Annotated in this window: 100 protein-coding genes and 16 pseudogenes; 63 read left to right on the top strand and 53 right to left on the bottom strand. The window is 59.4% G+C overall.

The window, feature by feature from the left end:
- The first annotated feature begins 456 nt into the window (after window positions 1-456).
- Window positions 457-591 (top strand): hypothetical protein, encoded by a 135-nt coding sequence (locus HJC04_RS01045; RefSeq protein ID WP_259666420.1) that lies wholly within the window; start codon window positions 457-459, stop codon window positions 589-591.
- Between the two features lie 352 nt (window positions 592-943).
- Here HJC04_RS01045 and HJC04_RS01040 read toward each other — a convergent pair whose 3' ends face one another.
- Window positions 944-1,093 (bottom strand): hypothetical protein, encoded by a 150-nt coding sequence (locus HJC04_RS01040; protein WP_221096992.1) that lies wholly within the window; start codon window positions 1,091-1,093, stop codon window positions 944-946.
- Window positions 1,094-1,279: 186 nt separating this feature from the next.
- On the opposite strand from HJC04_RS01040, the gene HJC04_RS01035 reads away from it, so the two are divergent.
- From HJC04_RS01035 to HJC04_RS00990, 11 genes and pseudogenes are all read left to right on the top strand, one after another.
- Window positions 1,280-2,341, top strand: coding sequence for a DUF3991 and toprim domain-containing protein (locus HJC04_RS01035; protein ID WP_221123933.1), 1,062 nt, complete (start codon window positions 1,280-1,282; stop codon window positions 2,339-2,341).
- Between the two features lie 64 nt (window positions 2,342-2,405).
- The gene (locus HJC04_RS01030) at window positions 2,406-3,011 is read left to right on the top strand and encodes a DUF1419 domain-containing protein (RefSeq protein ID WP_221123348.1); all 606 of its coding nucleotides are present in this window, start codon (window positions 2,406-2,408) and stop codon (window positions 3,009-3,011) included.
- 10 nt (window positions 3,012-3,021) lie between these two features.
- A pseudogene (locus HJC04_RS01025) lies at window positions 3,022-3,407 on the top strand (DUF3085 domain-containing protein).
- Window positions 3,408-3,523: 116 nt separating this feature from the next.
- Window positions 3,524-8,622: pseudogene (locus HJC04_RS01020) on the top strand (lactate dehydrogenase).
- 506 nt (window positions 8,623-9,128) lie between these two features.
- The gene (locus tag HJC04_RS01015) at window positions 9,129-10,952 is read left to right on the top strand and encodes a ParB N-terminal domain-containing protein (RefSeq protein ID WP_131714244.1); all 1,824 of its coding nucleotides are present in this window, start codon (window positions 9,129-9,131) and stop codon (window positions 10,950-10,952) included.
- Between the two features lie 132 nt (window positions 10,953-11,084).
- Window positions 11,085-11,282: pseudogene (locus tag HJC04_RS31480) on the top strand (hypothetical protein); the annotation flags it as partial.
- A 402-nt stretch (window positions 11,283-11,684) separates the two neighbouring features.
- Window positions 11,685-12,269, top strand: coding sequence for a hypothetical protein (locus HJC04_RS01010; RefSeq protein WP_131714243.1), 585 nt, complete (start codon window positions 11,685-11,687; stop codon window positions 12,267-12,269).
- Window positions 12,270-12,560: 291 nt separating this feature from the next.
- Window positions 12,561-13,484: pseudogene (locus HJC04_RS01005) on the top strand (ArdC family protein); the annotation flags it as partial.
- Window positions 13,485-14,122: 638 nt separating this feature from the next.
- The gene (locus HJC04_RS01000) at window positions 14,123-14,434 is read left to right on the top strand and encodes a DUF736 domain-containing protein (protein WP_018482050.1); all 312 of its coding nucleotides are present in this window, start codon (window positions 14,123-14,125) and stop codon (window positions 14,432-14,434) included.
- 299 nt (window positions 14,435-14,733) lie between these two features.
- Window positions 14,734-14,895 carry a hypothetical protein gene (locus HJC04_RS00995; protein WP_018516739.1) on the top strand — a complete coding sequence of 54 codons (162 nt, stop codon included), beginning with the start codon at window positions 14,734-14,736 and terminating at the stop codon, window positions 14,893-14,895.
- 292 nt (window positions 14,896-15,187) lie between these two features.
- Window positions 15,188-15,361: a hypothetical protein gene (locus HJC04_RS00990; protein ID WP_018482048.1), complete on the top strand. Its 174-nt coding sequence runs from the start codon at window positions 15,188-15,190 to the stop codon at window positions 15,359-15,361.
- A 62-nt stretch (window positions 15,362-15,423) separates the two neighbouring features.
- Here HJC04_RS00990 and HJC04_RS00985 read toward each other — a convergent pair whose 3' ends face one another.
- Both HJC04_RS00985 and ltrA read right to left on the bottom strand, forming a co-directional pair.
- Entirely contained in the window at window positions 15,424-15,732 is a 309-nt protein-coding gene (locus tag HJC04_RS00985; protein ID WP_221144612.1) for a WGR domain-containing protein, read from the bottom strand.
- A 350-nt stretch (window positions 15,733-16,082) separates the two neighbouring features.
- On the bottom strand, window positions 16,083-17,576 hold the full coding sequence (gene ltrA / locus HJC04_RS00980) for a group II intron reverse transcriptase/maturase (RefSeq protein ID WP_138396904.1): 1,494 nt from the start codon (window positions 17,574-17,576) through the stop codon (window positions 16,083-16,085).
- Between the two features lie 781 nt (window positions 17,577-18,357).
- Here ltrA and HJC04_RS00975 point away from each other — a divergent pair.
- Window positions 18,358-18,672 carry a hypothetical protein gene (locus HJC04_RS00975; RefSeq protein WP_131714241.1) on the top strand — a complete coding sequence of 105 codons (315 nt, stop codon included), beginning with the start codon at window positions 18,358-18,360 and terminating at the stop codon, window positions 18,670-18,672.
- Window positions 18,673-18,915: 243 nt separating this feature from the next.
- On the opposite strand, the gene HJC04_RS00970 is transcribed toward HJC04_RS00975, so the two are convergent.
- The 4 genes from HJC04_RS00970 to traC form a co-directional block, all read right to left on the bottom strand.
- Window positions 18,916-19,365, bottom strand: coding sequence for a thermonuclease family protein (locus HJC04_RS00970; protein ID WP_131714240.1), 450 nt, complete (start codon window positions 19,363-19,365; stop codon window positions 18,916-18,918).
- Window positions 19,366-19,802: 437 nt separating this feature from the next.
- A complete protein-coding gene (gene traG / locus HJC04_RS00965; RefSeq protein WP_138396905.1) occupies window positions 19,803-21,734 on the bottom strand; it encodes a Ti-type conjugative transfer system protein TraG in 1,932 nt (643 codons plus the stop codon).
- Window positions 21,721-21,936 carry a type IV conjugative transfer system coupling protein TraD gene (traD, locus tag HJC04_RS00960; protein WP_011654561.1) on the bottom strand — a complete coding sequence of 72 codons (216 nt, stop codon included), beginning with the start codon at window positions 21,934-21,936 and terminating at the stop codon, window positions 21,721-21,723. The genes traG and traD overlap by 14 nt, the downstream gene beginning before the upstream one ends.
- 4 nt (window positions 21,937-21,940) lie before the next feature.
- Entirely contained in the window at window positions 21,941-22,234 is a 294-nt protein-coding gene (traC, locus tag HJC04_RS00955) for a conjugal transfer protein TraC (protein ID WP_011654562.1), read from the bottom strand.
- Between the two features lie 253 nt (window positions 22,235-22,487).
- Between traC and traA the strand changes: the two genes are divergently transcribed.
- The 4 genes from traA (at window position 22,488) to HJC04_RS00935 (ending at window position 28,164) form a co-directional block, all read left to right on the top strand.
- On the top strand, window positions 22,488-25,814 hold the full coding sequence (gene traA / locus HJC04_RS00950; protein WP_221123349.1) for a Ti-type conjugative transfer relaxase TraA: 3,327 nt from the start codon (window positions 22,488-22,490) through the stop codon (window positions 25,812-25,814).
- Window positions 25,815-25,879: 65 nt separating this feature from the next.
- Entirely contained in the window at window positions 25,880-26,377 is a 498-nt protein-coding gene (gene traF / locus HJC04_RS00945) for a conjugative transfer signal peptidase TraF (RefSeq protein ID WP_245503430.1), read from the top strand.
- The gene (locus tag HJC04_RS00940) at window positions 26,367-27,530 is read left to right on the top strand and encodes a conjugal transfer protein TraB (protein ID WP_221101753.1); all 1,164 of its coding nucleotides are present in this window, start codon (window positions 26,367-26,369) and stop codon (window positions 27,528-27,530) included. Before traF ends, HJC04_RS00940 begins: the two co-directional genes overlap by 11 nt.
- A 16-nt stretch (window positions 27,531-27,546) precedes the next feature.
- Window positions 27,547-28,164: a TraH family protein gene (locus HJC04_RS00935; RefSeq protein ID WP_138397161.1), complete on the top strand. Its 618-nt coding sequence runs from the start codon at window positions 27,547-27,549 to the stop codon at window positions 28,162-28,164.
- Between the two features lie 235 nt (window positions 28,165-28,399).
- Here HJC04_RS00935 and HJC04_RS00930 read toward each other — a convergent pair.
- The 3 genes and pseudogenes from HJC04_RS00930 to HJC04_RS00920 form a co-directional block, all read right to left on the bottom strand.
- A pseudogene (locus tag HJC04_RS00930) lies at window positions 28,400-29,268 on the bottom strand (nucleotidyl transferase AbiEii/AbiGii toxin family protein).
- Window positions 29,261-29,878, bottom strand: a complete 618-nt coding sequence (locus HJC04_RS00925) for a type IV toxin-antitoxin system AbiEi family antitoxin domain-containing protein (protein WP_138397164.1) — start codon at window positions 29,876-29,878, stop codon at window positions 29,261-29,263. Before HJC04_RS00925 ends, HJC04_RS00930 begins: the two are co-directional and overlap by 8 nt.
- A 243-nt stretch (window positions 29,879-30,121) precedes the next feature.
- Window positions 30,122-30,370 carry a helix-turn-helix domain-containing protein gene (locus tag HJC04_RS00920; protein ID WP_138397159.1) on the bottom strand — a complete coding sequence of 83 codons (249 nt, stop codon included), beginning with the start codon at window positions 30,368-30,370 and terminating at the stop codon, window positions 30,122-30,124.
- Window positions 30,371-30,628: 258 nt separating this feature from the next.
- Between HJC04_RS00920 and HJC04_RS00915 the strand changes: the two genes are divergently transcribed.
- Entirely contained in the window at window positions 30,629-30,919 is a 291-nt protein-coding gene (locus tag HJC04_RS00915; protein WP_027668120.1) for a transcriptional repressor TraM, read from the top strand.
- Window positions 30,920-30,922: 3 nt separating this feature from the next.
- Here HJC04_RS00915 and HJC04_RS00910 read toward each other — a convergent pair.
- The 13 genes and pseudogenes from HJC04_RS00910 to HJC04_RS00850 form a co-directional block, all read right to left on the bottom strand.
- Window positions 30,923-31,626, bottom strand: a pseudogene (locus HJC04_RS00910) (autoinducer binding domain-containing protein).
- 311 nt (window positions 31,627-31,937) lie between these two features.
- A complete protein-coding gene (gene trbI / locus HJC04_RS00905; protein WP_221111546.1) occupies window positions 31,938-33,236 on the bottom strand; it encodes an IncP-type conjugal transfer protein TrbI in 1,299 nt (432 codons plus the stop codon).
- An 11-nt stretch (window positions 33,237-33,247) separates the two neighbouring features.
- Entirely contained in the window at window positions 33,248-33,688 is a 441-nt protein-coding gene (trbH, locus tag HJC04_RS00900) for a conjugal transfer protein TrbH (protein WP_138397156.1), read from the bottom strand.
- Between the two features lie 3 nt (window positions 33,689-33,691).
- Entirely contained in the window at window positions 33,692-34,507 is an 816-nt protein-coding gene (gene trbG / locus HJC04_RS00895; protein ID WP_138397155.1) for a P-type conjugative transfer protein TrbG, read from the bottom strand.
- A 16-nt stretch (window positions 34,508-34,523) separates the two neighbouring features.
- On the bottom strand, window positions 34,524-35,186 hold the full coding sequence (locus HJC04_RS00890; RefSeq protein ID WP_138397154.1) for a conjugal transfer protein TrbF: 663 nt from the start codon (window positions 35,184-35,186) through the stop codon (window positions 34,524-34,526).
- A 20-nt stretch (window positions 35,187-35,206) separates the two neighbouring features.
- Complete coding sequence (gene trbL, locus HJC04_RS00885) at window positions 35,207-36,388, bottom strand: P-type conjugative transfer protein TrbL (RefSeq protein WP_221111545.1); 1,182 nt, start codon at window positions 36,386-36,388, stop codon at window positions 35,207-35,209.
- A complete protein-coding gene (gene trbK / locus HJC04_RS00880; protein ID WP_064250648.1) occupies window positions 36,382-36,582 on the bottom strand; it encodes an entry exclusion protein TrbK in 201 nt (66 codons plus the stop codon). Before trbK ends, trbL begins: the two co-directional genes overlap by 7 nt.
- Window positions 36,579-37,382, bottom strand: coding sequence for a P-type conjugative transfer protein TrbJ (gene trbJ, locus HJC04_RS00875; protein ID WP_221095592.1), 804 nt, complete (start codon window positions 37,380-37,382; stop codon window positions 36,579-36,581). The genes trbK and trbJ overlap by 4 nt, the downstream gene beginning before the upstream one ends.
- Window positions 37,354-39,810 (bottom strand): conjugal transfer protein TrbE, encoded by a 2,457-nt coding sequence (locus tag HJC04_RS00870; RefSeq protein ID WP_221123932.1) that lies wholly within the window; start codon window positions 39,808-39,810, stop codon window positions 37,354-37,356. The genes trbJ and HJC04_RS00870 overlap by 29 nt, the downstream gene beginning before the upstream one ends.
- Before the next feature lie 10 nt (window positions 39,811-39,820).
- Window positions 39,821-40,120: a conjugal transfer protein TrbD gene (locus HJC04_RS00865; RefSeq protein ID WP_138397133.1), complete on the bottom strand. Its 300-nt coding sequence runs from the start codon at window positions 40,118-40,120 to the stop codon at window positions 39,821-39,823.
- Window positions 40,113-40,496, bottom strand: coding sequence for a TrbC/VirB2 family protein (locus HJC04_RS00860; RefSeq protein WP_138397132.1), 384 nt, complete (start codon window positions 40,494-40,496; stop codon window positions 40,113-40,115). The genes HJC04_RS00865 and HJC04_RS00860 overlap by 8 nt, the downstream gene beginning before the upstream one ends.
- The gene (gene trbB / locus HJC04_RS00855; protein ID WP_138397131.1) at window positions 40,486-41,463 is read right to left on the bottom strand and encodes a P-type conjugative transfer ATPase TrbB; all 978 of its coding nucleotides are present in this window, start codon (window positions 41,461-41,463) and stop codon (window positions 40,486-40,488) included. The genes HJC04_RS00860 and trbB overlap by 11 nt, the downstream gene beginning before the upstream one ends.
- Window positions 41,460-42,098 (bottom strand): acyl-homoserine-lactone synthase, encoded by a 639-nt coding sequence (locus HJC04_RS00850; RefSeq protein WP_138397130.1) that lies wholly within the window; start codon window positions 42,096-42,098, stop codon window positions 41,460-41,462. The genes trbB and HJC04_RS00850 overlap by 4 nt, the downstream gene beginning before the upstream one ends.
- A 376-nt stretch (window positions 42,099-42,474) precedes the next feature.
- Here HJC04_RS00850 and repA point away from each other — a divergent pair, with 376 nt between their 5' ends.
- The 5 genes and pseudogenes from repA (at window position 42,475) to HJC04_RS32035 (ending at window position 47,463) form a co-directional block, all read left to right on the top strand.
- Window positions 42,475-43,698, top strand: a complete 1,224-nt coding sequence (gene repA, locus HJC04_RS00845) for a plasmid partitioning protein RepA (RefSeq protein ID WP_065276670.1) — start codon at window positions 42,475-42,477, stop codon at window positions 43,696-43,698.
- Entirely contained in the window at window positions 43,695-44,732 is a 1,038-nt protein-coding gene (gene repB, locus HJC04_RS00840) for a plasmid partitioning protein RepB (RefSeq protein WP_138397129.1), read from the top strand. The genes repA and repB overlap by 4 nt, the downstream gene beginning before the upstream one ends.
- 189 nt (window positions 44,733-44,921) lie before the next feature.
- A complete protein-coding gene (gene repC / locus HJC04_RS00835; RefSeq protein ID WP_138397128.1) occupies window positions 44,922-46,136 on the top strand; it encodes a plasmid replication protein RepC in 1,215 nt (404 codons plus the stop codon).
- A gap of 231 nt (window positions 46,137-46,367) precedes the next feature.
- Window positions 46,368-47,102 carry an NYN domain-containing protein gene (locus HJC04_RS00830; protein WP_138397127.1) on the top strand — a complete coding sequence of 245 codons (735 nt, stop codon included), beginning with the start codon at window positions 46,368-46,370 and terminating at the stop codon, window positions 47,100-47,102.
- 153 nt (window positions 47,103-47,255) lie between these two features.
- Window positions 47,256-47,463: pseudogene (locus HJC04_RS32035) on the top strand (cold-shock protein).
- Between the two features lie 694 nt (window positions 47,464-48,157).
- Here the strand turns inward: HJC04_RS32035 and HJC04_RS00820 are convergent.
- Window positions 48,158-49,306, bottom strand: coding sequence for a site-specific integrase (locus HJC04_RS00820; protein WP_221123352.1), 1,149 nt, complete (start codon window positions 49,304-49,306; stop codon window positions 48,158-48,160).
- A gap of 188 nt (window positions 49,307-49,494) precedes the next feature.
- Here HJC04_RS00820 and HJC04_RS31470 point away from each other — a divergent pair.
- A pseudogene (locus HJC04_RS31470) lies at window positions 49,495-49,827 on the top strand (hypothetical protein); the annotation flags it as partial.
- 308 nt (window positions 49,828-50,135) lie between these two features.
- On the opposite strand, the gene HJC04_RS32160 reads toward HJC04_RS31470, so the two are convergent.
- A complete protein-coding gene (locus HJC04_RS32160) occupies window positions 50,136-50,306 on the bottom strand; it encodes a hypothetical protein (RefSeq protein ID WP_259668789.1) in 171 nt (56 codons plus the stop codon).
- Between HJC04_RS32160 and HJC04_RS00810 the strand changes: the two are divergent.
- From HJC04_RS00810 to HJC04_RS00790, 5 genes and pseudogenes are all read left to right on the top strand, one after another.
- Window positions 50,268-50,879 (top strand): annotated as a pseudogene (locus HJC04_RS00810) (recombinase family protein); the annotation flags it as partial. The gene HJC04_RS32160 and the pseudogene HJC04_RS00810 overlap by 39 nt on opposite strands.
- Before the next feature lie 198 nt (window positions 50,880-51,077).
- Entirely contained in the window at window positions 51,078-51,359 is a 282-nt protein-coding gene (locus tag HJC04_RS32155; RefSeq protein ID WP_221123353.1) for a pentapeptide repeat-containing protein, read from the top strand.
- Between the two features lie 370 nt (window positions 51,360-51,729).
- The gene (locus HJC04_RS00800; protein ID WP_221123354.1) at window positions 51,730-52,893 is read left to right on the top strand and encodes a hypothetical protein; all 1,164 of its coding nucleotides are present in this window, start codon (window positions 51,730-51,732) and stop codon (window positions 52,891-52,893) included.
- The gene (locus tag HJC04_RS00795) at window positions 52,890-55,136 is read left to right on the top strand and encodes a ThiF family adenylyltransferase (RefSeq protein WP_221144610.1); all 2,247 of its coding nucleotides are present in this window, start codon (window positions 52,890-52,892) and stop codon (window positions 55,134-55,136) included. Before HJC04_RS00800 ends, HJC04_RS00795 begins: the two co-directional genes overlap by 4 nt.
- Window positions 55,111-56,322, top strand: a complete 1,212-nt coding sequence (locus tag HJC04_RS00790) for a patatin-like phospholipase family protein (protein WP_221123356.1) — start codon at window positions 55,111-55,113, stop codon at window positions 56,320-56,322. The genes HJC04_RS00795 and HJC04_RS00790 overlap by 26 nt, the downstream gene beginning before the upstream one ends.
- 121 nt (window positions 56,323-56,443) lie before the next feature.
- Here HJC04_RS00790 and HJC04_RS00785 read toward each other — a convergent pair whose 3' ends face one another.
- Complete coding sequence (locus tag HJC04_RS00785) at window positions 56,444-57,868, bottom strand: TIR domain-containing protein (RefSeq protein WP_221123357.1); 1,425 nt, start codon at window positions 57,866-57,868, stop codon at window positions 56,444-56,446.
- Window positions 57,869-58,097: 229 nt separating this feature from the next.
- On the bottom strand, window positions 58,098-59,645 hold the full coding sequence (locus HJC04_RS00780; RefSeq protein ID WP_221123358.1) for a hypothetical protein: 1,548 nt from the start codon (window positions 59,643-59,645) through the stop codon (window positions 58,098-58,100).
- A gap of 492 nt (window positions 59,646-60,137) precedes the next feature.
- Here HJC04_RS00780 and HJC04_RS00775 point away from each other — a divergent pair, with 492 nt between their 5' ends.
- Window positions 60,138-61,664 (top strand): AAA family ATPase, encoded by a 1,527-nt coding sequence (locus tag HJC04_RS00775; protein WP_221123359.1) that lies wholly within the window; start codon window positions 60,138-60,140, stop codon window positions 61,662-61,664.
- Entirely contained in the window at window positions 61,661-62,554 is an 894-nt protein-coding gene (locus HJC04_RS00770; RefSeq protein WP_221123360.1) for an HNH endonuclease, read from the top strand. Before HJC04_RS00775 ends, HJC04_RS00770 begins: the two co-directional genes overlap by 4 nt.
- A 461-nt stretch (window positions 62,555-63,015) precedes the next feature.
- Here HJC04_RS00770 and HJC04_RS00765 read toward each other — a convergent pair.
- From HJC04_RS00765 to HJC04_RS00730, 7 genes and pseudogenes are all read right to left on the bottom strand, one after another.
- Window positions 63,016-63,713 (bottom strand): annotated as a pseudogene (locus HJC04_RS00765) (IS3 family transposase); the annotation flags it as partial.
- Window positions 63,714-63,721: 8 nt separating this feature from the next.
- Window positions 63,722-64,501, bottom strand: coding sequence for a hypothetical protein (locus HJC04_RS00760; protein WP_221144608.1), 780 nt, complete (start codon window positions 64,499-64,501; stop codon window positions 63,722-63,724).
- Between the two features lie 248 nt (window positions 64,502-64,749).
- Window positions 64,750-65,096: pseudogene (locus tag HJC04_RS00755) on the bottom strand (DUF2726 domain-containing protein); the annotation flags it as partial.
- A 388-nt stretch (window positions 65,097-65,484) separates the two neighbouring features.
- Window positions 65,485-66,087 (bottom strand): His-Xaa-Ser repeat protein HxsA, encoded by a 603-nt coding sequence (hxsA, locus tag HJC04_RS00745; protein WP_221123723.1) that lies wholly within the window; start codon window positions 66,085-66,087, stop codon window positions 65,485-65,487.
- Window positions 66,084-67,169, bottom strand: a complete 1,086-nt coding sequence (gene hxsC / locus HJC04_RS00740) for a His-Xaa-Ser system radical SAM maturase HxsC (RefSeq protein WP_221123724.1) — start codon at window positions 67,167-67,169, stop codon at window positions 66,084-66,086. The genes hxsA and hxsC overlap by 4 nt, the downstream gene beginning before the upstream one ends.
- Entirely contained in the window at window positions 67,166-68,572 is a 1,407-nt protein-coding gene (hxsB, locus tag HJC04_RS00735) for a His-Xaa-Ser system radical SAM maturase HxsB (protein ID WP_221123725.1), read from the bottom strand. Before hxsB ends, hxsC begins: the two co-directional genes overlap by 4 nt.
- Window positions 68,569-68,796 (bottom strand): hypothetical protein, encoded by a 228-nt coding sequence (locus tag HJC04_RS00730; RefSeq protein WP_221123726.1) that lies wholly within the window; start codon window positions 68,794-68,796, stop codon window positions 68,569-68,571. Before HJC04_RS00730 ends, hxsB begins: the two co-directional genes overlap by 4 nt.
- A gap of 203 nt (window positions 68,797-68,999) precedes the next feature.
- On the opposite strand from HJC04_RS00730, the gene HJC04_RS00725 reads away from it, so the two are divergent.
- The gene (locus HJC04_RS00725) at window positions 69,000-69,587 is read left to right on the top strand and encodes a peptidoglycan-binding protein (RefSeq protein WP_221123727.1); all 588 of its coding nucleotides are present in this window, start codon (window positions 69,000-69,002) and stop codon (window positions 69,585-69,587) included.
- 258 nt (window positions 69,588-69,845) lie between these two features.
- On the opposite strand, the gene HJC04_RS00720 is transcribed toward HJC04_RS00725, so the two are convergent.
- The 5 genes from HJC04_RS00720 to HJC04_RS00700 form a co-directional block, all read right to left on the bottom strand.
- Window positions 69,846-70,136: a CopG family transcriptional regulator gene (locus HJC04_RS00720; protein WP_221123728.1), complete on the bottom strand. Its 291-nt coding sequence runs from the start codon at window positions 70,134-70,136 to the stop codon at window positions 69,846-69,848.
- A 153-nt stretch (window positions 70,137-70,289) separates the two neighbouring features.
- On the bottom strand, window positions 70,290-70,562 hold the full coding sequence (locus HJC04_RS00715) for a hypothetical protein (RefSeq protein ID WP_221123729.1): 273 nt from the start codon (window positions 70,560-70,562) through the stop codon (window positions 70,290-70,292).
- A gap of 691 nt (window positions 70,563-71,253) precedes the next feature.
- Window positions 71,254-71,751 carry a hypothetical protein gene (locus HJC04_RS00710; protein WP_221123730.1) on the bottom strand — a complete coding sequence of 166 codons (498 nt, stop codon included), beginning with the start codon at window positions 71,749-71,751 and terminating at the stop codon, window positions 71,254-71,256.
- Window position 71,752: 1 nt separating this feature from the next.
- Complete coding sequence (locus HJC04_RS00705) at window positions 71,753-72,625, bottom strand: PGN_0703 family putative restriction endonuclease (RefSeq protein WP_221123731.1); 873 nt, start codon at window positions 72,623-72,625, stop codon at window positions 71,753-71,755.
- 90 nt (window positions 72,626-72,715) lie between these two features.
- Complete coding sequence (locus HJC04_RS00700) at window positions 72,716-73,441, bottom strand: DUF2726 domain-containing protein (protein WP_221123741.1); 726 nt, start codon at window positions 73,439-73,441, stop codon at window positions 72,716-72,718.
- Between the two features lie 397 nt (window positions 73,442-73,838).
- Here HJC04_RS00700 and HJC04_RS00695 point away from each other — a divergent pair, with 397 nt between their 5' ends.
- The 4 genes from HJC04_RS00695 (at window position 73,839) to HJC04_RS32150 (ending at window position 75,770) form a co-directional block, all read left to right on the top strand.
- Complete coding sequence (locus HJC04_RS00695) at window positions 73,839-74,057, top strand: hypothetical protein (RefSeq protein WP_221123732.1); 219 nt, start codon at window positions 73,839-73,841, stop codon at window positions 74,055-74,057.
- Between the two features lie 72 nt (window positions 74,058-74,129).
- A complete protein-coding gene (gene nthA / locus HJC04_RS00690; protein WP_221123733.1) occupies window positions 74,130-74,777 on the top strand; it encodes a nitrile hydratase subunit alpha in 648 nt (215 codons plus the stop codon).
- Complete coding sequence (gene nthB, locus HJC04_RS00685) at window positions 74,777-75,433, top strand: nitrile hydratase subunit beta (RefSeq protein WP_221123734.1); 657 nt, start codon at window positions 74,777-74,779, stop codon at window positions 75,431-75,433. Before nthA ends, nthB begins: the two co-directional genes overlap by 1 nt.
- Window positions 75,434-75,458: 25 nt before the next feature.
- Window positions 75,459-75,770 (top strand): nitrile hydratase accessory protein, encoded by a 312-nt coding sequence (locus HJC04_RS32150; RefSeq protein ID WP_221123735.1) that lies wholly within the window; start codon window positions 75,459-75,461, stop codon window positions 75,768-75,770.
- Between the two features lie 219 nt (window positions 75,771-75,989).
- Here the strand turns inward: HJC04_RS32150 and HJC04_RS00675 are convergent, their stop codons facing one another.
- Window positions 75,990-76,247: a CrpP-related protein gene (locus HJC04_RS00675; RefSeq protein WP_221123736.1), complete on the bottom strand. Its 258-nt coding sequence runs from the start codon at window positions 76,245-76,247 to the stop codon at window positions 75,990-75,992.
- Between the two features lie 383 nt (window positions 76,248-76,630).
- Between HJC04_RS00675 and HJC04_RS00670 the strand changes: the two genes are divergently transcribed.
- Complete coding sequence (locus tag HJC04_RS00670) at window positions 76,631-76,897, top strand: DUF982 domain-containing protein (protein WP_221123737.1); 267 nt, start codon at window positions 76,631-76,633, stop codon at window positions 76,895-76,897.
- Window positions 76,898-77,459: 562 nt separating this feature from the next.
- Here HJC04_RS00670 and HJC04_RS00665 read toward each other — a convergent pair.
- Window positions 77,460-77,756: a hypothetical protein gene (locus HJC04_RS00665; RefSeq protein ID WP_221123738.1), complete on the bottom strand. Its 297-nt coding sequence runs from the start codon at window positions 77,754-77,756 to the stop codon at window positions 77,460-77,462.
- Window positions 77,757-78,152: 396 nt separating this feature from the next.
- Here HJC04_RS00665 and HJC04_RS00660 point away from each other — a divergent pair, with 396 nt between their 5' ends.
- The 4 genes from HJC04_RS00660 (at window position 78,153) to HJC04_RS00645 (ending at window position 80,969) form a co-directional block, all read left to right on the top strand.
- Window positions 78,153-78,632: a DUF982 domain-containing protein gene (locus HJC04_RS00660; RefSeq protein WP_311043770.1), complete on the top strand. Its 480-nt coding sequence runs from the start codon at window positions 78,153-78,155 to the stop codon at window positions 78,630-78,632.
- Window positions 78,633-79,173: 541 nt separating this feature from the next.
- On the top strand, window positions 79,174-79,605 hold the full coding sequence (locus tag HJC04_RS00655; protein ID WP_221123739.1) for a SyrB2 regulator: 432 nt from the start codon (window positions 79,174-79,176) through the stop codon (window positions 79,603-79,605).
- A gap of 161 nt (window positions 79,606-79,766) precedes the next feature.
- Window positions 79,767-80,354 carry a hypothetical protein gene (locus tag HJC04_RS00650; protein WP_221144606.1) on the top strand — a complete coding sequence of 196 codons (588 nt, stop codon included), beginning with the start codon at window positions 79,767-79,769 and terminating at the stop codon, window positions 80,352-80,354.
- 168 nt (window positions 80,355-80,522) lie between these two features.
- Complete coding sequence (locus HJC04_RS00645) at window positions 80,523-80,969, top strand: hypothetical protein (RefSeq protein WP_183704886.1); 447 nt, start codon at window positions 80,523-80,525, stop codon at window positions 80,967-80,969.
- A 223-nt stretch (window positions 80,970-81,192) separates the two neighbouring features.
- On the opposite strand, the gene HJC04_RS00640 is transcribed toward HJC04_RS00645, so the two are convergent.
- The gene (locus HJC04_RS00640) at window positions 81,193-81,783 is read right to left on the bottom strand and encodes an SOS response-associated peptidase (RefSeq protein WP_221144604.1); all 591 of its coding nucleotides are present in this window, start codon (window positions 81,781-81,783) and stop codon (window positions 81,193-81,195) included.
- 57 nt (window positions 81,784-81,840) lie between these two features.
- On the opposite strand from HJC04_RS00640, the gene HJC04_RS00635 reads away from it, so the two are divergent.
- Complete coding sequence (locus HJC04_RS00635; protein ID WP_183704881.1) at window positions 81,841-82,338, top strand: SOS response-associated peptidase family protein; 498 nt, start codon at window positions 81,841-81,843, stop codon at window positions 82,336-82,338.
- Here the strand turns inward: HJC04_RS00635 and dinB are convergent.
- Window positions 82,335-83,426, bottom strand: a complete 1,092-nt coding sequence (dinB, locus tag HJC04_RS00630; RefSeq protein WP_221144602.1) for a DNA polymerase IV — start codon at window positions 83,424-83,426, stop codon at window positions 82,335-82,337. The two genes, HJC04_RS00635 and dinB, sit on opposite strands and share 4 nt — an antisense overlap.
- A gap of 13 nt (window positions 83,427-83,439) precedes the next feature.
- A complete protein-coding gene (locus tag HJC04_RS31460) occupies window positions 83,440-83,700 on the bottom strand; it encodes a hypothetical protein (RefSeq protein WP_246721918.1) in 261 nt (86 codons plus the stop codon).
- A gap of 174 nt (window positions 83,701-83,874) precedes the next feature.
- On the opposite strand from HJC04_RS31460, the gene HJC04_RS00625 reads away from it, so the two are divergent.
- Genes HJC04_RS00625 through HJC04_RS00615 form a run of 3 tightly spaced genes read left to right on the top strand, consistent with a single transcriptional unit; the run spans window position 83,875 to window position 89,334 of the window.
- On the top strand, window positions 83,875-84,636 hold the full coding sequence (locus HJC04_RS00625) for an ImuA family protein (protein ID WP_221123279.1): 762 nt from the start codon (window positions 83,875-83,877) through the stop codon (window positions 84,634-84,636).
- Window positions 84,557-86,071 (top strand): DNA polymerase Y family protein, encoded by a 1,515-nt coding sequence (locus tag HJC04_RS00620; protein ID WP_221123278.1) that lies wholly within the window; start codon window positions 84,557-84,559, stop codon window positions 86,069-86,071. The genes HJC04_RS00625 and HJC04_RS00620 overlap by 80 nt, the downstream gene beginning before the upstream one ends.
- Entirely contained in the window at window positions 86,071-89,334 is a 3,264-nt protein-coding gene (locus HJC04_RS00615) for an error-prone DNA polymerase (protein ID WP_221123277.1), read from the top strand. The genes HJC04_RS00620 and HJC04_RS00615 overlap by 1 nt, the downstream gene beginning before the upstream one ends.
- An 80-nt stretch (window positions 89,335-89,414) precedes the next feature.
- On the opposite strand, the pseudogene HJC04_RS31455 reads toward HJC04_RS00615, so the two are convergent.
- Window positions 89,415-89,680 (bottom strand): annotated as a pseudogene (locus tag HJC04_RS31455) (LysR family transcriptional regulator); the annotation flags it as partial.
- Between HJC04_RS31455 and HJC04_RS00610 the strand changes: the two are divergent.
- From HJC04_RS00610 to HJC04_RS00585, 6 genes and pseudogenes are all read left to right on the top strand, one after another.
- Window positions 89,681-89,761, top strand: a pseudogene (locus HJC04_RS00610) (Atu4866 domain-containing protein); the annotation flags it as partial.
- A gap of 100 nt (window positions 89,762-89,861) precedes the next feature.
- Window positions 89,862-90,866: an AraC family transcriptional regulator gene (locus HJC04_RS00605; RefSeq protein WP_221144600.1), complete on the top strand. Its 1,005-nt coding sequence runs from the start codon at window positions 89,862-89,864 to the stop codon at window positions 90,864-90,866.
- Between the two features lie 144 nt (window positions 90,867-91,010).
- On the top strand, window positions 91,011-91,760 hold the full coding sequence (locus HJC04_RS00600) for an SDR family oxidoreductase (RefSeq protein WP_221123275.1): 750 nt from the start codon (window positions 91,011-91,013) through the stop codon (window positions 91,758-91,760).
- Window positions 91,761-91,817: 57 nt separating this feature from the next.
- A pseudogene (locus HJC04_RS00595) lies at window positions 91,818-92,364 on the top strand (flavin reductase family protein).
- Window positions 92,365-92,416: 52 nt separating this feature from the next.
- Entirely contained in the window at window positions 92,417-92,701 is a 285-nt protein-coding gene (locus HJC04_RS00590; protein ID WP_221114138.1) for a DUF1330 domain-containing protein, read from the top strand.
- 25 nt (window positions 92,702-92,726) lie between these two features.
- Window positions 92,727-92,948, top strand: a complete 222-nt coding sequence (locus tag HJC04_RS00585) for a putative quinol monooxygenase (RefSeq protein ID WP_183704870.1) — start codon at window positions 92,727-92,729, stop codon at window positions 92,946-92,948.
- A gap of 182 nt (window positions 92,949-93,130) precedes the next feature.
- On the opposite strand, the gene HJC04_RS00580 is transcribed toward HJC04_RS00585, so the two are convergent.
- Complete coding sequence (locus HJC04_RS00580) at window positions 93,131-93,748, bottom strand: isochorismatase family protein (RefSeq protein WP_221123274.1); 618 nt, start codon at window positions 93,746-93,748, stop codon at window positions 93,131-93,133.
- A gap of 1,100 nt (window positions 93,749-94,848) precedes the next feature.
- Here HJC04_RS00580 and HJC04_RS00575 point away from each other — a divergent pair.
- The 4 genes from HJC04_RS00575 (at window position 94,849) to HJC04_RS00560 (ending at window position 99,259) form a co-directional block, all read left to right on the top strand.
- Window positions 94,849-95,760, top strand: coding sequence for a LysR substrate-binding domain-containing protein (locus HJC04_RS00575; protein WP_221123273.1), 912 nt, complete (start codon window positions 94,849-94,851; stop codon window positions 95,758-95,760).
- A gap of 105 nt (window positions 95,761-95,865) precedes the next feature.
- Window positions 95,866-96,642, top strand: a complete 777-nt coding sequence (locus tag HJC04_RS00570) for a pirin family protein (protein ID WP_221123272.1) — start codon at window positions 95,866-95,868, stop codon at window positions 96,640-96,642.
- Between the two features lie 126 nt (window positions 96,643-96,768).
- On the top strand, window positions 96,769-97,716 hold the full coding sequence (locus HJC04_RS00565; protein ID WP_221123271.1) for an alpha/beta hydrolase: 948 nt from the start codon (window positions 96,769-96,771) through the stop codon (window positions 97,714-97,716).
- Window positions 97,717-97,750: 34 nt separating this feature from the next.
- Complete coding sequence (locus tag HJC04_RS00560; RefSeq protein ID WP_221123270.1) at window positions 97,751-99,259, top strand: GMC family oxidoreductase; 1,509 nt, start codon at window positions 97,751-97,753, stop codon at window positions 99,257-99,259.
- A 308-nt stretch (window positions 99,260-99,567) separates the two neighbouring features.
- Here HJC04_RS00560 and HJC04_RS00555 read toward each other — a convergent pair whose 3' ends face one another.
- The 3 genes and pseudogenes from HJC04_RS00555 to istB all read right to left on the bottom strand — a co-directional run.
- Window positions 99,568-99,927, bottom strand: coding sequence for a hypothetical protein (locus tag HJC04_RS00555; RefSeq protein ID WP_221114143.1), 360 nt, complete (start codon window positions 99,925-99,927; stop codon window positions 99,568-99,570).
- Window positions 99,902-100,642 (bottom strand): SDR family NAD(P)-dependent oxidoreductase, encoded by a 741-nt coding sequence (locus HJC04_RS00550; protein WP_221123269.1) that lies wholly within the window; start codon window positions 100,640-100,642, stop codon window positions 99,902-99,904. The genes HJC04_RS00555 and HJC04_RS00550 overlap by 26 nt, the downstream gene beginning before the upstream one ends.
- A 572-nt stretch (window positions 100,643-101,214) precedes the next feature.
- A pseudogene (gene istB / locus HJC04_RS00545) lies at window positions 101,215-101,900 on the bottom strand (IS21-like element helper ATPase IstB); the annotation flags it as partial.
- Window positions 101,901-102,150: 250 nt separating this feature from the next.
- On the opposite strand from istB, the gene HJC04_RS00540 reads away from it, so the two are divergent.
- Window positions 102,151-102,459: a type II toxin-antitoxin system RelB/DinJ family antitoxin gene (locus tag HJC04_RS00540; RefSeq protein ID WP_183704861.1), complete on the top strand. Its 309-nt coding sequence runs from the start codon at window positions 102,151-102,153 to the stop codon at window positions 102,457-102,459.
- A pseudogene (locus HJC04_RS00535) lies at window positions 102,456-102,748 on the top strand (type II toxin-antitoxin system RelE/ParE family toxin). Before HJC04_RS00540 ends, HJC04_RS00535 begins: the two are co-directional and overlap by 4 nt.
- Window positions 102,749-103,241: 493 nt before the next feature.
- On the opposite strand, the gene HJC04_RS00530 reads toward HJC04_RS00535, so the two are convergent.
- From HJC04_RS00530 to HJC04_RS00515, 4 genes are all read right to left on the bottom strand, one after another.
- Window positions 103,242-103,391 (bottom strand): hypothetical protein, encoded by a 150-nt coding sequence (locus HJC04_RS00530; protein ID WP_221123268.1) that lies wholly within the window; start codon window positions 103,389-103,391, stop codon window positions 103,242-103,244.
- Window positions 103,392-103,661: 270 nt separating this feature from the next.
- Complete coding sequence (locus HJC04_RS00525; RefSeq protein WP_259668775.1) at window positions 103,662-104,093, bottom strand: NUDIX hydrolase; 432 nt, start codon at window positions 104,091-104,093, stop codon at window positions 103,662-103,664.
- A gap of 53 nt (window positions 104,094-104,146) precedes the next feature.
- Window positions 104,147-106,240, bottom strand: a complete 2,094-nt coding sequence (locus HJC04_RS00520; protein WP_221114152.1) for an ATP-binding protein — start codon at window positions 106,238-106,240, stop codon at window positions 104,147-104,149.
- Window positions 106,237-106,995: a response regulator gene (locus HJC04_RS00515; RefSeq protein ID WP_210282913.1), complete on the bottom strand. Its 759-nt coding sequence runs from the start codon at window positions 106,993-106,995 to the stop codon at window positions 106,237-106,239. Before HJC04_RS00515 ends, HJC04_RS00520 begins: the two co-directional genes overlap by 4 nt.
- Window positions 106,996-107,192: 197 nt before the next feature.
- On the opposite strand from HJC04_RS00515, the gene HJC04_RS00510 reads away from it, so the two are divergent.
- The 6 genes from HJC04_RS00510 to plsY all read left to right on the top strand — a co-directional run bounded on the left by HJC04_RS00510 (window position 107,193) and on the right by plsY (window position 114,491).
- On the top strand, window positions 107,193-108,215 hold the full coding sequence (locus HJC04_RS00510; RefSeq protein WP_183704855.1) for an ABC transporter substrate-binding protein: 1,023 nt from the start codon (window positions 107,193-107,195) through the stop codon (window positions 108,213-108,215).
- Between the two features lie 120 nt (window positions 108,216-108,335).
- Window positions 108,336-109,364 (top strand): ABC transporter substrate-binding protein, encoded by a 1,029-nt coding sequence (locus tag HJC04_RS00505; protein ID WP_221123267.1) that lies wholly within the window; start codon window positions 108,336-108,338, stop codon window positions 109,362-109,364.
- A 68-nt stretch (window positions 109,365-109,432) separates the two neighbouring features.
- The gene (locus tag HJC04_RS00500) at window positions 109,433-111,655 is read left to right on the top strand and encodes an iron ABC transporter permease (RefSeq protein ID WP_221123266.1); all 2,223 of its coding nucleotides are present in this window, start codon (window positions 109,433-109,435) and stop codon (window positions 111,653-111,655) included.
- On the top strand, window positions 111,652-112,713 hold the full coding sequence (locus tag HJC04_RS00495) for an ABC transporter ATP-binding protein (RefSeq protein WP_221123265.1): 1,062 nt from the start codon (window positions 111,652-111,654) through the stop codon (window positions 112,711-112,713). The genes HJC04_RS00500 and HJC04_RS00495 overlap by 4 nt, the downstream gene beginning before the upstream one ends.
- A 168-nt stretch (window positions 112,714-112,881) precedes the next feature.
- The gene (locus HJC04_RS00490; protein WP_221123264.1) at window positions 112,882-113,676 is read left to right on the top strand and encodes an inositol monophosphatase family protein; all 795 of its coding nucleotides are present in this window, start codon (window positions 112,882-112,884) and stop codon (window positions 113,674-113,676) included.
- Window positions 113,677-113,819: 143 nt separating this feature from the next.
- The gene (plsY, locus tag HJC04_RS00485) at window positions 113,820-114,491 is read left to right on the top strand and encodes a glycerol-3-phosphate 1-O-acyltransferase PlsY (protein WP_221123287.1); all 672 of its coding nucleotides are present in this window, start codon (window positions 113,820-113,822) and stop codon (window positions 114,489-114,491) included.
- Window positions 114,492-114,673: the final 182 nt, after the last annotated feature.

Raw genomic sequence — 114,673 nt, 5'->3', positions numbered from 1 at the left:
CTTTGCGCACGAGCTTTTCCCAAATTGCATGACGGTCACTCGCGACGTGGATTAAGATCGAATGGCTTCCTTCAGCTTGGGTCGCTCTTTAGCCGGTTTCCAATTGACAATCCAGTATGTTTGTGTGACATACGTACTGCCGCATTTCGCAGCTGGCGCGGCCCGAAGGCGATTGACGTTGTAGGAAGACCTCCTGAAAGAACGGGCGGATGACTGTCTACCTAATCGGAATCGACGGCGACGGCACCAGCTGCAGTGCGGCAGTAGCCGGTGCGAACGGGAGTATCCTTGCGCGGACTCAAGCCGGACCAGCCAACATTCTCTTCGATCCGGATAGGTCGATGTTTTCCGCAAACCTGCTGGGCTTTAGCTGAGTGGAACCAGCGCCCCATGAAGATAGCAATGCTCTCGCCGTTTGAACGAACCTGTCTCCATTGGATATCGAGAGGCCGGACTGTGGCTGATATCGCGTTGATCGAGGGAAAGGATACCGCTGAAATTCAGGCGTGCGTGGAGCGTGCGGTTAAATCGCTCAACGCCGAATCAGTGGAACAGGCGCTTGAGAAAGTGAAGCTCACGCGATCTGGCTGATCGCAGTGTGGTTGCGGGCGCCGGACGCTTTCACCTTGCCTAGCATGCTGCCTGCAAATGCATCGTTCTGGCAACGTCAGGCCCGCAGCAAGATCGCGCCATCGGTTTGAAAAACACGGAGAGAATGGCTCCTGCGTTCGGCGGAACGCAGCCGAACCGAGGTGACCACGAAAGCAAGCCAATCCGCGCGTTTGTGATGGGTCCTGGCCGAGCTCCGGATTCCACGAACAACACGCTGAAAGGTCCGCTCGCAAGGTGCGGCCGCTGCCGCTCCGCGGCGCGGTGATCGCGCCCGTCCCGAGCCTTTGATGAGCCATCGAGCGGGAATTGGCCCGCTCCCACTGGAGCCCTTCTAAACTCGCTCGATCATTTCCTCGCACAGTCCCGCGCCTTCCAGCTCCCATGACCTGATGGTCCGGTCACCGTCTTTGAAGTCGAGGGTGAATACAGCGTCTTTCCCTCTGACGAGATCGATGCCGACGACGACCTTGAGATCGTCCATGAATTTTTCCCCCGGCCGGCGCATCGAGCCGGCCTTTGGCGTGCCGCTTGCGAGCAGCAGGCCGCAAGGGAGGCTTCGCCGCAGCCGTGCATTGCATGATCCGACAATTGCCAGCCGCGCCCTTGCAGTCTTTGCTCTTCGCGGCGGGCCGAAGGGTGCCCACGAATCGACGGGCAAGGAAAGGCAATGGAGGCCGATCGCAGTGCGATCGGGAGCAAAATGAAAAGAAGAGAGATAGAGGCGCTGCGTGAGCAGGTGAGCTGCGCGGCCGTTCTTGAACAGGCGAGGTTCGCCATCGACATCAAGGAAAGCACCCGGCGGGCAGTCAAGTTTCGCCGTGGTGGTGAAATCATCATCGTCGCGCATGAGGGGCGCGGATGGTTTGATCCGCTCAGCGATGCGAAAGGCGATGTCTTCGGGCTTGTCGAGCATCTCGATCATGTCGGTTTTCTCGAAGGCGCCGATAGGGTCGCGGATCTCGTTGGTTTCGAGATCACGGAACCGGAGTGGCAGCCTGCGAGCCGCGATGGAGGATGCAACCTCTCTCTTGCCGAGCGCTGGCAAGCGCGCCGCAGCCCATGGCCCGGTTCATCGACGTGGCGCTACCTCAACGGCGAGCGCCGGCTGCCACCACCTATACTCTGTGAGGCGATCAAAGCGGGGCTTCTTCGGGAAGGCCCGTGTGGCAGCATATGGGCAGCGCATACGGACAATGCCGGCGTGGTGACCGGATGGGAGGCGCGCGGACCGCAATACCGTGGCTTCGCCTCTGGAGGGGCGAAGGTTCTCTTCCGTCTTGGGTTGGATACTGCGTTGCGCCTGGCCGTCACGGAAGCTGCGATCGACGCCATGAGCCTTGCGGCAATCGAAGGGTTCGATGACGGCACCCTCTATCTCAGCACCGGCGGCGGGTGGTCGCCGGCCACGCAAACCGCACTGCGGGAATTGGCCTCCCGACCGGACGCCCGGCTGGTCGCTGCGACGGACGCCAATGCACAAGGGGATCTGTTTGCCACGCGATTGCGGTCGCTTGCCGAGGATGCCGGTTGCGAGTGGACCCGGTTGCGCCCGGGCGAGGAGGACTGGAACGAAACCCTGAAGGTCAGGGAGAAAGAAAAGAGGGAAAGAAAGGCAGGAAGCGTGCCGCATTCGCACCGCCCGCGTCAAGGGAGGCTTCGCCCGGCTGAGCCGGCCCTTGACCCAGCCGGTCGCGATGCCGGCGCCAGGCAAGGGGTCATGAAGGACTGAAGGGGATGGCGAGGTCGATAGGACGGCGCCGCACTTCGGTCCGAAAACGCGCAAGGAGCCGCAGATGATCCCCTCTCCCGCAACCACCAAGGTTTTCCAGGGCGTCGCAAGCCGCCAACAGATGTTCCGCATGTTTGACCGCCACGCGGAGCGCCCAAAGCGTTGGGATGGTGATGCCGCGCCGTTCTACTCGGGCGAATGGTTCGAGATCGGCGAGACCGAACATGACTACATGTTCGAGGTCCTTCCACCATTGTGGATCCGAGGATCCACGTTTGCGATGCGCGAGTTCATGACTGGCTCGGTGACATCAGTATTCTTCGCGCTCAGGATCGAGGCGTCCATCCGATATTTCCATGGCTACTGCGATCTTTCGGGTAAGGCATCCGTCGAAACGATGCGCGTCGCCATCATCGAGCGCGAAAGCCGAACGGTCCGGGCGATGACGCGGCAAGAGCGGCTCGAGCATAGCTGGAGCATCACTGCCGGCGATTACCGCGGCTATGCCGGAGACGAGTGGCCGCAGTCCGCTCGCGGCAAGCGCACCGTCATACTCTATGGCGGCAACGAAGGCACCTTGCTGAAGCTGCTCGACGAACTCACGGACGGGGAGACTGCTGCGAAGCTGCCGGTGCATCTTCGCCACCTTCCCTCCCAGACCGCCGCGTGAGGGGGAGGCCATGTTCACTTTCAGCGTGGTCGAGGTCAGTGCGGTGATCGTGCACGGACGTACCGACGCGGAAGCCAATGGCGGCTTCCGCAACCCCCACTATGGTCTACTCCCGGGTAAGGACGAACGGCCAGGTCTGTGGATCGTCGGCGACGAAGGCGTCTATCTGCTGTCCAATGGCAAACCGGCAGAAGGTCAAAGGGCGCTGAGTGCGATCCGCAGACCGATCCGGACTGCTGGCATTACAAACGTCGGTATTTCGAGGGAGACGACGGGATAGTCTTCATCGCCGGCGCGAGCCTGGAAGCCATGCTTTCCACAACCCCGGAACCCACGCATCTGCGGGCGCAGGTTACGTCGGAAACCATGCAGTTCTCCGTAGTCACGCGCTCGTAGCTCGCGATCGCTGCAGCCGGACGAACCAGATCCAAATTCCTCACCTCATTCATCCGCCATCGCCCGCGGGACCTGTCCTGCGGGCGATGGCGCATATCCTCGAAAAGGAGTCTTCAATGTCCAACGATCCCTTCACCCTCGATATGTTTGTAAGCAGCGCGTTGTCGTCCGGCCTTGGCTTGGGCGTCACCGCGTTTGGCGGTTTCGCCGCCAACGACGACGATCCCGATCCGCCGCCGCCCTCCCCTGCGCCGGCATTGCCTCCACCAGTTGCGAAGCAGCCGGCGCCGCGGACACACGGCCTGCGGGGTAACTTCTATCTCGACAATGGCGATCGTGGACTTGCGATCGACTGGAAGCAAAGGGCGAAGGCGAATCTTGTGGCCATCCTGACCGCCAACGAAATCGAAAAGCAGGATCGACCCGCCACCAGTGACGAACAGGCAAAACTGATCCGCTTTACCGGTTTTGGCGCATCGGAACTCGCAAACGGCATGTTCCGGCGTCCAGGCGACGTCGATTTCCAGGAAGGCTGGGGTGACCTCGGCAGTTCGCTGGAAAGCGCCGTCACCGACGCCGATTATGCTTCGCTCGCGCGTGGAATCCAATTTGCTCACTTCACTCCCGAGTTCATCGTCCGCTCGATCTGGGCGGGCTTGCGGCGGCTCGGATGGCGCGGGGGCCGCGTGCTGGAGCCGGGAATCGGCACGGGCCTTTTTCCGGCGCTGATGCCAACGGCGCTCCGTGACACAAGCTATGTCACCGGGATCGAACTCGATTCGGTAACAGCGCGCATTGTCCGGCTTCTTCAGCCGAAGGCACGCATCATCAACGCCGACTTCGCGCGCACCGATCTCAACGCGATCTATGATCTCGCGATCGGCAATCCGCCCTTCTCCGATCGAACAGTTCGGTCGGACCGGCAGTACCGTCCGCTCGGTCTGCGGCTGCACGACTACTTCATTGCCCGGTCGATCGATCTCTTGAAGCCCGGTGCGCTCGCCGCGTTCGTGACAAGCAGCGGCACGATGGACAAGGTGGACAGCACAGCGCGAGAGCATATCGCCAGGTCTGCCGATCTGATCGCAGCGGCCCGCCTCCCCGAGGGCAGCTTCCGCTGCGACGCTGGCACGGATGTGGTCGTGGACATCCTGTTTTTTCGCAAGCGCAAGGCCGGCGAGCCGGAGGGTGATCTGTCATGGCTCGAACTCGAAGAGGTTCGTCCTGCGACATCCGACGAGGGGGCGATCCGCGTAAACCGCTGGTTCGCGCGGCACCCGGATTTCGTGCGCGGCGAGCATGCCTCAACGTCTGGCCCGTTCGGCGAGACCTATACATGCCGGCCACGCGCCGGTGAAGACCTGCAAACGGCACTGAAGGCCGTGATCGCTCTTCTCCCTGAGGATCGGTATGACGGCGAGCCGACGTCGGTCGACATTGATCTGGAAGAGGAGTTGGGCGAGATCGTCGACCTCCGCCCCGCCAACGACAAGGTCCGCGAGGGCAGCTTCTTCCTCAATAACCGCCACGGTCTCATGCAAATGATCGACGGAGCCCCGCTCGCGGTTTCGGTGCGAAAAGGCAGGTCAGGCGAAGGCCTGTCCGAAAAACATGTCCGGATCATCAAGAAGCTGATTCCCATCCGCGACGCCGTCCGCGAGGTGCTGAAAGCGCAGGAACGCGACCAGCCGTGGCGCGATCTGCAGGTTCGGCTGCGTATCGCCTGGTCGAGTTTCATCCGCGACTTCGGGCCGATCAACCACACAACGGTCTCGATCTCTGATGACGAGGAAAGCGGCGAGGTCCGCGAAACCCATCGTCGGCCGAATCTCCAGCCGTTCCTGGACGATCCCGATTGCTGGCTGGTGGCCTCGATCGAGGACTACGACCTCGAAACCGATACGGCGAAGCCTGGTCCGATCTTCACCGAGCGGGTGATTTCTCCTCCCGCGCCGCCGGTCATAACTTCGGCTGCCGACGCGCTCGCCGTCGTTCTCAACGAGCGTGGCTGCGTCGATCCCGAGCATATTGCCGAGCTGCTGCACCGTGATGCGGATGCTGTGATCGACGAACTCGGTGACGCCATCTTCCGCGATCCCGCGGATGGCTCCTGGCAGACCTCCGACGCCTATCTCTCCGGCCCGGTCCGCACGAAGCTCACGGTCGCCGAAGCGGCGGCTGCGCTCGATCCGGCGTTTGAGCGCAATGTCCGAGCGCTGCAGGACGTCCAGCCTGCCGACCTCCGACCGTCGGATATCACCGCCCGTCTCGGCGCACCCTGGATTCCGGCTGCCGATGTCGTCGCCTTCGTCAAGCAAACGATGGATGTGGACATCAGGATTCACCATATGCCGGAACTCGGGTCATGGACCGTCGAGGCACGCCAGTTTGCCTATAGCGCCGGCGGCACCTCCGAATGGGGCACAAGCCGCCGTCACGCGGGCGAACTGCTGGCTGACGCGCTGAACAGCCGGATTTCGCAGATCTTCGACGTGTTCAAGGATGTTGGCGGTGAACGCCGCGTTCTGAATGTCGTCGACACGGAAGCAGTGCGCGACAAGCTGCAAAGATCAAGGAGGCTTTTCAGAACTGGGTCTGGACTGACCCAGACCGCACCGACCGGCTTGCGCGGGTCTATAATGACCGCTTCAACAACCTCGCGCCTCGAAAATTCGACGGCTCCCATCTAAAGCTTCCCGGCGCCTCCGGCGCCTTTGTTTTGTATGGGCACCAGAAGCGTGGAATCTGGAGGATCATCTCCTCCGGCTCGACCTATCTCGCCCATGCTGTCGGCGCCGGCAAGACGATGACGATGGCAGCCGCGATCATGGACCAGCGCCGGCTCGGCCTAATCGCCAAGGCGATGCTGGTCATGCCAAGCCATTGCCTCGCACAGGCGGCGCGCGAGTTCCTGGCGCTGTATCCGAACGCTCGTATCCTCGTCGCCGACGAAACCAACTTCACCAAAGACAAGCGGGCACGTTTCCTGTCGCGAGCCGCCACGGCCAACTGGGATGCTGTTATCATCACCCATTCGGCCTTCAGGTTCATCGCCGTGCCGTCGGCGTTCGAAAGCCACATGATCCAAGAAGAGTTGGAGCTCTACGAGGAGCTTTTGACCAAGGTGGACAGCGAGGATCGGGTGTCGCGCAAGCGGCTCGAGCGCCTGAAGGAAGGCTTGCAAGAGCGGTTGGAAGCGCTCTCAACCCGCAAGGACGACTTTCTCACGATCTCGGAAATTGGCGTCGATCAGATCATTGTCGACGAGGCGCAGGAATTCCGCAAACTCTCTTTTGCGACCAATATGTCGACACTGAAAGGCATCGACCCGAACGGATCGCAGCGGGCCTGGGACCTTTATATCAAGTCCCGCTATATCGAGACCAAGAATCCCGGCCGCGCGCTCGTGCTGGCCTCCGGCACGCCAATCACCAACACTCTCGGTGAGATGTTCTCGATCCAGCGCCTGCTCGGCCACGAGGCGCTGCGCGAACGCGGGCTTCACGAATTCGACGCCTGGGCCTCGACCTTCGGCGACACGACGACCGAACTCGAAATCCAGCCGTCGGGCAAATACAAGCCGGTGAGCCGGTTCGCGAGCTTCGTCAACGTGCCGGAGCTGATCGCGATGTTCCGCTCGTTCGCCGACGTCGTGATGCCGGAGGACCTGAAGCAATATGTCAAGGTTCCGGACGTCTCGACCGGACGGCGGCAGATCCTGACGGCGCAACCGACGCCGGCCTTCAAACTCTATCAGCAGATCCTCGACAGCCGCATCAAGGCGATTGAGATGCGAGAGGGGCCAGCGCAGCCCGGCGACGATATCCTGCTGTCCGTCATCACCGACGGCCGACACGCGGCGATCGACCTGCGCCTGGTCATTCCGGCAAACGACGACGAGCCGGACAACAAGCTCAATCTCCTCATCGAGAACGCCTTTCGCATCTGGACGGAAACGAGCGAAAACACCTATCTTCGTCCGGACGGCAAGCCCTATGAACTTCCAGGCGCGGCGCAGATGATCTTCTCCGATCTCGGCACCATCAATGTCGAGAAGACGCGCGGCTTCTCCGCTTACCGCTGGATTCGTGACGAACTGATCCGCCTAGGCGTGCCCGCGTCGGAAATCGCCTTTATGCAGGACTTCAAGAAGACCGAGGCCAAGCAGCGACTGTTCGGTGACGTCCGTTCGGGCAAGGTTCGCTTCCTGATCGGCTCGTCTGAGACCATGGGCACTGGCGTCAACGCCCAGCTCAGGTTGAAGGCGCTGCATCACCTCGACGTGCCGTGGCTCCCATCGCAGATCGAGCAGCGCGAGGGCAGGATCGTACGCCAGGGCAATCAGCACGATGTCGTCGACGTCTTCGCCTACGCCACGCGAGGGTCACTTGATGCTGCGATGTGGCAGAACAACGAGCGCAAGGCTCGCTTCATCGCCGCCGCCCTTTCCGGCGACATCTCGATCCGCAGGTTGGACGACCTTGGGGAGGGCCAGGCCAACCAGTTTGCCATGGCCAAGGCGATTGCCTCGGGCGACGAGCGCCTGATGCAGAAGGCCGGGCTCGAAGCCGATATCGCTCGGCTCGAACGGCTGCGCGCCGCCCATGATGACGACCTGTTCGCGGTGCGCCGCCAGGTCCGGGACGCCGAACGCGACATCGAGGTATCGCTCCGGCGGATCGGCGAGATCGGCAAGGACATCGCGCGGCTGGTTCCGACTGCGGGAGATGCCTTTACGATGACCGTCACAGGCGTTTCATACGACGAGCGAAAGGAAGCCGGCCGCGCGCTGATGAAGGAAATCCTCACCCTCGTCCAGCTTCAACAGGAGAGCGAGATCGTCGTCGCCTCCATTGGTGGCTTCGATCTCGTCTACGATGGCGAGCGCTTCGGCAAGTCTGACGGTTATCGCTACACCACCATGCTTCAGCGCACGGGCGCGGACTACGAGATCGATCTCGCCGTCACGGTGACGCCGATCGGCGCCGTCTTCCGCCTCGAGCATGCGCTGGATGATTTCGACGGGGAGCGGGAACGCTATCGCCAGCGGCTGGAGGAAGCGCGCCGGCGTCTTGCTTCCTACCAGTCCCGTCAGGGTGGCGATTTTACCTTCGCGAGTGAGCTGGCCGAAAAGCGTCGCCAGCTCCGGGAGGTTGAGGCGGAACTCGCGGCCGAGGCGCGCGAGGCAGGGGCCTCTGCCAGGGAGTCAGCCTGATTTTGGAAGCAGTGCAGCATGTGCATAGGTGCATTGCACAATAAATGTTTTCCATCTGATCAAAATATCATCATAGTGCACACAGCTGATGCACATGGCGGTCTCCTCCCAGTGCCGCCGCAACGGCTGTTCCCCTCTGGAGGTTAAATAACCTTCACACTTCATGGGCCTCGGTTCTTCCGACGGCCCATTTTTTTGTTCCCGCTCAACCCGAATTCTGACCTTCGCATGGGATCGCCCGTCTGAAAAAACAGGAAAGAGGGTGAAAGAAAAACCGGTCGCAGATCGGTCCTCCCGTCGCCGCTGGCGCTCAACCGCGGCCTACGCAGCCCGGCCACTCGTACTTCGCAAGGCTGTTAGCCCCGCTTGTCCTTCGCGGCAGGGCAGCTCGCCCGCAGTTGCGCCGGTCAGGCCGCTTTGCGCTCCGGGAGATGTCTTCAGGAAAAAATGAAGACAGGAAGGACCGGCAGGAGGCCGCGTCCGCATCCCCGGAAAGGAACACTCCCATGCAACTCATGAAGGTCGATCCGCGTGCGCTGAAGGACAATCCCGACAATACGCGCCAGTCGCAGTCGACGCCCCAGGCCGACGCGCTGCTGCTTGCGACCATCAAGGCCGTCGGCGTCATCCAGCCGCCCGTCATTTTCGCCGAAGCCGGCGGCAACGGCTATGTCATCGAAGCCGGTCACCGGCGCACCCGCATGGCCATCGCCGCCGGCATCGAGGAAATCGATGTTATCGTCGTCGAGGCGGCCAACGATAATGGCGCGATGCGTTCGATGATCGAAAACATCGCGCGCGAACCGCTCAACCCCGTCGATCAATGGCGCGGCATCGAGCGCCTCGTTGCTCTCGGCTGGACCGAGGAAGCTATTGCGATTGCGCTGGCCCTGCCGGTCAGACAGATCCGCAAGCTTCGTCTGCTCGCCAATGTGCTGCCTGCGATGCTAGATCACATGGCCAAGGGCGACATGCCGAGCGAGCAGCAGCTTCGCCCGATTTCCGCAGCGTCACTCGACGAGCAGAAGGAAGTCTGGAAGGCACACAAGCCGAAGAAGGGTGAGACAGCATCCTGGTGGGCGATCGCCAACGGCCTCACCAAGACCCGCATGTTCGCGCGCGATGCGAGTTTCGGCGATGATCTCCGCCGGGCCTACGGCATCGAGTGGGCAGAAGACCTGTTCGGACCGGCTGACGAGGATAACCGCTACACCACCAACGTCGAAGCATTCCTCGGTGCGCAGCAGGAATGGATGAGTAGCAATCTTCCCAAGGAGGGCTCCATCGTCGAGCTCAACAATTGGGGCCAACCCCAATTGCCGCCGAAGGCGGAGCGTATCTACGGCAAGCCCGGCAAAGGCGATTGCACCGCCATGTATCTCGATCGTGAGGGCAAGGTGCAGTCCGCCCATTTCCGGTTGCCGGAGATCAAGAAGGCGAAGCGAAAGGGCGATCCGACCGCGCCCGGCGGCGAGGACACGAACGAGGCCATCGACGTTGCAGGGAAGACCCGTCCCGACGTGACCCGAAACGGCCTCGACATGATCGGCGATTTCCGCACAGACGCTCTGCACGAGGCACTGGCACGAGCGCCGATCGAAGACGATACCCTCTTGGCGCTGCTCGTCCTCGCATTCGCCGGGCAGAACGTCTCGGTCGATTCCGGCTCCGAAACCTCCAACCATCTCTACGGCTCCAAGCGTTTCGCCCGGCACGCCGTCCGGCTGATCGGTGAAAGCGGCAAGCTGCAGTTCGATACAGATACGCTTCGTGTCGTGGCCAGGTCGACCCTGATCGACGCACTGTCGGCGCGGACCAACCGCACGGACAGCGGCATTGTCGCCCGGATCGCCGGCGATGCCATAGGCGCCGACACCTATCTTCCGAACATGGGCACGGAGCAATTCCTCGCGTGCCTATCGCGTCCGGCACTGGAAGCGTCCTGCGGCGGTAGGAGTGTCGCTCCCCGCCCGCGCGTCAGGGACACCCGGGCTGCCCTTGTCGAGCACTTCAAGGAAGAGGGTTTCGTGCATCCGTCTGGCCTCTTCGCACCCGATGACGTGAAGATGGGCGAATGGTTGGCCAAGAACATGGAGCATGGGGGCGATGACGACGATGCACCCGCCGACGGGCCGATGGGCGGCATCGAGGACGGTGCCGACGGTGAGTCTGATCCCTCGATCGAAGCCGAATTGGTCGACAAACCCCATGATCCGGAAGGCGAGGTCGGAGGCAACGCAGCCGACACCGAGCTCGAAGAGCTGGATGAAGCCGACGCTGACACCGGCACTGAGGATCCCGATACCGCTTACGGAATTGCGGCCGAGTAACCCTGCCCCACAACTCCGTACTGATCGATACCGCCGCCGGCCATCACCGGCGGCGGCTTTGTTTCCTCACCTCAAAACAGGAGAATACGCATGTCCGCGTCTTTGATTTACGACCTCGCCCCAATCGGCTCTATCAGCGCCTGGCGCGTGTCACGGCCGCTTTCCGAGCTTAAGCGCGACGACTTCTACTCGCATCATGGCGCCGTTGCGGATGAGACGGAATTTCAAGGACGGATGTTCGAACAGGCCGAGCACAGCCGCGAGCTCCGGGCACTTCACCGGCAGACTGTTCGGATGAACTGCTCGACGCCATGGGGACCGTCGCAGGGCGTGCGGCGGCGTGAGTCCGACCGTATGGGGGCTTTCGTGGCGGCCGGTCCGAGCTGGAGGAAGGGATGCGGGCTGTCGCTCGCAAGAGGTTCTCTCCTCCGGGGGTTCGGAGCCATAGCCCGCCCCCGCCGGTCTGCCCTTCGTTTTCGCTGCGGTCTGAACCGGCGGCCGGTCGTTTAAAGGCCGCTGGCGCGCCGCGAAGCGGCCGGTGCAGCCTCCCTCGCAAAACGGGTTCGCGTCCTTCGCAGGGCTTTACCCCGCTTGTCCGCAAACCCGTTTCGCTCGCCCGGCCGTCCCGGACCTGTGAAAGCGCCCGTCCTTAGCCGGTTCCTGTCGACCGCATCGAAGGGCAGACCGGCAGGGGCCGAAGCCGCTTCGGTGAAACCACGAAAGGAAGATCCCATGGCCAAGCCCGCAACCACTCGACCTGCCGCCCGCGTCGTGCCGCTCCGCAAGGGTACCACCCTCGAAATGGTCAGGCTCACATGCCCGGACACTGCGCAGGCAATGCTGATCGCTGAGAGTTTCGGAACCGCTGTAGTCGACAGCGATGGCATCCGTGAACTCCACGAGCGCCTGATCATTGAGACCGCCGACAGCCTCTCGGACGGTCTCGGTGAGAAGGCGATGCAGATCCATCTCCAGCGTATCGTCGGTGCGTATGTCGGCTCGGCGCACGGCGCCGGCCAGTTCTACAGTCGAGCAGTCTCCGAAGCCCGAGACGCGACCGCCAAATCGGCAAACGATCCCCGCGACGAGGATCTCGATGGCCCGGTGGGTTACGACAGCGCCGCCCAGCGCAAACGCGAATTCGCTGCCGACATGGGCATACAGTCCCACGCGCTGCGGATGGCCGCCGAGGGCGCAGTCGCAGCCTATCGCCACGTCATCGGCGAAGCCTGGAAGCCTTTCGACCGCCCGGTCGACAATCCAGGCCAGTCGCTCGACCGCAAGGCGGCCGAGGCACAGATGGCGGCTCTCGGTTGAGGCGCTTCCGGCGGAGCTTCGGCTCCGCCATCTCCCTCTCACTGATCCTTGGGCCGGTTCCTTTGGGACCGGCCTTTTCCATGTCAACGGAAGGAAAAACAAGAGCCCTGCCCGTCACGCGGCCTCGTCCTTGTTGGCGGTCCTGCAGGAGCCGCCGGTCTGCCACAACGGCTTTGCCGTCCTTCACTCCGTTCCGGCCGTTCCGGTGCGGCCGACCACCTGATCGCTCCTGCCTTCGGACCTCCGCGACGGGGTCGCGATCGGGGCGGCCTCCAAACGGAGGATCACGACATGAGCAAGAAAGCCGAAGGCGAACGCGCCGACATCTATGCGCGGATCACGGATAGAATCATAGCCGACCTTGAAAAGGGCGTAAAACCCTGGATGAAGCCATGGCATGCGGCCAACACCAATGGCCGGATTACCCGGCCGCTGCGCCACAACGGTCAGCCCTATTCGGGCATGAACATTCTCTTGTTATGGTCGGAGGGGATGGCGCGCGGCTTCACTTCACCCATGTGGATGACCTTCAAGCAGGCGCTTGAACTGGGGGCGGCGGTGCGAAAGGGCGAGACCGGTTCGACGGTCGTCTTCGCCAGCCGGTTCACCAAGTCCGAGGCGGACGGCAGTGGTGGAGAAGTCGATCGAGAAATCCCATTCTTGAAGGCTTACACAGTGTTCAACATCGAGCAGATCGACGGACTGCCCGAACACTATCGTCACCCACCGACCCCGGTGCTCGATGCGATCGAGCACATCGAGCACGCCGATTGCTTTTTCCGCAACACGGGCGCTGTCATCCGCCATGGTGGAGCGCAGGCCTATTATTCCCCTATCACGGACCACATCCAGATGCCGCCGTTCGAAACGTTCCGCGACGCGGCGTCCTACGTGGCCACGCTCAGTCACGAAAGTTGCCATTGGACTGCGCGCCCCGATCGCGTCGATCGCGATCTTAGCCGCTATGCGAAGGACAAGACCGAGCGGGCTCGCGAAGAGCTGATTGCGGAGCTCGGGAGTTGCTTCCTATGCGCCGATCTCGGGATCGCACCGGAGCTGGAGCCACGGCCGGACCATGCGTCTTACCTGGACTCGTGGCTGAAGGTTCTATCTGACGACAAGCGGGCTATCTTCCAAGCTGCGGCGCATGCCCAGCGTGCTGTCAGCTTCCTGCACGGTCTCCAGCCCATTCAGGCCGACGAGAGAGCGGCCGCGTGGGAGACGTCAAGGTCGGTCATTGTCACCCGCAACGGCCGACAGCTCTTTCGGCGCTCTCTCCGCGAGCGCGTGCTCATCGGACGTGAGGTCCAGCCTCCCCCAGATCGATGGTTTCCGATCGTTGGCTTTCAGCTTTCGGGACTGCTTGATTTCGACGGTAAACGGCTTTGTCTGCTGACGCATAGATCCTCCAGGCGACGAATCGCGGCCCGACAATATTGCGTTGATGAGAGGAGACAACTGCCCGGACGGCCGAGTTTGTCGCATCCGAAGCCGACGCTATGCTTTAGAGACCTGGGGAACGGCTTCGCGGCCGGGCTGTTCTGCCGGGGCAACGCACGGCGAGGGCCATGACCAAGTTCCTTCCACCGCTGTCATAGGCCACGCCCTCCGCGGGCTCGATGAGGCATGTCTGATCGGAGACCGGCTTCGCCTCGATCGTTCTCCCGCAACGGCCGTCCGCAATTTTCTTCCCCAGCGAACTGCGTTCGCATTCCTCGCGCGACAACAAAGTTTCTCCCGACCGCCCTCCATTTCATTACGGCCTTCCAGGTGCGGTCCGATCGTCCCCGATCCTTGCGACAGCCATCGAGGCCGCGAAGGGCGCGGCCCGAAACAACCGAAAGGAACAGACAATGGCTACCATCGGCACTTTCACCGCAAACGAAAACGGCTTCACCGGCTCGATCCGCACCCTCGCACTCAACGTCAAGGCCCGCATCGCCCGCGTCGACAGCCCCTCCGACAAGGGCCCGCACTTCCGCATCTACGCCGGCAATGTCGAGCTGGGTGCGGCTTGGCAGAAGCGCTCCGGCGAGAGCGACCGCGACTATCTCTCGGTCAAGCTGGACGACCCGAGCTTCCCCGCCCCGATCTACGCAACGCTCTCCGAGGTCGAAGGCGAGGACGGCTACCAGCTGATCTGGTCCCGCCCCAATCGGGATTGAGATCCCAACAAGGCCCCGCCACCGAGGCGGGGCCAACTGGCCGCTTTAAGAAAGCCGGCAACGGGCGTCGAGCCCGCGGCCGACTTTTAGGGTGCCATACGGAGAAGTGGGGGTCTGCTCATATCGGGCCTATCGTGCCGTGGAGCCGGGACAGCCTCAAGGACGAGCGGTTCCCCCAAAATGCCGGCGCATTTCGGCTCCCCCACTCACCGCCGCTGGCGGTCGCATGCGCGATCCTTGACCCTGACCCACCGCCACGCCGGCGGGCGTCATCTTTCTCAAACATCAAGGAGATGACGATGATCGAACAACAAATCGAAGAACTGCGCGCCGAGCTGAACGCTTGCATCGAGCCCGCCGAGCGTCGCGAGATCGAAGCCGAGCTCGAAATCGCCCAGGCCGAGCTGATCATGATGCTTGGCGAACAGGATGGTTCCATCGACGCCGAGCCGCCCTTCTGAGGGCGGCATACCACCAGCATTGGGGGACCGCGGCATCCAGGATCCCGAGAGGGGCGATCCGCTGCGACTCTCCTTTCGATCTACCGTCATCGACATCGGGGATGCTGCATCCCGTCCGTCGCCCGCAACCTGCCGGCGCCAGAATTTTCCCCGCCGTATTGCGGCTCCTCGCGTGCCAAATTCTTGGCGCCGGCAGGTCCTTCACTCTCGTTTCGTCCTTTCAGGTGCGTCCCTCCTTGTCCGCCATGCGGCCTATCCCCGCGATATCCGCATTTTGAAAGGAGAAAATACCGTGCAACAGCTCGCTCAGTTCCTCACCGCCACCGGCCGTCGGCTCCGCACCCTCGGCAAGGTGATCTGTCACTACTTCCGCAAGGGGAAACTCGGCCTGAAACTGGCCATCAAGATTCCGTTCTTCGTCGAGATCGAGGCGTCGTTCGAGACCGACTGGAACCGGCGCGAATAACACGCCGTGGGCCGCTTCAGCGGCCCCTCCTCTACCAGCTGGAACGCGGAACACAATCATCGTCAGCTCGGCGAATATCGGCAGGTTGTTTTTGGCCGATAGCCGCGACCACGTATTTGCTTCAACAGCTCAAGGAACAAGCGAACCGCTTCCTCCTCCCGTTCGAACACATGCTGCTTTTCCTGTCCACGCTTGCCGATCCGTCCCCATCGCCGGGTCAGGCAGGCCTCTCCGAACATCGTCTGCTCGATCTCCATGGCATAATACCGCGCCATGTTCTTGGCTGGATCCGTTCGTTCGACATAGAGCTGGTATGGTTGCGAAATCATGCCGGCATGATCGTCACACGGCGCCGCTACGTCCAACGACATATGTGAATCCTACAGATGCGACCGATTCATTTTCGTGAAGAATGGGGCTTGGGCGAGGCGCCGATGGCGCACGGCTGTGGTCGCACCGCGACCGGAGCCCGCACGCGGTCTCCGCCCCGCCGGGTTACGATCCTCTCGCAGCAAGAAGCATGCCTCTGCGAAATCTCATTGTCCGGAGACAGCCGGAGCCTCCCGTCGCCATCGGAGATGGCAAGCGGTCGCGTCCCTTCAGGACGCGGTTCTATCTCTCTCTGACGTCCCATTTTGCACCCGCCGTGTCGGGTAGCAGCGGGGCATTGCTGCCCCGCCGCCCCCTAAGAACCGGGCGTGCGGATCACTCCGCACCCGGCTCAAGCCATTCTCCAGCGCCACGTTGTGACACCGGGCTCCCCGGCGGTATGTTTCGCGTCCTGACGGCGGGCGAGGTAGTCATCCCATGTGGGATCGAACGGGTTAGCCAGCGCCGGAATTTTGGCATGTCTCTTGATTGGGACAGCCGCTGCACGGACAAGCCCATACTTGGCGTCCTCCGTGCTGAAATCCCATGACTGGCTACCGTTGACCCTGAAATACCTTCTCCTGATCCACCGTGCTCCTTTGTTAGGGTGTCGTCGGCACGCCCATCTCCAGAGCATGCGCCAGATGTAGAAGTCTATCGAAGAGAAGGTCGCCTTCGCCACGACATGGCGGTGATACATCGCCCATCCCCGAATGATCGGGTTCAGCATTTGTATCAATCCTTCCTGCGCGATGGCGGCGTTGCCTTTGATGATTCTCCGGACCTTATCCAGCAGCGCCTTGACGCTGTGTTTGGACGGCGTGATGAGAAGTTTGCCGTTGTACTTTCGCACATTCTGGCCCAGAAAATCGAAACCATCCGCAATGTTCGTGATTCTGCTTTTCTCGTCCGAGAGTTCCAGTCCACGAACAGCCAGGTATTTCCTGATCGCCGGCAAGACCTTGTGTTCCAGCACCTCTTTCGATGCACTGGTTACGATAAAGTCGTCGGCATAACGGATGACGTGGGGCTTGGCTTTTCGGTACGTGGATTTCGACGATCCCACGCTTGCATCGACTGCGGCCTCAAGCCCATCCAACACTCTGTTAGCGATTGTGGGCGAAATCACGCCCCCTTGCGGGGTTCCCGCCCGCGTCTCGAACAGAGTTCCCTCTTCAACATATCCGGCTTGAAGCCACTTCCGCAGGATCGCCTTGTCCATAGGCATATGCTCGAGGATGTAATCATGGCTGATTTCATCGAAACAGCTTTTGATATCGCCCTCTAGAACCCACGTGGCGGACTTCCGTCTTGCCAACGTGATGAAGCACTGCTCAATGGCGTCGGCTGTCGAGCGTTTGGGCCGAAATCCATAGGAATTCGGGTCCGCCAAGGTCTCCGTCACTGGTTCCAGCGCAAGCTTCCATAAGGCTTGCATTGCGCGGCACAGCATACGGGGTATCCCGAGCGGGCGCTTCTTGCCGTTACTCTTGGGAATATAAACGCGTCGCAACGGCATGGTACGGTAGCCGTGATGCCGCAGCGACATTACTCCCTTCCATCTGGCCACCGGGGTTGTCCAGATTTCTCCGTCCACTCCCGGCGTTTTCTTCCCGCGATTCTCCGTCACCCGCTTCACAGCCAGCATCTTGCCGCTGTGCGAGCGGGTCAGCAGACGTTGCAAGGCTTTTACCTTGCCCCATCGGCATTCGCGAGTGGCCTTGGCGATACGCACTTGAAGTCGCTTCACGGTTGCTTCAATCTGCGACCAGTCTGTCTGATCCCAAATCTGCCCTCCGTGCGAGGACGCACCAGCATTCGCTGCTTTCGCACCGATTGCCGTCATCTGCTTTTCCTCGTCCAGCAATTAGTCATGTTCTCTCGCCATGAATGACCGAGCGGAAGTCTGCCCACTTTCGTGTCGGGCGATGTTGCAGCCCGTATCCCGACCATTACAGCCGGGCCTTCGCTTTCTCCGCCTTCCTTTACCCACAACACCAACAGCGTTCCTTACGGTTCGCCTGCCGTTACCGGCAGCGCTATGGGCTTACCCTGTTCCGCATGAATCTCAGAGCCAGTCGGACCCTTCCTTTTCGCCGGCAGCTTTCCGTCCATGGAGGTCCAACCGGAAAGGACCACACCTTGCTGCACACCTTTTGGTTCAAGCCTATCAGCACATTTGGCTTGTTCCTTGTTACGGCGTTTATCGGAAGTTCACTTGTGTTGGTCGTCATTGCTCATCCCTTGCACCTCACCGCCTTTGTGCTGGCAGTTTCCACTTCGCCTCACGGTTCGGTGGACCGGTCACCCGGTGGTTACGTTGTCCCCGAAGCTCCACACGGAGTCGTTGCCAACTTCGCATGTTCGGGTAGGGAACGACCGATGGAACGGTCGGTTTCGTAAAGTTCACATCACGTGTTCTCCTCTCGAAACAGAGATTCATGCGACTTTCAGGTCGCACTCCGGCGTCAAGGACATCGCGGCCCCCCCAATTTTCCCAACGCCGCAAGCGGCACAGAGAAAATCGGTTCCTCCGCTCGCCGCAGGGCGGCCGCGTTCCGCGGTCCCTGACCCCTCACGGACTACGGTGCCGACACCTTTCGTCAGAAAACGAAAAGGAGACTCTGATGACAAAGCATCAATTCGCTCGTGTGGTGGAAGAAGATCAGAAGCGGCCGGATCAACAGCCGGATTGGCTTGAACGGCTGCGCCGAAATTTCGATGCGGAAGTGCATCTTCCCGCCGATATCTCGCGGGAGTTTCTGTCTGCAGCGCTGCTTTGGGCAGTCGACAACAAGGTCGATTTCGGTTTGTTCCACGAGGCCAGCGAGATCATCATTGCGCACTTCGGCGGTGATGAGATCTACCTCCCGTCGCGGTGGTCCGACAAACGATGGCACACCGGCCTTGAGGACAAAGAGCCTTTCGATCCGAGCGACTGAGGTCGAGACCAGAGGCGGCTTGTCGCCTCTGGTCTTTGCCTATTCACATGAGCCCCTCCAGCCGGATCGACCGAGCGGAGCGGCTATGAAAGGGGGGCTCTGCCGCCCCTCTCGATCTCACCCCATGAAGGAAGGGCAATGCCCCTCCTTCAAACTTCCTCCCAGGGAGAAAGGGAGACGGTTCCCTCCTCCCTTTCCCCAAACCCCTATCCCTCTCCCGTGCAGGGAAGGTGATGATGGCTGTCACCCGCCCTGGCACCAGCCGTGTCGGGCACCATCCCATGATCGGGCAAGCCCTTCCTTGATCAAGGCATTGCCCAGCGAATTGCCTGCACGAAATACGGTTCGCAGTTTGCGTCCATATTTGTCTTCGTCACGGAACCCGGCCGCTAGCGAGAATTTTCCAGCGTTGAGCAGCGTCAGCAGGCGGGATTTTGCCGCCTCACCCTTTATCCGTTCCGCCTCGCACCGGGGCGGGCTGAGTTCAGGCGTATCGATGTCGGCGATGCGGATTTTCTCGCCGTTGAACCAGAATGTGTCGCCGTCGACGACGCAGTTCGCTCGATGGCTTCCGTCGCACATCGAAAATGCGGTCGACAATGAATCCGTCATCGGTTTCTTGGCCAAAGTGGCGAGATCGGGGAGAACGTCGGCGCCGCCATAGGCAAGCCAACCCCCAACAGCAATGATCACGGTGCATAGAACTGCCGTCGAGCGTTTACGCCATCTGTTCCGCCCAGATCTCAGCAGTCCTCCACCCGCGCGCTGCCGGTCGCGACCGCCTCCGGCCTTCGGCGGCTTTCTAAACGGAACCACATTTGATTTCGCCACTTTCCGATCCCCTCGTTTCGTCTCAACCTATGTCGGACCCGGTTTCATCTGCGTTTACGGAGGAGCTTGGCTCCGGGCTGCGGTGTGGCCGGCAAAATGGTGCGCGACGGGCGGGGGCAGTCGATCCCGCCTCCCCTTCGGGCCACTATGTTGAGGCTCCTGCGGCTGCCCTGTTTTCCTCCCGTCACGCAACGAGAATTCCCGAAATCTCGCCCGTCGGGCGTCGCTATGCTGATTTCTCCGATACTCTTCTTTTTCCTGGATCAGCCTTGCTCGGTTGCACCGCGCGCCGGCTTGGATCATGCAGGCTTTGGCGTATCCCCGATCATGTGAAACCTGTTTGTGCCGACGCATGCCTTCATGTCGTCGCGCCGGAACCAGATGGCTCGTCCGCATCGGAGTGGCGCGTTTCCTGCGGTGAAGACGATCTGTTCGTCGGCGCGCATGCGCAAAACTTCATGCGGCTGGATGAGTGGTCTGGCGCCGAGCTGCTTCGAGCGTGTCCGCGATGATCCCTTTGCCTGGAAACTCCGGCTCACCTGGTCGATCTCGACCGTTGTCATGCCGCAGCGTCGCGAGATGTAGTCGGCCGTTTCCGGATCGTTGATGGCAGCAAACGAGATCCAGCTCGCACTCTCAAACCATTTGCTCGCCGCGTCGCGGCCGCCATAGGTTTCTCGCATCTGGCCGATCGACTGGTAGATCATTGTCAGCGTGATGCCGTATTTTCGGCCGGCGTCACGAGCCGTTTCGAGAATCCGCATGTAGCCCAGGCGTGCCACCTCGTCCAAAAGGAACAGCGCCCTGCCCTTCAACGCTCCATCACGATTGTAGATCGCGTTCAGGAAGGACCCGATGATGACGCGGGCAAGACCGGAATGGGTCTCCAAGGTCTTGAGGTCTATGTTGATGAAGACGTCCGTATTGCCGGCCGCGATGTCGTTGGTCGCGAACTTCTTTCCCGATACTAGCGCCGCGTAGTTCGGATAGGAAAGCCAGTGTGTTTCCTTGACCGCGTTGGCGTAGACGCCGGAGAAAGTTTCCGGCGTCATGTTGACGAAGGCTGCGACGTTTTCCTTCACAAAATCCGAGCCCGAATTGTCGTAGATGTCTTGCAGCCGTTTGCGCAATGTCGGCTCCGGCTCCGAGAGGTTCATGCGCACCTGCCGAAGCGTCTGGTCGTGCTCGTCCGTGCGGCCGGACAGGCAGACATCGGCGATCAGCGCCGTCAGCAGTTGCAGCGCCGATGCGCGAAAGAAGTCGTCACGGACACCACGCACGCCTCCGCCGTCGCTCATGATCCAGGAGGCGACCGAGGCAATATCCTCTTCCTTCGTCCCGCCGAAACGACCGACCCAGTCCAGCACGTTAAAACCGATGTCAGGCTTCCTTGGATCGAGGACGAATACATCCCTTCCGGCTCCGCCGCGATGCACGGAGACCATCGGTGCGACCTCGTTCGAAGGATCGAGCACGATCAGCGTGCCGCCCCATTTCAGTGCCGTCGGGATCGTCACCGACGTCGTCTTGAAGCCACCGGAACCGGCAAAGACGATCCCGTGCGACGAGCCGAACGAGCCATCGAAGCACAGCAACGGCGACTTGCCGCCGGCGCCCCACGTCTCAGCGCTGTCGGCGCGAAACGCTTGGCTCCCGACACTGTCCTTGTCGACCCGATAGCGCTCGCCGATGACGATACCACCGGCATCGGGAAACAGCTTTGCTGCCTCCGTCAGTTTCATCCAATCCGCTTCGCCATGGAGCGCCCGCTTGCCCTGAATGCGTTTTGGCTCGGCCCTTGCGAATGCCGCATTGCCGATGAGCGCCACGCGAAGCGCGAAGCCGGCACATAAGAGCGCCGCACTCGCGCCGATCGACGTCGCCGGATCGAGAAAGGCCCAGACCGTCTTGTCGGCGGGTACTGTCATGAAAGCGGAAAGGCGCATTGTTTCGCGAATGGCTGCGATCAAGATCGTCCCACTGCATCCCGCGACGACGCCCCAACCTGCCTGCTTGATATTGATCGAACCGGCGCTCGAAAACAGCAACAGAATTCCGATCGCCGCACTGGCCACATAGGGCAATGCGATGCCCGCCCGCCCCCATGCCAGTCGCGCGGCCTCGGTCTTGCCAAAACCGGAAAGCCACTGCTCTACCCCTGTCATCCCGATGACGACCAGGATCATCAACGTCCCTGGCATGACGACGAGCGCAATCCTATTGATCGTCATTGCCGAAGGCCTCCACGCCGATTGCCGTGAGCCTGGACCGCTCGGTATCGTCACTCTTGATGCGGCGCGCTGCATCGACCAGCGCGCCCAGCAACAGTGCTCGCTTCTCGTAGCGCAGACCGGCCTTGACGATCAGTCCGCCGAGCTCGATCTTTTCTCGCGTGTCCTTCTTGCGGGCGTCGGATGTCATCGTCCTCGCCATGCGTTCAAGCCTCGCCAGCGCTGCCCGCGCCCGCGCCAGACGTGACCGGCGCGGTTTGCTGCGAGACGACGGCTGCCCCTCCCCTTTCTTTTCCGGCCGTAGCGCCCTGCCCTCCGCGAAATCGCTTGGTCAGTTGCTCAAACGCTGCCTGAAGCTCCGCCTCGTCGATCTCGATCTCGCCAAGGCCCGCCTTGAGCGCGATCCGTCCGATGCGTTCCGCTTCCCGGGTCTCGGCGATCTTGAGCTGTTCCTGCAGCTTGGCGATTTCGTCGCGAAGTTTCGCGGATGGCTTCTTCATGTCCGTCTGTCTCCCTGGGTGCGAAAGCTTGTCTTTCGAACCCAGTTTTTCGGACCGGAGTGCGGAACGCACTACTGTGAATCCTACAATCGCCAAGGGCGATGCTTTCGGGAATGATCCCGGCCGTTCCGAAGGAGCGGCTTCCAAGGGCGCAATTATACGTCGCTGGCGCGACGTGTTGCTGAGAGAGCCTGGTGGCCGCCGCTCCCCACGAACCCTTTGATTTCGTTCGCAACCGGGAGAGAACTCCGCCGTGGCCGTCCCTCACTTCTCCGTCAGCGTCGTCGCCCGTGGCTCCGGCCGCAGCGCCGTCCTGTCGGCCGCTTACCGGCACTGCACCAAGATGGAGTTTGAGCGAGAAGCCCGGACGATCGACTACACGCGAAAGCAAGGCCTTCTGCACGAGGAGTTCATCATCCCCGCCGATGCGCCGGCGTGGCTGCGAGCAATGATCGCCGATCGGTCGGTCGCCGGCGCATCCGAGGCCTTCTGGAACAAAGTGGAGGGCTTCGAGAAGCGATCCGACGCGCAGCTCGCCAAGGACGTCACCATAGCCCTGCCGCTCGAGCTGACGGCCGAGCAGAACATCGCGCTCATGCGCGACTTTGTGGCGGGCCACATCACCGCGCAGGGCATGGTCGCGGACTGGGTCTATCACGACGCCCCCGGCAATCCTCACGTCCACCTCATGACCACATTGCGGCCGCTCACCGAAGACGGTTTCGGTTCGAAGAAGGTCGCGGTGCTCGGCCCGGACGGCAAGCCAATCCGAAATGACGCCGGTAAAATCGTCTATCAGCTGTGGGCCGGTAGCACTGAGGATTTCAACGCGTTTCGCGACGGTTGGTTTGCCTGCCAGAACAAACATCTGGCGCTTGCCGGCCTCGATATCCGCATTGATGGCCGTTCCTTCGAAAAGCAGGGTATCGACCTCGAGCCAACCATTCACCTCGGTGTCGGCGCCAAAGCCATCGAGCGCAAGGCCAAGCAATCCGACCACAAGTCGGAGACCTCGACTCCCAAACTTGAGCGCCTTGAGCTTCAGGAGGCGCGCCGCAGCGAGAACGCGCGGCGCATCCAGCGTCGTCTGGAGATCGTGCTCGACCTGATCACGCGGGAGAAGAGCGTCTTCGACGAACGCGATGTTGCGAAGGTCTTGTATCGCTATATCGACGATGTCGTTCTGTTCCAAAGTCTGATGGTCCGCATTCTGCAAAGTCCAGAAGCGCTCAGGCTCGAACGCGAGCGAATCAACTTTGCGACAGGTAGTCGGACATCCGCGAAGTACACCACGCGCGAGATGATCCGCCTTGAAGCCGAGATGGCCAATCGCGCGATCTGGCTCTCCGGTCGCGCCTCTCATGGTGTGCGCGAGGCGGTTCTGGAGGCGACCTTTGCGCGCCATTCCCGTCTGTCGGACGAGCAGCGAACGGCGATCGAGCATGTCGCCGGGGCCACGCGGATTGCCGCTGTCATCGGCCGCGCCGGCGCCGGCAAGACGACGATGATGAAGGCTGCGCGCGAGGCGTGGGAAACGGCCGGCTATCGTGTGGTCGGCGGAGCGTTGGCTGGCAAAGCCGCTGAAGGTTTGGAGAAGGAAGCTGGCATCGTTTCCCGCACGCTGTCGTCGTGGGAGCTTCGCTGGAACCAGGGTCGCAACCAGCTCGACGACAAGACTGTTTTCGTACTCGACGAGGCCGGCATGGTGTCGTCACGGCAGATGGCTCTGTTCGTCGAAGCCGTCACCAAGGCCGGTGCGAAACTGGTTCTGGTCGGCGACCCCGAACAGCTTCAGCCGATCGAGGCGGGAGCCGCCTTCCGCGCCATTGCCGATCGCATCGGCTATGCCGAACTCGAGACGATCTATCGTCAGCGCCAGCAATGGATGCGCGACGCCTCGCTCGATCTGGCGCGCGGCAATGTCGGCAAAGCGGTCGATGCCTATCGCGGACATGGGCACGTCAGGGGGTTGGACCTCAAGGCGCAGGCGGTCGAAAGTCTCATTGCCGATTGGAACCACGGCTACGATCCATCGAAGACCAGCCTGATCCTCGCGCACCTTCGCCGCGACGTCCGGATGTTGAACGATATGGCCCGCGCCAAGCTGGTCGAGCGTGGCGTCGTCGCGAACGGGTTTGCCTTCAAGACCGAGCAAGGGACCCGCATGTTCGCCACCAGCGACCAGATCGTGTTCCTCAAGAACGAGGGCAGCCTTGGCGTCAAGAACGGCATGCTTGGCAAGGTCGTCGAGGCATCCAGGAATCGTATCGTTGCCGAGGTTGGTGAAGGTGAGCACCGCCGGCAGGTCACGGTCGAGCAACGTTTCTACAACAATCTCGACCACGGCTATGCGACGACGATACACAAGAGCCAGGGCGCGACCGTTGACCGGGTGAAGGTGCTTGCTTCCCTCTCGTTAGATCGCCATCTCACCTATGTCGCCATGACACGCCATCGCGAGGATCTCGCCGTCTATTACGGCCGACGCTCCTTCGCGAAATCCGGTGGCCTTATCCCGATCCTGTCGCGCCGGAACGCCAAGGAGACGACGCTCGATTACGAGAAGAGCTCTTCGTACGGCCAAGCCTTGCGCTTTGCCGAGGCGCGAGGCCTGCACGTCATGAATGTCGCCCGCACGATCGCTCGCGATCGGCTCGAATGGACCGTCCGGCAGAAACGAAAGCTCGCCGATCTCGGTGCCCGTCTAGCCGCCATCGGCGCTGCGCGTGGACTGGTTCGCGGTAGCAACAACCAATCGATCCCGAACGCCATCAAGGAGGACAAGCCCATGGTATCAGGCATCACCACCTTCCCGAAATCGCTTGAGCGGGCTGTCGAGGACAAGCTCGCCGCCGATCCCGGGCTCAAGAAGCAATGGGAGGACGTCTCGACCCGCTTCCAGCTCGTCTACGCGAAGCCGGAAGCTGCCTTCAAGGCGATCAATGTCGATACGATGTTGAAGGACCAGTCGGTCGCGCAGTCCACCCTGGCAAGGATTGCCGGCGAGCCAGAGAGCTTTGGCGCGCTCAAGGGCAACACCGGTCTTCTCGCCAGCCGTGGCGACAAGCAGGACCGGGAAAAAGCGCTCGCCAATGTACCGGCGCTCGCCCGAAATCTTGAACGCTACCTTCGTGAGCGGGCCGAGGCCGAATTCAAACATGAGACGGAGGAGCGCGCGGTCCGCCTCAAGGTATCCGTCGACATCCCGGCACTCTCTCCAGCGGCCAAGCAAACGCTCGAACGCGTGCGCGACGGGATCGATCGCAACGATCTTCCGGCTGGCCTCGAATATGCTCTGGCCGACAGAATGGTGAAGGCCGAACTCGAAGGTTTCGCGAAGGCGGTTTCCGAACGTTTCGGGGAACGGACCTTCCTGCCTCTGGCTGCGAAAGACACGAGCGGCAAGACCTTCGAGACCGTCACATCGGGCATGACGGCTGGCCAGAAGGCCGAGGTCCAGTCCGCGTGGAATTCCATGCGCACGGTCCAGCAACTTAGCTCTCATGAGCGTACGACCGAAGCGCTGAAGCAGGCCGAGACACTGCGTCAGACGAAGAGCCAAGGCTTCTCGCTGAAATGACCGCGGGAGCTGGAACGCGGCGGGCGATGACCGCACAACAACGACGAGCGGCTGGAATCATTTTTATGGCCGCATTGGTCGTCATACTGGCGATCGGCACCGGCCTCGCCGGCGGGTACCGCATCAATCTGACGCCGAGCGAGCCACTCGGCGTATGGCGTATCGTTCCGCTCCATCGCCCCGTTGCTGTCAATGATCTGGTGTTCATCTGCCCACCGGCAACCGCGGAAATGCGGGAGGCACGAGCGCGTGGCTATTTCCGTTCTGGTTTCTGCCCGGGCGGCGTCGCACCGTTGATCAAGACGGTGATCGCCGTAGCAGGACAAAATGCCGAAATCGGCGCCAGCGTGAGCGTGGATGGGCGGGTGGTTGTCTCTTCCAGTCTCACACTACGAGATGGAAAAGGCCGGCCGTTGACGCCCTTTCCGAGCGGCATCGTCCCGCAAGGATATGTCTTCCTGCATTCCTCATTCCCCGGCTCCTACGACTCTCGATATTTTGGCCCAGTGCCGATCTCCGGCATTTTCGGGCTGGCGCAGGAGGTGTTCACCTATGTCCCGTGATTACCTTCGGCCGGCGCTGCTGATATTCGCTTCGATCGCGATCGGCGTCGTGGGCTGGAGCGGCCATGTGTTGCTTCTACCCGTCGCGCTGGGATTTCCAATTCTCTGGTCGCTCGCGCAAACGAGATTAGTGGCGGCACTTGCCTCCGCCGGATATTTCCTGGCCGCGTCACGTGGTTTGCCGCAAGGCGTGGCCGCCTTCTATTCGTCGGATATCTGGCCGGGCTTGTTGCTCTGGCTGTGCGCCTCTTTGAGCTTTGTGGTGGTGCATGCTGTCCTCTGGACAAAGAACACGCGCGTTCGTCCTTCTCGCTATCTCCTTGCGGCCGTCATCATGGCCATCCCACCATTCGGCATCACAGGCTGGGCGCATCCTGTCACGGCGGCGGGTGTTCTGTTCCCGGGATGGGGATGGTGGGGCCTTGGCTTCATGACAGCCGGCCTCGCGGGCCTCGCAGCCCGCATTTGGCCAGCTGTCGCCATCGCCTTCGCAGGCCTTTGGCTGTGGTCCGCCGCATCGTGGACCGAGCCGCATCTACCCAATGGCTGGCGCGGTGTCGACCTCGAATTGGGCGCTTCGCTCGGTCGGGACGTCGATCTTCACCGCCAGCGTGACCTGATCGCAACGGTGCGGAATGCGGTCAGCGATGGTGCCCGATATGTGGTGCTGCCGGAAAGTGCACTTGGCTACTGGACATCGACCGTGGAGCGGTTTTGGACAGGCGCCTTCAGCGATGGTGATGTCACAGTCATCACCGGCGCCGCGATGATCGACCCCAGGGGCTACGACAATGTCGTCGTCGCGATCGACAGGAAGGGCGCCCGTATCCTCTATCGCGAACGCATGCCGGTTCCCGGCTCGATGTGGCAGCCGTGGCGTTTCTTGGTCGGGGAGAGTGGCGGTGCCAGGGCGGATTTTTTTGCGAACCCGGTCGTCCCGATCGGTGCCGGCCGCGCGGCGCCATTGATCTGCTACGAGCAACTGATCGTTTGGCCGGTGCTTCAGTCAATGCTGCACGATCCGGGCTTCATCATTGCCGTCGGGAACGGTTGGTGGACCGATGGGACGTCGATCGTCGCCATCCAGCGGACTACTGCCACGGCTTGGGCAAAGCTCTTCGCCAAGCCGCTTGTTATTGCCTTCAACACTTGAGTGCCCAGGAGACACCATGATCGACGCAGCCCTGATAAACGAATGTGCAGACCCTTCTCTCAAGCCCGCGATCATCGAGCAATTCGTGACGGCCGCGGGCTCGGATGATCCCCTCGCCGTCACTGTCAAATCGGGCGGCCGGTTAATACTCGTTCCGAAAGCCACATCGACTGAGGAGGCGATGGCGATCATGCGCCAATACGCTGGTCAGGCGGTCGTCCGAGTCGGTCTGACTCAGTTACCTGCTGGGGTTGGAGTCAAGGAGCCCGCTGATTTGAAGCCTGATTTCGTCGATCCTTGCCAGAACCTCCGCAAAGGCACGGCGATGTTCGCCAAGGTTCTGAGGATCGTTGCGAAATGGTATGGCAACCCCACGAGCAAAGATGTCTTCCCGCAGATTTTTGATGATGCAGTCTACGCATGGAAAACCGGCGAGTTCGAGGGCGTGAGCGTGTTTCAGGCGGAGGATCCTGGCATACCCATCGAAGCGCCGCAGCAAAGCGATCAGACGCGTCCCGCCGAGTTAGTGCATGGCGAGGAAGCGACGCCGAAAGACGTACAGCCAGAGACGATGCAGGATGTTAGGCATGCGGGGATACGGATCGATCTTTCCCGCATCGGTGGTCAGCAATAGCGTTGAGTTCACCTCGCATTGGCGAGGCATGTTCCGGCCAAGCCAGAATTTAGCGCGGCTCCAAAGCATGAAATTACTGTGCTTCCAGATGCCTGGTCCGTGGTTGTAATGGCGGCGAGCCAGTAAGAAACCGCATACTGACGGGTTCCAGCTATGGAGTTGCCCGATAAAAAACCCGACAGGATCTGATTTCTGTTCGCTGAGCCATGAACTCGCGTGGTTGCGACCAAACCGCTCATTCGTCCAGCCTCGCAGCCGCAACCGCGTGCGGCATCAGGAATGTGGCAATCTCCGCGATGACGTCTGTCAGATCGCCAGGATTGTGTGCAACGCCTTCAACGAAAGCTCGCCATTGCCGCTGCTTTTGCTGGTCCTTGGCAAAGGCGTCCGTTAGGGCGTCGGGGAGGTCAATGGGGATCGATGTCTCGCGGCGATCAAAGGTAGCGGCTATTGCGCACGCCAGCCGATCATCGCCGAAGTCGAAAGACTGCTGAGGATCCAGATGTCGTAGAAATCCTTCATGCGGCTGTTTACTCGCCCCAGCATCACCATTGCCTGGAACTTCTCGGCAATGACCGTTTCTCGCGCATAGGCCCGAAGCCGCGGCATCGGAAAATCGAGCATGGAAGGATAATCCAAAACCTCCACCCCAGGCTCAAGCGCATCGCCAAAACCGATGTCGATCGTCAGGTTAATCCGGGCTCCGCTGATCGAAGCGATCACCCGCAGCCTGAGCCCACCATAATCCAATGCCTCGCGAATACGATCCACATGCAGCGTATCAGCGTCGAACGTAACGCCATCGTCGGCCTCTTGCGCCAGAATTTCCCGAAATGTCTCAAGCATCGGGTCCGGACTCGGATCACCGAAACCCAAAAGATCGAGGTCGCGCGTGCCTCGGTGCGGATTGTCGAACCAACTCATCATCAACATCGCCCCTTTTAGAACGAAGCGACCGGCGTGGGGCGACTGGCTAAGCCGGAACAATAACCGTTCAAGAGCAAAACGCGTCAGGACCAGATCGAAGCTTTGCCCGCTTGCCTTGGCGAGTTGCAACAGGCGGGCGCGCACCGAGGCGCCGACGTTTCTGATTTCTTTAGCCATTGGCGGTCAGCGCCTCGAGATACGGCCGGATCACCGATCCGACGCCACCGCGTTCGGCCTGGTTGGCGATTTCGCCAGGAGTAGCCCTTCGTTGCCGCAGCGCCTCCTGCAGCCCTTCTATCGCTACCGAAAGGCCGATCTTGTTGCGATAGCGAAAGCAATCGGCAATTGTCTTGGCAATTCCAAAGACCCTCACGGGAACGCCTTCAATGACATGGGGTTCGACGCTTTCGTTGAGAAGGCCGTCTGTGAAACGCACGATGCGCATAGCGGGGCCGTCCAGTTTCGGAGCCCAGTCCTTACGGCCTATGGCAAGCCAGATTTGTCCTGGGAGCTGATCTGTCAGGCCGTGGAACGCCAGTGCCGAAACGAGGCAGATAACGCCTTTGGGTGCGCGTTTGGCAACCTCCGCCAGGCTGTGGTTGACGTCGAGCTGCGCATCAGGAAGTTGATAAAGACCGCGGGCAAGCCGGAGCACTTCACCATCTCGTTCCATTCGGCTCATGGTGGCAGCCGTCACACCTGCGTTCCGCAGTTCCACCAAACGTGCTATTCCGCGCTCAGTTAGCACGGTGCGGGCAATTTGGCGTTGCGTGACGGGACTGGGCATTGATATAAAAGCTCGGAGAATTGGATCTATTATCCTAGGATTTGTATCACAATCCCTAAAGCCGAGAAAGCCATCATCGCCTTGTGAATTCTTCACCACGAATAGTTGCCTCGATTGGCTCGAGAGCTGACAAATCCAGTGGTCGTCAAGAGTAAAGATGTAGCCTTGCCGACGGACCTAGCCAATTGACGTGGAAGCATTGCCGGCCGGGCATGAACCCGTCAGTCGGCAGGACAACTTCTCTTAGTCGTCAAGCTCGGCGGTTGGCATCTGTGACTCCTCCGGGGGCCGTTTCAGTAACTCACAGGCTTCGATGCCCAAGACTGTCGCCAAACGGTCAACGACATCGATGCTTGCATTGTAGACGCTACGCTCGAGCGAACTGACGTAGGTGCGATCGATGTCCGCGCGATGGGCGAGTTCCTCCTGGGACAAGCCTTTAGCCTGCCGTGCAGCTCGCAAATTACGCGCAAATACCTCTCGAATCTCCATGATCCGGAGAACAGCGGCTTGATGAGTTTCCTACCACGGAGTATTCTCTACAGCACAAGCGGGGGTCGAATCCTTTTGAGCAAATAAGCAAGACAGTGTCGTTCAAGTCCCTGCACTCTTCGACGTCGGTATGGAGAGGCGCGAGATGAATTGCACAGGACCCAGATGATGCTCAGCGGATATTGTGATGGCGCTCAACCGATATAATAAGGCCGCAGCCTTAGGTTCGGGCAGCAGAATGAAGTTAGGGAGAAGCGGATGAACGATGTGGGCTCATCTCGCCACAGTTTGATGCAAGAGTCAGAACTAGAGGTGCTGGCAGTTGCTGCGATCCGTGAGCACCGCCATCTTATTGCCGCCGATGAGGCTGTCTATGAGGAATGGACTCGCGCGAGCGCCGATCCGTCGGTCTCCGCCGCCGTACTCAAAAGCCTGCAGGATGAGTATGTCGCACGTCAGAAAAAATCCGAAGCCCAGCAGGAGTTGTTGTCGGAAATCATCGATGCGCTTGGCTACGTCCCTAAAGTTGCCCCAGATGGCGAAGCCTGACGCTCATACCAGACCGTGATCTTTGGCGATCGCGACAAGTTGCGGAACGGTTGCTGCTTCGAGCTTTTCGCGCGCTTTATCGAGGTAGTGCTGCACTGTCCTCGGATTGATCCCTGTCAACATTGCGGTTTCCGGAGCGCTCTTGCCCTTTGCCGCCCACATTAGGCACGTTGCTTCTCTTGGTGAAAGTAACCGTTTCGGAGCGACAATCGTCGTCGCAGCTATGATTTTCAGGCGGTAGTGGATCGCCAGTACTGCCTGGATCGCTTTTTGCGCATCCTGCAGCTTTTTAACGTCAGCCGTCTGCGCTGAGGATGCAAACGTCAGCATCATCGTCGACCCGAAACTTCCTTCGACGGGTATAGTCACCCCACTCCGAATGCCGTAATCGATCGCCTGGTCCCGAAAACGCCTGAGTTCGGAGGTTCCACGAGCGGGCCAATCGTCGGCCGTCCAGGAAAACATTTCCATGCGACGCTTGGCTTCCGTAACGACCGGGTCGATGCGGGAGTACTGGTTTCGAGATAAACGCCCTGCCATTCCTCCGGATAGGAGTTGAATGTGCGGATTTCCAACCCCTCAGTTTGCAGATAAGCAAAACGGTCGTAGCCACATGCGTGCGCAAAGGTCTTCAGAGCACTTTTGATCATACGTTCATCATGCGCGGCTTCTGTCATATCGATGAGAGAGCGAAGGTCACCGTCCACTAACTTTTCTCCTTTTGCGACGGTGCAAGCCTCCCACTCGTCGCGCCGTTCTGACGCCGCGAGGTACCGGTTGCCACCGTTCGGCTAGCCGGAGCCACATGGGACATTGGACGATACGGCAGTTGCTTCTACGCGAAGCAGATCCACGTTCGTTGCCTCGCTTAGGTCTATTCACCTCTGCCGAGTATTCAACTCTTTCTGATCTAAAGACGATGATTTTTGTAGAGAATTTTAGTCACACCTGCGTCGCCACGCGGAATGACCTTGCGACGTTCAGTGATGTCGCGAAAATCTGAGGATCCTTTACCTGGTTAGCGGCCGCTATAGACAGACGGAAAAACAATATCCTGATCGACCAGGACGTTGAACTTGTAGCCCGGCCGGATGCGAATTGTCGGCTGAACGTTTAGATTCTTCGAGATCGTCTCTTCCGCTACCCGGCCGAATGACTCGGCAAAATTCCGTCGTGCTGCATCCGAGGCGGTAACCTGCGTCGCGAGCGTCGAACTCTCGGGCATCGACATATCGATCCCCGTCCCGATGACTGCGACCAAGGCTGCGGAACCGAAGGTCCTCCAAAGATGGCGGTCGACCTTATCTTGGAAGCCGCCATATCCTTCGGCGTCGGTGCCCGCCATGCCACCGATCTGCAGGGTAGACCCGTTCGGGAAAATGAGGTCAGTCCAGACGACGAGAACACGTTCCTGGCCGAATGAGACCTTGGAATCGTAGCGACCGAACAGCTTTGCGCCCTGCGGGATGAGAAGGCGATAGCCGGTTGCGCTATCGTAGACATTCTGGCTGACCTGAGCGGCAATGCGCCCCGGCAGGTCGGAATTGAGGCCGGTGATCAATGTCGCCGGGATGACCGAACCGCGCTTCAATTCATTGGGTGACATCTGTGGCACCACCTGGTTCGGCAGGTAGCCGAGATCTTTGATGTCCTGATTGAAAAAGTCCTCTTTCGATGTCTGCCCGTTCTGATCGACGTCCTGTCCTATCAGGCCGGATTTCATGGCGGCAGCATAAAGGTCTGAGGCACTGTTTGCTGCGATATTTGTCGGCTGGCGGCCGGTGTCGTTGGTGGAGCTTGCAGCCTTCTCAACGTCGGAGACGTCTACCTTCAGCGGCGAATCGAGCGCCATGGCACGAGCCTGTAGACGCGCCATGCGTTGGCGCTGGGCCTCGCGGATATATTGTTCATCCTGCTCTCGCTTCAGGCGAGCCTTCCACTCTTCTTCAGATTCGAGCCGTTGTCGGCGGTCTTGTCGTTCCATTGATTGGCGTTCGACGACCGGTTCCTGCTTTTCCTTATTCTCCACCACGACAGGTGTCGGTTGAAACACCTCCTGTTTTTCTGGCTCACCGATAATGCCATCCGTGACACCCCTTTTTAGCTGGTCACCGAAACTGGCCGCAGGGCTGTTGGAAGCACCCTCGATATCGCCACGATTGAAAGAAAGCCCGCGCAGCGACAGACCAATCACGACCACGCCGACGAACAGCACGATGACGATGATGGCGACGATGATCGGCAGGCGGTTGAGCCGCCGCATGCCCTGCTGATCGTCGGCTTGGCTCGACGTGCCAAGCTGGAGCGATTGGACCATGTTAATCTCCGTCAGTTGCGCTGCATGATCGAAAGGGGGCTGGCCGGCGTCGCGCCGGCTGCTGTCGGCGTGTAAGCGCGGCCAAGAGCGATGGAAGGCGTCGATACCTGTGCTAGCACCTGTTCGTCGAAACCGTCGATTGCATAAGCAAGCTCTACCGGCCTGATGTCTTTGGCGACTTTGCCGTCCGTAACGACCTTGTAGCCCCACCCCTTCAGCGCCGCCTTGAGGGCGGATGCGAACTCCGATGTGTCCGTCTCCATTTTAATCGTGGCGGCACCGCCAGCCGGGCCGATCTGTTCAGCCAAGCGGCTTGCCATGTCGCCGGCGATTGCGCTCGCGGCGGGTCCGGTGACGGCCACCGGCGTGGAGCTGGTGGTCAGCGCGTCGTCTGGCGTCTGGCAACCGGAAAGCAAGGCGGCCGCGGCGAGAAATGCGACTAGCTGGTGCATGGTTCAGCCTCCCCGCCGGATGGTGATCTTCTGCTGCCGCCAACCGACACCCGAAACGAGGATCGCCTTGTCGATCGCATAGTCGACGGTCATCATGTCGTTCTTCATCCGGTAATTGACGATGCGATTTTGACCGCCAGAGACGACGAAGAGCACTGGTGCATCCTGACCGGAGATCGACTTCGGAAACTGGATGTAGGTCTTCACCCCGTCAGAATAGACCCGCTTCGGCCTCCAGGGCGCGCTCCCGCTCACCGTGTAGGAGAAGTTCAGCTTGTCCGGCGCAGTGCCTGGAATGCCGCCCGTTTCGAGACGGGAATTGATGTCGGCGAGTTTGGTGGAAACATCTTCCGGATACTCGAACCCGACGCGCGCCATGTACTGGCTTGGATGAGACTTGAGTTGGATATGATAGGTGCGCCGTGACGTGGTCACGACCATCGAGGTGAGAAGGCCTGGCTCCGATGGCTTGACGATGAGGTGGATCGCCTGTCCGCCTGTCGCACCCGACGTTGCCGGCTCTACCTTCCACCGCACCGTATCGCCGACAAGCACGTCTCGCACGATCTCGCCACCCTGAAGTTCGATGTCGCAGACCTGTAGTGGAGAGCAGATGATGGACGGCTGGGTCTCGCCGAACAGAAAGATGACCTTTCCGTCCGGACCTGTCGTGACCAGCCCCGGTGTGCCGCGCCATTTCCTGGAAAGATTCGTTCCTTTTACTTCGTTGCTCGTCATGCTCTGCGCATGTGCGCCCGCCGCAAGGACGAGCCCGGCCATGCAGCCGGCGGCTGCTAACAGTAGTCGTGTTCTGTGCATTGAGAATCCCCTGCCCTTAAAGCTGTGCCGTCCAATCGAAATCCCGAACATAAAGGCCGATCGGATTGAGGCGGATCGTCGCCTCATCCTGTGGCGTGGTGAGCGTCACAGTCGCGATTCCGCGAAACCGCCTCGTGCCGGTTTCCTTGCCCTTGCGGTCCCGCTCATATTCCGTCCAGTCGATTTGATAGGTCTGGTTCGAAAGCGCGACGATGTTGTTGACCTCGATGGCAACTGTCGAAGCCTTCGCCTTCTCGAACGGAGAATTGCCTCGGAACCAGGCGTTGACCTTCTCCGTCGATGGATCGGACGTGCGAAGAAGGGCGTAGGTGCGGTCGATATATTGCTTCTGCACCACCGCATCCGGCGTGATCGAGCGAAAGCTTGTGACGAAGTTGCCGAGTGTGGCGCGCACCACGCGGACATCGGCATACTCGATCTGCTCGGGGAAACCTGCCGTGACTGCGGTTCCGAGCTTGTCGACCTCAACGATGTAAGGTACGAGCCTCACTTGTGTGCTCAGATACATCGCGTAGCTGAAGCCGATAACGGCCATGACCAGACCGAGGACACCAACAATGCGCCATGCGGCTGCGGCCTTCACATAAGAGCCATAGCGTTCGCTCCATTCCTGGCGGGCGGCAAGATACGGGTTTTCCGGGGCGCGGTTCGCTGCCATTTATTCTTCCCTTGTCTCGATTACGGTTTGTCGTTGCGTTCGGGAGGAGGCTTCGGTGTGCTATGACCGCCGCGATGCTCATCGAGCTTGGCATTGGCAAGTCCGAGAATGGACCCGGCATAAGCGCCCGGAGAGCCGATTGCCTTTTCCTTCGCGGCTGAACCGGCTGCTTGCGCGCCGGAAGAGAAGCTCGCGCCCACTCCGCGAAGAGCAGCACCTGCAACGGATGAACCGCCAGCTCGTGCGGCTTGAGCCGCCGCAAACCCCGCGCCGGCAGCGCCGGCGGCGAGGAAGCCAGCACCGGCGGCAAAAGACGCCGCTTGCCCGCCGTGGCGGATCGCTTCCATTCCTCCGGAAACCGATGCGCCCTGGACGACGCCCTGGATGATGTTCGGGACGTACATGGCGATGATGAAGACCACGACGGAAATACCGGCGATCGCCAGGGTCGTGACGAACTGATCCGACGAGGCAGTAGGCGCCTGGGCAAGACCAAGCAGGACGTTCGATCCGATCTTGGCGATCATCACCAATGCCATGAGCTTCATGCCGACGCCAAAGGCATACACCAGGTATCGAATGGCAAAGTCCTTCGTGAAGGAGGAACCACCCAGCCCGAGCATGATCATGCCGGCGAGCAGGCCGACATACATTTCGACCATGACCGACACGAAAATAGCTGCAACCAGCGAGAAGGAGATGACAACGATGCCCATGGCGAGAACGGCGGCAATCGCGAGTGCATTGTCTTCGAACACCCCGAACTGTGCTTGTTGTGACATTTGGGAGGCGACGCGGATGCCAGCATCGAACACCTCAGCAGGCGAAGCTGAACCACCGCCGGCGCCAATCCGGAAAAGGCTGTCGACCACTGCTCGCGCAAAGGTCGGACCTTGGGTCAGAACGAATGCGAAGAACCCGATGAACATGATCCGCCGCACCAGTTCGGCGAACCAACTGTCCAGTGAGGCTGACTGGATCGCCAACCAGACGGCCGCAATGCCGATCTCGATCGTTGCAAGAATCCAGAATAGGGATTTCGCCGCCTCCATGATGGTGGTCTCCCACCCCTTCGCAGCAGACGAGACCTGGTTTTCCAGTTCCGTGAGGACCTGTCCCTCCTGCGCGAATGCAGGAACAGCATAGGCGAGGAAAAAGAGACCTGTAATCAGGAACGAGCGTGCGACAGTTACCTTCACCATCTTGGGCGCATCTCCTGACCTTCCGTGATCGGCGGCAGCTCCTTCTCGGAGCCGAAGAATTTTTCCCTGACGGCGCGCTGCTCCTCGGTGAGCGCAGGTATTCCCGTGTTTCGGTAATTGACGATCAGCACTGTCGCTGCTGACGATGCAGCGGCGACAGCCAACAGCAAGGCAATCAAGACTTGGCGGCTCACCATCTTGGTTCCATTTTCTGGCCTTCCGGGACGCTCCTGATCTCGGCGTTGAAGAACTTTTCCCGCCGCGCCTGCGCCAGGTCCTTGTCGGTCTGTTCGGTCTGCAGCCAGGTTCCCATCATTGTCATCTGTTGGGAGACGAGCCCGCGAAGCTTCTGCATTTGCGCGACTTGCTGAGCGGCGATCTCGTGCCCGACCTGCAAAGCCTTCATTTGCCCGTCAGCCGTTTCGGACATCGACCGCAGCGAGGACATCGTATCTTCCTCGCTATCGAACTGGTCGGCCGTGAGGCTCGCCGCTTTCAGCGAGCTGGCGATCGTGTCGCGGTTGGTGTTCGACCAGGACTGGTAGGTCGAGGAGAACGTCGCGTTGTCCGGCAAGTTGGTCTTGAGATCGGCATAGCTTTGAAAGCGCTGCTGAAGAACGTCGTCCGCATTCCCCATCGAAAAGGCGATGCCCTGTCCCTGGTCGACGATGCTGCGCAGCTGGCTGAGATCGCTTTCGACCTGACCCCAGACATGGTCAGAAAGCTGCGCCGTGTTTTGCAGCATGTTCTCGTAGATCTTCAGCTGGTTCTGGATCTGCTCTGCAAGCTGGCTGATCTGGGTCAGCTGATTGTCGACCTGGATGCCGGAGCTTTTCATGAGATCCACGAGCTGCGCATTGTTGGCGAGCTGCGTCCATTCGGTCGCAGCGCCGGTGGCTGTACCGGCTTGCACAGAGCCTGCAGCTCCGATCGTGAGAGCGGCGGCCGCCAAGCAGGCGAGCCATCTATTCGAACGTGAGTAGCGATGCGGCATCGTGAACTCCTCTCGTTTCAAGCCAGTGGATCGGCCAGTCGTGGCCATGTTCGGATTTCAGTGCGCGGATGCGTTTGAGGTCCTCTTTGCCCGACGCGCCGACAAAGCTCAGCGCGACTGGCCCAAGCGACATGTTGAAGAGCCGCCGGCCTTCTGGCGTGGCGACGTAGTATTCACGCTTCGGCATGGCGGTAGCGACGATCTCGATCTGTCGCTCGTTGAAGCCGATGCGCTCGTAGAATTCTCGCGTCCCCGACTCGCGAGCGGCGCCATTTGGGAGGCATATCTTTGTCGGGCAGGATTCCTTTAGTACATCTATGATCCCGGACCGCTCGGCATCGGAGATCGATTGGGTCGCAAGAACGACAGCGCAATTCGCCTTGCGCAGTACCTTCAACCACTCGCGAATCTTGTCGCGGAATACAGGGTGGCCAAACATCAGCCACGCCTCGTCGAGCACGATCAGACTTGGCGACCCGTCCAAACGCTTCTCGATCCTGCGGAACAGGTACGTCAGCACCGGCACGAGATTGCGTTCGCCCATATTCATCAGCTGCTCGATCTCGAAAGTCTGAAAGGCGCCGAGCGTCAGGCCGTCCTCTTCCGCATCAAGGAGCTGGCCCATCGGGCCATCGACGGTGTAATGATGCAGTGCGTCCTTGATCTCGCGCAACTGCACGCCGCTGACGAAATCCGAGAGCGAGCGACCAGAGGCGCTCGCCATCAGTCCGACCTGCCGAGAGATGGCGTTACGATGATCGGGTGTGATGGTGACGCCCTGCAGGCCGATCAGCATCTCGATCCATTCCGTCGCCCAAGCCCGGTCGGCGTCACTCTTGAGTTCGGAGAGTGGGCAGAAGGCCAAGGCCCTCCCCTCTTCCGCATTGTCGCCGCCGATCTCATAATGATCGCCGCCAGCAGCGAGCGTCAGGGGTTGAAGTGAACTGCCTTTGTCAAAGGCGAAGATCTGCGCATTTTCGTACCGGCGAAACTGCGCGGCGATCAGGGCCAGAAGCGTCGACTTGCCTGAGCCGGTTGGGCCGAAGATCAGCGTGTGGCCGACATCATCGACATGCAGGTTCAGACGGAACGCTGTCGATCCGCTCGCAACCTGCATCAAGGGCGACGAATTCTGCGGATAAAAAGGGCATGGCGCAACAGGATTTCCGGACCAGACCGAGTTCAGCGGAATCAAGTCAGCAAGATTGCTGGTGTTGATCAGCGGCTCACGGATGTTGCAATACCAGTTGCCCGGTAAGCTACCGAGATAGGCGTCGGTGGCGTTCAGCGTTTCGATGCGCGCCCCAAATCCTTCCGCCTGGATCACCCGCCGGATCGCTTCGGCCTTCTCCTGCAGTGCCTCGCGATCGCTGTCGAACAACACGACGACCGGTGTGTAATAGCCATAGGCAACCAGCTGCGACGAGGCCTGCGCGATGGCATCCTCGGTCTCGGCCACCATAGTCATCGCGTCCTGGTCGACGGATCGACTTTGTGTCTGGAATATCTGGTCGAAGAACGGTCGGACCTTCTGCTGCCATTTCTTCCGCGTGCGTTCGAGCTTCTGTCGAGCTTCCTCGGCATCGAGAAAGATGAAACGTGACGACCACCGATAGGTCAGCGGCATAAGATCAAGGCTGTTCAGAATACCCGGCCAGCTTTCGGCCGGCAGACCGTCGATCGCAACGACGCCGAGGAAACGGCTTTCGACCTTTGGCGTCAGTCCGTGCTCAAGCTCCGCGGTGGCGATCCAGTCGAGATACATGGGAACGTCGGGAAGCCGGATTGGATGGCTTTCGCCGGTGGTGCAGAACCGGGCGAACTGGAGCAACTCGTCATACCGGGCAATTCGCTCCCCTCCCCTCTCAAGTGTTTCGCGGGTTTCCATTCGCCGGATCGAAAGTGTGTTGGCAAAATACTGCTCAAGCTCACGCACCGCGTTCTTGAACACGAAGAGCACCGTGTCCGCGTAGGACTTCTTCCGGCTTTCCTCATCCGAGTAGATGTATTTGCTGAGTGCAGTCTTCTTGGACTCAAGTGGCCGGTAGGTCAGGATCAGCGCATGCTTGCTCTCGAAATGCCCCTGCTCGCGCGCGAAATGCGCCCGACGCTCGGCATCGATCGCGCGGGTCACCGGGTCCGGGAAATGGCAACGGTCTTCTGTGGGATAGTCGACCGTCGGAATGCGGATGGCCTCGACCTGGATCATCCACCCGCTTCCGAGCCGCGACAGAACGGCATTGATCTGCCTCGACAACTCGTTGCGCTCGAGGTCCGTCGCGCTTTCGGAGTCCGGTCCCGCGAAGTACCAGCCGGCCATCAGACTTCCGTCCTTTAAGAGGAGGACACCATTGTCCACAAGGCCGGCATAGGGAACGAGATCGGCAAAGGATGGGCCGGTCACCCGGAAGCGTTTGAGAGCTACCATGGCCGCCTCCTCAATACCGTCGCCACGGCGAAGTGGTCGCCTTGTAATAGGGCTTGTAGGAAATGTGCCTGATATAGACCTGCCGCATGTGCGGATCGGCCTTCGCCATCATCCTGAGCGCCCCGACGATGACGATCCAGACGGCGACGCCGAAGAGCGCCGAATAGACCGTGAGAACCACGAAGATGAGAATGACGGCCGCAAGGCCGGTGATCAGCATCAATTCGCGGTCCGCGCCCATTAGAAGGTTTGGGCGCGAGAGGGCACGATGGATGCGATTGCGTCGCAAGCCGGACACGGACTCAGCCATCATCTCCCTCCCCTCCCCCGTTCGAACCAATTGACGTGACCTGCTCGTCGGGTAGCCCGATCGAAGCGCCGGTCGCACCGAACAGGCCGACGATGTTGGTGGCGCCGAGCAGGATGCCGGCGACGAGAACGACGTAAACAAGGCGCCGTGCGAAATCGTTGAGCTCGCCGCCGAAGATGAGCATGCCGCCGGCAATGGCCACGGCTGCAAGCGCGATCGCACCCGCGACCGGGCCGGTTATCGATTCCTGAATCTGCTGCAGTGGCCCTTCCCATGGGAGGCTGCCGCCGGAACTGGCGAGCGCCGGCGCGACAGAGGCAAGAACGATTGGCGCCGCCACGAGCGCGGCGGCGATGAGGGTATGCTTACGCGACATGGCGCGCCTCCTGTTCGTCGGTGAGTTGATCGGATTCGATCTCGTACTGTCCGTTGATGAATCGCTCGACTTGGATGATGTCGCGAACAAGCCGGCCGCGCGGCGTCCGCTCGATCGAGATGACCAGGTCGACGGCCTCTCCGATGACCTCGTGCATCGGCTGCTGACTTGCCTCGGCCGTGAGCTGCTCAAGACGGCGTAGCGCCGACATGGCGGTGTTCGAGTGAATGGTCGCCACGCCGCCAGGGTGACCGGTGTTCCAGGCCTTGAGCAATGTAAGGGCCGCGCCGTCGCGGACTTCGCCCACGACGATCCTGTCGGGGCGTAAGCGCATGGTGCTCTTCAAGAGCCGGGCCATGTCGATCGTATCGCTGGTATGGAGGAGAACCGCGTTTTCGGCCGCGCATTGGATTTCCGCGGTATCCTCAAGGATGACGATGCGATCCTCTGGCGCAGAGTTGACGATCTCGTAGATCACTGCGTTCGCAAGCGTCGTTTTGCCCGAGCCCGTTCCGCCGGAAATGATGATGTTCAGCTTCGCGGAAATGGCACTGCGGATCGTGGCGGCCTGGTATTCTGTCATCACGCCGGTCCGAACATAGTCTTCGAGCGGAATGAGGCGTGATGCCCGGCGTCGAATCGTGAAGGCAGGCTTGGCGACGACGGGGGGCAATAGACCCTCGAAGCGGTGGCCACCGATTGGCAGCTCGCCGGAGATGATTGGCTGCTCCGTGTCGACCTCTGACTGAAGCGCGTGCGCCACTGTACCGATCACCATCTCCGCTGCAGCCGACGACATCTGGCCGGCGGGCGTAACGCCGTGACCGAGCCGTTCGATGAACAACTTTCCGTCCGGATTAAGCATGATCTCGACGACGTTCGCGTCGTCCAGGGCAACACAAAGCTGGTCGCCGAGCGCCTCCTGAAGTTTGCGGACGAGCCGAGGGTGAGAGCGAAGCTGGTTCACGGATTTCTCCTTACGCTGCCTGGCTGACAGGGGGCGAGTTCAGAACGGTAGTTGGAGGGGCGAAGCCTGAGGAACATGTCTGCGTCGGCGGCCAGCGTGCCCGCTACGGCCGTCGTCACGCCGATCTTCTTGGGTTCGCCTAAACGATGCAGCTGCCACCCCACGCGGGCGAGGATGCGCTCAAACCGAAGATCGGTCACAGTAACAATCTCAGTGTACCCATTTGCCACGCACCATTCGATGATGCCAGCGAACATGGTCAGCGTCGCTTCATGGACCGAGCCGGCGCCCCTCCCCTCCGCGAGAGCCGTGTCGACACAGAAGCGAGAACTCTCGATCATCGCGGCATGCCCCTTGAGTTGGCCGTCGGGGAGCAGCGACGGGAAAACGTCGGCCACCATTGTCGGTCCGAGCGCAGGAAGAAGCCTTGCGCACCCCGCCAATTCGCCGGTCTCTGCGATGGCGAGAATATAGGTCGGCCGAAGCGCGTCGAAGCGATCGGACTCGCACCCCGCCGTTACATCGACTTCCCAACCCAGGCGATCGGAAAAGACCCGAGCACGAAGCTGATAGTGGATGTGTAGGAGATGCGCCTCTTGGATCGTCCGGGGTGTTGAGAGCGCGAGAGCCCGCATGATCTTTCTCCGTCGTTGTTGGTCGGCGGGAAATCAGCACAGTTTGGAATCGGAGGGCAGTTGTAAGATCCAACATGCACGTAGCGAGGTGAGTCGCGGCTCATAAGGGGTGCGGCGCTACAGAGCCGCCTAATCCACTTGCTGCTACACTGTTTGGATTTGTAGGATTCACAGGAGAACATTCCGGGATCAGGGAGCCGGGCATTTGAGGCTAACTCCCGGAGCGGAAAAGCAAAAATCCGAACAGCCTTATGCAGATTGTCCCCGGTCGTTAACCTTTTGTTAACCCTAAACCTCTGGACCAGTTCGGAGAATCGTGTTCTATTTTTAGCGGGCAATGGCCGGTAAACCGGCGAAAAGCCGCCAAGAGGGACAGATGGCGATAGCAAACCGAGTAGAAGCAAGTGTTGGCTCGAAGGAAGATGCCGGCAGCAAAATCATGCGCCATGCCGGGCTTCTGTCCGGGCAATTGCAGCAGCTCAGAACTCGTATGTATCCGCCAAAATCGGAAAAGACCCTGCGTCCCTTTCTGACCAACGAAGTGTCGAAGCTGACGTCTATACCCGATTCCACCCTGAAGCTCATGTCCACCGAAGGACGTGGGCCGATTCCCAGTAGGCTGGAAAATAACCATCGCGTCTACACACTGGACCAGATCAATGAACTGCGTGAATTGTTCGCGATGCAGAAACCTGCAGACGCCTTGCGATTCCTTCCTCGTCGTCGTGCCGGGGAGCACCTCCAGGTTCTTGCGATAGCCAACTTCAAGGGCGGCAGCGCGAAGACGACAACCTGTGTCCACCTTGCCCACTATCTCGCCCTTCATGGGTATCGCGTCCTCGCACTCGACCTGGACCCGCAAGCATCCTTGTCCGCTTTGTTCGGTGCTCAGCCAGAAGTTGATGTCGGGTCGAATGAAACGATCTATGCCGCTTTGCGTTACGATGACGCCGAGCGTCGTCCCATCCGCCATATAATTCGCAGGACATATTTCGATGGCATCGACCTCATTCCTGGCAATCTTGAAGTCATGGAGTATGAGCACGAAACGCCACGGATCTTGGCGAACAAGTCCAGCTCCGGCGCAATCTTCTTTGAGCGGCTGAAACTCGCCCTTTTGGAAGTCGAGGCGGACTACGACATTGTGATTCTCGACACTCCGCCGTCCCTCGGCTTTCTGACCTTGAGCGCGATATACGCCGCGACTAGCATGATCATTACGGTCCACCCAGCCATGCTGGACGTCGCGTCAATGAGCCAGTTCCTTCTCATGATGGGTGATCTGATTAGTGTTCTGAACGAGAGCGGCGCTCAGTTGGACCAGGACTTCATCCGGTATCTGGTTACACGACACGACCCCAATGACGCGCCGCAGTCGCAAGTCGTTGCGATGCTTCGGCACCTGTTCGGCTCCGATGTATTATTGCCGACCGCCATTGAAAGCACCGCCGTTGAAGCAGCCGGCTTGGCGAAACGCTCGGTATACGAGCTCGAATTAGGACAGATCGGACGCGATACTCACAAGCGTGCCCGCGAGGCGGTAGATGCTGTGAACGAGGCGATTGTTCGCCTCGTCAATGAGAGCTGGGGGCGGACATGAGCAAATCCCCTCGCAAGTCGATTGTCGCCAGCTTCGGGTTGCTTTCCGCAGAGCTGGAAAGCGATCAGGCTGCGGATCAACAGCAGCCGTCGCAGGCCGCTGCCCCGGTTCCCGGAAATCGTGTCGGAGCAGGTGTGATCGGTGCTGCACACCGAGCAATCGACGACATTCGAACAGAGCGAGATCGCTTGAAGGCTATCGTGGAGTCAGGCGGTGGTTCGGTTCGCGAGTTGGATCCGTCGCTCATCGACCCATCCCCCTATCCGGACAGACTGCCGGACGATGACGCAACGAGCTTCGAGGCGTTCAAACGGTCGATCGAGACTGAGGGGCAAAAGGTTCCCGTCCAGGTTCGCAAACACCCTTCGTCCCCAGGTCGCTATCAGATCGTTTACGGTCATCGACGCTGGCTCGCTGCCATGCAGCTTGACAGGCCTGTTCGCGCTCTCGAAGTCGAGATTTCCGACCTCGACCTAGTTCTTGCACAAGGCATCGAAAACGCGGGTCGCCAAGACCTCACCTGGATCGAGCGCGCGCTGTTTGCCTCCCGAATGGATGATGCGGGGATCAAGCCTCGGCACATCTACGCTGCGCTTTCGATCGAGGACGCAGAACTGGCTCGGATGCGGAATGTCTACAGGATCGTTCCCGCGGATATCATCGAGGCCATTGGGCGAGCGCCGAAGATCGGGCGGCCACGTTGGCTCGACCTTGCCAAGGCGGTTGCGGGCGACACGGGAGCGCTCGATGCCCTGAGGGCAGCACTGGTTAGGAGGGGCGATGCGGTTGAGACGTCCGATCAAAGGTTTCAGCGTGCATTGAACGCCATCAAGCCAGTATCGGCTGGTCGGAGAGAGCCAAGCCCGATTACAGACAAGAGCGGAACGAAGCTTGGCGCCCTGTTGATATCCTCGAAAGAGGTTCGAATTTCGGCTGAGGGTTCACTCGGGGTCGACTTTTTGAAGTTTGTTGAAGCGGAGCTCCCAGCGCTAACGGAGCGCTTTGTCCGCCTGCGAGAAGACGAGAAACCCTGACAGCTGTCAGGGTTTGGAGATAAAAAAGGACGAACTGCAAAAGAAAAAGGCCCCCCAAACGTTGCCGTCGTGGAAGCCTCTCTCAATGTGTGACAACTAGAGAATCGCATTTCCCCGAATCCCAGTCAAGAGTCTTTGGCACCGTAATTTGGTGAGCAGGTTTCTTTTGCCTTTTTGAAGGTGAAGAAAATGCAGATTGGAAGTGTGACGACGCCCTTTGGGCGGCGGCCGGCGACGCTTGCCCTGGTGAAGCGGCAGATCGAGACGAGTAAGATCAAGCCGGGCAAGACAGCAGACAAATGGAAAGTCTTTCGGGACGCATCCGAAGCAAGGGAGCTGCTTGGCCTGCAGGATCGCAGCCTGGCCGTCCTTGACGCGCTCCTGAGCTTTCATCCAGACACCGAATTGCGCCAGGATGCGCAGCTCATCGTTTTTCCGTCCAACACACAATTGACGCTTCGGGCGCACGGTATCGCCGGCGCTACCCTTCGCAGACATCTGGCCCTTCTCGTTGAGGCAGGACTGATCGTGCGGAAGGACAGCGCGAATGGAAAGCGCTACGCCCGGAAGGACAAGGCGGGTGCGATCGATAGCGCATTCGGCTTTGATCTGTCACCGTTGCTCATGCGAACAGATGAGCTTGCCATGATGGCACAACAGGTCGTTGCAGATCGTTTCGCCCTCCGTCGGGCGAAGGAAAATTTGACGATATGCCGGCGTGACGTTCGAAAGCTCATTTCTGCCGCGATCGAGGAAGGTGCGTCAGGCAACTGGGAAAGCATCGAAGCGATGTACATCGGTCTCGTAGGCAGGATTCCGCGCTCTCCGACCCTCAGTGATGTGAATTCAATCCTGGACGAGATGGAGCTCTTGCTGCAGGAGGCTGTCAACATCCTGGAAATGCAGCAAAAAGACGAAAATAATAGCACCAATGGTGACCAAAATGGGCGTCACATACAGAATTCAAACACCGAATCCATCACTGAATTTGAACCTAGCTCTGAAAACGAGCAGGGCGCAAAGCCGGTGGACGATGATCGGCCGAAGCGGGAGCCCGTCCGGAATTTCCCACTTGGCATGGTGATGCGGGCTTGCCCCGAGATCGCGATATATGGCCCGGGCGGTACGATCGGAAGTTGGCGCGAGATGATGGGTGCAGCGGTGGTCGTCCGGTCGATGCTGGGCGTCAGCCCGTCAGCCTATCAGGAGGCCTGCGAGGTGATGGGGCCGGAAAGTGCGGCCACGGCGATCGCCTGCATCCTTGAGCGGGCAGGGCACATCAACTCGCCTGGCGGATATCTGCGAGACCTGACACGGAAGGCGGCACGGGGCGAATTTTCACTTGGCCCGGCGCTTATGGCGCTGCTTCGGGTCGATGGCGATAGCAATCGCAGGACGGGATAGTTGGTTGCCTATGCTTGTGGTCGGCTGGTCAAAACCCTGACAGCTGTCAGGGTTTTGCGATCGGCGGATGCTGGAGCGGGGAAGGGTAGATCAACTCGGCTGGCGGCTACTGACATCATCCGACGAGGCAGGTTTTCGCTCGGTCCGATGGGCGAGTTAAATGAAGTTGCTTGCCTGGTCCGAGCCAGGCTCTGCTGGCCTTCGAGACCGTTTTAAAAATGAGGAAGAGCAATGCCGTCTGAAACTCGATCTCCGCGCCTGGCTGTTCTGATTGATGCGGACAATACATCCGCTAAAATCGCCGACGGGCTGTTCGAAGAGGTAGCCAAAATCGGGGAGGCGAGCGTGCGTCGCATCTACGGTGATTTTTCCGGCACGCGCTCCAAGGGTTGGGCGGACGTACTCGCAAAGCACGCGATTATCCCGCAGCAGCAATTCGCGTATACAACGGGAAAGAATGCTTCCGATATCACTTTGGTCATCGATGCAATGGATTTGCTGCACAGCGGTCGGTTCGACGGCTTTTGCCTGGTGTCCTCGGACAGCGATTTCACGCGGCTTGCCGCCCGGATCCGTGAACAGGGTGTCGATGTATTCGGCTTCGGCGAGCAGAAGACACCGGAAAGTTTTCGCCAGGCCTGCCGGCGGTTCGTCTATACCGAAAATTTGCTTCCTGGCACGATCAAGGACGAGCAGAATACTGCTTCCACCGACAAGCCGCTGCAGCCGGCAACATCGGCCGTGCCGCTGATCAAGAAGGTACTGTCCCAGGAGGATAGCGATGACGGCTGGGTCAACCTGGGCACCGTCGGCAAGCAGTTGTTGAACCTGGCGCCGGATTTCGACCCGCGTACATTCGGCTTCCGAAAACTCAGCGATCTTATCCGCAAGACGAACCAGTTCGAGATTCGCCAGGCCGAGGGCGGTCCGATCAGCATCCGGGTGAAACAACGAGGTAACAAGTAGCACCATCGTCGCGGCGATAGAGCGAGGAGTACCGGGACACCTCGACGGTGAGTATGGGCTTTCCCCGCGGCAAGAAGCGTCTATCAGTGCAGCCCGCAAAAAAAGTGTCAGCCGAGCACGCTTCGGCAATGCGATTGATCAAAGGAAGACGTCATGGCGACCGGTACGGTAAAGTGGTTCAACGCAACGAAGGGCTTCGGGTTCATCGAGCCGGACGACGGCAGCGCCGATGTGTTCGTCCATATTTCCGCAGTGGAGCGGGCCGGCATGCGCGGCCGGCAACGACGGCCAGAAAATTACCTATGAGCTGGTAAAGGATCGCAAGTCCGGCAAGATGTCTGCGGACAACCTGCAGGCCTGAGTCTGACTGCATGTGAATGGTCGGATAGGCCAGGTTCGCCAAGACTATCCTTTTTTTGCAGGCCGAGATATGTGCGCGGTGCAAGCGCGGGACTTCAATGTTCTGCATTGCAGTATTACCCTCAGAGTGTTCAAGCGGTTCACCACCTCCCGAGCCGCTTGGGTCCGACGGACAGCAGGCTGTCAGTCACTATCGGAGCCCTGCGCCCCTCATCCCGTGCTGGGCCATCTTTGCGCGCAAGCAGGACGACCGCCACATCCTTCATTACGTTTTTTGCCATCCTTATCGATCAAGGCCTCACGAGATCGCCCCAATTGTCTTGACGGACCTGTTCTTAGAGCCGGCCGGCCGGCCCCAAGGACGCCATCGACGCATTTAATTTCGATGCGGCTGAGAGGATGCAGACCAGAAGCTTAGAGACATCAGCAGCATCCCCGTTTCGCGAGTACTAGGTTCCCTCGTGATGCTCCATCTGCGCCCGCTGAGGGACGACTAACGTGACCGACACCAAGCGGTGTGAAGGTACAGGGGCTGCACGTATTTGCTTCTAGTCGAGCTCGAGGAGACCGCTGATCCGGCGTCGCGGTTTCTGGAGTTTTGCGAGGGAGGAGCTCCGCGGGCGGCTGATTAACGGCAACGCCCTCGTCTTACTCTACATCGGCGAGCCTCAGCATCCTCTTTGGGCCGACTGTTTTCACAGCATTCGTGCAGCGCGCCCGCTCCGCCTTGTAACGTTGTTGTAGTAGCCTGCAGCCTGCTGAACGGATCGATGTCGCGATTGCTCCATCGCCTCAGGAAGCGGGATTCCGCGATTTGCCGCTTCGGTCAGATAGCCTGACCGCAGCCCATGAGCGGAAAACTCCCCAGGCTCCAACCCGGCCATCGCCGCTCGCTGCTTGAGAACCGCATTAACCGACTGCGGATCGATCGCCCGCCGCGAAACCGTCCCCCAACGCCCGATCGCCCGAAACACGCTGCCGCTGTCGATTTTCGCCGCCGTCATCCAGGCATTCAGCGCCTCCACCGGCCGGCCGGTCAAGTAGACGACGTCGTCCTGCTCGCCAGTGGTGGTCTTGGTGCGGCCGAGATGGATGGCGAGAGAGGGGAGGGGAGCGCCGTCCTCTCTCTCGATCGGTGGCTCGACGGTCAGTTGTTCGCAACGCAATCCGGCAATCTCGCTGCGTCGGCGGCCGCCGGAGGCAAAGGCGACCATCAGGATTGCCCGATCGCGCAGATCGCGCAGGCTTTCGGTCGCGCAGGTTGCCAGCAGTTTTGCCAGCACGTCACCGGTGATTGCCTTGGCGCTCTTGCGACCCCGCATTCGGGGGACGGCGCGAACGGCGAGACGAATAGCCGATTTGAGGGCAGGGGAGGCGAAGGCACCATCGAGGCCGCGCCACTTAGTCAGTGTCGACCAGTTCGCCAGTCGCCGGCGCACCGTCGCCGGCGCATGCGGGCCGACGGATTTGAGAAACCCCTGGCTCCGAAGGTTCTCATCGACCACGGCCGGCATACCGTGATCCGGATCGCTCTCCCGCCGCTGCGGGTCCCACAGGTGATGGGCGACGAATTTCAGCAGCAGTGCTTCTGGCGCCGGCCAGGGCAGCGACTTTCCGGTCGCCGCCAGTCCCCAGGCTTCGAGATAGGCGAGATCCGAGGTCAGGGCGCGAAGTGTGTTGTCGCCCATGCCCTGGTTGACGAGATGGCGCAGCGTTTCGACATCCTGGTTGGTGAGCAGCTCGGCCAGCTCGTCGCGGCGCTCGATCGGCAGCACGGCGGCGATGGTGTCGAGTTCTTCGGCACGTCGCTCGACGGCGGTCAGCGATGTCTTGGCTTTGGCCACGGGCGCTCCAAATTGCGGGTTCCGCCGGCCTCCAGGGCCGTGATTTGCCCCGATTCTTTCTGATTTGCGACTCCAGATCAACTACCATCGATAAGAGGTACTTATCGATGGTTAGAGCGCCAAGCTTGGGTCGCCATGGCCAGCAGAAGCAATGGACAGTATTACTTCCGGTTAATGACTCATTCACCATAAATTCAGTATGTTACGATCTCGGGAAAATCAGCATGACCACCCCTGGTGTAGCCGGCGTTTCGCGCTTATGTCGAACTGGCGCTCCCCGACGAGCGCATCGCCCGCTCTTCGGTCGGTCAGGGCTGGATCGAGCGCCAAAACTTTGCCGACGCCTGTGCCTCCCTCTGGATCGACGGCGAACTCGTCCATCTCGAAGATCTCGTTCTCCACGACGCCACAAAAGATGTCCGCACCTCGACCCACGAACTCACCATCGCCCGCGATGTTTAAAACCCGCCGGATTGTGGCACAGCCGCCCGGCTGGGCACTGTCGACCGATGGCCTCCGCGCCGTGAGTGGGTACGGATTCGCCGCCGGCGCGCAATTGGCAGCGGGTGAAATTGATGACGCCGACGGTACAGAGCCGAATATCGAAACGTTCGGAGGAGGGCAGGGGGAAGTGCCGACGATTGCGCGAGCGGCCTCTACGCGGAGTTTCGCCGCCATCGATGCCGTGCCCGAAATCGTCTCGTGGGATGACAGCGCACCATCAGTACCGCTGGTCGACCGTCTCCACGTCGAGAGATTTGCCACCATTCCCGGACTTCTCCCGCGCCGATCTGCACTAAACCACTTGCACCTGCCGTATCTGTACAAATCAGCTGCAGAGCAAGCGTTGTGCCAAATTCAAAGACCAGACCCGATAATTATCCAGCTCTGGCAAAAGCGGCTGATTGGGTATGCCCGCGTTTCCACCGAGGATCAGCTCAACGATGCTCAGGTCCAGGAGCTGCGCGCCGCCGGCTGCGATCTGATCCATCAGGAACATGGCTCAGGTGCTTCTCGTGCGCGGCCGGTGCTCCGGCGAAGTCCTGGTCGTTGTCCGTTTGATCGCCTGGCTCGCTCAGTCAGCCATCTCCTGCAGGTGATCGAAGATCTTGAGGGGGGATCATTTCCGCTCGCTGCGCGATCCGATCGACACCTCGACGCCGCAAGGCATGTTCTCGCTGCAAGTGCTCGGCGCCGTAGCCCAGCTCAAACGAGCGTTGATCTCCGAGCGCACCAAGGCCGGCATGAAGGCCGCAAAGGCCCGAGGTGGGCTCGCCGGAAACCCCGGGGTTCGCGAGCGCCGGCCGGAATCCAGGCGTGCAGTTTCGAAAGCGCGGGCAAAAGCGTACCTCGTGCGGCGGCTCCGGCCGCAGCACAGTTGCGATAACGTGGCGCGAATCATCAATCGCCGCGGTCACGACTGGACCGTCGAGCGATTGCGCCGAGCCGTTCATCGGATGGCTCGCGAGAAGCTCGCGGATCCCGGAACTGCTGGCGCGCTTTCCTCGCTCCGAAGGATCACTTGATGAAAGTTGTCGCCGCGATCGCCATCGCGGAGCCCGATCTGTCGCTGGACCTCTGTTGGACGAGGCTCGCCGGTCCGGACTAATTCGTGATTGAGCGCCATAGTAACAATGCGTGAAGGCTTTACTTGACATTGGTGACGCTTCACGACTAGGCATAAATTCGTTTGTATTCCCTCGAAAGAAAGTTCCAATGACCGACCGTCCCGCAATCCGCGGGCTTTTGCAGCGGTAGTGTCCATCGACGTGTGGCGGACGTCCTACGCAAATGGCACCGGCGAAGCCAACCTGCAATATCGACGTCGGCTTCTTTTAACCTTGCCGAACTGGCTGAAATTGCTGCACCTGGCGACCCAGCCTTCTTCGATGGCGCGCAGTTTTCGGGAGCAAACTTACGCGGCACGAACCTAACAGGTTTTCGACTGCAGGGAGCCGCCACGGCAGGAGCCGAAGTGCCGCGACTTGCCGACCTGAGGCAGAGCGGCGATTTAACTCTCAAGGGTACCACGGGGGAATCCTCGGCAATCTGATGCTCAAAATTTTCTTTCTTCTAGAGACATCAAGGATCTTTATCTGGCGCTTCCCGCAGAACAACAAAAGATCGATCCTGTTAGTTTTCAGATCCAGCTTAACCACATGGACGAGCCCCAGAATCTTACGTGATATGAGGGTTAAGTCTTTGCTCGGGCATCCTGCCGCATCTCTAAGTCCACGTTCTCTCGTCATGTTGATCTGCGATCGGCTATCCATGTAGCAACAACTGGTCCAAGGGAATACATGGTGCCGGTATGGATGCTTTGGTCGCGGGGGGAGATCCATTCAACTGTGCATAAGCTCTTTAAAGCTATTTATGCTACCCCCAATTGCGGTAGCATACGCACAGTAAAGCTGGAGCATTTCATGTTTGCAGACGTAGCCGGTCCCTCTTTCATCTTCTGGCCTGTTGGGTGTGGAGATTCGACAACAATCGTAGTTAGTGAGGATGAGGTCATCCAGATCGACATCAACGACAAACTCATGGCAGACGAGGAGGGAAACGAGCACATCCCCATTGTCGACGAACTTGTTGCAAAGCTACCTCAGCGCGACGGTAGGCCGTATCTTTCCTGCTTCGTGCTGACCCATCCGGACCTCGACCATTGCCGCGGCTTTGCGGATCTTCTCGACCGAGTGACCATCGGCGAAGTCTGGCACACCCCGCGAATCTTCCGCGAGTACGAGGACGAGCGCGATTTATGTCCCGATGCGCAGGCATTTCGGGAAGAGGCGCACCGGCGTGCAGAGCGCAGCATCCAAGCGGGAGGCGATCCGGGACCGGGGGATCGGGTGCGCATCATCGGCTACGCCAGTGAGCTCTTTGAACCCGGAGAAAGGTACTATGGGTTTCCCGAGGACGAATTTTACACGAGGCCCGGCAATCTAATCGAAACCTTGGATGGGATCTACGTTGGGGACAGATTCCACGCGTTCATACACGCGCCCTTCAAGCAGAGCCTAGCGGACGCTCGCAATGAGACGAGCTTGGCGATGCAGGTTGTGATCGGTCCCGGAAATCCAATTCGCGGACTGTTCCTTGGCGACCTCTCCTACCCATCCGTCATGCAGATCTTCGAGGAAACTCACGCGCATGGCAATGAGCACAGGCTCAAGTGGAACGTTCTTCTGTCACCCCACCATTGCTCCAAGAAGGTGATGTATGAGGACGACGTTTTCCAACAGGACGTCATGGACGAGTTTCAAGCGTGCCAACTCAGTCCAGGTTATATCGTCGCTAGCTCCAACGAGTTTCCGCACTCCAACAGCGCCGGCGACAACCCACCGCATAGGCGCGCGCGCAACCGATACGAAGAAATCGTAAAGGATAATTTTGTGTGCACCGGCGAGTTCAGCACGCCCGAGCACGTACGGCCGATCATCTTCGCCGCGACCAGTTCCGGAATGGTCCTCGACGGCGAGGACTACCAGATGTCCGAGGGCGCCGTGGCTACATTGGCGACGGCCGTTGCGGCAGCTCGCGGTAGCAGCGCGCCCCCCATCTCTAAGGTGGGGTTCGGGGTTGAATGAATTCGGAGGGACAGGGCTGGGCGCTGGAGCAGCTCCGGGAGATTGAACAGGTACCAGGGAATGCGTTCGAGATTGTCGATGTCTCGGACCCGACTCAAGTAGCATTGCCTCTCAAGGTGACGCTTTCCGTGAACTGCCGAGGCTATCGGCGCGTTGACGGCGGGGTTCCGTTGCGGCCACGTGAGCGGATTCGCGTCGACGTGCCCGCCGGCTTTCCACTGGATCGGCCATCCGCCTATTTCACGCACAAACAATACGCGGAGTATCCGCACGTGCAGTGGGGCAATTACATTTGCCTGTACCAAGCACCGGAGACGGAATGGCAGGCGTCTGATGGCATGTTCGGATACATCGAACGCCTCCACGAATGGCTGGCAGCTGCCGCGTCGAACCAGCTCGACCCGATCGGAATGCCCTTGCATCCGCCCGTCACCTATACCACGAGCAAATTGCATGTTGTGCCTCGTCATGATGCGCCTGTGGTGGAACCGCCATTTTGGTCAGGGTTCGTGGAGATCGACCGCGAGACCGACATCGTCGTCGAACTCGGTCGGTGGATAGGAAGCGGAGAGGATATCCCTTCCGCAAGGCTCGCGTCAGCCATTTTGTTGTCAAGCGAGATGCCGCACGAGTATCCGAGCACGATGCTGGATCTGCTCAATGTTTTCGAAAGCCGCCACATTCCATTCCCACTGATACGCCTCACCATGTTGAAAGGAGTTCTGGTAGCGGAGGAGGGGAAGCCAGCGATCTTTATCATGGGAGCGCGCATGCGGGGAATTGCAGGTGAAGGACGGCAGCAACACTTGACCGCCTGGGTGATTGATCCGGAACAGGCTGCGAAGCTTCGGGTGGCTGCCATCGAGGCCACGCCGGAGAACCCGATAGACATCGAACAATTCTATGCATGGGCGGCGGACGCGAAGATCGAATGGTGCAGGGTACTAGAAGACAGGCCGGAGATCGTCGAGAGGCGTGATTCGGAGTCGCTCTCCAGTTGGTGGCGCGGGCGCCATGTTGCGATTCTAGGGTGTGGTGCGATCGGCAGTTCCCTTTCCGTCATGCTCGCGAGGGCCGGTGTTCGGAAGCTGCAGCTCTACGACAACTCCGTAGTCACGCCGGGTATCTTAGTGAGGCAACAATTTGATCGGCGTCAGATCGGTTATGGGAAATCGAGTGCTGCGAAGGTGAATGTTCTTAACGCTAATCCTGACGTCGAGACGGCATACTATCAAAGGGATGTGGCGGGAGTCCTGAGGGACGAGGAGGCGCTCGCGACCTTGATGGAAGCGGACGTTATCATCGACGCAACAGCCTCGACTAGGCTGGCGGCGGCTTTCGAGCACCGTTTTAAAACCACTCCGAAAACGCACCCACCGGTGATCTCGATGAGCCTGGGGCACAAATCCGATTTCGCGATGATGACTCTGTCCACGGCGTCGCACCCTGGCATGATGCTGGATCGCGACCGACGCAGCAAAATCGCTTTCGCCAATTCCGGCCGGGCGGCGGCATTCCTGGAGGAGTTCTGGCCGGCGTCTCCAGATCGCAATCAGCTCTTTCGCCCCGAGCCCGGTTGTTCGCATCCCACATTCCGAGGGGCGGCGGTCGATGTGCTGGCATTGGTAACAAGAATGACCAATATGGCCGCGAAATGGCTGAGCGAAGCGACAAGAGAACACGACAGGGTGTATGCCCTGAATCTTTCCAATCGCTCAAACACCAATTCACCGATCGAATTGGACGTCGACCTATCAGCAGACCGCATCCTGAACGATGCACGGCACGGTTATCAGATTAGGCTGAGCCAGACCGCATTGAGCACCATGATCTCATGGATCCGGCGTTCCGAGCGCGTGAACGGCAGCCGAGCCGAGACAGGCGGCCTCCTGTTCGGTCAAGCAGACGAATTCCTCAAAGTGATATGGATAGACGAGGTGAGCGGCCCTCCGCCCGACTCCTTCGCTTCCCCCCTAGCCTTCATTTGCGGCACTGCTGGCCTCAACGAACTACACCAGGAGAAGAAGCGACGAACTCGGGGATCAGTCGGTTTCGTCGGCATGTGGCACACCCACCCTTACGGCGTCCCGGTTCCCAGCACCACCGATCTTAAAGCCATGGAGAAGCTCTTGGCGGGGAACGACTATCTGGGTCGCCGCTTCTTAATGATGATCGTCGGGGGCGCTCAGAGCTCCTATACAATTTCGGGGAACGTCTTTGAACGCGCCGAATACCGCCATTAGGGGGCAGAACCTGCAACCGTATATCGGCTTGGCGCTGTCCGGCGGCGGCGCAAGGGCCATGGCTTTTCACTTAGGTTGCATGAGAGCGCTTCGCGATAGGGGCATTTTGACAAACGTGAGGGTGATATCGTCAGTATCCGGCGGAAGTGTGCTGACAGCTTGCTACGCCTATCAAGACGAAGACTTCGAGACCTTCGATCGGGCTGTAGTTGAGCTGCTGAAGCGCGGGATTCAAGGCAGCATCGTCAGACACGCCTTCCTCAGCTTTCAGCTACCCAAGATTCTAGGTACCGTGCTCATTACAGGGCTTGGCTCGATGCTTCTTGGCGCTGTGTCGTTCACGCTGTCTCGGCTCCGGCGGTACCTGGGAGCACCCACCAGATCAATTGAGCAGTGGATTTCGAGTGCATCGCAAAGCTTGCCAATCTGGGGCAGTTTGACGACGGCGTTCGAGTGCGCACTTGCGAAGGAACTTTTCGGAGACAAGACCGTAGCCGACGTGTCTCGGCCGGGCCTTGAGGTAATGATAAATGCTTGCGATCTTCGGACTGGTACGGCGTTTCGTTTCGGCTCCAAGCGATCATTCGGCTGGCGATATGGCGAAGTTATAGGCGATCCACCAAGCCTCGCGAAAGCAGTTGCTGCGTCGGCCGCCTTTCCCATATTGCTCCCGCCGTTGGTCGAGGCCTTCGAGTTCGACAGGAAGGGAACACGGAGCCGGCAAGTCCTCGCACTCACGGATGGTGGCGTTTTCGACAATCTCGGGGTCACCGTGCTGGAGCCAGGTCGTTCGCACGATATCACGCTGACTCACCCGGTCACCCACATCATTAGCTTAAATGCAGGCGCGGGGCAGTTCGAAGGGCTGGATACCCCTTTCTGGTGGATTGGCCGGGTGAAGAGATCCTTCGAAGCAGTATACCGAAAAGCGCAGGACGCGATGTATTCCCGGCTCCACAAGTACGTGGAAACGGGCGAGTTGGATGGCTTCGGCATGGTCTACTTAGGCCAGCAAGATGATAAACTGCCGTGGTCGCCACCGGATCTGGTACCGCGCGATGCTGTGAAGGACTATCCAACCGACTTCGCACCAATCTCGGAGAAAGACCTGGGCCTGCTCACATCTCGCGGGGAACAGCTGACTGGAATTATCGTGGACCGGTATCTCGCTGACTTGATGACCTGAAAGCTTCCCTCCGCGAAGCTGCTGGCAGAGACCGACGAGTATCCTATGGAAGTCGCCACAGCTCTGTCTTGCTCTTCCATTTTCAGTCCATGCACAATCGCGCGCTGGTATCGGGGTCGTTTTAGGGCTGAGTCGCGATGATCTCCACGCCCATTAACCGCGCCGGATCAAGCCTTCGGTAAGTCCACCGCGGAACTTCAAGTTTTTGTGTCCTGAAGTCCTCCGCAAGGTCAGTGAGAGCTTTCCTGTCAGTTATCCCGAGGGCCAGTTTCATCTGGCTGAAATACGCGGCGCTCCGAGCGCGTGCGAATACCTCGAAAGCCGCCGGCGAACTGCCCACATAGAACAGCGATTCGGGATACCAGAGCTCATCGCATTGCTTCAGCACGTTCTTGATGTAGAGGACAAAGTCGGCCTGCATGAGATCATGCAGGCGAATGATGCTACCGTTACAACGCTGGGTAAGAAGGTCTGCGTGCAGTGAGGCTCTGTTGAGCCCCAGTCGCCTATTTCGTGTTTCGAACGACCGTAGGTGCCTATTGATCGTGCAGTAGCTAACCATCTCGTTGCTGCGACGCTCCGAGGGTTGATAAAAATCGGCGGTCAATGTGCCGATCCAATCAAATCGCTCATTTCGGAGCGCGATTGCTATCGTGTACAGATAAAGCTCGTGGACGAGAAATGCGAAATTATCAAAGTCCCAGTCCTGCCAGCTGTTCACATTCGCTGGCCGATCCAAATACGGGATCAGCTTTTCGATAAAACGGTGAATCTGCCGAGCCGACTCGAGCTCCGGCCTGTAAAGAGCGAGGTCGCTGATCAGCGATACTATCTCGTCGCGGTACGGCAAGAAATCCTCGATCGACTGCCACACAGCATCGTCAAAAATCTCGTGCTCCTCCCCCCTGATCCGCACCTTTTCGAACTCGGTTGCGACCGCATCAAAGAACTCCTTGACCGCTGGGACAGCGTTTTGGCGGCCGTTTCGGACAGCATCGATTGCGCGGCGATACTGAACGCTCACGGCAAGACGCTGCTGTTGGCGGCCGGATGCCAAAAACTCAGGCATCTTCCCGATTCCGGGCTTCTGATTAAGTCGCTTGTCAAAGACCCAGCGCAACAACTTCTCGAACTCTGCCGTAAAGGTGGCCGGATCACTGAGATCAATATATATGCGTGAAGCGTAATAGATTGGTAGGTAAGCTTTGCCATCATCGTCCCGCTCCATGACCACGGCAACGAATTTGCTTTGCTGCTGAGACGCGTAAACGTTGCTACTGATGATCTGCGTTTCCGTCCCGACTCCGCCTAGCCGTCCGTCGGCCTTTTCCTTGTAAATTCGATCACAGAATATCGCGACCTTTTTTATCTCTGGATCACTGATCATCTTTTCCATAAAGGCAGTGGAATCGTGGCCCTCTTGCAGGTCCCATTTATCAAGAATGACGTCGACTCCAGATTCTCTAAGTTGTGTGGCTATCTCTAGGACTCTGTTTTCGTAATCTTGACCGCTCCAGCTGTACGAAATGAAAAGTTTCGGCGTCATGGCTTCTCTCGCAACTATGTTTTGGGGCATGCGAGTTCGCTCGAGTTCGAGCGTAACTGCTTCAGGGAAGTAAGAAAGATCAATGTGTTCAGTTATTCTGAACCTGCATGAATTGAATAAACTCGTCCAGCGTCATTCGATCTCGATCGCACCGGGAAATGTTCTTACGCAGTTATTAGCGTGTTGATTGGGGCGGACGCTTTGTCGCCGGTCTCACCGGCACCGCAAGTCACCTCGGCGGCGTCGTATGGATGTCTGTCCTTGCGCCGGCACAAAAATCCAAAAAAACCTGGGTGAACTTGATATCGCTCGGGTCTGTATGATCGAAAGTCTCCACGGTTATGCCAATCTCTTTGAGTGCCTCGACGACCGCCGGATCGGGTGATGACGGCAGGAGGAGGAACTTGCCGGCCGTTCGAAGCTCGGGCATGAGCGATGGATATAAATGAAGTTGTCCAACGGCCCCGTGGATACTGCTGGCATTTGAGCATGTCTTGATCTCCACCAGGAAGTCGCGCCCGTCCGGCCTCTTAAAAAAGCCGTCGATTTCATATCCCAGCTCGTGGCGGCATTTCGACATTTCGATACCGCGCTCCTTCAGCTTCTTCGTCAACGTCAGCCAGACATCTCCGTGTAGTCGCAGAACCGTCTGTTCAGGTTGTGCTGCGCGTGGCCTTACAAGATAGGTTCCGCCGGTCTCGGTGGTTGATACGAAATAGCTCGGCGCAGGCCGCCTCTTTAAGCTCCCTGAGCTGGGTTGTCGGGCGAAATCACAGGCTCGAACAAATTGAGCGGTCGTCGCGATTAGTATATCCGTGGTTTCGGAAAGGGCGGCCACGACATACCACCCCGCGTCGACCGCGGTCTTCCCGCTGGCCACGGAAACCGAAGGAATCCCGCTTCGGATCGCGAACTGGGTTTCCGGGACGTTTCTCCCCGAGCGCCCATTTTTCTGGAGGCGACCTTTGCGCAACAGATAGGCGTTCCCTGATTTGTCCTTCGCTATCAAAGACAGGGAAGCGGATGGACTTGAGGGCTTAGTCTGGTTGACCTCCACGAGCCACGGCTGTTTCGGGGTTAGCTTCAATTTGGCCTGCTGGCCTTGCGAAACCGAGCTGAAGACGAAACCACCGAGATCGACATTGAAACCATCGCTGATCTTGGTGCCATTTTGGGTAAGGCAACTGGTCCAAGTCCGAAAAAGGAGATCCGCTTCTTCGGCATCAGTTACGTGCTGCAGTGCAGGCGGTTCCGTCAAAAGTTTGTACAGTTCGTCATATCCCGGGCGAAAGCTGTCGATTTGGGCGATGCTCCAATCCACCAGTTCGTCCAGGGACTTCGCCAAGCCAGCTTTGGCCGGAAGGACGCTCCAGAAGCCAGACTTCCTCGGTTCTTCACTGCATTCGATCTCGTACCGTGTCCGCAGCCACCGCTTGGCACCGACGGCACGATAAGTATCTATTTTCACCATGAAATCGCCCGACCAGTCGATGCCGACGGTGTAGGCGAGTTCCTCGGGGGCGTCAGATCTGGGATAGACTCTCCACCACGTATATGGGGAAAATTGCTTTCCCCTCATGATAACGTGCTTGGCTCCCTCGGTCCGACCCTCGGGAAATCGTCGTGCCTTCAGGCGTTCAGCCCAGACCTTTGTCGCTTCGTATGCGGTCTCCAAGCTCTTCTTTGCGTCTATCTCGGGTTGTGACGCAATCCAAGGCTTCTTTCCAAATTTGGTGAGTAGATCAAAGTGATCCTGGACGAAGGAAGGCTTACTCATCGGGGCTGCACTCAAGGTAGGGCCAACGGTGGGCGGATTCAATAATCACTTAAACCTATTAAGATTCAGCTATCAGGCCTCCAGGTGTCTCAGACTTAGCAAGCGGAAGGGGATGGGATCCAACGTCGCTGAACGCGACTGCCTTCCCATCGAGCACGCATGTGCCGACCCAGGCACATACCACGGCATCAGTTGATCCTCGAGAGCCTTCAATTCGTAAAACCTGGCTCCGAGGTCAGTTGGACCGAGTATCGGAGATAATCCGGAAATAAGTTCTTCAAGAGCGATGACGATCTCAGCGCAAACGCCAAGCACCTACATTCAGCGATCTTTGAACGAAGTGTTGGGCCAGTATCATCCGGTTCCCGAATGACCTTGATACCGGCGGCAGGGGAAACACTCGACCCGGAACAGGACGTTGTATTTTCCGATAATCAATCTTTTGGTAGCTGATTCTTGATATCCAATTTCCATTAAGAGTTGGAGTAATGCATGATCTTCTATGTCATCCCACGAAACATTCCTGTTCCTCATAGCGGCAAGAACGCTGCCTACCTAAGGATCGACTTATGGAATGACTACAGATTCGTGACGATGTTCGAGGTCGTATTGTTTGACGAAAACGGTCGACGGCATAAGCTAGGTAACGTGAAAATCGGTTTTGCTGGCCAAACAGCATCAACCGCGACTCACGCGACATTAGGCGAAAGCTTCACCGAACTGGATAACCCCTTCTTCTCATTGGGCGATGACGCGGACTATTACAAAATCCTAAGTGAAAAAGTATCAGACGATTGCCGGCGCGCGTATCTGAACGCGCTCAGGGACATCGTATATGCCGATGATGCACTGACGACTGCCTCAGGGCAGGAGGTCTTCAGGACATCGCTTTTGCGATCCGTCAGCATGACCACGATTACCGGACAATACAAACGTATTCTTGGAGGCGGGGCAGAGCTGACCGATTTTGACTTCGGCTACATGCGGCTGAAAAGTGATACGTATGCTGGCGTCGATCTAGGCTTCAAGGTGACCGCAGCTTCAAAGCCCAACACGAACGTTCACGCGATTATCGGCAGGAATGGTGTGGGTAAGACCACGTTGCTGAACGATATGATCGACGCGATCATGACTCGCCCTGACCAAAAAGGCGGATTTTATAACGACAGTATCTTCGGAAGAACGGCCATTCCTCCCAATTATTTCGCGGGCCTGGTGTCAGTGTCGTTTAGCGCGTTCGATCCATTCGACCCGCCGGAGGAGCAAGCTGATCCGGAGGCTGGACCGAAATACTCCTACATCGGCCTGAAACAGACGGGCGGAGAATTTGGGAAGCTGAAAACACTGTCCACTCTGCAACACGAGTGCGTGAGCAGCATTGGAGAATGCTTTGCCGACCGAAACAAGCGCGGGCGGTGGATCAAAGCAATTTCGACTTTGGAATCCGACGAAAATTTTGAACGGATGAACCTCAAGGCGCTTGCTATCAGCGAAGACTGGAGAGCCGACGCCGCTTCGCTCGTGACACGCATGAGTGCCGGCCACGCGGTCGTGTTGTTGACGATGTCAAAGCTTGTGGCCCGCGTCGAGGAAAAGACAGTCGTCCTACTCGACGAACCCGAAAGCCACCTGCATCCGCCGCTTCTTTCTGCATTCACGAGGGCGCTCAGCGGACTGCTCCAGGACCGCAACGGCCTCGCGATCATCGCAACTCATTCGCCGGTCGTGTTGCAGGAAGTTCCCAGGTCCTGCGTATGGATCATCACTCGTTCTAGATTGTCGGCATCTCAGTCTAGGCCGACACTTGAGACGTTCGGTGAGAACGTGGGCGTTTTGACACGGGAAGTGTTTGGCCTAGAGGTGGCCAAATCTGGATTTCACTCGCTTCTCGCGCGCGAAGTGGCATCGGGGCAAAATTATGAGGCGATCTTACAAGAATACGATGGTCAACTTGGCCTTGAAGCTAAGGGTATCTTGCGGGCCATGGTCTCAGAAGCGCAGTCGGGTTCTGATCTATGAAACAGCTTAGCCGGCCCAACTACAACGCGCTACAGATTTACCTACGCTGTGTCGGCGAGGTCAATGACGAGGTTTTGCGGACCAAGTACCTGGACAATCAGGGAGAGATCGACCAATCGGTGCTCGACTTCGACGCGGCTTCAGCTACCAGGAGCTGGTATGCTTTGCCGCGCGCCGGGCGTGGAGACCCCCAGGTCGTCATCAGAGGCACGCTGACGAAAGGCGAGCTTGTCGCACTTTATGGCGACTATCTTGTAGGCGGCGAGCATGTCCGTGAAGTCTACGACGAACTCCTCGTGTCTTCGGATGGCAAATGCCCGTTCTGTGGAGGGATCGGGCAAGTCCGAACCGTGGATCACTTTCTTCCCAAATCGAACTTCCCGATCTACTCAGTGCTACCTGACAACTTGGTCCCTTGCTGCCGGGACTGCAACACCGGAAAGATGGCCTCTTTCGCGTCGACACAGCATGAGCAAAGCCTCCATCCTTACTTGGACAGCCCAAGCTTCTTCACGGAGCGTTGGGTAATCGCAACTGTTACTCGCACGGATCCAATTTCGATAGGGTTCTCATGCTCACCGCCTGCAGGATGGGGCGATACCGACAGAAGACGAGCGGAAGCTCATTTCAATCAATATGATCTCGCCCGTCGCTATCGCATTCAAGCTGGGGCCGAGTTGGCCCGTGTCATTGACCTCCGCAAGAAGAGTCTTCGCGTTCTGAGCGCCGGTGAATTCGGAGAATACCTTCGTGAAAACGCCGACACCGATGCATACGATCTCAATGGCTGGAACCGGACGATGTATTGGGCGCTAGCCGGAACCGAATGGTTCCAATCAGCCAATTTCAGCGAACCTGCCTCATATCTGCAAGCGGCTATGGTTGCTTAGCCTTGCGACGGGCACCCTGCTGTATCTCAGACCGTCAGGAGGCGGCGCTGAGAAGTTGCTGCCGCAGGATTCGAACGGCATCTAGCGGTGCGTTGAAGCTCCGCCTGCGTGCCCTCTACCCAAAGAGATGGAAATGCGCCCGCCGCCCGCACCCGAGGAACTGCGCAGTTCGCGACTTCTTTGCAGGCTTTCAGGTTCATTTATAAGGCCCGTCTCCGCCCCGGCGGGTTCCGCAAGAGTGTGACTGCAGGACAGAGCGGGCTTCCCACGTCGCCTTGCGACCGCTCCATATGCTGCGCACGGAGCCAGGTTGAAGCCTTCTCCGCCGATTTCGGTTACGATCGCTCGTGCGACGCTGCTCTGCGGCACCATGACGCCGGTGCCGCCGCCACCGAAACGCATACAAGCCAGGGTGAAGTGCTACCCGATTTTGGGCCAGCGAGAGCTGGAATTTTCCGGGGTTAAGGCTCAGCTCGGCGGGGTGCCGATGAGCCGTTCATGAGCGAAATCGGCACCTTGTTGCCGATCGCGCTGTGTGGCCGGAACTCGTTATAGTCTACGCCAATCCTCCATCTTCAAGCGCGCGTCGTCAAGGCTCATGAACCAGTGAGCGTTCAGGCACTCAGCCCGGAACTTCTAGCTGTTGTCCGTCGGCTTGCCGGGACGGGAGAAGTCGAGCACGACACCCTTGTAATAGGCCCGCAGATCAAGATCTCGGGAGATGAATTCACTGCCATTATCGACACGAATGGACGCCGGATACCCGACTTGCCGGCATACTCGTTCGAGCGTTTGGACCACGTCCTCGCCTTTGTAGTTGAAGCGTGCATCGACTGCTGGCGAGAAGCGCGAGAAGGTATCGACCACCGTCAGCACCGGATCTTGCGCCCGGTGGCCAACTGGTCATGGACAAAGTCCATGGCCCACACATGGTTGGACTGGGTTGCTTCCGTGCGGTCGGCCCGAAGCTTCGCCTTGACCCGACGCTTGGGTACCTTGTTGCGGAGTTGCAGGTCCATCTCCTTCTAAGGCGATAGATTCGCTTCGGGTTGACGGGCCAGCCGTCACGCTTGATCAGGACATGCACACGCCTATAGCCGTAGCACACCCGTGTCTGGCAGACGTCTTTGATCTTCAGCTTCAGTTCGGCCTGCTCTGCGATTGATCTCACTCGGTCTCGTTGTCTTTCCGTGCCTTAAAGGCGCGGTACCATTCATCGAAGGGAATATCGTCCTGGTCTTCCGCCGTCATCTGCTCCCTTACCAGCTGTGACACCCTTCTTTGATTTTCGGGCTTTGCCATTTCGAAGTGGTAGCGGCGATTGGCTTCGTCGAAGAGGACGATGTCGACCACGGAGGGGCTGATGTCTTCAGGTCTTGGGAAAAGTGTCGACACCTGCCGCTTGATTTCGAGACTTGTCTGGCGGTCGACAAAGCCGATCTCGTTCTGGAGTTCGCAATATCGCGCCCAAAGTTCCGGCAGATGTGTTTGCAGGTGAGTAATCAATTGATCGACCTGCGCATCGCTGAATTCCAGATCACCATTCACCGTCGCCGACTGGTGCTGGTTGTGCATCTCGTCGAGATAGGCCCGAATTTTCTCGCGCCGCAGCTCGCGGTTCTCGGGCTTCCACGTGGGAAATTGCAATGCCTCGTAGTTGGCGAAGCGGAAATCCATTGCCCCGGCGCGGTAATGTTTCTGATGGAGGCCGGGGAACAGGTTTTCGATGTGCGCCATGAGGTGCGTGTTCATCGCATTGGTGATGAAGCCCTTCTCGGCCTCGTATTCGAGATAGGTGCGCCATGCGGTGGGATGCTGCGCCTTGTAGGACGCCCTGATCGCGTCGAGTTCCTCGCGCGACCATTCCTTAATGCCGAATGTTCGTCCGGGATTGGTCGAACGGATATTGAATGTCGGTGGTGTGCCTTGCCCATTCGTGTTAGTCATAAAGATGGCCTCTGAAGAGACGTTGGTCCTGCTATGCGCGCGCGTTTTCGTCCAGCCTGCACGCTGTCGACGATCTCATGGAGATCCCGTGGGATGCCTTTCCTCAAAGGGGCATGAAGAATGCATATTTGCCCTCCGCTTAAAAACGACTTATACGCGTTGCAGAGGTCAGGGAGTTGAGTTGGCGCCGATCTGCTGGAGTTGGATGTGGCGGTCGGATGCTTCGCACCGTCGTGCATCCCACGCCTCGCCACCACCTCGTAATAGCCGATCCCGGCGCGTCGCAGCGCGTCCTTCTTGACGGCGTCGCGCGCGGCCGCGGCTCCTTGATGGTGCGCTCCGCCCTGGTATTCGATGACGTGCCGCGGCTGGCGATTGCCGTCGACGAGGAGCAAGTCGACACGTTTGGAATCGATGCAACTGTAGGCGTCTGGGTCGGCACTTCGCAGGATCTCGCCTAAGGAAACCTGAGCCATCACCTGCCAGGACGAATTGCAGCCGATCACGACACTGTCGAGTTCCTGAAACACCCCGGCTTGCTTTTGTTCAGCAATGGCTGGATGGGGAACTTCGAGCGCATCACGATACGAAGTTGACATAGGCGCCCGCACCGTCCAATCGGCTTTGGCCGCCAGGCGGCGGTGAACCTCATCGGCCGCCGCGCCACACAGCATGGGTTTGACATGCCCACCCATCTTGGCCGGCGCCAAACCACGCCCGGATCGGTCAAGCTGACCGATCCGCACTGCCGTCGCCGCCGATACCCCAAAGCGCAAGGCGGCCGCCCGCACTGTCATGCCCTCGGCAAGCGCGTCGGCAATGCGCTTGCGTAAATCCACGGAAAGAGGTCGCGCCATCGTTGCTGGCCTTCCCACCAGCAATGATGTTGAATCACAACCGAAGCAAAAAGGGAATCCCGTTGCGATTCAGCTTAAGCTGACCGACTCTAAGCGCTGCGTAGAGGGCGGACGGATTTCCAGTTACTATTGTGCTGCAATCCCGAATGCGTTCAAGACCTCCGTCGTTATCGTGCCGGTTACCTTGAGATTGTTGTCCTTCTGCATCTGGCTCAGCGCCGCGCGCGTATCCTCGTCGACGACGCCAGTCAGGGAGCCAGCGTAGTAACCGTAGGCGGTCAATCCCGACTGCACCTGGATGATGATCTGTCTGAACTTGTTCGAGTTTCCGGGAAGCGTTTTCGCGGGCGCCATCTGCTGCGGAGCGGCAGGCGCAGGAGCGGGCGTCGGTGCAATCAGAGCAGCCGGTGGGGAATCGGTTGGCGCGTTATAGCGAGGCGGCGGCGGTGGCGGTGGCGACGGTTCACTGTAGGAGGGGCTGCTATAGGTCGTGCTCGGCAGGTAACCGCCGCCTCCACTCGACCGGTGGCTTGAGTGGGAGCTGTGCGAACTGTGGCTCGAATGGGAGCGGTGGCCGGCCAGCGAATAGAGATGCTTGATCTTCAGCCGCTCGAGAATCGAATGCGGATCTGCTTTCTTGGCGATCGGAGCAAGCGGCATGGCGTCGGTCTTTACCGGCAGGAATCCTGCCGCCAACAGCGACGGAATGAGAAATACGCGTCGTTTCATATTGGCCCCAGCCCCCTGAAACCTTTCCTGTGATCATACCATTCGAAGAAGCCTCCGCATCGCTGCCGTGCGGAGCAGTCTATACAAAAGGGCTCTTGCCTGTTCTTCCAGTCGGAGATCGACGCCGCCGCGAGATGGCGGTAGCGTGCCGGGACCGAGCAGAGGGGGAAATTATAGAGCTGGACGGGCACGTCTCCCGCGGTCGCGATATTAATGGCGCGCGCGACATTGCTGAAATCCAAGGACGTGTCCTTGAAGCTCATATCCCAGTTCATGCGGCCGAAGCCGATATTTTCAAGCTGCATGATCGCCCAGCGTTCGACGAAGGGGAGGGCCGTGGCGACGAAGCCGGCCAGTGCGGGCAGTTTCCAATAGTTTTGCTGCATGACGACCGTTCGAAGCTCGATGGCGGCACCTGCCTCGAACAGGATAGCGAAGGATTGGAGCAGTCGGTCATAAGCGCCTGCCTTCTTGACGATCGCGTCGTGGAGTTGAGCATCGGCCGCATAGAGAGGAATACCCCAGAGGATGCGCTCGACGCCGATCTCTTGAAGCTTGGCGATGTCCACTTCGTCGAGATGCTGGCCGTTCGACAGGATATGAAATTTCAGGTCAGGCCGGACCTTCGACAGCGACAGCAGCATGGCGAAGAGCTTGTCCTTATGGAGGAGAGGCTCGCCGCCGGAGAGGCCGATATAGGCATTCGCGGGCGCGAGCGAGGCGGCGGTCTCCAATTCCGCAAACAGATCGACATGGTTCTTCTTCGGGGGCTGCGAGCACATGAGGCACAGCTGGTCGCACTGCTCGGTGATCAGAAACGTGTTGTGCTGCGAATCCGCCCTGATCAGCCGCCGGGCGCTGGTCTGTCCCGGCAGGACCACGATGACGTCGTTATCGAGCGCAACACCGTCCTTCGTATGGAGAGTAAGCGAGAAGCCCTGGAAGTCGTATTCCCGCCGAGCTCCATCGGCCCCGATCAGGACAGCGTCATTCGGCCCGAGATCGTCGGCGTCGTTCCGCAGTCTGACGATGAGAGGATCCACGATCGGAAGCGGCTCGATCTTGATGCGCAGGTCGATCATGAGTGGACCTTCTTCAATAGGGGATCAATCTCCTCCAGGCCCGACCATAGTGCGATCGATCTTTGCACCTTCGGGTCGTCGGAAAAAAGCAGCTCGAAGACGAGATCGAAGATCGCCGTGTGCCGCTGGCAGAAGTCGGTTAGATGGCGGGGCAGGTCGATCCGCCCATATCTGGAAAGTTCGTCGATAAGGTCGACGCCACAGAAAGCCTGATAGGGACAGTGCACGCAGTCTGCGTCGAAGAGATTGAGTGCCTCCATATTCAGCGCATCGACGATTGTCCGATCCAGTCCCGCGCGGACGTCGCCCATGCTGAGATCGATCTGGCCGAGCCGGCTGATCATGCGCGCCTCGTCGGTCGGGTAGAACGAACCGTCGTGGTCAATCACCAAATAACTTATGCCGACGATGTTGGGGTTCCTGAGGTCGACATGGTTGTCATGACCGCCGCGCACGACTCGCCGCAGACAATGGGAGAAGTAGAACTCCTCCATCGTCCGCTCTGATGTCGCATTATGTTCGATGAGAGTCATGATGAACCGTCGGACATAGTCGCTCCAGCGGCCGGCGACATCTTTTGTCCGGAAGCGTTTTCGGGCAAAGCCCTGATGATTGACAGGGCGCAGATAGATCGACCGGAAGCCAAAGGACGAGTAAAGGTCGATGACGTCGCAGGGATCGGGCAGGGCATCGAGGTCGAAGGTTGGTAGTGCTGATATCCGCTCGGGCCAGGCGTCCGTCGCACGCGTCAGGTTCCGCAGGAACCGCTGCGTCGTCGCAGTGCTTTCGGTCCGGTGACGTTGGTGCAGGTCGAGAGTGGGATCGAGCGAGGTGCTAATGGAGGTATCTTGCGCCGACAGGAAATCCCAGGCCTCCTCGCTCACCTCCTGAAAATTGGTACAGACGACGAATTGCGCCTTCTCGAAGCGCTGGCGCGCGAAGGCGCGGACTTCCTTTAGAACGTCCAGCCGAAGGAGGGGCTCGCCGCCCTGGAATTCGATCTTGATCGTCCTCGTCGAGAGCCCGTCGAGGAAGCCGAGGACGGCATTGAGCGTTGCCGCATCCCAATCATGTCCGGGGGCGTTTTCGTTGACACGGCTGACCTGGCAATAGGCGCAGGAGAGATTGCAGCGGAGTGTGGGCACGAGAATGACGTAGTCGAGCTCGGCGGGGGCGTGCAGACGCCTGGCCCATCGGTAGGCAAAAGCATTGTAAGCGAGGTCGCCGCTATTTTCGAAAGCATGCCCGTTTATCTTGAGAAAAACCTCATCGCCAGGCGCCAGCCTGTCCTCGACGTAGCGATCGAGGAAGGTCTCGTCGGAACGAAAGAACCCGCCGGCATCGTCGCAGAAGATGAAGCCTTCCGCGCCCAACGGCCGGAACTTCAGCGGCATCACCGTCATCGCAGCAGTCTTTCGATGACTGCCCGGCGAAGGAGATCGGTCTCACCATGGATCTTCTGGCGATAAAGCGTGTGCCGGAATGCAGCGATCAGATCGAGGTCGGAGCTATTCACCTCGACGCCGCCCCCCGTGGCGATGACGGCCACCTCGGGATGCAGATAGGAGAAGCGCGCAATGGCTTCATCGAGATAAGGCCGGAAGATCGGCGCGATGTCCAATTTCACTTGTGTCGTCCTGAGGAGCAACTAAGTAATAGCACAGACTGGTTGCTGATTTCTAAATCTAAACGCCGTAGTTGATACCGACTTTTTTTGGACTTTGTGCCAGTTGGATAGAAAAGTCGTTGTGACCCGTGTTGAGGGCAGGTCTGGAGTATTGGCCTAGCAACCCAGCGATGTATAGTCATTCTCCTCAGGGGATGAGTGACATGAGGATCCATGTGAAGTTCTCGGCATTGGCGATGGCGTGCGTTTTTTGCGCGATCTCGACAGGACGGGCCCACGCCGAAATCAGGCCGGTTCGCGACGTCCAGAAGGCGCTTGCGGATCAGGGTTTCGACGCCGGCACGCCAGACGGGATCTGGGGATCGAAATCCGTCACCGCACTCAAGGGTTTTCAGCGTGCCCATCAGCTGGCGCCTTCCGGCGTGGTGACCCAGGATTCGCTGAAGGCGCTATTTCCGAGTTCGGATGCCGATGCGCAGCCTGCCGCGGCGCCGGCGGATGTGGTTGCGGCACCTGTCGTACCTTCGGTCGATCGAAAGCCCGACGTCCTTTCTTCCGAGCCGGTGAGTCTTTCGTCGCAAGTGTCGCTGCAAGCTCCCGCCACCCCCGTCGAAAACCGAAGCGGGAGCAGGAGTGGAGGCAGCTCCGGTTACCTCGTCGCTATATTCCTCATTCTAGTGGCCTTCCTTTTCTTCCGGAGAGCATCAAGGAAAAGCAACATGCAGTCGATCCGATCCAAGGCTGGACTCAAATCCGGTCGGCCAGTCGATGGGCGTCGCGCCGCGCGTTGAAAAATCAAAGACAGGTAGCTGTGAGAATTCGTCGTGGACGGTCTCCCTTTTGTCCGCGAGGTTCTTGAGGGCAGGCGACGTCGCCGCCGATGGTGGACTGGCGCCTCATCGTCAATGGGTACCTACCGGCATACACCTATGACGTGGCGCGCTGGACATCTCGATTACCTTGTCGCAACCGGGGTCGGCCGCACACATCGCTGCAAAGGCATTATCATCGTCGGCACGCGGGTGCTTTGGGACCCAATCTTCGGTCATTCAAGCTGTCCCGTCGACTTCGCCCTCTTCGTCCAGCTCGTGCACCGGCAGATATGTGTTCTTCTGCATCCACTCCCGGACTATGAACCGAACCATATCGTTGCGCGTCTTGCCTAATTCTCCTGAGAGGTCCCGCAGGGCTTCTTCGATATCATCGTCGAAGGCGATTGACCCGGAGTTGCGCAACATCAGCGCGGCGCGGCGAAGCATGATCTGCAAGTCAGGCCGGGAGACGTCCGCGATCCGACTGGCAGCGTCTTCGAGTAGGGTTGCGGTGTCGGTGGTTATCATAGTGTCTCCGCCGGCATTGGTTTCGTGTTGCGGCCCCGCAGCAAGGGTCATACTCTATTACTGTATGCTCCATAGGAGGTGCGGGGTAAAAATAAGCGCAGTAACCGAGGAGGAGGCGACCAGAAATATGCAAACGCGGCGAGCCATCATGTGCTACTCGTCAATCACATTTCCCTCGTCGTCGTATTGGCGGCCGCGGTCCGGCTCCTCGACATAAGTCCTACATTCTTCTTCAAAAGATGATGAGTTGCCCGAACATTCATCCTCGCTTTGAATGCCATTGTCCTCCGCCCACTCATAGCCGGCCCTGTGCCCCTCGCAATTGTGGACGCAGGAATTGCCGCCGAAGCTCTGCGCGAAGGTCAGCCCTGAGAGACTTGGCACCAGCAGGGCGCTCGCACACAACATCGCCATCACTCTCCACATTACCAACCTCCCGGACGCGACATGGCACTTCTGTTTCCGCATAAGCTCCCGTCTGCAGCACGGTCATAATAGGAATAGCAGTTGCCGGGGTAGCGCCTGTATGGCGCATAACCACCCCCACAGTTGCCGTTTGCACAGACAGCAGCAGCCGTCCCGACCAACGCGAGCCCAACAAGGACAGCGGCGGCTTGCTGTTGCTGAGCAACCATTTGCTGGCATTCCAACAGACTCATCCCGCGACGGTTCACTTCCGACACGAGTTGGAATTGAAACGCTGGATCTTGCGTCTCCAAGGCCGTCTTGCAAAGTGCGGCTTTGCTGACGGCCGATGGCTTGTTGTTGAACTCGGCCGGTGTCGTCGTACAGCTCGCCAACGCAAGCGAAATTGCCACGGCGCCGAAGCGTCGAGCTAGTAGATACGTTTTCACGGATAACCCCTCAGTTGCCCGAGGGAAGCATCGCAGAATTCCACTCCACGTCAAATTGCATTTTAATTCATCGTTAACGCTGCTTTAGGGCTGTATCGGCCTAGACGTGACGCGGCCTTGTTCTTTTAGTTTTCAGCCTTTTGCTGACCTATTCTCACGATATCGATATGCATCGTTAGCCACGGAGGCGCTCACTACCATTCCAACTTGAGGCGATACCAAGAAATGCCCACATGGCCCCGTCTGCGTTTCCGACAAAGCCGTCATTTGGCGTGAGGCAGATCGTCCCACTTTATCTTCAGGAGAGGTTTCGTCGTCTTGGGCAGCTTCTTGCGATCAACCATCCGGGATGAGACTTCGAAGTCGGCGTTGATTTTCACGACCAGGAGTTTGCTGAAGTTGCCAGATACCTTCACGAAAACCTCGTCGTTGGATTTGAACGGCGTGATGGTTTTGATCTCGACATGATCGTTACCAAGCCGGCCATCGGCGCCCTGCGCGTAGCTCTTGTTCAGCTTTATTCCGTAGGTGATGGCGCCGAAGAGTTCCCCAATGTCTCCGTACACATTGAGATGACGACCTGTCTCAAGGTGGTAGCTTTCTGCCAGCGACAGGAGCTCCTCAAAGTAGGGGATCAAAGACCTGATCGCATTCGGATATTTGGCGCGCCATTCCTGATATCGGAGCTGTTCTTCCACATCCGACCAGGAAACCCATTCGCCGTCGTCATAGAAGGCTCGATCCCATATATCAGTATTCATTTCAAACCTCTTGGAAAACCGATCTTCGTAAGGCAGCCATTGCGATCTTTCGACCGACCCATTCAGAAAGGTCGTTCCAAAGTTCCTGGTCGAGGCCGACGTGACAAGCGATCGCAATGATCTGCTGGTAGGAAATGGGTGTGATGGCAGCTTGGCCACTTAGACGTGGATCCATCAGGCCTTGCTTCACCTTCTGCGCCGTTGGGAAACTGGGATGATCGGCAAAGGCTGCGAGGGCGGCCGATTGAAGGTTGTGGTGCTTGCCTAACGCTGCTGCCAGCACGGCGTTGCGCATCCACTGATAGCCGTCTGCCTTAAAAGGGCAGGGCGTATGGTCGACAGTCGGATCGAGCCCGAAAACTTTTGGGATATATTCCCAATAATGAATGCCCTTGCCTGTAAGAGCACAGTGCGCGCGCAAGCCGTTACCTGGGTTGATTTGGTTGGTGTAGCTTCCGTTGCATTGACGCTCGCCCGAGCGCAACACCGCCGTCTGGCTACATTGACCTCCGGGTTCGGTGAATTTGCACTCGATGACGAGCGCAGCCTTCGAGCCGACGGCAAGAGCATCGACTTGCGTAGGCCTTGGTTCTCCCAAAAGCCGATCACGATCCGTCCACTCGAGTGTTATCGCCCATGGACCGCCCGGTGCTACGCCAATTGTTGAAGCGATGGCGTCGAAGATGCGGTCGCGATCTGTGCTCATCTTGATTGTGCCCAACACGTCGATCGCGATGGCTTGTGACGAATGTGCCTTATGAGCCTGAATTCGGTTGGTTCGATCACGATGCCAGGGGAATGCCTCCCAATCCTCGATGGCTGCGTGGCTGGCCGGAAACAGATTTTCGCGAACTGCCTGAAATTCGAAGTTCATCGCGGTTGCGCCTTCATACCACCAGGACGAGGCGGCGGTTCCTGCCGATGGAAATGGCTCGGCCGCATAGGGGTGAGTGACTGGAGCGCGTTAGCTGGCAACCGGTTTATCCACCAGCTTCTCGACCAATCGCCTGAGTTCCGATGGGGTGGTGTGGCCAGCCACCACCTCGTGGTAGCCGATCCCGGCGCGTCGCAGTGCCTCTTTCTTCACGGCATCGCGTGCTGCCGCAGTTCCTCCATGGTGTCCTCCACCCTGATATTCGATCACGTGCCGCGGTTGGCAACTGCTGTCGACGAGCAGCAAGTCGACCCGCTTGGAGTTGATGCAACTGTAGGCGTCCGCATCAGTGCTTCGCAGGATTTCGCCCAACGAAACCTGCGCCATGACCTGCCAAGAGGAATTGCAGCCGATCACCATGCTGTCGAGCTCACGAAACACGCGGGCTTCGCTCTTGTTCAGCAATGGCTGAATGGTGAAGTTCGAGCGCATCACGATACGCAGTTGATCCACGGCGTGGACCGGTTTCAATAACTGCGGAGCTGGCACCGGACGCCAAGGTCGCAAAAGGATGCGCTCATTGCTGCGCTTCTTCTCGGGACGAGACCTGTTCCTCGCCAGCCGCGCCTGTTTTCTCGTCGTTGGTAGGAGCTGCTCGACGGCCATTCCGATGACGAGGCCGATAAAAAGCGCGGCAATCAGCAGTTCTGGCCTATCAAAATCCGCCACAGTTATACCGCCCGACGCGCCTACTGCGGCAGCTCCGATGATCAGCCCAGGCACTGCGAACAGCACCGACGTTTGGCGATAGTGCATGCCCCTCTCCAGATTTCCCGCCAGCATAGTAGAACGCATGCATGACGCGCGAAAAGTTATCCATAAGACTGAGGTCGCTACTCGAACTCCTTCAATGATCGATTTCCTAAGTCCGAGGATCAGTTTGTAGCGGTCGTTCGACATCCGCTTCGCCCGGGAGTCTTCAGTCGCTGGCACGGCGAGCGCTTCGAGGCCAGCGACTGGATTGTTGCCATAGCGTTCACGTTTTAGGCCAGGAAGATCGCATAATGGATCGATTGGAAGTGGCTGTGTGCCGACGAATGGAAAAATCACCGGTTGCCAATACATAGTTATTCCCGGGGAGGGATCTCCGGTTCGATTCCTTCAACTGCGCTTCGCAAAACAGATCATCTCATCCTTGGGCGAGGTTCAGTACATGTTTCTGACCTTCTTCATTCTTCAGATGCAATTCGACGTCGCCCATCGTCGATCGTCGATACCGGTGATCCGGCTGGCAATCTGCGAGCTGGTGACCAGGATGCGGACGGAATTGCCCAGTAAACGCATTATCGGAGGCGTCGCCGACGCAGAACTATGGGGCGCTCAGCAGTATCGCAAGAATAGTTTTGATGTTACTTATATTAGAGGCCGCTGAGACGGTTCGGCGGCCTGTCATGAGACCCCGGACGAGGGTCAGACTATCGGACACCAAAACTGGGATGATGCCATGACGGAGTTCGACTCCAAAAAACTGTCGCACATTCACCACGCGCTCCACAGCGACCTTCCGTCCGAGCCTGCCCTGCGCACCAAGGCTCTCGAAAGCTTGCTGACCGAGAAGAGGTTGCTCGACGCCGCAGCCGTAGACGCTTGGATAGAGATGTACCGCGACGAAATCGGACCGAAGCGGGGAGCGGCCGTGGTCGCCCGCGCCTGGACCGATCCCGCCTTCAAGGAAAGGTTGCTTGCTGACGGAACGGCAGCCATCGCCGAACTCGGCTTCGCCGGACATGCCACGGGCCATCTCCAGGCGGTCGAGAACACGCCGACGGTCCACAACCTCATCGTCTGCACATTGTGCTCCTGCTATCCATTTTCACTGCTCGGCATGTCGCCCGCCTGGTACAAATCGAACGAATACAGGGCACGCGCGGTGCGCGACCCAAGGGGTGTGCTCAAGGAGTTCGGCGTCGAACTGGGCGCAGAAACACAGGTGCGCGTTTGGGATTCCACGTCCGAACGCCGCTATCTCGTCGTCCCGCAAAGGCCCGTGGGTGTCGAGGGTTGGGAGGAGGGGGCTCTCGCCGGGTTGGTGACGCGCAATTCGATGATCGGCACACAGCGTGATCTTTATCCGTCAGGGGAGACGAACTGATGGACGGTGTCCATGACCTAGGCGGCCGTGAGGGCTTTGGCTCCGTCCCGGACAAGGAAGATGGCAAGCCTTTCCGTGCCGAGTGGGAGACCCGTGCGTTCGGTATCGTCCAATCGTCTGCCCTTGGGCCGGGCTGGTCCATAGACTGGTTCCGGCACTGCCGCGAGCTGATCGTTCCGATGGATTACCTGACACGGCCGTATTTTGACCAGTGGATCACAACGCTTGCCGCTCAGATGGTCGATGAGGGCTATCTGACGCTCGATGAAGTCCGGTCTGGACAGTCGTCGTTCATCCCCCAGCCCGCATATCCCGCTGACACTGCCGAAGCGTCGCGCGATTATGTCAAAGTGCCGAAGAGCTATGCCAGGGAAGTTGGAACGCCTCCCAGGTTCGCTCCCGGCGATTCAGTCCGTTGTTCGGCGAGGGGGCGGCCCGGCCATACGAGGCTGCCCGGATATGTTCGAAGCCGCAGAGGCGTCGTTCACGCGCATCATGGCGGCCATTTGCTTCCCGACGCATCAACACGCGGCGTGACGAAGGCCGAACACCTTTATACAGTTATGTTCGAAGCTGGCGAGCTATGGCCAGAGGCCGAGCGTGCGATGGACCAAGTGTTTGTCGATCTCTGGGAGAGCTATATTGAGTCCGCATGAGCTATACGCGGCGGAGCGACTAAGGATGCGCGACGGGGAGCCGCCGTTTCTTGAGCCGTGGCATGCGCAGGCGATGGCCATGGCGGACCTACTTGTCAGCTCCGGGCAGGTTTCTTCTACATTGTGGGCTGAGGCGCTTGGCGCGGAGATAAGCGCGTCAGCTTCAAGGGGGGCGGCCGATAACTCGGATGCCTATTTTGGAGCTGTCCTTTCCGCGCTGGAACGGCTGCTGGCTAATGACGGGAAGGTGTCTGCGGCAGAGCTTCACGAACGTGAGCACGCGTGGCAAGAGGCTTATTTACGGACGCCTCATGGTCAGCCTGTAAAACTCGACTAGCTGTTTTCCTTCACTACTTTCTCGATGTCAGCGCAATGTATTTTTCCGCGCCCGACGATAGCTGGAAGCATGGCTGGCTTATCTGGAAAGGGCACTCAACGACCTTTGTCGGAGCGCCCTGAGCTGCATCGGCATTTGTTGCAGCGATGGACGACGGCAGCGGGGCGGAGATGCCGGGATTCGAGCCAAATTGCAACTGAGGCATCGTTATCGATAAACTCACGCATCGAGTGCACGTCGTCTGTGAATCGAGATCAATTTCTTGAAGTGAGTAGCAATCTTACCTTCGCGGCTCGCGTCCTCCGCTTCCCAACCGAACTTCCATGCGTCGTGACGCGCAAGCCAATCTCCGAGAGAACCGGCATCGCCGGTGGGCATCCTGTATGGCGAGAGGTAGGGGTTCTCATTGGCGTTTAGACCGAGCACCCGCGCCCTTGCGCCCGCTTCCTGTATGTCAATCAGCTCTTCAATCGTCATGCGCAATCCCCCACGGTCTGGGCGAGGGTAGCATCGTAATTCGCGCATGCAAGCTAATGCTAATGTAGGGGTTAATTTGCACGGTTTCGCGTGAGGGCACTCGTGTCTAGCCGGTCCGTGCCACCTGAATGCGTAGTGATCTGAAATCATCGCGTCTCCACGCCCTGAGCTTGCATTCACGGAAAGGGGTTTGAGGGCGTTAGGTTTACGAGCTGTATTCCCTGGGCGCATTGGCCGCAAGATTAACTAGAAGTTTTTCTTTGTGTTCTACTTAAATGAAGTGATTGATGCAATATCGGTCACAGAAACTTCAATTTCGAATTTTCGAATATACGTTTATAGATCGGTATGAGGCAGCATTACTCGTTTAGGTGAGAGTTCGCATGTGCTGGAATACATCGTCAGTGTTTACGCCGGTCGGGCTGGCTCTTCGTGATCGGACAACACGCAAGATCGTACGGACGCTCGGCGAAGCAGCGGGTATTCTGATCAGGGACTGGCCTTCGGATGATGGCGAAGAGTACGTGGCTGCTGTAAAAGCCTGTGTCGATGCTATCAGCGGGCGGATCGCTCCAGAGCAATTCCGTGAAGCACTTTTGCGAGCTGCCGACGCGGCTGGCATCGCCGCTCTAACCGTCGTTCCTCGATAACATTTAATTGGCCGAGACATTGACGCCTCAATGCCAATAACGCTGGATCATGGACGCAATCGCGCTATCATGCTTCTGGTTGCTCTCGTGGCCACCGGAAATGTCGAAACGCTGCCTCTGAAATGGGCGTGGAATTGGGCCATCTTTCTGATTTCGCAATCGACGTTGACGACCTGGAACAACTCCAGGCGATCATCGTCGATGCTTGCAATGAGATGAAGATTTCGCCAGATCATCATGGCTTCGTGGCACGGGTCGTAGACCTGCGCTCCCAGGGCCACTCCCGGGAGGAAATCCTTCGAAGCCTAAGAGTGGAGTTCGCGGGTCCCGCTGGCCATGGGCAGAAAGATGCCCCCATTCGTCCATAAGGACTGCGGCCAAGTAGGCCTCGATGCTAACCTGCTCACATGCAACCGCCGGGCGTCGTTCGCCCGGAGGCGGGTCGTGCGTCAGGAGCCGATCACGCGGGCATATTCGGCCTCGGCATTGCCGTAGCTGCCGCCGGCCTTGGCAATTAGCTTGTCACGATTGCGCACGACGATGGTCGCGCGGGACGCCCTAATCATTCCGTCTCCTTCAAGAACGGCAAGTGCCATGGAGATGCCGGACCGTCGCGTTCCAAGCAGGTATGCGCCCTGTTCGTGGGCACGATGATCTCGTCACCATCGATCCTGTCATGGCTCATCAGGATAAACCGCGCCACGCGTTCATCGACGGTGTAGCGGTCGGCTGCAGAAGCTGTTGCCACGGTTTGCATCATGATCGTGGGCGTGAAGTGGAGGAGGATTTTGAGCAAGGGGCTGGCGTTCGCGGCCTCTCTGAGATCGGGAACGCCAATGCGGAGAGAGGAACCTGCCATCTGAACGGACGTTCGCACCGGCGTCTGATCCAGGTCGAGTGATGCAAATCCCGCTCATGCCTTCCTGGCCGATGGTTGCGACTTCGAGGCCCCCGACCAATTGGTGACGTGGTCATCGTTGAGGCAATGCCGCTTTCGATGAAATGGACATAGCTGATAGGCGCATCCGCTTCGACGGGAATATCGGAGCGTTTCAAGTGACGGGCACAAGATGAGGTTCGAGCCGATGCCGATCCACAGGCGGCATCGCCCGAAGGAGGGAATGTGTTCGATACCTAGATTTGATTGGAGCATAGCGTCTCCTCCGTTAGGGCGGGAGACAGCGGCCTCTCGAGTGCCTATCCAAGAATGCGCGGCACCATATAGAACAAGTTAGAGCGGAAGCTCACGGAGGCAATGAGCGAGACGTCGGCGAACGATCGATCATTGATCCTTGAAATCCCGACCGGACAAAGAAGATGTGAATCCCGTTCGCGCCGATTTGACGGGGCAGTGAGCGCGGCAGAGTTTGTTCCCTGTATTCCGAAATATTTCGAGGTAGACAAACGAGTCGCCTTGCATTTTAGTGATACTGAATATGTTAAGGGTTTCCGAGATGAATACCTATCTTACAGCAAGCCGCTCCAAGTCGAGATCGATGGAACAGGACGTTATCGAAAAGCGGAAACCGTCGACCAATTGGCGGTGATGTTGCTAAGCGGTAAGTGGCATCATCGCGGCGGCGAAAAGTTCCACTATGCGTTAATGCGCTCAGTCGAAGCACTGGAATTCTACACCGAAGGTGAAACAGCAAGAGCTGCATTTGTCGAAGCCGCGCACGAGGCCGGAATGCACGTGCTGCCCGATGACATACCCGACGTGAAAAAGGCAAGCTGAGCGCGCCACGCGACTTTCAAGCAGCAAAGCCCGACGAGAAATTGCCGGGCTTTGCTCGATTATATCGAATTTGGTTGTCGGGGCAGGGATTCGAACCCCGCGTCACAGCTCGAAGGCTGGAAGCAACCTCGGACACCCGAGGGATGGGGAGAGCGCCGCGCTCCGATTACGCTTACGCCCGACTGAACCATTAACTCGTGGCCTGTGCAATTGTTCCAGATAGGCGGCCAACCCGCGAGCCCGAGGCCGACAAAAGCGCGGCAATCAGCAGTTCTGGCTTGTCGAGATCTGCCACAGTTATACCGCCCGACGCGAACAGCACCGACCTTTGGCGATAGTGCATGCCCCTCTCCAGATTTCCCGCTAGCATAGTAGAACGCCAGCACGACCCGCGAAGAGTTAGCCAAAAGAGTTAGGTTCGGAGGCGGTCGAGTCACATGCCGTCGAATTCATGATATTAGGCGGGCGATAACCGTAGCGCCTTTGTTGACTCCTTCTTTCACTCCGTCGAAAAGTGACTTGGCTATAGAGGAGATGTCTGATGGCTGATGAGAATAATACGAGCCCTGCTGCCGGGGCCGCAGAAACCAGTGCGCCAATAAATGCGGACGTTAAGAAGAAGCGTGCGCCGCGTCGTCAAAAGCAAGCTGCCGAACCGGCTTCTGCCGCGACCGAGGCGGTGACCGAACCGGCGCCGGCGTCAGGTGCGGCAAAACCTGTTGGACGGGGCAGGGGAAGAAAGCCGAAGTCGATCGAGGCAAAGCCTTCCGATGGCAAGGGCACCCTCAAGGGGAGAGGAAGAAATAAGATCGCCAAGCCTGCCCCGCAAACGGCAAAGGCATCCGCACCGGTGATTGATGAGCTGGAAGATCTGATCCATCTTGAAGAAGAGAACAAGCGCTTGCGCAAATTGCTGGCCGACAAGCTGCGGCAGGAAAATACCGATCTGCGCAAACGGCTCGGACTGGATTGATCAGCACGCAGACATTTAGGTCGGCCGCCATCGCGGCCTCAGCCACCGCATCTTCAGGAGAAAAATCGTCGCCGGGCGCCTCCATCGTGCCCGGCCGACCTGCGAGTGGGGACAGGGCGCTATGCAGCATCGCAGCCCGGCTTGATCGAGGTGAAATGCCGATGAAAACACCGTGGAAATTCCTCGTCGATTTGACGTCGCGGCGTCGAGCGGCAAAAGGGCTCGAGAGTTCCATCGGGCATGATACGAATCCCGCTCTCGATTATCAGGCGGACCAGACGCCGGCATCTCCTTCGACTGAAGACTACGCCCCAGCGGAATACAACGAGGCTGTTCTGGTCGAGAGAGTGGCATCGGCATCGGACGACATTGAAGGCGATCGCGATGCAGCGCAGGCATTGGCACCGCCGGTCGTTGGTGACGAGGCTTTGCCACTCTCACCAAGCGAAGCGCGTCGTTCAGTTGAAAGCGCCGATGAGCCAATCGAGACAAATTCGAAGTCTCGGACAAGGTCTCCGCACAGCCGCGTTAAGCGGAGGATGGGAGCCCAGGCTAACACAGGCGCGCGGGCCGGTGTCGTGACACGTGAAGGTCAAGGCGTCCCTCGGTCCTTTGCGCGCGACGCGTTCTTCGACGATGTGGCAAGCCTTGATGAGGACATCAAAAAACTGAAAAGAGAGCTCGCCCGGAAGCTCCAGCTGCAGAACGCCCAGCTCAAGACGATGCTGAAACGGTTCGACGTCAATTGAGCTTGGCACAGAATCTAAAGGTCTAATGTAAATATGAAAACACCACAGCGAAACTTCGTCGTCGAATTCAAGTCGGGTCGCCGGCGATTGACAACCCAGGCAAATTCGATCTGGGGAAACACCGATATCAAGGCTTTCATCCGTCAGGCAGAGACGGAAGCGCCGCACTTGTTCGAACCCAAGCACAAACTGGACGCTGTCGGCGAACCCAACGAAATGGCCCAGTACCGAGAGCCAGCAAATCAGCTCGACCAGAGCGATGACGCCAGCAACCAGTTTCCGCTCGCCGCTTCTTTGGTCGAACCGATGCCAATCGACCCATCGCAAAGCCATCACGATCACGTCCGCTCCATCGCCCGATCGAACAGACAGTCGGCCAAGAGGCCGGCTCGAAAAGCAGCGACGCGCATCGGCGAGAGCCGCTCGGGAAATCATGCCGACAGCGCAAGCGGCGAGCGCCGCAAAGGATCTTTCGCCGCTTCCGTCGAAGCTCCCGTTGATGAACTGGCTGCGCTTGATGCTGAAAACCGGCGTCTCAAGGCATTGCTGATAAAGCGACTCCGCGAGGAAAATCTGCAGCTTCGGACGATGCTCCAACGACTTGGCGTTGTCTGAGAGGTGACTGATGTGCCAGCTTCTCCGAGTTCGGCAATGTGTCCTCCAAAGCCTCCTTGGCGCCGAGCGCCGGTGACTTTCCAAACTCCGATTTCCGGACGTCCTTTGCCACCATTTCTGAGAACAGCTGGGTGAATAGTCCGACTCCCTTTCACCGCAGACGTGCTCCGCCCAAGAAGTCTTGTTCCGGCACGTCCCTTCGACGAGTTGCTGCAAGAGGGCGCTAACCGACCTGCTCCACCGCCAGCGTCCCCGCCGGAAGCGGACTGATCAGAGACTTCGCGGAGACGGTCGGATCGAGCCAATCGGCCCAGGCATTCCGCTCGAGGATAACAATCTGCCGGTCGTGGTAGGGAGCAATGTCTGGCCCCGGCTCCATGGTCAGCATGGTGAAGGCCTGTCCCACATCCGGCGTTTCGCGCCAGATGCCGGCAATGCAGAAGATCGGCTCGTCCTTCTGGGTGAACAGCCACTTGTCCTTGCGCTTCTTTTTCGGGTCCTTCGGCTCGGTGAACTCGTAAAAACCATCGGCAATGATCAGGCAGCGATTCGAATTGAACTCCCGGCCTTCCGACCGGAAGTTATAGACCGGACGCTTGTTCGGCCCGGGCCAGCTCCAGCGCCGCTGCACGAGCTCGGCCTCGTCCCGGGTCCCGTCGATCGTTCGGACAATGGGTCCGAGATCGGTGATCTTGATGTCCTCACGCCCTTCGAGGTTCGGCGCGCCTTCGCCGAAGCGGATCTTGATCTTGAGCTCGGCGAAGTCCTCGACGATCGAGGCGACATCCACCATCAGCCGATAATCATTGCACATACGTCCTCCGTCTAAGATCTGGTTGTGTGGGAATGTCGTTCCTGATATGTTCTATCTATGATGAGTGCGACCGTTTTCCAGTCCGACGCCCCGCTCGATGAGCGCCGCGTGATCATAAGGCGCCATGACGGCGATGTGGAGATGGTGGAGCTGCCGTGGGGCCTGCGCCCGCGCGACGGCGATGCGCACGCCGTGACCGTCGTCCGGGCAGAAGGATGGACGTTTCCGACCGACCGCTGCCTGGTGCCGGCCTCGGAGTTTCGCCACAAGAGCTTCAGCTTCTCGCTCGCCAACGGCGACTGGTTCTACTTCGCGGGGATTTGGCGGCCGGAGACTGAGGACTGGCCGGAAGCCTACGCCATCCTGACAATCGAAGCGAATTCCGATCTCGCGCCGTTTCATAACCGCCAGATGGCGGTGCTGAGACGAGATCAACGCCTGGCCTGGCTCGACGGGCTCATGCCCGAGGAGGAAATCCTGCGGCCGTTGCCGGCAGGGACATTCCGGGTCAAGCGCCATTCGACCGATCCAACCCAGGCGACGCTGGCGATCTAAAGCGCCAACCGCAACTGGGGCACCACTTCAGAGGTCTGCCGTTCCAATGATGACAGCGTAACGCCGAGCAGGCGGATTCCCTTGCGCGGCGGGAAGATCGGCGCGAGAAGCAGGCTGACCACCTCCTCGAGATCGCCGATCGTTTGCAGAGGTGCCGCAACCGTCTTGCTGCGGGTGATCTGGGTGAAGTCGGCATACTTGACCTTGAGCGTCACCGTCTTGGCGCCGATTTCATTGGCCTCGCAGTAACCCCAGACTTTCTCGATCAGCGGCTGAAGGCCTTCGCGTGCCGGCTCGAAAGAGTGGATGTCCTCAGAGAACGTGTCTTCCGCGCCGACGGATTTCCGCACCCGGTCCGGCTTGACCTGACGATTGTCGATGCCGCGGGCGATGCCATAGAAATATGGTCCCGACTTCCCGAAATGTTCGACGAGAAACTCGAGTGTCTTTTCCTTAAGGTCCGCACCTGTTTCTATCCCGAGCCGATGCATCTTTTCGGCAGTCGCCGGTCCGACGCCATGGAATTTCTTGATCGGAAGCTGCTCGACGAAGGCCGGGCCGTTCTTCGGCGTGATGACGGCCTGACCATTTGGCTTGTTCAGGTCGGATGCCATCTTGGCGAGGAACTTGTTGTAGGAAATCCCGGCCGACGCATTGAGGCCGGTGACCTGCTTGATTTTCGCCCGGATCTCCGCGGCAATCTCGGTGGCGATCTCCATGCCCTTCAGGTTTTCGGTGACATCAAGGTAGGCCTCGTCGAGCGAGAGTGGCTCGATCATCGGCGTGTATTCGGCGAAGATCGCGCGGATCTGCAACGAGACAGCCTTGTAGACATCGAAGCGTGGTTTGACGAAGATGAGGTCAGGGCATTTGCGCTTCGCGGTCACCGAAGGCATCGCCGAATAAACGCCGAACTTGCGTGCCTCGTAGCTGGCGGCAGCCACGACGCCGCGGGCGGCAGGATAGCCGACGGCAACCGGCAGGCCGCGCAGCTCGGGATTGTCGCGCTGCTCGACCGACGCATAGAAGGCGTCCATGTCTATGTGGACGATCTTGCGCGGCCGCTCGCTGCCTTCGTCGTTTGTCATCGCCTAGCTTCCATCACGACCCTCTGTATCGCTCGCTCAGGCATGGGAAGTGCGCGCCGCATTTGTCACCCTCCGGCGTTTGCATTCGCTCGCAGCCCATCCCCATGCGCCGGCGGATCACCGCGAAGCTGGCACCGGCGCCGAATGCTTTCACCAACAGCTTGCGCTCAAGCGCGCAGTGGCGATGACATGGGTGACAGATGAATTCGATGATCGGCTCACGGTGATCCCTCAGTCTCGGATCCAGATCGTTCACAGGCTCCGGTCGCGCCATGCGAAAAAATTCCCATTCACGCCATCGAATTGAATCCGTTCGCGGATTTTCTCCATCGGCACTATCACTCAACTTCCGCGCGCCACATGCGCATTGACTCATTTCCGCTTTGAGAACAAATACAGAACATATTTCATCATCTCAAGCCGAAAACGGGTTGCCGTAAAGGAGATCATGACCGCAGCCGTCGCCACTTCGAATGCCATTCTCGACGAGTTGCGCGAGAAAATCGCCAGCCTGGAAGGGGCCGGCTTGCGCGCGCGCAGTGTCCTACCGTTCGGGGTTGGCGAGATCGATGCGCAACTGCCGGGAGGGGGGCTGGCATATGGCGCGCTGCATGAAGTCGCCGGCGGTGGCAATGGCGCCGTCGACGGCGCGGCGGCAGCCCTTTTCATCGGCGGCATCGCCGCCCGCACCACCGGCAAGGTCGTGTGGTGCCTCACCCGCTTCGATCTGTTCTTCCCCGCACTTGCCCAGGTCGGACTGCATCCCGACCGCGTGATCTTCGTCGAATGCGACAGAGAAGAGACCGTGCTCGCAAGCTTCGAAGAGGCCCTTCGCTATGGCGGGCTTGGCGCCGTCGTCGCCGAACTGGTGCGCCTACCGATGACGGCATCGCGCCGGCTGCAGCTGGCGGCAGAGAAATCCGGGACATTGGGCCTGGTGATCCGCCGCTGGCGGCGCCAGACAGAAGCGTCGGATTTCGGCATGCCGACGGCGGCGGCAACCCGCTGGCGGATCTCGGTGCTGCCGTCCGAGCCGTTGCCGGTCGCCGGTGTCGGGCGGGCGCGTTGGCTGGCGGAGCTGATGCGGGTCAAAGCAGGGGAGGGAGGCGAATTCATCATCGGAGCATGTGATGGCCAGGGTCGTATCTGTCTTTCTTCCGACACTGCCGACCGACCGGATCAGGCGGGACGATCCTTCGCTATCGGTTGAAACGCCGCTGGTGGTGATCGCCAGGAGTGGTTCGAAGCGATGGATTGCCGCGGCTGATCTGGCAGCGACCAAACTCGGCCTTCGTCTCGGCACGCCGGCGGCCAAGGCGCAGGCATTGGTCCAAGGCCTGATGATGATCGATGCGGATCCGGCAGCCGATCTCGCGGCGCTGGAACGGCTGACACTCTGGGCCTTGTCACAATACTCTCCTGTCGTTGCCATGGATCCTCCTGATGGCATCGTCATGAACACCGAAGGCGCCGATCATCTTCAGGGCGGCGAGGATCTGATGCTGTCGGGTCTCGTCAATCGGCTTCGTGGCCGCGGCCTCGCGGCGCGTGCGGCGATCGCCGACACTTGGGGCGCGGCGCATGCGCTCGCCCGGACAACGGATCGCGAAACGATCATCATCCCGCGCGGCGAAACGGCCCGGGCGGTGAACCGCTTGCCCTTGTCGTCGCTGCGACTGCCGGGGGAAACTGTGGCCAGCCTCCGCAGCCTCGGCTTTGCCACCGTCGGCGATCTCGCCGCCACGCCGCGGGCGCCGCTGACGCTCCGCTTCGGTCCGGAGGTCGCACGGCGTCTCGACCAGCTGTTCGGCCGCGTCGCCGAGCCGATCGACCCGATCCGGCCCGCGGATCTCGTCGAAGTCCAAAAATCTTTCGCCGAGCCGATCGGCGCCCCGGAAACCATTGAGAAATACGTGAGCCGCCTCGTGCGCCAGCTCTGTCTGGAGCTCGAGAAGCGCGGACTTGGCGTTCGACGTGCCGATCTCATCGTGCACCGCGTCGACAACACGCTTCAGTCGCTCCGCGCCGGTACGGCCAAGCCGGTCCGCGATATCGCCTGGCTGACGAAACTCTTCCGCGATCGGATCGAGAGGATCGAGCCTGGCTTTGGCATCGAAAAGCTCAGTCTTGCCTCGATCATCGCCGAGCCGCTGATCGAGGCGCAGTCGGCGTCGTCGCTCATCGAGGAGCAGGTGACCGATGTGACGCCGCTCATCGATGTGCTCGACAATCGCGGCGGCCAGCGGATTTTCCGGGTGGCGCCGGTGGCGAGCGACGTCCCGGAGCGCAGTGTCCGGCGGATCGCGCCGACGGCGGCGGAAGACGGCGCCACCTGGCCGCTGCACTGGCCGCGGCCGTCGCGCCTTTTGCCCCATCCCGAACTGATAGAAGTGATTGCGCTTCTGCCCGATCATCCGCCGGTCTCGTTTACCTGGCGCGGCAAGCGGCGCCGGGTGAAGCGCGCCGACGGGCCGGAACGGATTTTTGGAGAATGGTGGCAACGCAGCGCCGAATGGATCGCCGTGCGCGACTATTTCGTCGTCGAGGACGATACCGGCGAACGGTTCTGGATTTTCCGCTCCGGCGATGGTGTCGATACGGACACCGGCTCGCACAAATGGTTCCTGCACGGGGTGTTTGCGTGATGCGCTATGCCGAGCTGCAGGTCACCACGCATTTCTCGTTCCTCCGCGGCGCGAGCTCGGCGGAGGAGCTGTTTGCGACCGCAAAACTGATGGGCATCGAAGCCCTCGGCGTCGTCGACCGCAACAGCCTGGCCGGCATCGTCCGGGCGCTGGAGGCATCGCGCGCCACCGGCCTGCGGCTCGTCGTTGGCTGCCGGCTCGACCTGCAGGACGGCATGTCGATCCTCGGCTATCCCACCGATCGCGCCGCCTATTCGCGATTGACGCGGCTTCTGACCCTGGGCAAGGGCCGCGGCGGCAAGGCCAACTGCATCCTGCATCTCGACGATGTCGCGCTCTATGCCGAAGGGCTGATCGGCATCCTCGTGCCTGATATGGCGGACGACACCTGTGCCGTGCAGCTTCGGAAGATGGCGGAAGTCTTCGGTGATCGTGCCTATGTTTCGCTTTGCCTGCGCCGGCGGCCCAACGATCAATTGCGTCTGCATGAGCTGTCGAGCCTGGCGGTCAAGCATCGGGTGAAGACCGTCATTACAAACGATGTGCTGTTTCACGAGCCGGGTCGGCGGCAGCTGCAGGATGTCGTCACCTGCATTCGGACCGGCACCACCATCGACGATGTCGGCTTCGAGCGCGAACGGCATGCCGACCGCTATCTCAAGCCGCCGGAAGAAATGGCGCGTCTGTTTCCGCGGTACCCGGAAGCGCTGGCGCGAACGACGGAGATTGTTCAGCGCTGCAAATTCTCGCTCGAGGAGCTGGTCTATCAGTACCCCGATGAGGCGCTGATCCCGGGTATGACCGCGCAGGAGTCGCTGGAGCATTATACCTGGGAGGGCGTCAGGACGCGTTATCCCGAAGGCCTGCCTAATCATGTCGAGAAGACCATCCGGCACGAACTCGCGCTGATCGAGACGATGCGCTACGCGCCTTACTTCCTCACCGTCTTCTCGATCGTCCGCTATGCCCGATCGCAGGGCATTCTCTGCCAGGGCCGAGGATCGGCGGCTAATTCCGCCGTCTGTTATGTGCTCGGTATCACCTCGATCGATCCCGACACCAACGATCTGCTCTTCGAACGGTTCGTCTCCCAGGAACGCGACGAGCCGCCTGACATCGATGTCGACTTCGAGCATGAGCGGCGTGAGGAGGTGATCCAGTGGATCTACAAGACCTATGGCCATGACAAGGCGGCACTCTGCTCGACCGTCACCCGCTATCGCGCCAAGGGCGCCATTCGCGATGTCGGCAAGGCACTGGGTCTGCCCGAGGACCTGATCAAGGCGCTCTCCTCCGGCCTCTGGTCCTGGTCGGAAGAGGTGGGTGAGCAACATGTGCGCGATCTCGGCCTCAATCCCGAGGACCGGCGTCTCGCGCTGACGTTGAAGCTTGCCCGGCAATTGATGGGCGCGCCACGGCATCTCGGCCAGCATCCCGGTGGCTTCGTGCTGACCCATGACAGGCTTGATGACCTGGTGCCGATCGAACCGGCGACGATGGTCGACCGGCAGGTGATCGAGTGGGACAAGGACGATATCGAGGCGCTGAAATTCATGAAGGTTGACGTGCTGGCGCTCGGCATGCTGACCTGCATGGCCAAGGCCTTTGCGCTGATCGGAGGCCACAAGCATCAGGATCTCGATCTCGCCACGATACCGCAGGAGGATCCTGCGACCTATGCAATGATCCGCAAGGCCGACACGCTCGGCACCTTTCAGATCGAATCCCGCGCCCAGATGTCGATGCTGCCGCGCATGAAGCCGCGGACCTTCTACGATCTCGTCATCCAGGTGGCGATCGTCCGGCCCGGACCGATCCAGGGCGACATGGTGCATCCTTATCTGCGCCGGCGCGAAGGCAAGGAGAAGGTCGAATACCCCACACCTGAACTGGAGGCGGTGCTTCATAAGACGCTGGGCGTGCCGCTGTTTCAGGAGTCGGCGATGAAGGTGGCGATGGTCTGTGCGGGGTTTACCGGTGGTGAAGCCGACCAGCTGCGGAAATCCATGGCGACTTTCAAGTTCACCGGCGGGGTCTCACGGTTCAAGGACAAGCTTGTCTCGGGGATGGTACGGAACGGCTATTCACCGGAATTCGCCGAGAAGACATTTTCCCAGCTCGAAGGCTTCGGTTCCTATGGTTTCCCGGAAAGCCATGCCGCTTCCTTCGCGCTGATCGCCTATGCCTCCAACTATGTGAAATGCCATTTTCCGGACGTCTTTTGCGCTGCGCTCCTGAACTCACAGCCAATGGGCTTCTATGCGCCTGCGCAGATCGTCGCCGACGCGAGAAAGCACGGTGTCGAGATCCGTCCCGTCTGCATCAACCGCTCTCGCTGGGACTGCACGCTGGAACCGATCGAAGGCAGCAACCGGCATGCCGTTCGCCTTGGCATGCGTCTGGTGCGCGGCTTGGCGACTGCGGATGCAGCGCGCATCGTCGCCGCTCGAGCCGATGAGCACTTCGCCTCCGTCGACGACATGTGGCGGCGCTGCGGCGTGCCGGTCGCCTCGCTCGTCGAGCTTGCCGAAGCCGATGCCTACCTGCCGTCTCTCCGTCTCGAGCGACGCGATGCGCTCTGGGCGATCAAGGCGCTACGCGACGAGCCGCTGCCCCTGTTCAGCGCTGCGGCAGAACGGGAGGCACGGGCGATCGCCGAGCAGCAGGAGCCGGCAGTCGAGCTCAGGCAGATGACCGAAGGCCACAACGTCGTCGAGGATTACAGCCATACCGGCCTGACGCTCCGGCAGCATCCCTTGAGCTTCCTTCGCAGCGAACTCGCCAAACGTCGGATCGTGACCTGCGCCGAGGCCATGACGGCGCGCGACGGCCGATGGCTGATGGCGGCCGGCCTGGTGCTGGTGCGCCAGCGGCCGGGCTCGGCGAAGGGCGTGATGTTCATCACCATCGAGGACGAAACTGGTGTGGCGAATGTCGTCGTCTGGCCAAAACTCTTCGAGCGGTCCCGCCGCGTGGTGCTCGGCGCCAGCATGATGGCGATCAACGGCAGAATCCAGCGGGAAGGGGATGTGGTTCACCTGGTCGCCCAGCAGCTCTTCGATCTCTCCGCCGATCTGTCGAGCCTTGCCGAGCGCGACGGGGCATTCCGGCCGCCGACCGGCCGCGGCGACGAGTTCGCCCATGGCTCTCCAGGGAGCCCGGATTCCCGCGAGCCACCGGTCCCGGGTGTTCGACTGAGGGATCTGTTCGTGCCGGATCTTCACATCGATACGCTGAAGATCAAGAGCCGGAATTTCCAGTAATCCTGAACGCAGACGACAGGGCCGGCGGTGCGGATCCTTTCAAGGCGAGGCCTTCAAACCCACGCTGCGCTCTTTACACCTCACGCTGGAATTTTAGCGACGCTTCCCTCGTTCGTCCGTAGCATCGCCCCGCGGATTTGCTGTCGCAACCATGCGCAGCCGAGATCGCTGTCCATTTGAAGCGGCCAGATCATTGCCACCGGTGGAAAGGAAAGCGCCAGCGGCACAGGGCTGACCTCAAGCCCCAACAACGGCCCGTAACGAAGCGCAATCCGTGATGATACGGTGGCAATCACCGCAATGACCGCGCCGTGGCCAATATCGACATGAAGTCTGGAGTTGCGGCCATACCGGCTTTAAGGCCGACGGCGATTTTGTCGATGGCGTTCTGTACCACGCGGGAATGGTTCTTTATCGCAGGCGTTAGAGCCGATTTAACGAGGCCGGTCTGATCAGAGCCGGCCTGATCTTTTTAAAGTTCTCTGCTATTTAAAGGGCCGGTTATCCGTTTGTAGTGAGCGCCCGAAATGGTGGATACTGAAACATCCCGTCAACAGGCTGCACTCTCGCTCCCGGCAGCCCCGCGAAATCCCGGCGATCAAACAGCAACTGTATCTGACCGCGACGAAGTTGTTGCGAGGCCTGAGCGGACCTCTCCGCTTGGGCTTGAACAGTATATTCCCGGTCGCATGCTTGTGAGTGGAGATAGCCCCGCGTGGACTGATCTGTTCGTGAAGGTCTATTCGCGCCTGATGAACCAAGAGCCATTTCTTGTTCCCGCAGTCGCAGAACCACTCATCGTCTGGGTGATCTCGGGTGAAGCGGTCGTCGAGGAGCGGGACCTGGATGGCGACTGGGTTGCCAATACGGTGTCGGCGGGCGATTTCTTCCTGACCCGTTCTCCCACACCGTACCAGATGCGCTGGCGCGCCATCGGTGACGCACCTTTCCAAGTCATGCACCTTTATCTCTCAGTTCCGCTTTTCGAGCGCGTTGCCTACGACGTGCTAGGCTGCTCCGCTCCTCCTGCGCTGCGCGACATTTCGGGGGGCAAGGACACGCTGCTGTCACACCTTCTTGCATTGATTCATCAGGAGCTGACGTCTGAAGGCAAGGGGAGCCAGTTGTTCGTTCAGGGTCTTGCCCAGAGCCTTGCCGTGCATCTGATCCGGAACTACGCGGCCAGTGAAGCTGCCTATGATTGCCAGAATGCACTTCCCGGCTTTAAGCTTCGCCGGGCAGTAGCATATCTTGAAGAAAATCTAGCCGAGCCGTTCAATCTCGCAAAGCTTGCCGAAACGGTGGGTATGAGTGAATTCCATTTCAGTCGCCTGTTCAAAAAAGCGACCGGGCTCTCGCCCTCGCGCTACTTCATCCGCCAGCGCGTCGCCCGGGCACAGCTTCTGTTGCAGGAGACGGATATCAGCATCATTGAGATCGGCATGTCCGTTGGCTATTCAAGCCCAAGCCATTTCGCCCAGGTCTTCCGTCGCGAAACCGGCCTGCCGCCGAGCCACTATCGGCGAGGCTAGTTTTTAACCTGTCGCGATTTCGAGCAAGATCGCGACAGGTCGAGCAAGAGCCCGTGAGAAGGGCTCCGATGAACCGCTTAAGTTTCTCCTTGTGAAACCGAAACGCCCACCGCGGTGGTGGGCTTCAGACAAGGAGTAACAATAATGGCCAACCTCAACGGAAAGATCGCACTGGTGACCGGCGCATCGAGCGGCATCGGCGCTGCTACCGCTGCAAAGCTTGCTAAAGCCGGGGCCAAGGTCGGTATCGCGGCACGGCGCACCGAAAAGCTCGAAGATCTCAAGAAACAGATTGAAGCCATGGGCGGCGAAGCTCTTGTGATCGAGATGGACGTGGTTGACACGACCTCGGTCGGTGCGGGCGTGAAGAAGCTGATCGAAGCCTACGGCTCGATTGACATTCTCGTCAACAATGCCGGCCTGATGCCGCTCTCCGATATCGACCAGTTCAAGGTCGACGAGTGGCAGCGGATGGTGGACGTGAACGTGAAGGGCCTGCTCAACGCGACGGCCGCCGTTTTGCCCCAGATGATCAAGCAGCATTCAGGCCATGTCTTCAACATGTCCTCAATCGCTGGGCGCAAGGTCTTCAAGGGTCTGTCGGTCTACTGCGCGACAAAACATGCGGTGACGGCTTTCTCTGATGGCCTGCGTATGGAAGTCGGCCAGAAACACGGCATCCGCGTGACCTGCATCCAGCCGGGCGCCGTTGCCACCGAGCTCTACGACCACATCACCGATCCGGGCTACCGCAAGCAGATGGACGAGCTGGCCGGCCAGATGACCTTCCTCCAGGGCGAGGACATCGGCGACACCATCGTCTTCGCAGCCCAGGCCCCGGCCCATGTGGACGTCGCCGAGCTGTTCGTCCTGCCAGTAGAACAGGGTTGGTAACAGACCGATCCTGAAGGGTCCCTGCCTCGATGCAGGGACCTCTCAAGGGAGATTGTCATGAAGGAATTACCCGCATCTCAAGCTTATCGCGTTCTGGAACCAGGCCCGATCGTCATGGTCTCCACGAGCGATAACGGCAAGCCCAATGTGATGACAATGGGCTTCCATATGATGATCCAGCATGACCCGCCGCTGATCGGTTGTGTCATCGGGCCGTGGGATCACAGCTATCAGGCTCTCCGAAAAACCGGAGAATGTGTCATCGCAGTCCCCGGTCTGGATCTCGCCGAAACGGTTGTCGACGTCGGCAATTGTTCGGGCGATCGGGTAGATAAATTCCAGAGGTACGGCCTCAAGACGCGACCTGCCAAGGACGTGGCAGCACCGCTCTTGTCCGACTGCCTGGTCAACATCGAATGTCGGGTCGTCGATAGCCGGCTCTCGGACCGTTACAACCTCTTCATCCTTGAGGCGACGAGAATCTGGATCAAAGAACCGCAAAGAGCGGCGAATGATGCATCACTGCGGCGACGGCACGTTCACCGTCGACGGCGGCACGCTCGATCTCAAAGACCGCATGGTCAAATGGCGCCATCTCCCCTGACAGCGCCGTGAGTCCCGGAAACCATAAATACCCGACAGAAAAGGAAAAACCTATGTCTGCCTATCTCGTTGTCGATCTCGACATCCACGACATGACGTCTATCCAAGACTACCGGTCGAAGGCACTGCCGCTCGTCGGCAAAGCCGGCGGCAAGCTTATCGCCATTGATGAAAGCCCCTTGGAGTTGGAAGGCTGGGCCGCCACCAACATGCTCATCATCGAGTTTCCGAACAAGGATGCGATCCGTCAGCTTTTCGCATCGCCCGAATATGCACCGCTCGCCGCACAGCGGCAGGCTGCGGCCAAGTCGAGGATTATTGCCCTCGACGCGGTGTAACCAGACGTGGGCGAGGAGCACGGATATGGCTGAACTGACCAACGTAGCATTCTTCAGGGCAAAGCCGGGCAGATCTGAGGATCTCGGCTCAGCACTCCTCGCCCTGGTTGGCCCTTCGCGACATGAGCCCGGCAGCCTCCGCTACGAGATTCATCAGTCGACTGTTACCGCAGAGGAGTGGATGGTCGTTGAAGACTGGCGCTTTGCTTCAGACTCGGCTGAGCTTCCCTTGGACCCCAGTCCTTAAAAAAGATCTCCGTACCGTCGTTTGTTGTTACTTAGCCCATATCTAGCTCTCCGTTGAAACGTTCCTAGTTCTGGCAAGAGTGACCGCAAGCGCGAAACCGGTCGAGTTCGTGACAGAAGCGGCTAGCTAAGCCGCTCAGGCGAACAGGTCTCGCGACGCGTGATGGTCGGAGTCGTTGGGATTTACTTGCCGTATGCCTTGGCGACCTGGCCGACAAGAGTGGCCCAGGGCATGTCGAGGGCGGCGTAGACGGCTCCGGCTTCCGGGCGGCCGTTATCCTTGAGGATCTCCACCATGAGGGTGGCGTAGTCGGACAGGATGACGCCCGCCTGCTGCATGCGAAGGAGGCCCGCTTGCCGCTTGGTTTCGCTGAAGGTGCCCGAAGCATCCACCGCAACATAAGCGTCGAGGCCGCGAGCGACTGCCGTCATGGCCGGGAAAGCCGCGCAGACTTCCAGAGAAATGCCCGCGAAGATCAACTTCTTGCGGCCGGTTGCCTCAATTGCCTTGGCGACGCGTTCGTCGTCATAAGCATTGACCGAGGAACGGTCGATGATCTCGATGCCCGGCAGCGCTTCGACGAGTTCGGGAATGGTCGGCCCCCACATGCTGTCGCGAGCCGTGGTGACGACGACGATCGGCAGGTTTAAGGCCTTCGCCGCCTTTGCGAGCGCGACAACATTGTGTTTGAGTTCGCCAGTGGAATAATCACGCACGCCTGTCATGAGACCAACCTGATGGTCGACCAGAATGACGGCGGCATTGTCGGCGGTAAGAGGTTCGTAGGTGCGGTTGGTCATTGCGTTTCTCCTTTTGAACTCAACCGCTCAGCTCACTCGCGGCGGTTCATTTCGTTCGTGACCAGGATAAGTTAGCCTTGTCACGAGCAGCCCAAAAGTCAGCAAAAACGCAACCTAAAGTCCTACCCAATGGACGACGGCGTGATGTTAGTTTCGTTGTTTCAATGCAGATCTGTCGGGTCGGCCCGATCGTAGACGCGCCTGAACTCGACCGCACTTGGCCATCGTAAAACGATCCTCTGCGACAAGAGAATGGGCGGCACGGCCATCCACAATGCCTGAGGTTCTTCCTAACTTTTGTTCATCGCAACGCAAGGAGCAGACGAACCAAATGCACGAAGTTCTCACACTCTGTCACCGCTAAAGCCTGAACAGCGACCACGCTCCCAATCGACTTTTCTTTCGAGCAATCTTAAAATCAACGTTACGCAAGTGGGCATCGGACCCGATGCAGCCAAAGGCATTCCCTTGCGCCAGAGGATCAAACCACGACCGTCACTAGAAACCTCCTGCAGGCAGCTCTGGCTGCCTCAGCAAGCTTCTCCGTTCCGGCTTTTTCTCAGGCCGCATCGGCTCCGCATCTGCCGATCGTACGGGGTGACACCAATCTGCAGCGCCACGGCGAATACGTTGACCAAATGATCGCCGATTTCGCCACAGGGCACGGTCCGCCCGGTATCTCAATGGCGATTGTGCAGGCGCCTTACATCCCTTGGTCTGCAGGCTGTGGCGGTAAGATCACATCTCCTGCCTTGAGCGTGACAAGCTTAAATCCGGGCTCTCCATCGCCCCTGATGACGATATGAAATGCTGCCCATCCTGAGCCTGCATCGGGATGGGATAGGCTCCACGAGCCTGAAATGACAAAAGTACTGGAGCTCGGGACGAACCCTCAAGACCGTGTCAATGCGAGCCAGTGGCTCATGGCCTGCAGACATCGGCTTCCTCGCTAGCGGGTAGGTGAACAAGAGAGTCGTTTAACGCGACCCTGAGACAGCAAATCCCTCAAATTCAGTATCCGGCATTAGCTAGTGTCTGGACGAATGGCTCAAAAACCGTCAAAACCACAACGCAACGTCCGACCAAATGAACGATGTGTGATGCTCGATTTAAATGATTTCTTTTACTATGTGCAAATCGTCGATCGCGGAGGCTTCACGGCAGCTGGCCGAACACTTCGGGTGCCGAAGTCGACACTCAGCCACCGTATGCAGGAGCTCGAGAGGGAACTCGGGGTCCGCTTGCTCAACCGAACGTCACGCCGTTTCGGTATGACGGACGCGGGAAGCGACTTTTATCGCCACGCCGTCGCCATGCTGCGTGAAGCCGAAATGGCGGAAACGACAATAAGGCACCGGTTAACCGAGCCGACCGGCACTGTGCGCTGCACGGCGGGTGTCGCAACGATGCAGTTTGCTATGGCGGATATTATTGCCGATTTTCTGGTGAAGTATCCCAAGGTTAATATCTTCGCCCACGCCGCCGACCGTACGGTGGATATCGTCGGCGAGAACTTCGACCTTGCGGTCCGGGCGCATTCCGATCCCTTGCCCGACTCAAATCTGGTCCAGCGGACGCTTGCGCCCGCCCCCTGGTATCTCTTTGCCGGAACCGACTACATCGAAAAAAATGGTGCTCCAAAAAGCCCTCAAGATCTCCAGACTCATCCGTCATTGTTCATGATGAGGACCGGGGTTTCGCCGGTCTGGCGATTACGTCATGCGCGCCAGGCAAGAGACGAAGTTGTGGTGCCGCTGACGCCCCGACTGATTGGAGACGACATGGTTGGTCTTCAGCAAGCGGCCATCAAAGGAATTGGTGTGGTCGCACTACCAGGTTACATCGCCAGGGCGGCCGTTCAATCCGGGGCGCTTTGCCGCATCCTCCCGGATTGGCTAGCGGGCGATTCTACGCTGACGGCACTTATTCCATACCGCCAGGGCCTGCTTCCATCGGTTCGCGCTTTTCTCGATCATCTGGCTGCGGAATTCCCAAAAACCGTCCTGCTATAGTTATCGTCCAGATACTTGAACGCAAGGTTGGCATATTAGCGGCTTCTCGTCCGATGCAGTCGGCCGCAAATTCGTTGGCAGATACCTGTCAATGGAGCGAACGAGATGCAACCGGCTGCAACATTTGAGATCCCGCGGGATGATGCGGCGAGAATAGGTGCGATCGTCACCGGTTTGCCACGTGAAATCGGCAGCGGATTTGTCGCAATCCACTTCTCCGAGAAGATGTTCGACGGTCGGATGAACCCGCTTCTCATGGTCGATCATTTTGTCATGACGGCCCCTACCTTCGACCCGCATCTTCATAAAGGCATATCAGCTGTCACTGCTATCTTCGAAGATTCCCAAGGGGCGTTTCTGAACCGGGATACACTCCGGAATAATGTCGCCTTAAAACCAGGAGATCTTTACTGGCTGGCTGCGGCGAGCGGTGCAGTGCATGAGGAAAAGCCCGAGGAAGGTGGAAGAACCCACGCACTGCAAATCTTCGTCGATCTGCCGGAGCGCCTGAAGAGGGAACCGGCCAGAGCGCTTCATTTGGAAGCGCTTAGCATGCCAGTCATCGAAACGCCGGACTTTCGTATCCGCGTCGTTCTGGGCCGCAGCGGTGATGTCGCCGGCGCCCAGGGAACGCCGGAGGAAATGACCATGCTGGATGGCTTTCTCCATTCGGGCGGACAGTTTTCACATCTGATGCCGGAGGGCCGGGGGGCATGGATCTATGCCGTCTCGGGCACGATCACGCTCAAAGCGGCCAGCGAGAGCCGAGACCTTACTGCAGGAACCGCAACGACGGTGGCTGCAGGATCGGAAACGGAAGTTCACATCGAGGCCAATGAAGAGGCTCATTTCGTACTTCTCGCGGCAAAACCGATCCCCTGAATCCTGCCTTGGATGAAGACCAACGGCGGCGCCTGAAGGCGCCTTCGACGGCAACTTTACATCGGGCAATCCCGAAATCCTAATCCTCGAACGCCGCCGGACGAGCGGTAAAAACGGAGTAAGACCATGCTGGATGTTCTGAAGACCACTGATATCAAGGCCAAGACCGAAGTCGTCACGATTTCGGACGTAGAGCGTGCCCGCGAAGACGCCCTTCGCCAGCGGTTTGCTGATTTCTGGGCATCGGCCACGAGCGACCTGCGCACCACTTACGAAGCGTTCATCTCGGCAAGCCCACTTGTGGACGGCGTAAGCTTCGAAGCTGTCGATGAGGGTGGCGTCAGCGGCTGGTGGGTTCGTCCGGAACAGGCAAGCACCTCCAAGGCATTCCTCTATATCCATGGTGGCGGCTACGTTCTTGGTTCGTCGCAAGCCTATCGCGGTTTTGTAAGCCAGATCGTTGCCCGCACCGGGGTTCCGGCTTTCATCCTCGAGTATCCACTTGCGCCTGAAGCGTCTTTGCCGACGGCGCCGAACACGGTACTAGCTGCCTGGGACTGGCTTATCGCTCAGGGCTTCCAAAAAATCGCTATCGTCGGCGATTCTGCCGGCGGCGGACTTTCGCTGGTGACGTTGACGCAACTCGGCAACGGGAACTCGGACGTGAAGCCAGTCGCCGGCGTCGTGTTTTCTCCCTGGGTCGATCTGACCCTCTCTGGCGCTTCGATGGTGGATCAATCCGTTGTCGATCCGCTGATCGGTTATGACTACCTCAAGGACTGCGCCCAAAAATATATCGGCTCGTTCAGCGCCTCCGATCCGCTGGCGTCGCCTCTGCTGGGTGATCTTCAAAAACTGCCGCCATTGCTGATCCAGGTCGGCACCGATGAGCGCCTGCTCGATGACTCCCGGCAATTCGCCGACCGCGCAGCTCAATCTGGCGTCCCTGTCCAGCTCGAGATCTGGGAAGGCATGCACCACGTTTTCCAGCTCGACGTCGAGCATATCGAGAGCGCCAGAACAGCACTCGACCGTGCAGCACAGTTCATGCTCGCCGCTTTCAACCGTGGTTGAGGCGAAATTGGGCCAACTGCGAGAGGAGATAGATATGCCAACCGTTACCACATATGACGTCATCATCGCAGGAGGAGGTTCTGCCGGCGCGGTTCTGGCGAACCGATTGAGCGAAGATGCCAGCAGGAAGGTCCTGCTCATCGAAGCCGGCCCGGCCTATGCGGCCGCCGACTTTCCCGACGTCATCGCCAATGCGAACCGCGTGGGTGGCGATGCGGAGCATGACTGGGGCTACCGCACGCAGGATCATTTTGGTCTCGGGCATGATGTCAGGGCATTGCGCGGCAAGGTTCTCGGTGGTGGTTCGGCTGTCAATGCGGCTGTCGCAATGCGTGCGCGCAGGTCCGACTTCGCACGCTGGACAGCTCGCGGAGTCAAGGGCTGGACCTTTGAAGACGTCCTGCCAGTCTTCAAATCGCTCGAGAATACTCCGACCGGAGACGACGCTTGGCACGGTCGTTCTGGCCCGTTCCCGATCCGACAGAGAACGATGGGAGAAAATACGCCGTCGATGCAAGCCTTCGTGTTGGCGGCGGAAGCTGCAGGCCTCGCCCGTATCAGCGATTTCAACGGTGCCGAGCAGAACGGGGTTTCGCCCTATCCGCTGAACGTCGTGGATGGCCGCCGGATCAACACCGGCATGGCCTACCTAACGGACGATGTGCGTTGCAGGCCGAACCTTACAGTTATGGGGCATGCCGAGGTCGATTCCATCCTCTTTAGCGGGCGTCGTGCCATTGGCATCAAGCTCATCGGCGGGGAGACGATCACCGGCGGCAAGATCATCCTGTCCTCCGGGACCTATGGCAGCCCCGCTATCCTCATGCGCTCCGGTATTGGACCGTCCTCGCATCTGCGCGAGCTGGATATTCCGGTTGTCGTTGACGCACCCGTTGGAAACCTGCTGAAGGAACACCCATTCTACTACAATATCTACGCTCTGAAGCCGGATGCCAATTCGATGACGCCAGCGGCAGGGGCCATCGTCTGGACCAATTCCAGCGAGGCTGGCACGGATGAGCTCGATCTACACGTCTCGGGAACGCATATCTTCGACCCGGCTCAAAGTCCGACGGGCGGTGCGATTGTGCTTGCCTGCTCGGTAACACTGCCAAAGTCCAACGGATCGATCCGCCTTGCTAGTCGCGATCCACGCGCCATGCCGCTGATCCGCTTCAACTTCTTCCAGGATCCAAGCGATCTGCGCCGGATGATGGAAGCCGTAAAGCTGTCGCGCCGGATCGGCAGAACGGCACCCTTCAGCGACATGATCGAGATGGAGATGTTCCCTGGAAAGGATGTCGATGACGACGCTTCGCTAGAGAAAGCGATCATCGAGCAGGTCGACGGCTATTCTCACCCCACGTCCTCCGTTCCGATGGGAAGTGCCGAAGATCCTACCGTCGTCGTTGACGAGAATGGAGCAGTCCGCGGTACGGAAAACCTGCATGTGGTCGACGCATCCATCATGCCCGATATCGTTTCAGCACCGACCAATGTGACCACGATCATGATGGCCGAGATGATCAGTCGAAGGCTCTGATCGAACGAGCCAAACGAATGATCGGGTGACCTGAAGCTATGCCGGCGCGTCACGAGAGGGTACCCCGGCATCTCTTTGCCAAAGTGCGGGTCGAGGCCCGAGATCGACAGCTATTGGAGAATTCCGATGAGATGGCTCACCGTATTGTTCTTTCTGCTCATCGCTTCCGCGTCTTCGGCCCAGGCGCTCTTTGAGAAGAATTCATCTTCGTCGATCGCGGCACCCGCCCAGGTTACGCAGGCGAAGATAGATGATTTGATGCGTCTTTTGCAGGACGCCGATGTCCGTCGGTGGATACAATCGCAATCTCAGCCGGCGATCCCGATTTCGGCGAGTATGGCGTCGCTATCAGCTTTGCCATGATTACTGTTCCAAGCGACCAGCAAAGCTTCATTCGGCGAAGCGCCTACCCGCGGCGCCATCCAGCTCGCAAGCAACGTGACGAAGGGACCGGCGACCGCCGCCGAAAATGCCCACCAGCCCGCCAGTTCTCCCTCCTTTGCAAGGGGGATGCGCAGATCCTGCGAAACCAGGGGAAGGAGCCCGACAACGATGAATTCGGAGGCAACAACGATTGTTATCGCCGGCGCAGCAAAAGCAGGGCTTTGTTCAAGATATGTTCGGAATGGTCGCCGGCGGAGTTCATGCGTTTGCTCCACCGTCAACAACGATACCCGTCCCGTTGATGGACCGCGCTTCGTCGGTTGCGAGGAAAGCATAGGCTGCGGCGACATCCTCGGCCCGACCATATTGCTTGATGGCCATGCGCTGACGTTGGGCTTCGGCGTGAGGACCGTCGGCGGGGTTCATGTCAGTATTGGTCGAGCCAGGATGCACGAGGTTGACAGTGATACCGCGCGGGCCGAGATCGCGGGCTGTGCCCTGCGTCCAGGCGAGCAACGCTGCCTTACTAGCGGAATACAAAGCCTTGCCGGCGTCCGGCACGCGTGTGGCCAGATTGCTGCCGGTCGAGATGATACGGCCGCCGTCAGACATGTGGGGCAGCGCTGCCTGGCTCGCGAGGATGACCGCCCGCACGTTCACGTGCAGCATCGCGTCGATTTGCTCAAGAGTGACCTCTTCGAGCGTGCCGTAGCTGATAATGCCGGCATTGTTCACGAGGACATCTAGGCCGCCAAGTTCGGAGGCGGCTCGGTCAACCGCCTTCTTGATCGAGATCGGGTCGGCAGCATTCATTTGGATTGTGACGGCGCGGCCGCCGCCTGCTTCAATTTCGTTGGCGATGGCGTTGGCGGCCTCGGCTGACCGCTCGTAGCCGATGGCGACAAATGCGCCTTCCGCTGCGAAGCGGCGTGCGATCGCGGCGCCGATGCCGCGGCTGGCGCCAGTGACAAAGGCACGTTTACCTGTAAGCGACTTCATAACTTGGCTCCTTCTTTGATGATGAGGCCGGCCAGCGCTCGAGCCGAATGGATCGGCTGCCTCGCTTTTTCCCGTTCTCATGGCAAGAAGTTAGTCACTCACCGCGCGTCTCAGAAGACAGCAAAAATATAACTTAGCGTCCATGACATTGGACAATTAGAGACGTCAGAGATCGCACGTATTGGCCGTGAATGTTCTGGAATGTTGAGTTGGTCGACCCCCGTGCGGAGTGCACAGAAGTGGGCACTCCGGTAAGCAGTTTGGTCGAAATGCTAACGTAAGTTGGCAATGGGAGCCTTCGTGGATAACACTGATGGAGGCTTTACATGACTATCTACAATGTTTCGCTCATCGGCTTCGGAGGGGTTAACCTGGCGGTTGCCGAACTCATCGCAACCAAAAATGAGCAATGGAAACGCGAGCGCTGGGGTTCGCTTTGCCAACGGCGGATTAAAAACCTGCCACGGAGCGGAGCAAAAGTCGGCCACCATAGCGCCGGCATGAGCCCCCGGGAGGCCGTAGCCCGAGCGGGGCTCATGCCGGGGCGGCGATTTTTTGAGAAGAGTTTTAGCTGCCTTGCGGGCTCGGCTTTGGGCGAGACGATAGCTGTCGCCGTTCATTTCGAGGATGTTGACATGGTGGGCGATGCGATCGAGCAGCGCGCCGGTCAGACGTTCGGATCCCAAGGTCTCGGTCCATTTGTCAAATGGAAGATTGCTGGTGATCAGGGTGGCACCGCGCCCGTAGCGTGGTGAGATTAGCTCGAACAGCAATTCCGCGCCAGTCTTGGACAGCGGCACGAAGCCCAGTTCGTTGATGATCAGCAGCTTGTAGGTGGCCATCTGCTTCTGGAAGCGGAGCAGACGCCGCTCGTCACGGGCCTCCACCATTTCACTGACCAGAGCGGCCGCTGTGGTGAAGCCGACAGAGAGGCTTTTTTGGCAGGTCGCCAGCCGGAGGCCGAGCGCCACATGCGTCATGCCGGTTCCACTGGGGCCGAGAACGATGACGTTGTCCCGACGCTCGATCCATTCGCAGCCTGCATCTTGTTGAGCTTGTGGATGGCAGCGAAGTCGAAGCTGTCGAGGCTTTTCACGACAGGGCATTTAGCAGCCTTGATCCGGCGTTCGACCTTATGGCGATCCCGTTCGATCATCTCCCTTTCGGAGAGCCGGAACAGGTAGCCGACATGATCGTCGCCCTCGGTGGCACACAGCAGCGTCGCGAACTCGTCCGGCCAAAGCCTGGAGAGGGGCACTCCGGCCGCGGTCGGATTATTCCGCTACTACCGATGGCCGATGTTTGCACCGCCGTTCTCAGTTTAATAAGCTATCTAACGGCAGCTTTCAGATAAGAAGCACCGTTTGCGAGTCCGCCCGCTAGTTCCATGATATGCCGCACGAGAAAATCGCGTCGTCGATGATCTGAATAGGGCCTTCTCGGCAGGAAACTTACTATGGATTTTGTCATTCAAATGCATTACCTTGCTATTAAATCTGGAGATAGCCATGGCTGCAAACGCACTTGTCCAAACACGTATCGATGCCGAAGTTCGGGATCGTGCTTCCGCCGTCCTTGAGAACATGGGCCTGACGGTATCAGATGCAGTCCGCATCCTGCTCACGCGGACAGCTAACGAGGGTGCGCTGCCACTTGAACTTTTTTCGGGAAGCGAGGCTCACGATGCCTGGTTTCGCACGAAGGTACTCGAAGCACTGAACGACACTCGACCGGACGTGTCAGATTTTGACGTCGAGGCACACTTCGAGGAGCGCCGGGCGATAGCGCGCGTCAAAGCAGGTGCTCTCAAGTCGTGAAGCTTACATGGTCTGCGTTCGCGCTGTCGGACCGAGACGCCATATTCACCTATATCGAGGCAGACAATCCTTCGGCCGCTGTAATGATCGACGAGCGGATCATGGCCGCTGCGCGCCGCTTGGTCGTTTTCCAGCAAGCGGTCGCGTTGGAAGAATTGCTGGGACACGCGAACTGGTGATCAACGGAACGCCATATATCGCTGCATATGTCGCTACGGAAACAGCAGTTCGTGTCCTGCGCGTCCTTCATGGATCGCAGGAATGGCCCGACACTTTGCCCGGCAGCTAAATTTTCAGCTTGGCTCGCAAGATGCTGCGTCTTCTGAGACAAGCGCCGCTTGACCCGAACTACAGTTGCGATCCAACGAGATCGCGGCAGGTTCGAGTGGGTGGCCATAGCCGCTAAGTTGCAACGAAAAATCATGGTCTGATGCTCGCAAAGCGACGGGTCAACGGTTCGAGTTTGGTTCAACTGCAAAGAGATTTATATCGACCATGGAAAGTTTCCACCCACCAATGGGGCATGGCCGCGTGCTCGCGAGCTTCATCCGCCCACACCCTGTAGCAGCGGCGCACTCAGCCTTTTGATCTCGAGACTTGGATAGACGCGCTCCTCCAACAATTGAAGAGATCGAACGGTGACCTTTATCGGCGGTTTTCTGCTGCGGAATGGATATCAAAGGTCAATGTGGGTTCCGGTTTTGCGCGTTCGGCCATTTGACATGCCCTCTGCATCGAAGATTGGCGTCCGAGACCGCCCCAGATCGCCCACATAACGCTGTTCAGGCCTCGGTGAATTCGAGATCAATCGGCAGCGTCTTCTCAGCAATCTGATCGACGATTTCCGTCCATTGGTCTCCTGTCGACTTCCAGATCTCATGGTTTGGAACTGCAAATTGGGCCGCCGCGTCGATCAAGGTGGCGACCGTCATGTGCAGGCTTGTCAGGGGGACGCGCAGAAACGGTGCATCGCTATTTCGTTCGATGCGCTCCTGCCAGTCGCAGAGCTTTGATAGAAGCGTGGAGTCAGGAAAAATACTGTAAGTGAAAAGCGCAACACTGCCTCAGCCATAGAATGTCAATCTTCGTTCGGATCACAACGGGCTCTCCATAGGATGACTTTTGTCTACCGCCGGCCTTATTCGACACGCAGGACGTCTGAAACCGCCTGCTTTTCCATACGACGCAGTAGGCCTTGCTATTCAGGCTCCTTGACGAAAGACGCAGCCTCGGCGGGTCGCATCCAGGCGAATGTACGATTTTTGCACTCTGGAAAACGCTTTTGGTGTCGCGCGCTTCAAGCAGATGAACCTCAAGAAGGCGGGAACCTGCTGTCCATCTGCGAGCGACTTGGTATAGCCAAAGTGGCCAAAGATCCGATTCTTTGCCCGTCCTTTCACACCAGCTTCTTCCCAGGCTTCTCTTTCGGCCACTTCGTGGGGGGCTAGCCCCTCAGTTGGCCATCCTTTGGGAATCCAGCGCCGAGTTTCGCGGGTTGTGATCAGGCGAACTTCGACGCCGTCGCCCGCGATTGGGCGAAAACAAAGAGCACCATACTGCTGTGCGGACCCGCCCTCGAGGATCGTCTTTGTATGGTCAGCCAACCGGTTTAATTGAATTCTGACCTTTTTCATTTTCAGAAGTTGGGGCGTAATTCGATTCCTGACAAGCTGGCGTAGAACGCAATTCACGCCGGAAACAGCAGTTCCACGATCGTTCCCTTACCCGGCGCCGAGGCAATGCGCGCGTCGCCGCCGCTCTGGCGGACGAAGCCATATACCACGGCCAGGCCGAGACCTGCGCCGCCTTCGGCATCGCGGGTGGTGAAATAGGGTTCGAACGCCTTATCGATTGCCTCGGCCGACATGCCGATACCGTCGTCGATCACGCTGACGGTCACCCCGGCCTCGTTGCGGGCGCAACGGATGAGGATCGTTCCGCCCGCTGGCATGGCCGCGGCGGCGTTAAGGCAGAGGTTGAGGACCGATTGCTCGAAGAGCGCTGTATCGATGAGGACGGTGGGCAGGTCATCGGCTATGTCGAAGGCAAGCCGGCATTTTTCGCCGATGGCGATTTCAAGCACGTCGGCCATGCCGCGCAGCACGACGCCGATCTCCACCGGACCCGGATGGATCGGCTGCTGGCTGCCGATGGACAGCATGCTGCCGGCCAGCGACCTGCCCCGGTCGGCAGCCTTGCGAATGCGGGCGAGGTGTCGCTTTTGCCGGTCATTGAAGCCGGTTTCGCGCTCCAGCAGCCCAAGGCTGCCGGTGATGATACCGATCATGTTGCCGACTTCGTGGCTCACCTGATGGGTCATGCGCATGATGCCATCGAGCCGCTGGATCTTTGCTGCCTCCGCCTCCTGCCGGTCCATGTCGGTGATATCGCGCGCCAGCAGCACGATGCCGCCGTCGGGTTGACGCGATAGCGACACCTCAGTCACCCGGCCGGCGTCGGAGCGGTGGCGCAGCACCGACCGGTCGGAGAGCAGGCCGGCATCGTTTTCGGCCGGCAGGAGCGCCGGATCGATCTCCGGCAGCGGTGTCACGAAACTGCGGAGCGGCAATTTCCTGGCCGAACCAGACCAGCCGACAAGCTCGATGACTCGGCGGTTCATGGTGATCGGCCGGCCGCGCGCATCGAACAGCGCGATGCCCTCGTTCATGCTGCGGAAGGTGGAGCGGATGGTGCGGGCGGCGGCCTCTGCTGTCCGCCGCAGCCGCGTCACGCGCTCGACGCTCTCGCGGAACGCACGGAAGGCTTCGAGCAGGCGCACCAACTCGGTTTCCGTCCCGTCATAGCGCGGCGCGTCGACATCTTTGCGCCCTTCTGCCAGTGCGTTCATGCCGTTCGAAAGCGCGACAATTCCGCGTGAGACGCGCATGACGGAGCGGATCGAGACCACGGCCATTGCCAGCACCAGCAGCGAGGCGACGGCGACGATGACCAGGATGCGGCTCAAGGCATCGGAGGTGGAGACGAGGTCGTCGCTGAGGCTGCGGGCAACGGCCTCGCTTTGGGTTTCCGTTGCATGCGACAGATCGCGCGAGACCGTATGCAGGCGCGAGACGGCGGCGCGGATGGCGAACATTTCGAGGAGATAGCGCGTCTGTGCCTCGAACACCCGTTCGTAGGGCGCAAGCTCGGCGGCGGCTATCCGGATGTCCGGCGCGGCGGGTTCGAGGCGCGGGGCGGTTTCGGAGACGTAGCGCCGGCGCAATTCACCGAGCTGGAAAAGGCTGTCCGAATTGGAGGCGGATTGCACGACGGCGTTCAGCCGGCCGCGGAAGTCGGCATCCGGAATGCCGCTGCCGGTTGCGATCTCGCCGAGCGCTGCCGCAGCCTCCGCCTTATGCTGCTGGGCGGATTCCGCGTCGCCTGCAAGCGCCGTCGTCTGCGTGCGGATCGTTTCCAGCAGCTCGACGATACGGCTGCTCGCAAAACCCTTCACGGCAGCCCCGTCGTTTTCAGGTTGCATGGCGCGCAGCAACGTATCGACCTGCACGACGACGGAGCGGCTTTCGCTGGAAACCCGGTAGGGCGAGGTCGCATTCATCAGGAAGGGTGCGCTGGAGACGAGGTCGGAAACCTGCCGCGACACGAGCGAGGCTTTGGCGAGACTCGAAAACGCCTGCAGGCCATAAGCGGCCATCTCCTGGCGAGCCCGCTGCAAGCCATAGACGGCGATGGTCGCCAAGCTGAAGACGAGCACGCAGATGAAGGCGATGGCAAAGGGCAGGCGAAAGGCGATGGAGGAGAGGAAGGGACGGCTGATCACGATACGATCTCGCCATCGTCGGTGTCGAGAACATAGCCCTTGCCGCGGCGCGTCTTGATATGGCGCGGCAAGTCCGGATTGCGCTCGATCTTGCGACGCAGACGCAGCACGAGCACGTCGACATTGCGGTCGATGTAGCGCTCGCTTTCGGCGCCCAGCCGGTCGAGGATCTGTGCGCGGCTGACGGGTGCGTTCGGCGTTTCTGCGAGGATTTCGAGCAGCGCGAATTCGGCGCTCGTCAGCGACCTAGCAGGATCTGTGCGGCAGATGGCGCGGCGGCTCTGGAGATCCACCGACCAGTCGCCGAGTTTCAGGGATGCGGGCTCGTGCTCCCGTTCGCTTTCCCGCTCCGGCTTCAGCGAGGGGATGGTCCGGCGCAGCACGGCCTTGATACGCGCCGTCAATTCGATCGGCTCGAAGGGTTTCACGACATAGTCGTCGGCCGCCGTTTCGAGGCCGAGCACCCGGTCTGCGGCGCTGCCGGCAGCCGTCACCATGACGATGCCGATATTGGTCTGGGCCCGCAGGCGCTGCGCGAAGGTACGGCCGGAGGTACCGGGTAGGTTATGATCGACGAGCACGAGATGCACTGTTTCGCGCGAAAGCACGATCGCCGCTTCCTCCGCCGACGGCGCGGTGAGCGGCGTCCACCCCTCCGCCTCCACGAGGTCGGAGATAAGCTCCGCCATGTCCGGATCGTCCTCGACGATCAGAATGCTGATCCTCTCATTCAACACATGCACGTCCTCCCGCATCCATTATAGGCAGGGCTGTCACGATCTTCAAAGCGCGCTCGTGTTATGCGCTTTGTCACATTTGTAACCTTTGTCATTTTTGAGGGGTACGTCGCGGGCAAAGCTGTAAGAACCGTAACCATTCTTTGATTGCGCAAGGCAGCAGATGTGACATCCTGACTGCGGAGATGGGGCGCAAGGTCCAATGGGAGGAAATCGTGAGAGGCATCACCGCTTTCAGCGCGGTCGCGGCTTTGTGGCTAGCGAGCACCGGCACCGGCACGGCTGCCCCGTCGCTCACCGTTTTGTGCGGTGTGGACGAGATGTGGTGCGCCGCGATGAAGACGGCCTATGAGGCAAAGAGCGGGCACAAAATCTCGGTAACCCGCAAGAGCACCGGCGATATCCTCAATCAGATCCGCGCGGAAAAAGCTGCGCCGACCGTCGATGTCTGGTGGGGCGGCACGGGCGACACCCATCTGCAGGCTGGCTCTGAAAATCTTCTCGAAGCCTACCAGCCGGCCCATGAGCGCGACATGCTGCCCTGGGCGCAGAATTTTTTCGCCATGTCCGGCGGCCGCTCGGCGGGCATCTATGCCGGGGCGCTCGGCTTTGCCTACAATGCCGATCTGCTACGCGAGCTGAAGTTGCCGGCGCCGACTTGCTGGAAGGACCTGACGGATACCGCCTATCGCGGCCGCATCCAGAGCGGCAATCCGAATTCGTCCGGCACCGCCTTCACCACGCTTGCGACGCTGGTGCAGCTCTTCGGCGAGGATGAGGCGTTCCGTTATCTCGCCGCGCTCAACCGCAATATCGAGCACTACACCCCTTCCGGAGCTGCGCCTATCAAGGCGGCGGCGCGGGGAGAAACCCTTATCGGTATTTCCTTCATGCATGACGCCGTCACGCAGAAGCAAGCGGGCTTTCCCCTCGTGATCGTCGCACCCTGCGAAGGCACCGGCTACGAGATCGGCGCCGTGAGCATCGTCAAAGGTGCGAAGAACATCGAGGAAGCAAAGCGCTTCGTCGATTTCGCGTTGAGCCCCGAAGGGCAGGGGACCGGAGCGGCGTCCGGCCAGAACCAGGTGCCATCAAACGCGAAATCCAGTCTGCCGCTCGCAGCACCTGACATTTCGATGATCAAGATGGTGGACTATGACTTCGCCACCTTCGGCTCACCGGAAGAACGAAGTCGACTGCTCCGCAGATTCGATGCGGAAATCGCCGTGACGAACTGATCGAGCCCTTTAGACAAACAGCAATCCAAAATCGTGAACGCGCCGCCGCGGGCAGGCCGAAGGCCCCGCTGTGTCTTGTTCATGCGAATAATCAAACCCAGGCAACAGGAGGATGCCCGCATGAAAATCAACACCCTTTCCCTTATGCTCTTCGCCGGCACGGCGCTCGGGGCGCTGCCGGCGCAGGCCGCTGGCGAACTCAACCTCATCTGCTCGGCCGACGTCGTCATCTGCGAGCAGATGAAGGGTGATTTCGAGAAGGCGCATAGCGACATCAAGGTGAACATGGTTCGCCTCTCGTCCGGCGAGACCTATGCCAAGGTTCGCGCCGAGGCACGCAACCCGAAGACCGACATCTGGTGGGCCGGCACGGGCGACCCGCATCTTCAGGCGGCATCGGAAAATCTGACGCTGGAATATAAGTCGCCGAAGCTCGATGAGCTCAACGATTGGGCGAAGAAACAGGCTGAAAGCTCCGGCTACAAGACGGTCGGCGTCTACGCCGGCGCGCTCGGCTGGGGCTACAATACGGAAATCTTCAAAACCAAGGGCTATAAGGAGCCGGTCTGCTGGGCTGACCTGCTGGCGCCGGAATTGAAGGGCGAAATTCAGATCGCCAACCCGAATTCTTCCGGCACCGCCTATACGGCGCTCGCCTCTCTCGTGCAGATCATGGGTGAGGACCAGGCCTTCGACTACCTGAAGAAGTTGAACGGCAACATCTCGCAATATACTAAATCCGGATCGGCGCCCGTCAAGGCGGCTGCACGCGGCGAGACGGCGCTCGGCATCGTCTTCGTGCATGACGCAGTGGCGCAGACGGCGGAAGGTTTCCCGATCAAATCGATCACGCCCTGTGAAGGCACCGGCTATGAGATCGGCTCCATGTCGATCATCAAGGGCGCGCGCAACCTCGACAATGCGAAGATCTGGTACGACTGGGCGCTGACGGCGGAGGTCCAGTCGCGCATGAAGGACGCCAAGTCCTTCCAGCTGCCTTCCAACAAGAGCGCGACCATTCCGAAGGAGGCGCCGCGCTTCGAGGATATCAAGCTGATCGACTACGACTTCAAGACCTATGGCGACCCGGCAAAGCGCAAGGCACTGTTGGAACGGTGGGATCGCGAAATCGGCGCCGCCGCCAACTGATGTCCTGACAGGCGGCGCCTGCCTCCACAGGCGCCGCCTTCCTACACTCAAAAACAGCGAGGTCGGCCATGAGACATGGCAATCGCAGGCTGGACGTGGTCCTGCTCTTGGGCGTGGTCGCATTGACCCTGTTGCCCTGGTATCGGATCGAGAACGGCTTCTTCGGGCTCGGTTGGCTGGCCGGTTTCCCCCTTTCCACGGAGGCCGCCCCCGGTGTCGTACAGATATTCGCGCATGGCCGGCCGTGGCTAGCCGGCGCACTCGTGTTTCTTCTCCTGACGTTCGCCGCCCGCGGCATCGCGGATCCGATGCGCCGCGGCGCCGTGCTCGCCTGGACCGGCGCGATCGGGGTTCTCTTCCTCTCGCTCCAGGGCCTCGCCATCGGCTTTTCCGGTTGGAACTGGACGGTAAGCGACACGCTCTTCGGCCCGCTCTCGACCGGCCAGCCTGCCATGGGGGCAGGCGCGGTCCTCTCTTCCATCACCTTCGTGCTGCTCTTCGCCTTCGGCCTTGCCGAGCGCGGCGTCATGAAGGGCGATGCCTTCGTCGTCAGCGCAATCGCCCTGCTGGTCTTCCTCGTCGCCGTCTTCGTCTTCTACCCGATCGGCAGCATGTTCGTCGGATCGGTGCAGGATTTCGACGGGTCGTTCAATGCGGATAACTTCATCCGCAACATCCAGGATCCGAGCATCTGGAGCCTCAACTGTGTCATCGGCGCCGGCCGCTGCGGCGTCGCCTGGCGCACGCTGTGGCTGGCCATCATGACCGGCCTCGGCTCGACCCTGCTCGGCCTTGCCTTCGCGCTCGTCGCCACCCGCACGCGCTTTCCCTTCAAAAAAGGCCTGCGGCTGCTGACGATCCTGCCGATCATCACGCCGCCTTTCGTCATCGGTCTGGCGCTGACGCTGCTCTTCGGCCGCGCCGGCGTCGTCACGCAGGGGCTGTCGCAACTGTTCGGCCTCGAGCCCGCCCGTTGGCTCTACGGCCTCACCGGCATCTGGATCGCGCAGGTCCTGTCCTTCACGCCGATCTCCTTCCTCGTGCTGATCGGCGTCGTCGAAGGTGTCAGCCCGTCGATGGAGGAGGCCTCCACGACGCTGCGCGCCGACCGTTGGCGCACCTTCTGGCGGGTGTCGCTGCCGCTGATGAAGCCCGGTCTCGCCAACGCCTTCCTCATCGGCTTCATCGAAAGCATGGCCGATTTCGGCAACCCGCTGGTGCTCGGCGGCAGCCATGGCGTGCTCTCGACGGAAATCTTCTTCGCCGTCGTCGGCTCGCAGAACGACCCCTCGCGCGCCGCCGTGCTCGCGATGGTGCTGCTCGCCTTCACGCTCTCCGCCTTCCTCGCCCAGCGCGTCTGGCTGGCGGGCAAGAACTTTGCCACCGTCACCGGCAAGGGCGACAGCGGATCGCATATCGCCCTGCCGCGCGGGCTGTCGATCGGCGTTCACGCCGTCGTCATCCCGTGGATCCTCTTCACCCTCGTCATCTACGGCATGATCCTGATCGGCGGCTTCGTGAAGACCTGGGGCTTGGATAATTCGCTGACGCTCGACCACTACGCCAAGGCCTTCTCGATCAGCTTCGAAAACGGGATCGCCTGGACGGGTGTCGCCTGGAACTCATTCTGGACGACGATGGAGATCGCGCTGATCTCCGCCCCGCTGACGGCCGCCGTCGGTCTGCTGACGGCCTACATCATCGTGCGTCAGAAATTCACCGGCAAGAATGCCTTCGAATTCGCCCTGATGATGAGCTTTGCCATTCCCGGCACGGTCATCGGCGTCAGCTACATCATGGCCTTCAACCTGCCGCCGCTCGAGATGACCGGCTCGGCGCTGATCCTGATCGCCTGCTTCGTCTTCCGCAACATGCCGGTCGGTGTGCGCGGCGGCATCGCTGCGATGAGCCAGCTCGACAAGAGCCTGGACGAAGCCTCGCTGACGCTCCGGGCTAACAGCTTCCGCACGATCCGCAAGGTCATTTTGCCGCTCCTGCGTCCTGCCATCACCGCCGCGCTCGTCTATTCCTTCGTGCGTGCCATCACCTCCATCAGCGCCGTCATTTTCCTCGTCAGCGCCGAGTACAACATGGCGACCTCCTACATCGTCGGCCTCGTCGAGAATGGCGAATACGGCGTGGCGATCGCCTATTCCTCCATGCTGATCGTCGTGATGATCACCGTCATCGCCGGCTTCCAGCTCATCGTGGGCGAGCGGCGCCTGCGCCGTGAAAACCGCGTCGCCGGCCTCGCCACCTCCGCTTCCTCTCGTCAGGAGAAAATCGCATGATCAACCAGAAAGCCGGTTCCGTCGTCTTCCAGAACGTGCGCAAGACGTTCGGCGCCTTCACCGCCATTGCCGACCTTTCGCTCACCATCGAGCCCGGCACGCTCGTCACTCTGCTTGGCCCTTCCGGCTGCGGCAAGACGACGACGCTGCGCATGCTTGCCGGCCTCGAACATCCTTCGGCCGGAAAAATCCTGATCGGCGGCAAGGACGTGACCATGCTGCCGGCCAATGAACGCGACGTCTCGATGGTCTTTCAGTCCTATGCGCTGTTTCCGCATATGAATGCGCGCGACAATATCGCCTATGGCCTGGAATCCTCCGGCCTCAGCCGCAGGCAAGCGCGCGAGAAGGCGGAGGAAGGATTGGCGCTCGTCGGCCTTGCCGGCATGGGCCATCGCCTTCCGGCCGAACTCTCCGGCGGCCAGCAGCAGCGCGTCGCCGTCGCCCGCGCGCTGGTGCTGGAGCCGCAGGTGCTGCTGCTCGATGAGCCGCTCTCCAACCTCGATGCGCGGCTGCGCCGCAAGGTGCGCACGGATATCCGCCAACTCCAGCAGCGCCTCGGTTTCACGGCTGTCTACGTCACGCACGATCAGGACGAGGCGCTGGCAGTGTCCGACCGCATCATCATCATGAAGGATGGCGAAATCGCCCAGTCCGGCGCCCCGCGCGACCTCTACGAAGCGCCGGCTTCCGCCTTCATCGCCGATTTCATGGGCGAGGCAAATGTCATCCCCTGCGAGGTGCTCGGCATCGAGGGCGCCGATGCTGAAATCCGCATCGGTGGTTTCAAGCACCGTGTGGCTGCCGGTCGGGCGACGCCGGGTGCGGCGAACCTTGCCGTTCGTCCCGGCGCCATCGCCCTGTCCGAAGGACGTGGGCAGGGGCTTGTCGGCCGCATTCTGCACTCGGCCTATCTCGGAGATCATGTCGAATATGAGGTCGAAACCGACGTCGGCACGCTCTTCATCGTCGACGATGCCGTCGACCGGATCCTGCCGGTCGCTTCCGACGCCACGCTCGGCTTCCGAAATCGCGGCATCGCGCTTATCAGCACATGAGAGCCTCTGATGCCTAAACATCCGCTGCAGGCGCTTCGTTCCCGCGGCGCGTCGCCCGAGCATCGACGATTATTGTCTAAGTCACAGCTGCGCACTGCCGGCCTTCCGACTTGGCCACCGACCTTTTAACAGCCAACGACCAGAACTATTCCACGGAGTACCGGCACTATGTCGCACGAAACAGAACTTGATACGCGCTTCGCCCTCGCCAAAGCGGTGGCACAGGAGGCGGGCGCCATGGCGCTCGATTATTTCAACAGGCGCGAAACGCTCGTGATCGAGACGAAGCGGGATCTGCAGGATGTCGTGTCCATTGCCGACCGCAATGTCGAGACGTTGATTAGGCAGCGCGTGGCCGAAGCTTTTGCGGCAGACGGGTTTCTCGGCGAGGAATACGGTTATCAGGAAGGGCAGTCGGGATTGACATGGGTGGTCGATCCGATTGACGGAACGGCGCCCTTCGTCAACGGCATGCCGACATGGTGTGTATCGATCGCCGTTTTGCACCGCGAAGTGCCGGTGATCGGCGTAATCCACGTTCCATGCGCTGACGAGCTCTATGCAGCGGCAGCGGGCATGGGTGCGAGCCTGAACGGCGAGAAGCTCAGCCTCGATCCGTCGCGGACCTTGCAGAATGCGATGACGGGCATCGGCTGCAACACCTATGTCACCCCGGAACGGGTCGGCGCGATTGTCGCTGCCGTGCTTGGCAAGGGTGGGAATTTCATCCGCAACGGCTCCGGTGCCTTGATGCTCGCCTATGTGGCCGCAGGCCGGCTTGTTGGCTATTACGAGCCCCACATGCGTGCCTGGGACTGTATGGCCGGCTACTGCCTCGTCAAGGAGGCCGGTGGAACCTATTTGTCCTTCCCGGCTGAGGGCGAAGCCTTGCTGCAGGGCCATCCGGTGCTAGCGAGCAGTCGCACGGTCTATGCTGATTTGTTGGCAATCCACAGCGGCTGAACCTTCAGACGCCCAGCGAGTGTCGTGTCACCGGCGAACAACTCCCACGCCAGACGTATTCTCGGAGGTCCTTGACTTTCATCAGAACGGAGGGCTCCTAAAGAATGAGAAAATGACGAAATGGCTCAAGGATAGTGGACAAGATCGTGCTTTGGATCGCCAGTGCCATTGGAGTGCTTATCGCGTATTTACTCGGTTCAATACCGACGGGATATCTTCTCGGAAAGTTCCTGCGCAACATCGATATCCGTGAGCATGGCTCGAAATCCACAGGAGCGACGAATGTGCTCCGTACTCTCGGCAAGGGCCCTGCTCTTTTTGTCCTAATTGTCGACCTACTGAAGGGTGCGGCGGCAATAATCTTTGCCTCGTGGTACTACCCTTGGCTGGCTACTCGGTCACTTTCTACGACACCTGCAAACACCGACCTCCAAAGCCTGGTGCCTTGGTTTGTGTGCTTATCGGGACTGGCGGTGCTCGTGGGACACGGGCTTTCGATCTGGTTGAAGTTTACGGGCGGGAAGTCAGCGGCCACAGGTCTCGGTGTCCTACTGGCGGTATCATTGCTCGTCGGGATCGGAGCAGCTGCAGTTTGGGGGCTTACCCTCGCCGTTTTCCGGATCGTGTCCTTAAGCTCGATCCTTGCCGCCGTAACAGCAATCATCCTAGTCATCAGTTTCGAGCATCAATTACCTTATCGACTGCTCGTGATTGCGGGAGGGATTTATGTAATTGCTCGCCACCGCGCGAATATTCAGAGGCTCATCGCGGGTGTTGAACCACGGTTGGGGCGAACTAGTTCGGAACGAAGCTAGTCATCAGACTCTGATCCCGCACAATCGGGCAGCACTTTTATGCGCAGGGCTCGCTGGACGATCACTGACGCGACCTCAGCAGACTGCTGGCGGAGTAACCAAGTGGTCGCGGCGAGTGTTCGCCGTCGACTATCCGGTGATTTAAAGGAATCGGCGTTGAGATAGGTCGTGCGCTGAGCGAA

The organism is Rhizobium sp. NLR8a (assembly GCF_019685235.1).
Taxonomy (GTDB): domain Bacteria; phylum Pseudomonadota; class Alphaproteobacteria; order Rhizobiales; family Rhizobiaceae; genus Rhizobium.
The sequence above is the reverse complement of the archived record's forward strand: the minus strand, read 5'-3'. Positions and strand labels throughout refer to the sequence as shown.

Excerpts from the sequence above, each read along its gene's own strand:
- HJC04_RS31460 (WP_246721918.1), bottom strand. The coding sequence starts at position 83,700 with ATGGCGCGACCGGAGCCTGTGAACGATCTGGATCCGAGACTGAGGGAT.
- HJC04_RS00530 (WP_221123268.1), bottom strand. The coding sequence starts at position 103,391 with ATGACGGTCGCCACCTTGATCGACGCGGCGGCCCAATTTGCAGTTCCA.
- HJC04_RS00725 (WP_221123727.1), top strand. The coding sequence starts at position 69,000 with ATGAGGATCCATGTGAAGTTCTCGGCATTGGCGATGGCGTGCGTTTTT.
- HJC04_RS00715 (WP_221123729.1), bottom strand. The coding sequence starts at position 70,562 with ATGTGGAGAGTGATGGCGATGTTGTGTGCGAGCGCCCTGCTGGTGCCA.
- trbI (WP_221111546.1), bottom strand. The coding sequence starts at position 33,236 with ATGGTCCAATCGCTCCAGCTTGGCACGTCGAGCCAAGCCGACGATCAG.
- HJC04_RS00525 (WP_259668775.1), bottom strand. The coding sequence starts at position 104,093 with ATGAAAAAGGTCAGAATTCAATTAAACCGGTTGGCTGACCATACAAAG.
- HJC04_RS00615 (WP_221123277.1), top strand. The coding sequence starts at position 86,071 with ATGCGCTATGCCGAGCTGCAGGTCACCACGCATTTCTCGTTCCTCCGC.
- HJC04_RS00710 (WP_221123730.1), bottom strand. The coding sequence starts at position 71,751 with ATGAATACTGATATATGGGATCGAGCCTTCTATGACGACGGCGAATGG.
- HJC04_RS00540 (WP_183704861.1), top strand. The coding sequence starts at position 102,151 with ATGGCTGCAAACGCACTTGTCCAAACACGTATCGATGCCGAAGTTCGG.
- HJC04_RS00915 (WP_027668120.1), top strand. The coding sequence starts at position 30,629 with ATGAACGATGTGGGCTCATCTCGCCACAGTTTGATGCAAGAGTCAGAA.
- HJC04_RS00635 (WP_183704881.1), top strand. The coding sequence starts at position 81,841 with ATGATGAGTGCGACCGTTTTCCAGTCCGACGCCCCGCTCGATGAGCGC.
- trbH (WP_138397156.1), bottom strand. The coding sequence starts at position 33,688 with ATGCACCAGCTAGTCGCATTTCTCGCCGCGGCCGCCTTGCTTTCCGGT.
- HJC04_RS00935 (WP_138397161.1), top strand. The coding sequence starts at position 27,547 with ATGATCGACGCAGCCCTGATAAACGAATGTGCAGACCCTTCTCTCAAG.
- trbL (WP_221111545.1), bottom strand. The coding sequence starts at position 36,388 with ATGGTGAAGGTAACTGTCGCACGCTCGTTCCTGATTACAGGTCTCTTT.
- HJC04_RS00800 (WP_221123354.1), top strand. The coding sequence starts at position 51,730 with ATGTTTGCAGACGTAGCCGGTCCCTCTTTCATCTTCTGGCCTGTTGGG.
- ltrA (WP_138396904.1), bottom strand. The coding sequence starts at position 17,576 with ATGACGGCAATCGGTGCGAAAGCAGCGAATGCTGGTGCGTCCTCGCAC.
- HJC04_RS00850 (WP_138397130.1), bottom strand. The coding sequence starts at position 42,098 with ATGCGGGCTCTCGCGCTCTCAACACCCCGGACGATCCAAGAGGCGCAT.
- HJC04_RS00600 (WP_221123275.1), top strand. The coding sequence starts at position 91,011 with ATGGCCAACCTCAACGGAAAGATCGCACTGGTGACCGGCGCATCGAGC.
- HJC04_RS00865 (WP_138397133.1), bottom strand. The coding sequence starts at position 40,120 with ATGGCTGAGTCCGTGTCCGGCTTGCGACGCAATCGCATCCATCGTGCC.
- HJC04_RS00515 (WP_210282913.1), bottom strand. The coding sequence starts at position 106,995 with ATGCGGGAGGACGTGCATGTGTTGAATGAGAGGATCAGCATTCTGATC.
- HJC04_RS00770 (WP_221123360.1), top strand. The coding sequence starts at position 61,661 with ATGAAACAGCTTAGCCGGCCCAACTACAACGCGCTACAGATTTACCTA.
- HJC04_RS00785 (WP_221123357.1), bottom strand. The coding sequence starts at position 57,868 with ATGACGCCGAAACTTTTCATTTCGTACAGCTGGAGCGGTCAAGATTAC.
- hxsC (WP_221123724.1), bottom strand. The coding sequence starts at position 67,169 with ATGATCGACCTGCGCATCAAGATCGAGCCGCTTCCGATCGTGGATCCT.
- HJC04_RS00670 (WP_221123737.1), top strand. The coding sequence starts at position 76,631 with ATGTGCTGGAATACATCGTCAGTGTTTACGCCGGTCGGGCTGGCTCTT.
- HJC04_RS00500 (WP_221123266.1), top strand. The coding sequence starts at position 109,433 with ATGAGACATGGCAATCGCAGGCTGGACGTGGTCCTGCTCTTGGGCGTG.
- HJC04_RS00975 (WP_131714241.1), top strand. The coding sequence starts at position 18,358 with ATGACAAAGCATCAATTCGCTCGTGTGGTGGAAGAAGATCAGAAGCGG.
- HJC04_RS00695 (WP_221123732.1), top strand. The coding sequence starts at position 73,839 with ATGTTTCTGACCTTCTTCATTCTTCAGATGCAATTCGACGTCGCCCAT.
- HJC04_RS32150 (WP_221123735.1), top strand. The coding sequence starts at position 75,459 with ATGCGCGACGGGGAGCCGCCGTTTCTTGAGCCGTGGCATGCGCAGGCG.
- HJC04_RS00565 (WP_221123271.1), top strand. The coding sequence starts at position 96,769 with ATGCTGGATGTTCTGAAGACCACTGATATCAAGGCCAAGACCGAAGTC.
- repC (WP_138397128.1), top strand. The coding sequence starts at position 44,922 with ATGCAGATTGGAAGTGTGACGACGCCCTTTGGGCGGCGGCCGGCGACG.
- HJC04_RS00570 (WP_221123272.1), top strand. The coding sequence starts at position 95,866 with ATGCAACCGGCTGCAACATTTGAGATCCCGCGGGATGATGCGGCGAGA.
- trbJ (WP_221095592.1), bottom strand. The coding sequence starts at position 37,382 with ATGCCGCATCGCTACTCACGTTCGAATAGATGGCTCGCCTGCTTGGCG.
- HJC04_RS00575 (WP_221123273.1), top strand. The coding sequence starts at position 94,849 with ATGCTCGATTTAAATGATTTCTTTTACTATGTGCAAATCGTCGATCGC.
- HJC04_RS00590 (WP_221114138.1), top strand. The coding sequence starts at position 92,417 with ATGTCTGCCTATCTCGTTGTCGATCTCGACATCCACGACATGACGTCT.
- HJC04_RS01010 (WP_131714243.1), top strand. The coding sequence starts at position 11,685 with ATGGCCAAGCCCGCAACCACTCGACCTGCCGCCCGCGTCGTGCCGCTC.
- HJC04_RS00605 (WP_221144600.1), top strand. The coding sequence starts at position 89,862 with ATGGTGGATACTGAAACATCCCGTCAACAGGCTGCACTCTCGCTCCCG.
- nthA (WP_221123733.1), top strand. The coding sequence starts at position 74,130 with ATGACGGAGTTCGACTCCAAAAAACTGTCGCACATTCACCACGCGCTC.
- traC (WP_011654562.1), bottom strand. The coding sequence starts at position 22,234 with ATGAAGAAGCCATCCGCGAAACTTCGCGACGAAATCGCCAAGCTGCAG.
- HJC04_RS00795 (WP_221144610.1), top strand. The coding sequence starts at position 52,890 with ATGAATTCGGAGGGACAGGGCTGGGCGCTGGAGCAGCTCCGGGAGATT.
- HJC04_RS00620 (WP_221123278.1), top strand. The coding sequence starts at position 84,557 with ATGGCCAGGGTCGTATCTGTCTTTCTTCCGACACTGCCGACCGACCGG.
- HJC04_RS00560 (WP_221123270.1), top strand. The coding sequence starts at position 97,751 with ATGCCAACCGTTACCACATATGACGTCATCATCGCAGGAGGAGGTTCT.
- HJC04_RS00705 (WP_221123731.1), bottom strand. The coding sequence starts at position 72,625 with ATGAACTTCGAATTTCAGGCAGTTCGCGAAAATCTGTTTCCGGCCAGC.
- HJC04_RS00985 (WP_221144612.1), bottom strand. The coding sequence starts at position 15,732 with ATGTCGTTGGACGTAGCGGCGCCGTGTGACGATCATGCCGGCATGATT.
- HJC04_RS00830 (WP_138397127.1), top strand. The coding sequence starts at position 46,368 with ATGCCGTCTGAAACTCGATCTCCGCGCCTGGCTGTTCTGATTGATGCG.
- HJC04_RS00505 (WP_221123267.1), top strand. The coding sequence starts at position 108,336 with ATGAAAATCAACACCCTTTCCCTTATGCTCTTCGCCGGCACGGCGCTC.
- HJC04_RS00920 (WP_138397159.1), bottom strand. The coding sequence starts at position 30,370 with ATGGAGATTCGAGAGGTATTTGCGCGTAATTTGCGAGCTGCACGGCAG.
- HJC04_RS01015 (WP_131714244.1), top strand. The coding sequence starts at position 9,129 with ATGCAACTCATGAAGGTCGATCCGCGTGCGCTGAAGGACAATCCCGAC.
- HJC04_RS00490 (WP_221123264.1), top strand. The coding sequence starts at position 112,882 with ATGTCGCACGAAACAGAACTTGATACGCGCTTCGCCCTCGCCAAAGCG.
- nthB (WP_221123734.1), top strand. The coding sequence starts at position 74,777 with ATGGACGGTGTCCATGACCTAGGCGGCCGTGAGGGCTTTGGCTCCGTC.
- HJC04_RS00940 (WP_221101753.1), top strand. The coding sequence starts at position 26,367 with ATGTCCCGTGATTACCTTCGGCCGGCGCTGCTGATATTCGCTTCGATC.
- HJC04_RS00890 (WP_138397154.1), bottom strand. The coding sequence starts at position 35,186 with ATGGCAGCGAACCGCGCCCCGGAAAACCCGTATCTTGCCGCCCGCCAG.
- HJC04_RS00550 (WP_221123269.1), bottom strand. The coding sequence starts at position 100,642 with ATGAAGTCGCTTACAGGTAAACGTGCCTTTGTCACTGGCGCCAGCCGC.
- traD (WP_011654561.1), bottom strand. The coding sequence starts at position 21,936 with ATGGCGAGGACGATGACATCCGACGCCCGCAAGAAGGACACGCGAGAA.
- HJC04_RS00760 (WP_221144608.1), bottom strand. The coding sequence starts at position 64,501 with ATGACTAACACGAATGGGCAAGGCACACCACCGACATTCAATATCCGT.
- HJC04_RS00720 (WP_221123728.1), bottom strand. The coding sequence starts at position 70,136 with ATGATAACCACCGACACCGCAACCCTACTCGAAGACGCTGCCAGTCGG.
- repB (WP_138397129.1), top strand. The coding sequence starts at position 43,695 with ATGAGCAAATCCCCTCGCAAGTCGATTGTCGCCAGCTTCGGGTTGCTT.
- HJC04_RS01040 (WP_221096992.1), bottom strand. The coding sequence starts at position 1,093 with ATGGACGATCTCAAGGTCGTCGTCGGCATCGATCTCGTCAGAGGGAAA.
- hxsA (WP_221123723.1), bottom strand. The coding sequence starts at position 66,087 with ATGAAACGACGCGTATTTCTCATTCCGTCGCTGTTGGCGGCAGGATTC.
- HJC04_RS00580 (WP_221123274.1), bottom strand. The coding sequence starts at position 93,748 with ATGACCAACCGCACCTACGAACCTCTTACCGCCGACAATGCCGCCGTC.
- hxsB (WP_221123725.1), bottom strand. The coding sequence starts at position 68,572 with ATGACGGTGATGCCGCTGAAGTTCCGGCCGTTGGGCGCGGAAGGCTTC.
- HJC04_RS00995 (WP_018516739.1), top strand. The coding sequence starts at position 14,734 with ATGATCGAACAACAAATCGAAGAACTGCGCGCCGAGCTGAACGCTTGC.
- HJC04_RS01030 (WP_221123348.1), top strand. The coding sequence starts at position 2,406 with ATGATCCCCTCTCCCGCAACCACCAAGGTTTTCCAGGGCGTCGCAAGC.
- HJC04_RS00700 (WP_221123741.1), bottom strand. The coding sequence starts at position 73,441 with ATGCACTATCGCCAAACGTCGGTGCTGTTCGCAGTGCCTGGGCTGATC.
- repA (WP_065276670.1), top strand. The coding sequence starts at position 42,475 with ATGGCGATAGCAAACCGAGTAGAAGCAAGTGTTGGCTCGAAGGAAGAT.
- HJC04_RS00650 (WP_221144606.1), top strand. The coding sequence starts at position 79,767 with ATGAAAACACCGTGGAAATTCCTCGTCGATTTGACGTCGCGGCGTCGA.
- HJC04_RS00870 (WP_221123932.1), bottom strand. The coding sequence starts at position 39,810 with ATGGTAGCTCTCAAACGCTTCCGGGTGACCGGCCCATCCTTTGCCGAT.
- HJC04_RS00860 (WP_138397132.1), bottom strand. The coding sequence starts at position 40,496 with ATGTCGCGTAAGCATACCCTCATCGCCGCCGCGCTCGTGGCGGCGCCA.
- HJC04_RS00625 (WP_221123279.1), top strand. The coding sequence starts at position 83,875 with ATGACCGCAGCCGTCGCCACTTCGAATGCCATTCTCGACGAGTTGCGC.
- HJC04_RS00585 (WP_183704870.1), top strand. The coding sequence starts at position 92,727 with ATGGCTGAACTGACCAACGTAGCATTCTTCAGGGCAAAGCCGGGCAGA.
- dinB (WP_221144602.1), bottom strand. The coding sequence starts at position 83,426 with ATGACAAACGACGAAGGCAGCGAGCGGCCGCGCAAGATCGTCCACATA.
- HJC04_RS32160 (WP_259668789.1), bottom strand. The coding sequence starts at position 50,306 with ATGTTCCTGATGGATCAGATCGCAGCCGGCGGCGCGCAGCTCCTGGAC.
- HJC04_RS00665 (WP_221123738.1), bottom strand. The coding sequence starts at position 77,756 with ATGGCAGGTTCCTCTCTCCGCATTGGCGTTCCCGATCTCAGAGAGGCC.
- HJC04_RS00660 (WP_311043770.1), top strand. The coding sequence starts at position 78,153 with ATGAGCGAGACGTCGGCGAACGATCGATCATTGATCCTTGAAATCCCG.
- HJC04_RS00675 (WP_221123736.1), bottom strand. The coding sequence starts at position 76,247 with ATGACGATTGAAGAGCTGATTGACATACAGGAAGCGGGCGCAAGGGCG.
- HJC04_RS00775 (WP_221123359.1), top strand. The coding sequence starts at position 60,138 with ATGATCTTCTATGTCATCCCACGAAACATTCCTGTTCCTCATAGCGGC.
- HJC04_RS00655 (WP_221123739.1), top strand. The coding sequence starts at position 79,174 with ATGGCTGATGAGAATAATACGAGCCCTGCTGCCGGGGCCGCAGAAACC.
- trbG (WP_138397155.1), bottom strand. The coding sequence starts at position 34,507 with ATGCACAGAACACGACTACTGTTAGCAGCCGCCGGCTGCATGGCCGGG.
- traF (WP_245503430.1), top strand. The coding sequence starts at position 25,880 with ATGGCCGCATTGGTCGTCATACTGGCGATCGGCACCGGCCTCGCCGGC.
- traG (WP_138396905.1), bottom strand. The coding sequence starts at position 21,734 with ATGACGATCAATAGGATTGCGCTCGTCGTCATGCCAGGGACGTTGATG.
- HJC04_RS00495 (WP_221123265.1), top strand. The coding sequence starts at position 111,652 with ATGATCAACCAGAAAGCCGGTTCCGTCGTCTTCCAGAACGTGCGCAAG.
- HJC04_RS00640 (WP_221144604.1), bottom strand. The coding sequence starts at position 81,783 with ATGTGCAATGATTATCGGCTGATGGTGGATGTCGCCTCGATCGTCGAG.
- HJC04_RS00780 (WP_221123358.1), bottom strand. The coding sequence starts at position 59,645 with ATGAGTAAGCCTTCCTTCGTCCAGGATCACTTTGATCTACTCACCAAA.
- HJC04_RS00925 (WP_138397164.1), bottom strand. The coding sequence starts at position 29,878 with ATGCCCAGTCCCGTCACGCAACGCCAAATTGCCCGCACCGTGCTAACT.
- HJC04_RS01000 (WP_018482050.1), top strand. The coding sequence starts at position 14,123 with ATGGCTACCATCGGCACTTTCACCGCAAACGAAAACGGCTTCACCGGC.
- HJC04_RS01035 (WP_221123933.1), top strand. The coding sequence starts at position 1,280 with ATGGAGGCCGATCGCAGTGCGATCGGGAGCAAAATGAAAAGAAGAGAG.